Origin of the sequence: Thalassospira sp. GB04J01 (assembly GCF_000751115.1) — a bacterium.
GTDB classification, from domain to species: domain Bacteria; phylum Pseudomonadota; class Alphaproteobacteria; order Rhodospirillales; family Thalassospiraceae; genus Thalassospira; species Thalassospira lucentensis.
Window position 1 is genome coordinate 1 of record NZ_CCDX020000007.1, and the last position, 93,490, is coordinate 93,490.

Annotated in this window: 107 protein-coding genes; 35 read left to right on the top strand and 72 right to left on the bottom strand. The window is 53.9% G+C overall.

Annotation, left to right across the window (positions count from 1 at the left end):
* Positions 1-58 precede the first annotated feature (58 nt).
* From AMM48_RS04660 to AMM48_RS04690, 7 genes are all read right to left on the bottom strand, one after another.
* Positions 59-1,000: a tyrosine-type recombinase/integrase gene (locus tag AMM48_RS04660; RefSeq protein ID WP_102783125.1), complete on the bottom strand. Its 942-nt coding sequence runs from the start codon at positions 998-1,000 to the stop codon at positions 59-61.
* A gap of 197 nt (positions 1,001-1,197) precedes the next feature.
* Entirely contained in the window at positions 1,198-2,277 is a 1,080-nt protein-coding gene (locus tag AMM48_RS04665; protein ID WP_102783126.1) for a succinylglutamate desuccinylase/aspartoacylase family protein, read from the bottom strand.
* 4 nt (positions 2,278-2,281) lie between these two features.
* On the bottom strand, positions 2,282-3,187 hold the full coding sequence (rimK, locus tag AMM48_RS04670; protein WP_101303514.1) for a 30S ribosomal protein S6--L-glutamate ligase: 906 nt from the start codon (positions 3,185-3,187) through the stop codon (positions 2,282-2,284).
* Positions 3,188-3,322: 135 nt separating this feature from the next.
* On the bottom strand, positions 3,323-3,823 hold the full coding sequence (locus tag AMM48_RS04675) for a RimK/LysX family protein (protein ID WP_102783127.1): 501 nt from the start codon (positions 3,821-3,823) through the stop codon (positions 3,323-3,325).
* A gap of 147 nt (positions 3,824-3,970) precedes the next feature.
* Complete coding sequence (locus AMM48_RS04680) at positions 3,971-4,735, bottom strand: DnaA/Hda family protein (RefSeq protein ID WP_244271118.1); 765 nt, start codon at positions 4,733-4,735, stop codon at positions 3,971-3,973.
* 7 nt (positions 4,736-4,742) lie between these two features.
* Positions 4,743-5,840, bottom strand: a complete 1,098-nt coding sequence (locus tag AMM48_RS04685) for an AI-2E family transporter (RefSeq protein WP_102783129.1) — start codon at positions 5,838-5,840, stop codon at positions 4,743-4,745.
* Positions 5,841-5,942: 102 nt separating this feature from the next.
* Complete coding sequence (locus AMM48_RS04690) at positions 5,943-7,067, bottom strand: DUF2066 domain-containing protein (protein WP_244271119.1); 1,125 nt, start codon at positions 7,065-7,067, stop codon at positions 5,943-5,945.
* A 354-nt stretch (positions 7,068-7,421) separates the two neighbouring features.
* On the opposite strand from AMM48_RS04690, the gene purM reads away from it, so the two are divergent.
* From purM to AMM48_RS04710, 4 genes are all read left to right on the top strand, one after another.
* Positions 7,422-8,495: a phosphoribosylformylglycinamidine cyclo-ligase gene (gene purM, locus AMM48_RS04695; RefSeq protein ID WP_102783130.1), complete on the top strand. Its 1,074-nt coding sequence runs from the start codon at positions 7,422-7,424 to the stop codon at positions 8,493-8,495.
* The gene (purN, locus tag AMM48_RS04700) at positions 8,483-9,157 is read left to right on the top strand and encodes a phosphoribosylglycinamide formyltransferase (RefSeq protein WP_102783131.1); all 675 of its coding nucleotides are present in this window, start codon (positions 8,483-8,485) and stop codon (positions 9,155-9,157) included. Before purM ends, purN begins: the two co-directional genes overlap by 13 nt.
* 167 nt (positions 9,158-9,324) lie before the next feature.
* On the top strand, positions 9,325-9,696 hold the full coding sequence (locus AMM48_RS04705) for a hypothetical protein (RefSeq protein WP_146030373.1): 372 nt from the start codon (positions 9,325-9,327) through the stop codon (positions 9,694-9,696).
* Positions 9,697-9,747: 51 nt separating this feature from the next.
* The gene (locus tag AMM48_RS04710; protein WP_022734239.1) at positions 9,748-9,906 is read left to right on the top strand and encodes an aa3-type cytochrome c oxidase subunit IV; all 159 of its coding nucleotides are present in this window, start codon (positions 9,748-9,750) and stop codon (positions 9,904-9,906) included.
* 252 nt (positions 9,907-10,158) lie between these two features.
* Here AMM48_RS04710 and AMM48_RS04715 read toward each other — a convergent pair whose 3' ends face one another.
* The 5 genes from AMM48_RS04715 to AMM48_RS04730 form a co-directional block, all read right to left on the bottom strand.
* On the bottom strand, positions 10,159-11,490 hold the full coding sequence (locus AMM48_RS04715) for a dihydrolipoamide acetyltransferase family protein (protein WP_102783133.1): 1,332 nt from the start codon (positions 11,488-11,490) through the stop codon (positions 10,159-10,161).
* Positions 11,491-11,508: 18 nt separating this feature from the next.
* Positions 11,509-12,489 carry an alpha-ketoacid dehydrogenase subunit beta gene (locus tag AMM48_RS04720; RefSeq protein WP_102783134.1) on the bottom strand — a complete coding sequence of 327 codons (981 nt, stop codon included), beginning with the start codon at positions 12,487-12,489 and terminating at the stop codon, positions 11,509-11,511.
* Complete coding sequence (gene pdhA / locus AMM48_RS04725; protein ID WP_102783135.1) at positions 12,482-13,579, bottom strand: pyruvate dehydrogenase (acetyl-transferring) E1 component subunit alpha; 1,098 nt, start codon at positions 13,577-13,579, stop codon at positions 12,482-12,484. Before pdhA ends, AMM48_RS04720 begins: the two co-directional genes overlap by 8 nt.
* Before the next feature lie 183 nt (positions 13,580-13,762).
* Complete coding sequence (locus AMM48_RS22060) at positions 13,763-13,990, bottom strand: hypothetical protein (protein ID WP_146030374.1); 228 nt, start codon at positions 13,988-13,990, stop codon at positions 13,763-13,765.
* Positions 13,987-14,550, bottom strand: coding sequence for an ATP-binding protein (locus tag AMM48_RS04730; protein ID WP_102783136.1), 564 nt, complete (start codon positions 14,548-14,550; stop codon positions 13,987-13,989). The genes AMM48_RS22060 and AMM48_RS04730 overlap by 4 nt, the downstream gene beginning before the upstream one ends.
* A gap of 396 nt (positions 14,551-14,946) precedes the next feature.
* On the opposite strand from AMM48_RS04730, the gene AMM48_RS04735 reads away from it, so the two are divergent.
* Entirely contained in the window at positions 14,947-15,084 is a 138-nt protein-coding gene (locus AMM48_RS04735) for an aa3-type cytochrome c oxidase subunit IV (protein ID WP_102783137.1), read from the top strand.
* Between the two features lie 86 nt (positions 15,085-15,170).
* On the opposite strand, the gene ndk is transcribed toward AMM48_RS04735, so the two are convergent.
* Positions 15,171-15,593, bottom strand: a complete 423-nt coding sequence (gene ndk, locus AMM48_RS04740) for a nucleoside-diphosphate kinase (RefSeq protein ID WP_022734236.1) — start codon at positions 15,591-15,593, stop codon at positions 15,171-15,173.
* Between the two features lie 410 nt (positions 15,594-16,003).
* Between ndk and AMM48_RS04745 the strand changes: the two genes are divergently transcribed.
* The gene (locus AMM48_RS04745) at positions 16,004-17,914 is read left to right on the top strand and encodes an ABC-F family ATP-binding cassette domain-containing protein (RefSeq protein ID WP_102783138.1); all 1,911 of its coding nucleotides are present in this window, start codon (positions 16,004-16,006) and stop codon (positions 17,912-17,914) included.
* 98 nt (positions 17,915-18,012) lie between these two features.
* On the opposite strand, the gene AMM48_RS04750 is transcribed toward AMM48_RS04745, so the two are convergent.
* Entirely contained in the window at positions 18,013-19,974 is a 1,962-nt protein-coding gene (locus AMM48_RS04750; protein WP_102783139.1) for a diguanylate cyclase, read from the bottom strand.
* 395 nt (positions 19,975-20,369) lie between these two features.
* Here AMM48_RS04750 and AMM48_RS04755 point away from each other — a divergent pair, with 395 nt between their 5' ends.
* On the top strand, positions 20,370-20,783 hold the full coding sequence (locus AMM48_RS04755; RefSeq protein ID WP_102783140.1) for a DUF1801 domain-containing protein: 414 nt from the start codon (positions 20,370-20,372) through the stop codon (positions 20,781-20,783).
* Between the two features lie 116 nt (positions 20,784-20,899).
* On the opposite strand, the gene AMM48_RS04760 is transcribed toward AMM48_RS04755, so the two are convergent.
* Entirely contained in the window at positions 20,900-21,187 is a 288-nt protein-coding gene (locus AMM48_RS04760; protein ID WP_198413503.1) for a helix-turn-helix domain-containing protein, read from the bottom strand.
* A gap of 73 nt (positions 21,188-21,260) precedes the next feature.
* On the opposite strand from AMM48_RS04760, the gene AMM48_RS04765 reads away from it, so the two are divergent.
* The 8 genes from AMM48_RS04765 to AMM48_RS04800 all read left to right on the top strand — a co-directional run bounded on the left by AMM48_RS04765 (position 21,261) and on the right by AMM48_RS04800 (position 27,490).
* On the top strand, positions 21,261-22,079 hold the full coding sequence (locus tag AMM48_RS04765; RefSeq protein WP_102783142.1) for an alpha/beta hydrolase: 819 nt from the start codon (positions 21,261-21,263) through the stop codon (positions 22,077-22,079).
* A 134-nt stretch (positions 22,080-22,213) separates the two neighbouring features.
* Positions 22,214-22,510: a type II toxin-antitoxin system RelE/ParE family toxin gene (locus tag AMM48_RS04770; protein ID WP_102783143.1), complete on the top strand. Its 297-nt coding sequence runs from the start codon at positions 22,214-22,216 to the stop codon at positions 22,508-22,510.
* 14 nt (positions 22,511-22,524) lie between these two features.
* The gene (locus tag AMM48_RS04775; protein WP_240626460.1) at positions 22,525-22,821 is read left to right on the top strand and encodes a HigA family addiction module antitoxin; all 297 of its coding nucleotides are present in this window, start codon (positions 22,525-22,527) and stop codon (positions 22,819-22,821) included.
* Between the two features lie 373 nt (positions 22,822-23,194).
* Positions 23,195-23,848: a LysE family translocator gene (locus tag AMM48_RS04780; RefSeq protein ID WP_102783144.1), complete on the top strand. Its 654-nt coding sequence runs from the start codon at positions 23,195-23,197 to the stop codon at positions 23,846-23,848.
* 33 nt (positions 23,849-23,881) lie between these two features.
* The gene (locus tag AMM48_RS04785) at positions 23,882-24,292 is read left to right on the top strand and encodes a metalloregulator ArsR/SmtB family transcription factor (RefSeq protein ID WP_102783145.1); all 411 of its coding nucleotides are present in this window, start codon (positions 23,882-23,884) and stop codon (positions 24,290-24,292) included.
* Positions 24,292-24,744, top strand: a complete 453-nt coding sequence (locus tag AMM48_RS04790; RefSeq protein ID WP_102783146.1) for an SRPBCC domain-containing protein — start codon at positions 24,292-24,294, stop codon at positions 24,742-24,744. The genes AMM48_RS04785 and AMM48_RS04790 overlap by 1 nt, the downstream gene beginning before the upstream one ends.
* Before the next feature lie 155 nt (positions 24,745-24,899).
* Positions 24,900-26,561, top strand: coding sequence for an MFS transporter (locus AMM48_RS04795; protein WP_102783147.1), 1,662 nt, complete (start codon positions 24,900-24,902; stop codon positions 26,559-26,561).
* 200 nt (positions 26,562-26,761) lie between these two features.
* Positions 26,762-27,490 carry a thioredoxin family protein gene (locus AMM48_RS04800; protein ID WP_102783148.1) on the top strand — a complete coding sequence of 243 codons (729 nt, stop codon included), beginning with the start codon at positions 26,762-26,764 and terminating at the stop codon, positions 27,488-27,490.
* 127 nt (positions 27,491-27,617) lie between these two features.
* On the opposite strand, the gene AMM48_RS04805 is transcribed toward AMM48_RS04800, so the two are convergent.
* The 4 genes from AMM48_RS04805 to AMM48_RS04820 all read right to left on the bottom strand — a co-directional run bounded on the left by AMM48_RS04805 (position 27,618) and on the right by AMM48_RS04820 (position 30,911).
* Positions 27,618-28,418: a MetQ/NlpA family ABC transporter substrate-binding protein gene (locus tag AMM48_RS04805; protein WP_102783149.1), complete on the bottom strand. Its 801-nt coding sequence runs from the start codon at positions 28,416-28,418 to the stop codon at positions 27,618-27,620.
* Between the two features lie 89 nt (positions 28,419-28,507).
* On the bottom strand, positions 28,508-29,167 hold the full coding sequence (locus tag AMM48_RS04810; protein ID WP_102783150.1) for a methionine ABC transporter permease: 660 nt from the start codon (positions 29,165-29,167) through the stop codon (positions 28,508-28,510).
* A 3-nt stretch (positions 29,168-29,170) separates the two neighbouring features.
* Positions 29,171-29,989, bottom strand: a complete 819-nt coding sequence (locus tag AMM48_RS04815) for an ATP-binding cassette domain-containing protein (protein WP_102783151.1) — start codon at positions 29,987-29,989, stop codon at positions 29,171-29,173.
* A 256-nt stretch (positions 29,990-30,245) separates the two neighbouring features.
* Positions 30,246-30,911 (bottom strand): TetR/AcrR family transcriptional regulator, encoded by a 666-nt coding sequence (locus AMM48_RS04820; RefSeq protein WP_102783152.1) that lies wholly within the window; start codon positions 30,909-30,911, stop codon positions 30,246-30,248.
* Between the two features lie 240 nt (positions 30,912-31,151).
* Between AMM48_RS04820 and AMM48_RS04825 the strand changes: the two genes are divergently transcribed.
* Positions 31,152-32,111, top strand: a complete 960-nt coding sequence (locus AMM48_RS04825) for a homocysteine S-methyltransferase family protein (protein ID WP_102783153.1) — start codon at positions 31,152-31,154, stop codon at positions 32,109-32,111.
* Positions 32,112-32,156: 45 nt separating this feature from the next.
* Entirely contained in the window at positions 32,157-32,789 is a 633-nt protein-coding gene (locus AMM48_RS04830) for a GNAT family N-acetyltransferase (protein WP_102783154.1), read from the top strand.
* A gap of 44 nt (positions 32,790-32,833) precedes the next feature.
* Here the strand turns inward: AMM48_RS04830 and AMM48_RS04835 are convergent, their stop codons facing one another.
* The 3 genes from AMM48_RS04835 to AMM48_RS04845 form a co-directional block, all read right to left on the bottom strand.
* A complete protein-coding gene (locus AMM48_RS04835) occupies positions 32,834-33,235 on the bottom strand; it encodes a DUF1398 family protein (RefSeq protein ID WP_102783155.1) in 402 nt (133 codons plus the stop codon).
* A 99-nt stretch (positions 33,236-33,334) separates the two neighbouring features.
* Positions 33,335-33,790, bottom strand: coding sequence for a DNA polymerase III subunit chi (locus AMM48_RS04840; protein WP_102783156.1), 456 nt, complete (start codon positions 33,788-33,790; stop codon positions 33,335-33,337).
* Between the two features lie 186 nt (positions 33,791-33,976).
* Positions 33,977-35,446: a leucyl aminopeptidase gene (locus tag AMM48_RS04845; protein ID WP_102783157.1), complete on the bottom strand. Its 1,470-nt coding sequence runs from the start codon at positions 35,444-35,446 to the stop codon at positions 33,977-33,979.
* 251 nt (positions 35,447-35,697) lie between these two features.
* On the opposite strand from AMM48_RS04845, the gene AMM48_RS04850 reads away from it, so the two are divergent.
* A complete protein-coding gene (locus AMM48_RS04850; RefSeq protein WP_102783158.1) occupies positions 35,698-36,930 on the top strand; it encodes an NnrS family protein in 1,233 nt (410 codons plus the stop codon).
* A gap of 5 nt (positions 36,931-36,935) precedes the next feature.
* On the opposite strand, the gene AMM48_RS04855 is transcribed toward AMM48_RS04850, so the two are convergent.
* The 3 genes from AMM48_RS04855 to AMM48_RS04865 form a co-directional block, all read right to left on the bottom strand.
* On the bottom strand, positions 36,936-37,409 hold the full coding sequence (locus AMM48_RS04855) for a GNAT family N-acetyltransferase (RefSeq protein ID WP_102783159.1): 474 nt from the start codon (positions 37,407-37,409) through the stop codon (positions 36,936-36,938).
* Positions 37,410-37,479: 70 nt separating this feature from the next.
* Complete coding sequence (amrS, locus tag AMM48_RS04860) at positions 37,480-38,580, bottom strand: AmmeMemoRadiSam system radical SAM enzyme (protein WP_102783160.1); 1,101 nt, start codon at positions 38,578-38,580, stop codon at positions 37,480-37,482.
* A gap of 41 nt (positions 38,581-38,621) precedes the next feature.
* Entirely contained in the window at positions 38,622-39,410 is a 789-nt protein-coding gene (locus tag AMM48_RS04865) for a hypothetical protein (protein ID WP_102783161.1), read from the bottom strand.
* Between the two features lie 120 nt (positions 39,411-39,530).
* Here AMM48_RS04865 and amrB point away from each other — a divergent pair, with 120 nt between their 5' ends.
* The 6 genes from amrB to AMM48_RS04900 all read left to right on the top strand — a co-directional run bounded on the left by amrB (position 39,531) and on the right by AMM48_RS04900 (position 48,673).
* On the top strand, positions 39,531-41,009 hold the full coding sequence (amrB, locus tag AMM48_RS04870; protein WP_102783162.1) for an AmmeMemoRadiSam system protein B: 1,479 nt from the start codon (positions 39,531-39,533) through the stop codon (positions 41,007-41,009).
* A 30-nt stretch (positions 41,010-41,039) separates the two neighbouring features.
* Entirely contained in the window at positions 41,040-41,408 is a 369-nt protein-coding gene (locus tag AMM48_RS04875; RefSeq protein WP_244271122.1) for a DUF2750 domain-containing protein, read from the top strand.
* A 99-nt stretch (positions 41,409-41,507) separates the two neighbouring features.
* A complete protein-coding gene (cysQ, locus tag AMM48_RS04880) occupies positions 41,508-42,323 on the top strand; it encodes a 3'(2'),5'-bisphosphate nucleotidase CysQ (protein ID WP_102783164.1) in 816 nt (271 codons plus the stop codon).
* Between the two features lie 422 nt (positions 42,324-42,745).
* Entirely contained in the window at positions 42,746-46,174 is a 3,429-nt protein-coding gene (locus AMM48_RS04890) for an AAA domain-containing protein (RefSeq protein ID WP_102783166.1), read from the top strand.
* 74 nt (positions 46,175-46,248) lie between these two features.
* Positions 46,249-47,244 (top strand): L-threonylcarbamoyladenylate synthase, encoded by a 996-nt coding sequence (locus AMM48_RS04895; protein WP_102783167.1) that lies wholly within the window; start codon positions 46,249-46,251, stop codon positions 47,242-47,244.
* A gap of 16 nt (positions 47,245-47,260) precedes the next feature.
* Positions 47,261-48,673, top strand: coding sequence for an FAD-binding oxidoreductase (locus AMM48_RS04900; protein WP_102783168.1), 1,413 nt, complete (start codon positions 47,261-47,263; stop codon positions 48,671-48,673).
* 29 nt (positions 48,674-48,702) lie between these two features.
* Here AMM48_RS04900 and AMM48_RS04905 read toward each other — a convergent pair whose 3' ends face one another.
* The 8 genes from AMM48_RS04905 to AMM48_RS04940 all read right to left on the bottom strand — a co-directional run bounded on the left by AMM48_RS04905 (position 48,703) and on the right by AMM48_RS04940 (position 57,690).
* Complete coding sequence (locus tag AMM48_RS04905; RefSeq protein ID WP_102783196.1) at positions 48,703-49,614, bottom strand: DMT family transporter; 912 nt, start codon at positions 49,612-49,614, stop codon at positions 48,703-48,705.
* A gap of 143 nt (positions 49,615-49,757) precedes the next feature.
* Positions 49,758-50,612, bottom strand: coding sequence for an HAD family acid phosphatase (locus tag AMM48_RS04910; RefSeq protein WP_102783169.1), 855 nt, complete (start codon positions 50,610-50,612; stop codon positions 49,758-49,760).
* A gap of 169 nt (positions 50,613-50,781) precedes the next feature.
* Positions 50,782-51,096, bottom strand: coding sequence for an acylphosphatase (locus tag AMM48_RS04915; protein ID WP_102783170.1), 315 nt, complete (start codon positions 51,094-51,096; stop codon positions 50,782-50,784).
* 49 nt (positions 51,097-51,145) lie between these two features.
* The gene (locus AMM48_RS04920) at positions 51,146-51,529 is read right to left on the bottom strand and encodes a DUF1244 domain-containing protein (RefSeq protein ID WP_102783171.1); all 384 of its coding nucleotides are present in this window, start codon (positions 51,527-51,529) and stop codon (positions 51,146-51,148) included.
* Positions 51,522-52,256, bottom strand: coding sequence for an HAD family hydrolase (locus tag AMM48_RS04925; RefSeq protein WP_102783172.1), 735 nt, complete (start codon positions 52,254-52,256; stop codon positions 51,522-51,524). Before AMM48_RS04925 ends, AMM48_RS04920 begins: the two co-directional genes overlap by 8 nt.
* Positions 52,257-52,454: 198 nt before the next feature.
* Positions 52,455-53,891, bottom strand: coding sequence for a ferric reductase-like transmembrane domain-containing protein (locus tag AMM48_RS04930; RefSeq protein WP_158246426.1), 1,437 nt, complete (start codon positions 53,889-53,891; stop codon positions 52,455-52,457).
* Between the two features lie 233 nt (positions 53,892-54,124).
* A complete protein-coding gene (accC, locus tag AMM48_RS04935) occupies positions 54,125-56,128 on the bottom strand; it encodes an acetyl-CoA carboxylase biotin carboxylase subunit (RefSeq protein WP_102783174.1) in 2,004 nt (667 codons plus the stop codon).
* A 29-nt stretch (positions 56,129-56,157) separates the two neighbouring features.
* On the bottom strand, positions 56,158-57,690 hold the full coding sequence (locus AMM48_RS04940; RefSeq protein ID WP_102783175.1) for an acyl-CoA carboxylase subunit beta: 1,533 nt from the start codon (positions 57,688-57,690) through the stop codon (positions 56,158-56,160).
* A 360-nt stretch (positions 57,691-58,050) separates the two neighbouring features.
* Between AMM48_RS04940 and AMM48_RS04945 the strand changes: the two genes are divergently transcribed.
* The 3 genes from AMM48_RS04945 to AMM48_RS04955 all read left to right on the top strand — a co-directional run bounded on the left by AMM48_RS04945 (position 58,051) and on the right by AMM48_RS04955 (position 62,202).
* On the top strand, positions 58,051-59,034 hold the full coding sequence (locus AMM48_RS04945; protein WP_102783176.1) for an ABC transporter ATP-binding protein: 984 nt from the start codon (positions 58,051-58,053) through the stop codon (positions 59,032-59,034).
* A gap of 181 nt (positions 59,035-59,215) precedes the next feature.
* Positions 59,216-59,830, top strand: coding sequence for a hypothetical protein (locus AMM48_RS04950; protein WP_102783177.1), 615 nt, complete (start codon positions 59,216-59,218; stop codon positions 59,828-59,830).
* A 77-nt stretch (positions 59,831-59,907) separates the two neighbouring features.
* Positions 59,908-62,202, top strand: a complete 2,295-nt coding sequence (locus AMM48_RS04955) for a hypothetical protein (RefSeq protein ID WP_102783178.1) — start codon at positions 59,908-59,910, stop codon at positions 62,200-62,202.
* Positions 62,203-62,245: 43 nt separating this feature from the next.
* Here AMM48_RS04955 and AMM48_RS04960 read toward each other — a convergent pair whose 3' ends face one another.
* Positions 62,246-62,965: an ATP12 family protein gene (locus AMM48_RS04960; RefSeq protein ID WP_244271120.1), complete on the bottom strand. Its 720-nt coding sequence runs from the start codon at positions 62,963-62,965 to the stop codon at positions 62,246-62,248.
* A gap of 283 nt (positions 62,966-63,248) precedes the next feature.
* Between AMM48_RS04960 and AMM48_RS04965 the strand changes: the two genes are divergently transcribed.
* The 3 genes from AMM48_RS04965 to AMM48_RS04975 all read left to right on the top strand — a co-directional run bounded on the left by AMM48_RS04965 (position 63,249) and on the right by AMM48_RS04975 (position 65,960).
* A complete protein-coding gene (locus AMM48_RS04965; RefSeq protein WP_102783180.1) occupies positions 63,249-64,283 on the top strand; it encodes an ABC transporter substrate-binding protein in 1,035 nt (344 codons plus the stop codon).
* Between the two features lie 94 nt (positions 64,284-64,377).
* Complete coding sequence (locus tag AMM48_RS04970) at positions 64,378-65,172, top strand: ABC transporter ATP-binding protein (protein ID WP_022734186.1); 795 nt, start codon at positions 64,378-64,380, stop codon at positions 65,170-65,172.
* 17 nt (positions 65,173-65,189) lie between these two features.
* Positions 65,190-65,960, top strand: coding sequence for an ABC transporter permease (locus tag AMM48_RS04975; RefSeq protein WP_102783181.1), 771 nt, complete (start codon positions 65,190-65,192; stop codon positions 65,958-65,960).
* 98 nt (positions 65,961-66,058) lie between these two features.
* Here the strand turns inward: AMM48_RS04975 and AMM48_RS22485 are convergent, their stop codons facing one another.
* Together AMM48_RS22485 and AMM48_RS04980 are read right to left on the bottom strand one after the other, a co-directional pair.
* Complete coding sequence (locus tag AMM48_RS22485) at positions 66,059-66,172, bottom strand: dienelactone hydrolase family protein (protein WP_279627471.1); 114 nt, start codon at positions 66,170-66,172, stop codon at positions 66,059-66,061.
* Positions 66,166-66,882, bottom strand: a complete 717-nt coding sequence (locus tag AMM48_RS04980; RefSeq protein WP_279627472.1) for a dienelactone hydrolase family protein — start codon at positions 66,880-66,882, stop codon at positions 66,166-66,168. Before AMM48_RS04980 ends, AMM48_RS22485 begins: the two co-directional genes overlap by 7 nt.
* A gap of 229 nt (positions 66,883-67,111) precedes the next feature.
* On the opposite strand from AMM48_RS04980, the gene AMM48_RS04985 reads away from it, so the two are divergent.
* On the top strand, positions 67,112-67,726 hold the full coding sequence (locus tag AMM48_RS04985; protein ID WP_102783182.1) for an HAD family phosphatase: 615 nt from the start codon (positions 67,112-67,114) through the stop codon (positions 67,724-67,726).
* A gap of 76 nt (positions 67,727-67,802) precedes the next feature.
* Here the strand turns inward: AMM48_RS04985 and AMM48_RS04990 are convergent, their stop codons facing one another.
* On the bottom strand, positions 67,803-68,279 hold the full coding sequence (locus tag AMM48_RS04990) for an SRPBCC domain-containing protein (protein ID WP_022734182.1): 477 nt from the start codon (positions 68,277-68,279) through the stop codon (positions 67,803-67,805).
* Positions 68,266-68,964 (bottom strand): HAD-IA family hydrolase, encoded by a 699-nt coding sequence (locus AMM48_RS04995; protein ID WP_102783183.1) that lies wholly within the window; start codon positions 68,962-68,964, stop codon positions 68,266-68,268. The genes AMM48_RS04990 and AMM48_RS04995 overlap by 14 nt, the downstream gene beginning before the upstream one ends.
* 213 nt (positions 68,965-69,177) lie before the next feature.
* Here AMM48_RS04995 and AMM48_RS05000 point away from each other — a divergent pair, with 213 nt between their 5' ends.
* Complete coding sequence (locus tag AMM48_RS05000; protein ID WP_022734180.1) at positions 69,178-69,450, top strand: hypothetical protein; 273 nt, start codon at positions 69,178-69,180, stop codon at positions 69,448-69,450.
* 109 nt (positions 69,451-69,559) lie between these two features.
* Here AMM48_RS05000 and AMM48_RS05005 read toward each other — a convergent pair whose 3' ends face one another.
* Positions 69,560-70,660 carry an RluA family pseudouridine synthase gene (locus AMM48_RS05005; RefSeq protein WP_102783184.1) on the bottom strand — a complete coding sequence of 367 codons (1,101 nt, stop codon included), beginning with the start codon at positions 70,658-70,660 and terminating at the stop codon, positions 69,560-69,562.
* Complete coding sequence (crcB, locus tag AMM48_RS05010) at positions 70,657-71,049, bottom strand: fluoride efflux transporter CrcB (protein WP_102783185.1); 393 nt, start codon at positions 71,047-71,049, stop codon at positions 70,657-70,659. The genes AMM48_RS05005 and crcB overlap by 4 nt, the downstream gene beginning before the upstream one ends.
* A 100-nt stretch (positions 71,050-71,149) precedes the next feature.
* Between crcB and AMM48_RS05015 the strand changes: the two genes are divergently transcribed.
* Positions 71,150-71,764, top strand: coding sequence for a DUF4823 domain-containing protein (locus tag AMM48_RS05015; RefSeq protein WP_146030375.1), 615 nt, complete (start codon positions 71,150-71,152; stop codon positions 71,762-71,764).
* Positions 71,765-71,830: 66 nt separating this feature from the next.
* On the opposite strand, the gene AMM48_RS05020 is transcribed toward AMM48_RS05015, so the two are convergent.
* The 3 genes from AMM48_RS05020 to AMM48_RS05030 all read right to left on the bottom strand — a co-directional run bounded on the left by AMM48_RS05020 (position 71,831) and on the right by AMM48_RS05030 (position 74,603).
* On the bottom strand, positions 71,831-72,343 hold the full coding sequence (locus tag AMM48_RS05020; protein ID WP_146030376.1) for a DUF1499 domain-containing protein: 513 nt from the start codon (positions 72,341-72,343) through the stop codon (positions 71,831-71,833).
* 219 nt (positions 72,344-72,562) lie between these two features.
* Positions 72,563-73,171 carry an NAD(P)H-dependent oxidoreductase gene (locus AMM48_RS05025; protein WP_102783188.1) on the bottom strand — a complete coding sequence of 203 codons (609 nt, stop codon included), beginning with the start codon at positions 73,169-73,171 and terminating at the stop codon, positions 72,563-72,565.
* Positions 73,172-73,286: 115 nt separating this feature from the next.
* On the bottom strand, positions 73,287-74,603 hold the full coding sequence (locus tag AMM48_RS05030; RefSeq protein WP_102783189.1) for a replication-associated recombination protein A: 1,317 nt from the start codon (positions 74,601-74,603) through the stop codon (positions 73,287-73,289).
* A gap of 204 nt (positions 74,604-74,807) precedes the next feature.
* Here AMM48_RS05030 and AMM48_RS05035 point away from each other — a divergent pair, with 204 nt between their 5' ends.
* Together AMM48_RS05035 and AMM48_RS05040 are read left to right on the top strand one after the other, a co-directional pair.
* On the top strand, positions 74,808-75,158 hold the full coding sequence (locus tag AMM48_RS05035) for a PadR family transcriptional regulator (RefSeq protein WP_181951548.1): 351 nt from the start codon (positions 74,808-74,810) through the stop codon (positions 75,156-75,158).
* Positions 75,159-75,203: 45 nt separating this feature from the next.
* The gene (locus AMM48_RS05040) at positions 75,204-76,406 is read left to right on the top strand and encodes an MFS transporter (protein ID WP_102783191.1); all 1,203 of its coding nucleotides are present in this window, start codon (positions 75,204-75,206) and stop codon (positions 76,404-76,406) included.
* Positions 76,407-76,430: 24 nt separating this feature from the next.
* Here AMM48_RS05040 and AMM48_RS05045 read toward each other — a convergent pair whose 3' ends face one another.
* The 29 genes from AMM48_RS05045 to tuf form a co-directional block, all read right to left on the bottom strand.
* On the bottom strand, positions 76,431-77,876 hold the full coding sequence (locus AMM48_RS05045; RefSeq protein ID WP_244271121.1) for a DegQ family serine endoprotease: 1,446 nt from the start codon (positions 77,874-77,876) through the stop codon (positions 76,431-76,433).
* Between the two features lie 280 nt (positions 77,877-78,156).
* The gene (gene rplQ, locus AMM48_RS05050; protein WP_022734170.1) at positions 78,157-78,588 is read right to left on the bottom strand and encodes a 50S ribosomal protein L17; all 432 of its coding nucleotides are present in this window, start codon (positions 78,586-78,588) and stop codon (positions 78,157-78,159) included.
* 188 nt (positions 78,589-78,776) lie between these two features.
* A complete protein-coding gene (locus AMM48_RS05055; RefSeq protein ID WP_022734169.1) occupies positions 78,777-79,793 on the bottom strand; it encodes a DNA-directed RNA polymerase subunit alpha in 1,017 nt (338 codons plus the stop codon).
* A gap of 119 nt (positions 79,794-79,912) precedes the next feature.
* Positions 79,913-80,308, bottom strand: coding sequence for a 30S ribosomal protein S11 (gene rpsK / locus AMM48_RS05060; RefSeq protein WP_022734168.1), 396 nt, complete (start codon positions 80,306-80,308; stop codon positions 79,913-79,915).
* A gap of 17 nt (positions 80,309-80,325) precedes the next feature.
* A complete protein-coding gene (gene rpsM / locus AMM48_RS05065) occupies positions 80,326-80,694 on the bottom strand; it encodes a 30S ribosomal protein S13 (RefSeq protein ID WP_022734167.1) in 369 nt (122 codons plus the stop codon).
* A 120-nt stretch (positions 80,695-80,814) separates the two neighbouring features.
* Complete coding sequence (locus AMM48_RS05070; protein WP_022734166.1) at positions 80,815-81,459, bottom strand: adenylate kinase; 645 nt, start codon at positions 81,457-81,459, stop codon at positions 80,815-80,817.
* 35 nt (positions 81,460-81,494) lie between these two features.
* On the bottom strand, positions 81,495-82,841 hold the full coding sequence (secY, locus tag AMM48_RS05075) for a preprotein translocase subunit SecY (protein WP_102783192.1): 1,347 nt from the start codon (positions 82,839-82,841) through the stop codon (positions 81,495-81,497).
* A gap of 83 nt (positions 82,842-82,924) precedes the next feature.
* Positions 82,925-83,410, bottom strand: coding sequence for a 50S ribosomal protein L15 (gene rplO / locus AMM48_RS05080; protein WP_022734164.1), 486 nt, complete (start codon positions 83,408-83,410; stop codon positions 82,925-82,927).
* 29 nt (positions 83,411-83,439) lie between these two features.
* Positions 83,440-83,634: a 50S ribosomal protein L30 gene (gene rpmD / locus AMM48_RS05085; protein WP_022734163.1), complete on the bottom strand. Its 195-nt coding sequence runs from the start codon at positions 83,632-83,634 to the stop codon at positions 83,440-83,442.
* 6 nt (positions 83,635-83,640) lie between these two features.
* Complete coding sequence (rpsE, locus tag AMM48_RS05090) at positions 83,641-84,219, bottom strand: 30S ribosomal protein S5 (protein WP_022734162.1); 579 nt, start codon at positions 84,217-84,219, stop codon at positions 83,641-83,643.
* 11 nt (positions 84,220-84,230) lie between these two features.
* Positions 84,231-84,584 (bottom strand): 50S ribosomal protein L18, encoded by a 354-nt coding sequence (gene rplR / locus AMM48_RS05095; RefSeq protein ID WP_022734161.1) that lies wholly within the window; start codon positions 84,582-84,584, stop codon positions 84,231-84,233.
* An 11-nt stretch (positions 84,585-84,595) separates the two neighbouring features.
* Positions 84,596-85,129 (bottom strand): 50S ribosomal protein L6, encoded by a 534-nt coding sequence (rplF, locus tag AMM48_RS05100; protein ID WP_022734160.1) that lies wholly within the window; start codon positions 85,127-85,129, stop codon positions 84,596-84,598.
* 12 nt (positions 85,130-85,141) lie between these two features.
* Complete coding sequence (gene rpsH / locus AMM48_RS05105; RefSeq protein ID WP_022734159.1) at positions 85,142-85,540, bottom strand: 30S ribosomal protein S8; 399 nt, start codon at positions 85,538-85,540, stop codon at positions 85,142-85,144.
* 12 nt (positions 85,541-85,552) lie between these two features.
* On the bottom strand, positions 85,553-85,858 hold the full coding sequence (gene rpsN, locus AMM48_RS05110; protein ID WP_022734158.1) for a 30S ribosomal protein S14: 306 nt from the start codon (positions 85,856-85,858) through the stop codon (positions 85,553-85,555).
* A 14-nt stretch (positions 85,859-85,872) separates the two neighbouring features.
* The gene (gene rplE, locus AMM48_RS05115) at positions 85,873-86,412 is read right to left on the bottom strand and encodes a 50S ribosomal protein L5 (RefSeq protein WP_022734157.1); all 540 of its coding nucleotides are present in this window, start codon (positions 86,410-86,412) and stop codon (positions 85,873-85,875) included.
* 11 nt (positions 86,413-86,423) lie between these two features.
* Positions 86,424-86,741, bottom strand: coding sequence for a 50S ribosomal protein L24 (rplX, locus tag AMM48_RS05120; RefSeq protein WP_022734156.1), 318 nt, complete (start codon positions 86,739-86,741; stop codon positions 86,424-86,426).
* The gene (gene rplN, locus AMM48_RS05125) at positions 86,741-87,109 is read right to left on the bottom strand and encodes a 50S ribosomal protein L14 (RefSeq protein WP_022734155.1); all 369 of its coding nucleotides are present in this window, start codon (positions 87,107-87,109) and stop codon (positions 86,741-86,743) included. The genes rplX and rplN overlap by 1 nt, the downstream gene beginning before the upstream one ends.
* 34 nt (positions 87,110-87,143) lie before the next feature.
* On the bottom strand, positions 87,144-87,377 hold the full coding sequence (gene rpsQ / locus AMM48_RS05130) for a 30S ribosomal protein S17 (protein WP_008892183.1): 234 nt from the start codon (positions 87,375-87,377) through the stop codon (positions 87,144-87,146).
* A gap of 26 nt (positions 87,378-87,403) precedes the next feature.
* Complete coding sequence (gene rpmC / locus AMM48_RS05135; protein WP_022734154.1) at positions 87,404-87,604, bottom strand: 50S ribosomal protein L29; 201 nt, start codon at positions 87,602-87,604, stop codon at positions 87,404-87,406.
* A 6-nt stretch (positions 87,605-87,610) separates the two neighbouring features.
* Positions 87,611-88,030 (bottom strand): 50S ribosomal protein L16, encoded by a 420-nt coding sequence (gene rplP / locus AMM48_RS05140; RefSeq protein WP_022734153.1) that lies wholly within the window; start codon positions 88,028-88,030, stop codon positions 87,611-87,613.
* Between the two features lie 12 nt (positions 88,031-88,042).
* Complete coding sequence (gene rpsC, locus AMM48_RS05145) at positions 88,043-88,729, bottom strand: 30S ribosomal protein S3 (protein ID WP_022734152.1); 687 nt, start codon at positions 88,727-88,729, stop codon at positions 88,043-88,045.
* Positions 88,729-89,109 carry a 50S ribosomal protein L22 gene (gene rplV, locus AMM48_RS05150; protein WP_022734151.1) on the bottom strand — a complete coding sequence of 127 codons (381 nt, stop codon included), beginning with the start codon at positions 89,107-89,109 and terminating at the stop codon, positions 88,729-88,731. The genes rpsC and rplV overlap by 1 nt, the downstream gene beginning before the upstream one ends.
* Positions 89,110-89,111: 2 nt before the next feature.
* A complete protein-coding gene (gene rpsS, locus AMM48_RS05155; protein ID WP_022734150.1) occupies positions 89,112-89,390 on the bottom strand; it encodes a 30S ribosomal protein S19 in 279 nt (92 codons plus the stop codon).
* 16 nt (positions 89,391-89,406) lie between these two features.
* Positions 89,407-90,234, bottom strand: a complete 828-nt coding sequence (gene rplB / locus AMM48_RS05160) for a 50S ribosomal protein L2 (RefSeq protein ID WP_102783193.1) — start codon at positions 90,232-90,234, stop codon at positions 89,407-89,409.
* A 4-nt stretch (positions 90,235-90,238) separates the two neighbouring features.
* The gene (locus tag AMM48_RS05165) at positions 90,239-90,541 is read right to left on the bottom strand and encodes a 50S ribosomal protein L23 (RefSeq protein ID WP_022734148.1); all 303 of its coding nucleotides are present in this window, start codon (positions 90,539-90,541) and stop codon (positions 90,239-90,241) included.
* The gene (gene rplD, locus AMM48_RS05170; RefSeq protein ID WP_022734147.1) at positions 90,538-91,158 is read right to left on the bottom strand and encodes a 50S ribosomal protein L4; all 621 of its coding nucleotides are present in this window, start codon (positions 91,156-91,158) and stop codon (positions 90,538-90,540) included. Before rplD ends, AMM48_RS05165 begins: the two co-directional genes overlap by 4 nt.
* A 5-nt stretch (positions 91,159-91,163) precedes the next feature.
* Positions 91,164-91,880, bottom strand: a complete 717-nt coding sequence (rplC, locus tag AMM48_RS05175; protein WP_022734146.1) for a 50S ribosomal protein L3 — start codon at positions 91,878-91,880, stop codon at positions 91,164-91,166.
* A gap of 16 nt (positions 91,881-91,896) precedes the next feature.
* Positions 91,897-92,205 carry a 30S ribosomal protein S10 gene (gene rpsJ, locus AMM48_RS05180; protein ID WP_007091508.1) on the bottom strand — a complete coding sequence of 103 codons (309 nt, stop codon included), beginning with the start codon at positions 92,203-92,205 and terminating at the stop codon, positions 91,897-91,899.
* A gap of 119 nt (positions 92,206-92,324) precedes the next feature.
* Positions 92,325-93,490: elongation factor Tu (gene tuf, locus AMM48_RS05185; protein ID WP_102783194.1), on the bottom strand; the 1,166-nt coding region annotated here is incomplete at its 5' end.

The following is a 93,490-nucleotide window of genomic DNA, read 5'->3' on the forward strand; positions in this document are numbered from 1 at the left end:
CCATAATTCCTAGTTATCTATAGTTTTGAACCTCCTTTGGTGCGCAGGAAAAGGCCAATTACCCGAAAAGAGCTATTGGATCCGCATTTTGCAACACGTTCCGCAAGCTTTGATCGCTCACATGCGTATAGATTTCGGTTGTCGAGATCGTGCTATGGCCCAACAGCTTTTGGACAAACCGAATATCCACTCCTTTCTCAAGCAGCATCGTCGCCGCAGTGTGACGGAAAGAGTGCGGGGTGATTCTGGTTTCGGATCGAGAGAGTTCCGCAAGCCTTCTAATGCGCAATCGAAGTGTTTGTGGCGTTAACACCGAACCGTTTCTATTCACGAAAAAATTCGATGACGGCGTGCCTCCCTCAGAGTAACGAGCGCGCATATAGCTCATTAGCTTCTCTTTAAGGGAAGGATTCATCACATACACGATACGTTCACGACTTCCCTTTCCCCGAATACGGTATCTCTCCGCATCTGCGGAGATATCCTCCAGTCGCAAGGCGCAGAGCTCCCCTACTCTGATGCCGGTTGCAATCATCAGCCGAAGTGCAATGTCTGTTGAAAGCTTGATGTTTGAGGATTTCCCATAGCGCGCCTCCGACGCTCCCGGTAAAACCGAAGTTCTTGTCGCCAAAAGCAATTTTGCAACTTGTGGCTCGCTTAATGCTCTGGGTAATCGTCTCGGTATTTGGATGCGCACAGGTAAATTGTTGCAGGGCGACTGAGTTATGAACCCTTGGCTCTGCATCCAGGAATAGTATTTGCGGATACAAATCCACCGTCGCCGAATGGTCGCGGGGCTATTTTGCCGCTGGATTCTCAGATACTCGACAAAATCCATAATCTTTTCGGACGTCACAGGCCCTGATGAGATTTCCTGTTCAAGGAAACTCACGAAGATATCCAGATCTTGTTGGTACGCTTTGATGGTGTTGGCTGAAAGTGATTTGATCAAGCGACAATAATCGACAAAATCTTTGGTGTGGTTGGGGTGAACTGTCATGCGTCAAAACTCCTTGAATGAAGATATGACGGCATAACCTATATTTTCTGTTTGAAAACAGCTATTTATCCGGACAGATAAATACCCCCCTATATCTTCAAACCTGTCTCTCAAAAACAGACAGCGTCTGTATCGACACCAGCCCCGATTTTGTCGTACCTCTCGCATAATCAGGCACCCCAAATTCCGGGAAGGGACTAAATAATCTCGTCCTCATCCAACAACGGATCAGACTGCAGGTGGGTTTCAATGGCGTCCATGCGTTCCTGCAGTTCGGACGGGCGCTTGATCGATGCAATATGGAAAAGCGCATCACCCTGATTAACAATCGGCAAGTTGGTTCGCCCGATAATAAGCCCGTCTTCGCGCGATGTGACTTCCTCATCCGTCTGGCCAAACGGATCGGCGACAGCGGCCACCACATCACCGGCATGGACAAACTCACCGGCCAGTTTAAATGTGCGCAAAAGCCCCCCGACGGGTGCGCGCAACCAATGACTGTTCGATGATTTAAACGCCGGTGCACGTGGTTCACGCACCGCGCGCTGCGACGTCATGCCAAGTTTGCGCATCACGCGCAAAACACCTGAAACACCGGCCCGGATCGACATTTCATCAAACCGAAGCCCCTCGCCCGCTTCAAACAATAGGATCGGCACCTTGGCTTCCCGCCCGGCCTGACGCAGCGACCCTTCACGCAACGGACTGGTCAAAATGATCGGTGCGCCAAACGCTTCGGCATATTCCATGATGGCGGGGTCATCTTCATTGACCCGGATCTGGGGCAAGTTAACGCGGTTAACTGCCGCCGAATGAAGATCAATGCCAAAATCGGATCGTTCAACAATTTCGCTGAGGAAAAGATGTGCGAGCTGGGCGGCAAGCGATCCCCGCGCATGCCCCGGAAAACAGCGGTTAAGGTCGCGCCGATCAGGCAAATAACGCGTATGATTTAAAAACCCGAACGCATTGACCACGGGCACAGCCAAAAGCGTGCCACGCATGCCGCGCAACGCAGGCGATTTTAAAACCCGCCGGATGACTTCCACCCCGACAATCTCGTCGCCATGCACCGCCCCGCTGACAAACAGCACAGGCCCCGGTCGATTGCCATGCACAACATTGACCGTCAGATTGACCGGCGTGTGATTGGATAAAAGCGAGATCGGAATATCAACGATCTTGCGTGTCCCCGGAGCAACCTTTTTCCCGCCAATTTCAAAATCAGGGGTTTTGGAAGACTTGCGTTTTCCGTCGGCTGTTTCGGCTTCGCGCATGCTTTTATCCTTTGCCTTTGGTCCGTACCTTGCCCGGACGGAAATCTTTTTCCATGAAGTCGATGATCATACCGGCAATGTCTTTGCCCGTTGCCCCTTCGATGCCCTCAAGCCCCGGTGACGAGTTGACTTCCATCACCACCGGCCCGTGGTTGGACCGAAGAATATCGACACCACAAACATTTAGCCCCATTGCCTTGGCCGCTTCAACTGCTGTTGAGCGTTCCTGCGGGGTAATGCGGATCGCGCGCGAGGACCCGCCGCGATGCATGTTCGACCGGAAATCACCTGCCGCCCCGGTCCGTTCCATGCTGGCAACGACCTTGCCGCCGACCACGAAACAGCGAATATCGCTGTTGCCGGCTTCCTTGATGAATTCCTGCACCATGATATCGACACTGGCCCCCCGGAATGCCTCGATCACGGATTTCGCCGATTTCTCGGTTTCGCCCAGAACCACACCAATACCCTGCGTGCCTTCAAGAAGCTTGATCACCACCGGCGCGCCGCCAACAATCGAAAGAACCTCGTCGGTTTTCTTTGGATCATGGGCAAAGGCCGTCACCGGCAGGCCGATACCGCGCCGCGCCAAAATCTGCAAACACCGCAGCTTGTCGCGTGAACGGCCAATCGCCACCGATTCATTGAGCGGATAAACCCCCATCATTTCGAACTGACGCAACACCGCAAGACCAAATGACGTGACCGAAACACCAATCCGCGGAATAACCGCGTCATATCCGACCAGCTTGAGACCACCGTAATAGATTTCCGGTTTCATCGACGTGATGTTCATCGTGACACGCAGCGTACTGATGATATCAATCTCATGTCCCCGCGATTCGGCGGCCTCAACCAACCGTTTGTGGGAGTAAAGATTTGGATTACGCGCAAGCATCGCGATTTTCATGCAATGAGCTCCCAGGGTCGGAATGAAAAGGCTCGCAAACGATCAAATCTCGTTTACGGGAACGATAAAACTGTCTGAAAGAAAAAACGATCCTGCCCGTCTATTGTTCCGGCACATGATCGTTCTTCTGCGCATCTAACTCTGATCGGGCTTCCCTGCAAGATAAGATTTTGATGGTAGAACCAAAAATCTTCCCGCCTTCATTGCCGTACGCCCCAAAAGCATGGGAAAGCCCATGATTGACCGGTTTGCCAAGGATACTTCAACCCTGAGCTTGTGATGTCCAACCGCGATATGGGTTGAGACAATAAACCGTTCTTCGGCATTTCCGTTCGAGCTGCGAATCTCACGAAGCTCAACCAGTGGTGCGATACATTCAATCCGTCCATGCCCGTCACCACGATAATGTGGCAGGACAAACCGGACAAAATCCTTACCGTCTTGCGTGACAAGCTTTGGATAAAGCGCATGGAGCGACGATGTCCGCGCCCCGGTATCGACCTTGGCCTTAATCCACGGCACCCCCAGATCAGGAAGTCCGATCCATTCCCGCCACCCCAAAACGTGACCATCTTCAATCAGCGCATTGGTTTGAATTTTTAACGACGGTTTGGCTTTGGTCTGCTGTGGGCTCACACGTGCTATCCGGTAATTGATATTGCTGCGAATATAACCTGCAACCGTAGAAGATACCTATGAATTTCGCGTAAATTTACAAGCCCGTCTGGCATCATCAGTCCGGCATGGTATGGGGTCTCCCCCACCATTAACAGCCGTTGTAATCTAAAGCTCTTCCATAACACTACGCACAAGCGGCAAGGTCACCGCACGCTTTTCTGCCAGTGCCCGCCGATCCACCGCGGCCACCAATTCGCTTAACGCCACAAAGGATCGCTCGATCCGGGGCAGGATATAACTGATGGTCTGTGGGCCTGCCTGAATTTGCCGATCAGCAAACAGCTTTAACAACAACCCCACCATCAAATCATCATCGGGCGGGGAAATCTCACACACAAGTGCCGCCCCCAACCGCGACTTCAAATCCGGCAACGCCACTTTCCAGCGGGCCGGTGGCTGGGTCGCGGTCAACAGCAAATGCCCACCGCGCTCTTTAAGCATATTGTAAATGTGAAAGCAGACGGTCTCGTCAAGGCCGCCACCATCATCCAAATCGGCATCCTCAATCACAAGCCCCTTGGCATCACCCAAAAGATCATCGGGATGAACCCCGTCCAGATCACGCGCCATGACACGCAAAGCAGCCGACCTCGCCCGCCACACTTCGGCAAGATGGCTTTTGCCACATCCCCTTGGCCCATAAAGGCACAACGCCGGTACAGGCCAGTTTGGCCACTGGTCAATCCAGGCCACCGCTTCGCTGTTGCTTTGGGCCACCATGAAGTCATCGCGCCCCAACGCCGGGCGCATTTCAAGGGCCAAGGGCAATTGCTGCGGGGCAACCTCGGCCGAAATGGCATCGGTTTGGCCCGGCAGATTGGCCTTCTGGTTCTTGATATCCTTTTCCGGTGGCGTTTTGGCCCGCGTCACTGTGATCTCAATTCTCGGTGCTCTCGACCCCATCACCCTCTTGGGGATGGGAACCATGATCATACAAACGACTGTCGAGATACTGCCTTAACCCGTAGCGCACAAGCACCCCGATCACGGCGGCGACCGGCACGGCCAGCATCACGCCAAGCAATCCAAACACGGCACCACCTGCAAGCAGGGCAAACATCACCCAGACCGCATGCAGCCCGACCTTGTCGCCCACCAGTTTCGGTGTCAGGAAATTACCCTCAAGCAACTGCCCGATCAAAAAGACAATGACCACGATGCCAAGATCAAGCCCAAGCCCGAATTGTGCTAACGCCACCCCGAAACCAACCGCAAATCCAGCAATCATCCCGAAATACGGCACGAACGACACAAGCCCGGTCATAAGCCCGATGACAAAGCCAAATTCCAAACCCGCCAGTGTCAGGCCAAGCCCGTAAAACAGCCCCAGCAACATGCACACCGTCGACTGCCCACGGACAAACCCGGCAAGGGTATCGTCAATTTCGCGTGCGCACTGACGAATATCACGGGCCGAACGGCGCGGCAGATAACTGTCGATCTTGGCAACGATCTTGTCCCAGTCGCGCAAAAGATAGAACGAAACAACCGGGGTAATGAACAACAGGCTGAGGAAGTTCAAAAACGCCAGTCCGCCCGACAGAACATTGGTCAGAACATTGCCAACCCATTTAAGCGCGTTGGCCGTTTGCCCCTTGATCGCATCGGAAACACTTTGCAGCGTTTCGGGTGCTACCCGGTCGAGAATATGCTGAAGATAAGGTCCGACATTGGTCTGCAACGTGTCGACATAGCCCGGCAACCGTTCAAGGAACCCGGCCAACTGGCTGCCGATCATCGGTACAATCAACAGTAAGACAAACAGGAAAACCAGGAAGAAAAGGGCTGTAATGATGCTGGTTGCCACGGTGCGGCTAATGCCGCGCGCCTCAAGCTTATCGGCCAGCGGATCAAGGAAATATGCAATCGCCATCCCGGCAACAAACGGCAACAGGATGCTTGAAAACAACCACACCAGGAAAAAGAACCCGATGGTAAAAACCAGCCAGAAACGTGCTTGCTGCCGAAATGTCATGTCTGGTTACCCCTGTTTGTCCAGACGCCCAAAACCGATAATCGTCGAGATACCGCGATGTATTGGGTTGCTGGCAAACTACGGCCTACCATTCCCCCGATATTAGCCGCCAAGTGACAGGCCTTCCAACCGGTCTGTCCCAACCGGCTGAATGAACCACAATTCGCCCATACGGGTCAGGCTAAGATTTTGCTGATTAAGGGCGGTTTGCAACTGATCGGTCGATCCGACGAACTCAAGTGACAGCTGAACTTCGCGGCGCGACATCGCCACAACACGCGCACTGCGCACGACCGGCAGGCCAACCATCTTATCTTCGATCTTCGCCCAGTCCTGAAGACCGGTAATCGGGATAAACACCATCAGGCTGCCACCGGTGCTGAAATTAATCAGATTGGCGCGTTTCCAGCTATCTGAAAGCTGATCGGCAACCGACTTGGCCGCACGTACCAAAGTTTGATCCAGCGTCTCACCGCTCTGGGTGGCTTCCCGCACCCCAAAAACCTGCGGCGCACCGTTCGGGTCATAACGTGTGACAGTCACATCAACCGTTTCGCCGCCGCTCGGACCACTGACATCGGCACTGGCAACAACGGCAACATTGGCCCCATACCGTTTGGCAAGTGTGCTCAGACGTTCCATAGCACCACTTTCCGCCTGCTCGGCCGAAACCGTTCCGATGTCGCTCAAATCACCAATCGGTGCCTTGATCGGTACCAAACCGGACGCGGCAACATTGCGTGACCAGACGTCACGCCACGGGTTCGGATCATCCCACAGGGTAACAGTCCCTTGCGTGCGATAGACCGGCACCATGATCACGGGTTTGGATTGCAGTTCGGCAAAGGAAATATCGCGAAAACGCAAATAGTTACGCAGTTCATTGTCCTTGAACCGTACCGTCATGTCCGCGATATAGCGCACCGACGATGTTTTCTCGTTCGACACGCCAAAATCACGCACCATATTGGTGATCTCGGACGTATTGGGTATCGAAAGGGCCTGACGATCTTCGGGCAGTGTCAGGCGCGCCACAACTTCTTCGAACGCACGACGTTGACCGATTTCAAGCGCCTGTTCGCGGGCGGCGGCAGCCGTATCTGCACTTTCATCGACATGAACGCCGCTGACGGTGAATATGTCCTGCGCCATTGCGGGGAACGCCAGGATCACGGAAACCGTCGCAGCGCCAGCCAACATCTTGATGTTTTTCAATGAAGTAAGCACTTATGCCTCTTTGCCCTAATCTCGTCGTATGTGATTCTTTATTGCTGCTCTTTGTGGCATGTTGAACGCATTCTGCAAAGAAAACTCTGTCATGCGCAGGTGATCATTGCATATTGTCCGCGTTTGAGTATTTTCGGGCCAGCGGAAATTATCAAGCCCGCGTTTTTTATCAGTAGGACACAGCTTGTTTCTTGCATCTGATTAAAGGCGTCAGTATGGCGGATTGGTCAAACAGCAGCCTTGCAAACTGCGACCCGGACCGCAAGTGACACTTGGACATCAGGACGTACTGATGAAAAACGCGGGGTTTTCCCGCCCATTTATCATGCATGTTTGCTGCCAAGGATCCCTGAAATGACCTCCTCCAATGGCCTTACCTATAAGGACTCCGGTGTCGATATTGATGCCGGGAATGCCCTTGTCGATCGTATCAAACCGCTGGCAAAGGCAACCTCGCGTGCGGGTGTTTCCGGTGGCCTTGGTGGATTTGGCGCACTGTTTGACCTTAAGGCTGCGGGCTATAACGATCCGGTACTGGTATCTTGCACCGATGGTGTTGGCACCAAACTCAAAGTCGCCTTTCTGGCCGACAAGCATGACACCGTGGGCATCGACCTTGTCGCCATGAGTGTGAATGACCTTGTCGTTCAGGGTGCTGAACCGCTTTTGTTCCTTGATTACTTCGCCACCGGCAAACTATCCGTCGATAATGCTGCTGATGTGGTGGCCGGCATTGCCGAGGGCTGCAAACAGGCGGGCTGCGCACTGATCGGCGGCGAAACGGCTGAAATGCCGGGCATGTATGCCGACGGCGAATATGATCTTGCCGGTTTTGCCGTCGGGGCAGCCGAACGTGGTGAACTTCTCGATGGCAGCAATGTCTCTGAGGGCGACGTCATCCTTGGTCTGGCCTCAAGTGGTGTTCATTCCAACGGCTATTCACTGGTCCGCAAAGTTGTTGAAAAGGCTGGTCTTGGTTACGCCGACGATGCCCCGTTCGCACCGGGCAAAACCGTTGGCGAAGCCCTTCTTGAACCGACCAAGATTTATGTCAAAAGCTGCTTGGCCGCGCACAAGGCCGGTCTCATCAAGGCCCTTGCCCACATCACCGGCGGCGGCCTGACCGAAAACGTTCCGCGTGTTCTGCCCGAAAACCTGACGGCGGTCTTTGACGCCAGCACTTGGGAATACCTGCCGATCTTTAAATGGCTTGGCGAACAGGGCGGCATTCCGGCCATGGAAATGGCGCGTACCTTTAACTGCGGCATTGGCATGTGTGTTGTGGTCCCTGCCGACAAGGCCGACGAGGCCGAAGCATTGCTGCGCGAGCACGGCGAAACCGTCAGCCAGATCGGTTTCATTGGCCCGCGCGCCGGAGATGGCCCGCAAGTCGTGATCAAAAACATGGCCCGTACATGGGACAAGTAACAAAGCTTAAACTGGCGGTCCTGATTTCAGGCGGCGGGTCGAACCTGCAAGCCATCCTTGATGCCTGTGCCAAACCCGATTACCCCGCCGAAGTCGTGCTGGTCTTTTCAAACCAGCTTGATGCCGGTGGGCTTGACCGGGGCCGCCGTGCGGGTATCCGGGCCGAAGCCATCTCGCATAAGGGATATGAAGGCGGCCGCGAAGCATATGATGCGGCGGTCAGTGCCCTGATCGAAGAATCCGGTGCGGACCTTGTTGTCTTGGCGGGCTATCTGCGCTTGGTCAGTGACAGCTTCGTTACCCGCTGGAAAGACCGGCTGATCAACATTCACCCGTCGCTTCTGCCAAGTTTCAAGGGCCTTGGCGTTCATCAGGCCGCCCTTGATGCCGGGGTGAAATTTGCCGGATGCACCGTGCATTACGTCGTGCCCGAGGTCGATAGCGGCCCGATCATCGCACAGGCCGTTGTGCCGGTTCTTCCCGGCGATGATGCGGGCAAACTGGCCCAGCGCATCCTCAAACAGGAACACAAGATTTACCCACAAGTCATCCGCTGGATCGCTGACGGGCGCGTTTCTGTCGATGCCAAGGGCATTGTCACGGTTGCCGACGCCAAAACACTTGAAATGGCCGATATCAATCCGGTGCTAGAACCCGGATGAAAGAACCCGTGGCGGGCGATCCGCAAATGGTTTTAGGGGTGGACGAAAGTCCGCCCCTTTTTTATGACACTCATTTGCGCCAGAACAATGTCTGGCCAGATTATGCAGGCCATCGCCACGCCCCTCGCACCTTCCAAGGTGCCGCAACATCAAAGGCCCCAGCCACGATGAAATCCGCTCAACCCACCTCCCTTGGCATTATGCTCGCGTCGCTCATCTTGACCGCGACCACCCTCTTGATTACCACGGATGCCCACAGTGCAACTTGGCGCGAAACCAAATGCACGCTCTATCAGGAAAACCGCGATGAAACCCGTGCGGCCATGCCCGCAAACGCAACCAGTAATGCGTTCAACCAACAGGAAGACGCCTTCATCGCATCGGGCTGCACGGAACGCATTTACGTCTGCCCGCACAGCAAGGCTGAACTTGCGTACGCCAACCTGATGTCGATCAAAATGATGAATGCTGGCGCGACCGGTTCGTTCCTGCCCTTTGTCTGCGAAGGCGGCCTTCAAACCGATCAACCAACACAATGATATCTTGAGTTAATTGACATCTTGCACTGCATCAACTTGATGGATATACATTTGAAAAATCCCAAAACGCAGGAGGCAAGTTTGCAGGGTAAAGATTACGAACTGACCGAAACCCACGTTGATATCTATAACGGTTTCACCGTCTTTATGAAGTGGGGCACCCTTTCAGTGATCGGCGTTCTGATCCTGATGGCCATCTTCCTGCTGTAATCTGCTACAACCGGCAGAAATCCGCTGACAGTGATCCAAGATTAAAAAGCTGCCGTTTACCGGCTACTCAGATCGTTGACAAACCCCACCATATTTTGGCGGGGTTTTGTTTTACCTGTGCCTGAAAGCTGGCTTGAGTGTGTCACTCGATCTCGCTCAATTGCCAGCCAAGATCATCCCGACAGGAACAGCACGGAACAGACGTTCTTCTGTTGCACCTAAGTTGCCATATCCTGTCTTTTTCAGGCTCAATCAGCTTCTCAGGGCAAACTGCTCTGGATCAGATAGAAGCAATTTGACGCTGTTCATGAAGCGAGCGGCGTCCGCACCATCGTTGACGCGGTGATCAAAGGTGAGACAAACCGGCAGTATGAGACGGTTTTGTGAGGTTGCCTCATCAATATCTCCAGACAACACAGCCTGTAACTTGGCGCGCGCCACACCAAAGATGGCCACTTGTGGTGGATTGATGATCGGAGAGAGGCCCGTCCCACCAATCGCGCCGATATTGGTGACTGTGACCGTACCGCCCTCAAGCATCGCCCGGTCGGCCCGTTTTTCCTGCAACTTCTCTGAAATCTCCGACAATTCCTTTGCCAATTCCAGCACGGTTTTGGCTTGAACATCGCGCACGACAGGAACGAGCAATCCTCGCTCCGTATCAAGCGCTACACCGACGTTAACTTCATGAAAAATCTCGATTTCCTCTTCGTCGGCGTCAAAACGGGCATTGAAGCTCGGATGCTGGCTCAGCGAACCGGCCAATGCCTTCATGACAAACGGGGTCAGCGTCAACTTGACCCCCTCCTGCTTGGCCGTATTGACATGATCGCGGCGCATTCTTTCAAGGTCTGTAATATCAATTGCGTCTTCATGAGTGACGTGGGGGATATCACGCCAGGATTGCGCCATCCGGCGGGCTGTGCTGCGACGAACAGACCGCAATTTGACGCGCTCGCTCCCTTCAGTAGGGCGCCGAACAGCCTGAATGTCGGTGTCATCATCTGTGGACGCAGAGTCGGATTCAGCCACTTTTTGAACATCATCTTCCAAAATGCGCCCGTCTTCTCCACTGCCTGGAACGTCTTCTAGATCAATGCCAAGGTCACGCGCCAGACCGCGTACGGCTGGTGTTGCCAGGACGTCCGCCTGATCTGCGTCTGTTGTCTGCGCCTCGGCGCGTGAGCTTTCTCCCGCCGCACGGCTTGAAGAGCTTGCTTCGGTTTTGCTTTCATTGCCTCCCTCACGCGCTGGCTGGTCATTCCGCGACTTGCCGGTTTTCTTATCAGCTCCCTCATCCGCATCAGCTCCCTCATCCGGGTCTGGTTCCTCATCCTTTTCCGAACCCTCTTCATTCAGCACGGCCAGAACGTTACCAACTTCGACGATATCGCCTTCAGATACCTTCAGCTCAACGATTTCACCCGTGACTGGAGACGGTATATCGACAGCGGCCTTGTCGGTTTCCGCAACGAGGATATTCTCCCCTTCCCGGACCTGCTGACCCTCTGACACATTGATTTCAATGATCTCAGCTTCATGAATACCCTCTCCGGGGTCTTGCAGGCGGAATTCGTATGCCATGGTTTCCCTGCCTTTCAGTCAGAATTTGAGTGAGCTTCGTGAGGCTTCCACAATCCGGTCGGCCGCCGGAAGATAGAATTGTTCCCGTGCGAAATAGGGCATATGCACATCTGGTCCGGCAACGCGACCAACTGGCGCCTTGAGGCTCAGAAACGCCTCTTCCTGAAGCCGGGCGGCGATTTCCCCGCCCGGCCCATAAGTAAGCGGTGCCTCATGCACCACAATGCACCGCCCTGTCTTTGTCACTGATTTCGCAATTGTTTTATAATCAAGCGGCGTCAGTGTTGTCAGTTCGACAACCTCGACGGCGATACCGTCTTCGTCGGAAAGACGTTCTGCCGCCTCCAGAGCACGGGGGAGCATCCCCCCCCAAGACACAATTGTAAGCTGGTCGCCTTCACGTACGATCCCGGCAGGGCCAATTTCAGCGACTTCTTCTTCATCGGGTACGTCTTCGCGGAATGCGCGGTAACTTGCCTTCGGCTCGAAATAGATAACAGGATCGGGATCGCGAATGGCGGCGATCAAAAGCGCGCGAGCATTGCGCGGCCCGGACGGGACAACGACCTTGAGACCCGGCATATGTGCATAAAAAACCTCGCGGCTTTCCGAATGATGCTCAAGGGCCCGCACGCCCCCGCCATAGGGCATGCGCACCGTCATGGGGACAGTAAAGCGTCCCTGAGAACGCCAACGCAGACGTGTGGCATGCGATTCTATCTGATGCAACCCAAGATAGGAAAAGCCAGAGAACTGCATTTCAGGAACCGGTTTCTTGCCCCGAATTGCCATGCCGATGGAAAAACCAAGAATCCCGCTTTCAGCCAGCGGTGTGTCAATCACCCTGCCTTCGCCGAACTTCTCGACAAGTCCCTTGGTAACCCGGAAAATACCGCCATCCCAGCCGACGTCTTCACCCAGGACCACGACCTTGTTATCCTTTTCCATTTCCTGAAAGAGCGCGAGATTGATCGCTTCGACCATTGTCAGTTCAGCCATAACCGGAAATTCCTCCATGTCCGTTCGTGATCTGTTTTTTCTGACGCATCTGTTCTGCAGTTTCCTCTTTCAGGATATGCGCGAACATGGCCTTCGCACCGTCGGCTTTCTCAATCCTTTCTTCCGCTTCCTTCCATGCATCGTCGATCGTGTCGGATATTTCGGTTTCCAATGCATTCAACTTGTCATCATCCAAGAGATCGCGGTAGCGCAAAAAACGATCAAACCGAGTAATCGGATCGCGCTTCTTCCATTTTTCGACTTCTTCCTTGTCGCGGTAGCGGGTCGGATCATCGGCAGTCGTATGCATTTCTAACCGGTATGTGATGCACTCTATCAAGGTCGGTCGTGACTGCTCCCGTGCCCTGCTCACGGCTTCGTTGGCGGCAACAAAACATGCGAAAATGTCATTGCCGTCCACTTGAATGCACTCCATGCCATAGGCAATGGCCTTCTGGGCGATGGTCTGCGAATATGTCTGGCGAGAACGCGGAACCGAGATGGCGTACTGGTTGTTCTGGCAGATGAAAACAACTGGACAGTTAAAAACCGATGCAAAATTAAGGCTCTCGTGAAAATCGCCCTGAGAAGTTGCACCGTCACCAAAATAGGTCATGGCGATCTCGTCGGACCCTTCTTGGCGTGCCGCATATCCGATGCCCACCGCCTGAAGCATCTGCGTGCCGACCGGAACGGCATTTGGAAAGTTGCGCGCCCCTTCGGGGATGACCACCCCTTCATTGTAGCCAGCATCAAAAACCAGCATGTCGGCAAGATCACTACCGCGCCATAAATTGGCGGCGGTCTCTCTATAGGATGGAACGAACCAGTCATCTTCGCGGATCGTTGAAATGGTCCCGACCTGAGCAGCTTCCTGACCGTTGACCGGCGCGAAGGTGCCAATTCTCCCGGACCGCTGCAACTTGAGCCGCCGTTCGTCGAAACGACGAGCCAACAACATCATCCGAAATCCCTTAAGCAGAAGATCGTCGGTAAACTCTGGCGCTAGTTCATCGTCAAGGCCGCCATCCTCATCGAGAATAGACAGATATGGGATATCTGTGCCCGGCCCTATCACTGTTCTGGGCATTGCATCCTCCTTATGGTTTTAACTTGCGGGTACAGTTTTTGTTCCAAAATATTGCATCATGATTGCCTGTCGCTTCGATCACCGTGAGATTTGCGTGTCATGACGGCGATGGAAACCGGACCGGAAATGATGAAAAACGTGCCAAAGCATGGTGTTTCAACGGAAACAACAGAACAGGTGCGATCAAACCCGTGCAGCCATGCCCGCAAACGCAACCAGTAATGCGTTCAACCAACAGGAAGACGCCTTCATCGCATCGGGTTGCACAGAACCATTTACGTCTGCCCGCACAGCAAGGCTGAACTTGCGTACGCCAACCTGATGTCGATCAAAATGATGAATGCTGGCGCGACCGGCAAAAACCCAGATGTTCAAAAGCTGCCGTTTACCGGCAGCTTTTTTGTGTCTCACATGATGTCGGTCTGATAGGGAACGATAGTAAACCCTTCCGCATCGCTTGGCGGTTCAAACCATGCTGAAATCTGGTGGAATTGCGCATCACTGGCGGCAAACTGATGCGCGCCTGCCTGATTGCGCGCCCGCAGGCGCTGCATGCAAATGTCTTCTGGCAGATTAAGATAATGCAGCCTGTGATCGGCCCCGACATCGTCAAAAACATCGCGCATCCAGCAGCGCAGCTTGACGGTATTGGCCGGAAAATCCAGCACCACCGAAAGCCCGGACATCAACAACATACTGATGTGCGGCCCCATCACCCGGCGCAGTTTTTCCGATACCGCGACATAATCGGCAACCGAGTGCATCTGATCGCTAAAAAGTGTCGAAAGCCATTCGTCTTCCGCGATCAGGATGGTGCCCGGCTTTCGCGCCAGCTCAGCGGCCAGTGTTGATTTCCCCGCCGCAATTTTCCCGCACAGCATATGCAAAACAGCGGGCGCTTGATCAGCCCCGTTTAAGGGGCGTCGCCCGTTTACGGGTCGTCGGTGTGGTTCTGAAACGGAATGTCGCATTGGTCATCTCCCATGTTGGACAGGCCGGGAGACAGCCATAAAAAAACCCGCCTCTCCGGCGGGTGGATCTCATTTGGTCAAAACGTCCCTACCCCGCCATCCTATGGTTGGCGGTAAAAATTCGTGCATCTTTGCGGGTCACAACGTTTTCCATCGCAAAATCATGGCACACCCCTTCTGTCATGTCCAGCGGGGGCTAAGGTCAAGAGTAAATGGTGACGGGTGAAAGATAATAGTGCAGCGCACAAAAAGAACACTAACACAAAAGATATTCACCCCAGAGTTAAATCACGCTAGAGTTTCACAGGTGCCGTGCGCGATCACCGTGGCGTACGGGCATAAAGTCCGCCGCAAAAGCATCAAACAATCGGACGTAACAACGACTGGGAGGAACCAATGCAAGGAAGCGACTACGACACCAAACTGGTTGAAGACCACCAGCACGGCTGGGAAAACTGGACCAAATTCATGCTCTGGAGCGTCGTCTCCATCGCAGTTCTGCTGCTTTTGATGGCGGCAATTCTGATCGATTGATCGAACTGGCTTGCGCACAAAAAAACGCCCCGCAAATCTGCGGGGCGTTTTTCGTTCCGGGTAACCGGAATTTCGTCTTTCGACGCTTAGCCGACGATTTCGGTCTGCGCGAAGAAATAGGCAATTTCGATTGCAGCATTTTCAAGCGAATCTGAACCGTGGACCGAGTTCGCTTCGATGGATTCTGCAAACTGTTTGCGAATGGTGCCTTCCTCGGCATTTGCCGGGTTGGTTGCGCCCATTACTTCACGATACGTGGCAACAGCGTTTTCGCCTTCAAGCGCCTGGACCACAACCGGGCCAGAGATCATGAAGTCTACCAACTCACCAAAGAACGAACGTTCTTTGTGAACTGCGTAGAAACCTTCAGCCTGAGCGCGGGTCAAAGCGACACGCTTCTGCGCAACGATGCGCAGGCCAGCTTCTTCGATGACGGCATTGATTTTGCCAGTCAGATTGCGGCGCGTTGCGTCCGGCTTGATGATCGACAGAGTGCGTTCGACAGCCATTGGTTTCACCTAGCTACTTAATAAAAAATGGGACCCAAATCAGGCCTGCAGAAGATAAAGGAACCATACATAAGAATTCCCTTATCATCTACAGACCCAAAGGTTGGCGCTATATAAACGGGCTTGGATCGCAACGCAACACATAGTTCTACCCACGCAATCCAGACCTGCGGTTGGTGCATTCACCCATGTGGCGGCGCAAAAACGCCCAAAAACCCGTAAAACTGCGATTTTCCATCGTGTTATGCTGCGCACATCCGCCCTGGAACGCATAGGGTTACATTTTCAAGAATCCTTGCGTCCAAGCGCTTCCTGCCCTATTGAGGGCACAGAATTCCTTGCGATTCTCCGAAATCGCATGAAAACCGCACCAAACCCAACTCAAAATACTCAAGAGAACGACCGATAAAATGCTCCAAATTACCGACCTGACCTATCGCATCGGCGGCCGTGTCATTCTCGACCAGGTTTCCATGACCATTGCTGACGGACATAAGGTCGGCCTGATTGGACGCAACGGTGCGGGCAAATCCACCCTGCTGAAACTGATTTCCGGCGAACTGGCGACCGATGGCGGCGATGTCCGCCTGTCCAAGCGGGCCCGCATGGGTGTTGTCTCGCAAGAAGCCCCCGCCGGAAGCCGTTCCCTGCTTGAAACCGTTCTGGCTGCGGACACCGAACGGGCATCCCTTCTCGAAGAAGCCGAAACCACCACAGACCCCAACCGCATTGCCGAGGTTCATACCCGCCTTGCCGATATTGATGCGCACACCGCCGAAGCACGTGCCGCATCGATCCTTTCGGGTCTTGGTTTTGATGGCGATGCCCAGAAACGCGCCTGCGATGATTTCTCGGGCGGCTGGCGGATGCGTGTCGCCCTGGCCGCGACCCTGTTCCTTGGCCCTGACCTTTTGCTGCTTGATGAGCCGACCAACCACCTTGATCTTGAAGCCACCATCTGGCTTGAGAACTATCTGATCAATTATCCCGGCACCATCATCCTGATCAGTCACGATCGCGACCTTCTGAACCGGGTGGTCAAAACCATCGCCCATCTGCATGACGGCACCGTGACCCTTTATGGCGGTAACTACGACAAGTTTGCCAAGACGCGGCGTGAACAGCTTGAACTCGCATCCAAGCATTACGACAAACAAATCGCCCAGCAAAAACACCTGCAATCGTTCATCGACCGCTTCCGTGCCAAGGCCAGTAAGGCCAAACAGGCACAAAGCCGCGTGAAAATGCTTGAAAAAATGGGCCCGGCGATCCCGGTGGTCGAAGACCGCGGCATTTCGTTTGACTTCCCAAGCCCCAAGGAACTGCCACCGCCCCTGATCAACATTCACGAGGGCGATGTTGGCTATGCCGAAGGCAAACCAGTCTTGCGCAACATCAGCCTGCGCATTGATATGGATGACCGCATTGCGCTTCTGGGTGCGAATGGTAACGGTAAATCGACACTGGCAAAGCTTCTGGCCGACCGTCTTGAACTGATGTCGGGTGAAAAGGCTTCATCGAACAAATTGCGCATCGGGTATTTTGCGCAGCACCAGACCGATGAGCTGCGCGGCGATGAAACCCCGTATCAGCACATGGCGTCCCTGATGCCTGATGTGATCGAACACAAGGTCCGCGCCCAGTTGGGCCGCTTTGCGTTTGAAGGCCAGAAAGGCGACACCAAGGTCAAGGACCTGTCCGGTGGTGAAAAGGCGCGTTTGCTCTTTGCGCTCATGACCCTTGATGCCCCGCACATGCTGATCCTTGATGAGCCGACCAACCACCTTGATATCGACAGCCGCGATGCGCTGAACCACGCACTGAACGCCTACGAAGGTGCGGTCATCATCATCAGCCACGATCCCTATTTGATCGAAGCCTGTGCCGATCGTCTTGTTCTGGTCGCCGATGGCACAGTCACAAGCTTTGACGGCGACGTTGCCGAATATCGCCAGTATTTGCTCGACCGTGCCCGCATGGAACGCCGTGCCAATAAAAATGGCGGCGATGACAGCAACGGCAATGGCGGCAAGGACGCCAAACGTGACCGTAAGGCCGAACGCCAAAAGGCTGCGGAAAAACGCAAAATCGCCGCCCCGGTCAAACGCGAAGTGCAAAAGCTCGAATCCGATATGGAAAAGCTGACCGCGCGCAAAGCCAAGATCGAACTCGATATGGCCGACCAGTCGCTGTACGAAGACGCCAATGCTGACAAGCTTGCCAAAATCCGTCAGGAACTCGCCAAACTCGAAAGCGATCTGGCCCAGATTGAAACCAAATGGATGGCCAAGCAGGAAGAATACGACGCGATGGTCGCCTGACCCGGTATCTTCATCCCTGCATTTGACCCCACACAAAAACACAGGCTGGACCTCTCCAGCCTGTGTTTTTTATTGTGTTCCCCGGCCTGGCAAAGCCCCTACTCGGAAAGCCGGATTTGTTCTTTTTCGCCCGATTTACGGATGCGCTTTTGCTTGTACATTTTGTCGTCCGCCAGTCCAAGCAACGCAATGGTTTCGGTTGAATCTTCCGGGAACATCGCAACGCCGATGCTCGCCCCGACCGAAATGCTCAACGCCCCCATCTCCATCTGACGCTGAACCGATGCCGCGATTTTCTGGGCGACCCATTCGGCCTCTTCCTTGTTTTTGACGTCATCGGCAATGACGGCAAATTCATCGCCGCCAAGCCGGGCGACGGTATCGCCGGTGCGCACGGTATTTTTAATCCGCTCGCCAACCTTGCGCAGCACCTGATCGCCGACCTCATGACCATATCGGTCGTTGATCGGTTTAAACCCGTCGAGATCAATATACAAAAGCGCAATCGAATGGCCTTCGGCTTCGGAATGGCCACAGGCAACTTCAAGCCGGTCTTCAAACAGCAACCGGTTCGGCAAGCCGGTCAGCGCATCATGGTTGGCCTGACGCCAAAGCTCCTGCGCGTTTTCCATATGGCGTGAAATATCAAGCCCCATCTCAACGAAATTAACGTCGCTGTCGCCCGGATCGGTAATCGCGCTGATCACGACATTGGAATAGAAGAAATCACCGCTTTTACGGCGATTGCGCACTTCCCCTTCCCAAATGCCGTTGGCCCGTGCCGCCATCAGGATTTCGTCAAGCTGCTCGGTGTCTTCGCGCTCGGCACGCAGGAACGACAATGGTTTGCCAATCGCCTCGTTGGGCAGATAGCCGGTCATCGCGGTAAAGCCCGGATTGACCTTGGCGATGATCCCGTCCTGATCGGCAACCACCACGCTGTTTTTGGATGCGCGCAACACCTGTTCGGACAAACGCGCATCAAAGCTTGCGACCAGTTGGCGTTGCCGGGTCCAGGCATATGCCGCACTGCCAAGCGCAATCAATAGCATAAAGGCCACGGTCACAATGATCAGCGTCCCGCGTTCGGGCCACAACAACGCACTGAGCGTATCACTTGGCAAATAAGTGCCGACATACAGGTTCAACCGACTGTCGGTTTCGCCCTCCCCCCCAAAGATGACCGACAACGCACGGGATGCATTGCGCGCCAGAAACAGATCAGACGCATCAAGAAGCTGCACCGAATAAAATCCGGTATCGGTTTCAAAACTTTGCAGGCCAAGGCGCATGTTTTCCCATGCATTGGGGAAACGGTCGGCAAAAACCCGCGCCGTCCCCGTCAGGTCCAGCGCCCAGTTCTCACCACTCTGCCCGCCAAGGATCCAGTTGCCATCGTGATCAAGAACAAACGGTTTTGCCCCCTCAAGCGCCAATGGCGCGATCACTTCATCAAGGATCGGCGCGGCACGCAAATTCAGGACAACCACCCCCTGACGGTCGCCAAACTGGTCAAACACCGGGGCCGACAGTCGGATCACCGGCTTGATCGGCTTTTCGATTTCGCCAAATTCCTCGTTCAGGTCAATGCCGGAAATATAAACAGTCCCGCGCGGTGCGTTCTGCGCAAGATTGAAATACGGACGGCTTGCCTTGTTCTGAAGATCCCGGCCGGAAACGGCATAGGGAATGCCGCTGCCGTAATTGACCCGCACCGTTTCATCGCCATCATTGTCCAGATAACGGATCTGGTCATAGATACTCCGGCGCAGCGTAAACAGCTTATACTCGTCGGCAAGCTGCTCGAAACTCGCCCGGCCTTCAAGAACCGCCGCAAGATGCGTGCTTTCCGACAGGATCAACAGATCGGAAACAACGATATCAATCCGTTCCTGCAAACTCGATATCGACTTATCAAGTGCAAACCGCTGATCATCGGCAATCGACTTTTCGCGCACAGAGGTGCCATCCCACGCCAACAAACCGACAAGAAGAAGAAACACCGCACTTAACGGTGCAAAACACACCAGAAACGACTTGATATGTCCAAGATTGATCATCGCTCATCCTGTCGATGGTTATGGAACAGTCTGCCAAACAGACATCCTGCACAGTCGGCTAAGTCCCCTAATGCGCAAGAATAGTTTGGCTATATCATACCCAACATCCCAAAGACACAAGACACAAAACTCTCTCCGTCAGATGCAAGCACTCAAAAAATACTTCAATTTCAGCGGACAAGCGTATCCTGATGTTTCTGGAATGATTTGAAGGTAAGGACCTAGATATAGGTAATTGCCATGCAGATTACGACATCTGCTGACGACATAACGCCGTTCAGATACCGCCCGCCTCCTGCAAACCGCTTTCTCCTTAAAAAGAAGTGCCGGGGTACACCACTCCGCCAATGCAACTTGTGGTTTTTATTCGATATGAAGTTTGATAGTCTCCGCTCATGAGCACACCAGATAAACCCAAGCTGCTTTCAAGTGGTAATCCGCAAATCCCCAAGGGCGACGGCAACGAACCTGTCCAAGCCTATATTAGCGCCATGCCGGAATGGAAAACAGACATCGGACGCCGCATCGACGATATCGTCGAACAGGTATTTCCCGATGTACGCAAGGCCGTCAAATGGAATACGCCCCTTTATGGCAAGGATGACGGCTGGTTTCTGGCAATGTATTGCTACAAGAAATACGTCCAGATCACCTTCATGCAGGGCACATCCCTGACCCCTGTTCCCCCGGTAAGTTCAAAAACCCAAGGCACCCGCTATCTCAACATCCACGAGGATGATGCCCTTGACGCCCCCCAACTCACCGACTGGATCAAACAGGCCATCGGGCTGCCCGGTGTAAAGCTGTAGGCTCAGGACCTAAGTCGGATAAAACCGCGCGGATACGACGTCATCATCAACAATCAAGACATAAGCCTGTCATCCTGCGTCCTGCCCTGACCATCGGCATGTTGTTTAAAGCCCGCTTACGGTCGGGCTGAAAGCTGCGTTTGCAGCCATGCGAGATACTCTTGGATCGCGCTGTCATCGCGTCGGCAATATGACCATTTATGATGCTTCTTGACGGTGATGAACCCCGCCTGCCTAAGGATATCAAGATGCCGGCTCGCGGTGGGCTGTGCCACGCCAAGCGCCTTAGCAATCAGGGTCATACACACCCCGAATGCCACCGGGTCTGCCGACCATTGTTCATCAAAATGCTTTTGCGGTGCTGCCAGCAACCGAAGGATCGACATCCGAACGTCGCTGGCCATCGCTTTAATCTGTATTGACCTGTCCATCGATCAATCATATCGTAACTTAGCTAAATGACAATATGAGATCGTTATGCTGGAACTGCCAAACACATTGAACGTCGCGGGAAATGCCGTCAAATGGGGTTGCATTGGCAGCGGGCCGCCACTTGTTGCCCTTCATGGCACGCCCTTTTCGTCGCAGGTCTGGCGTCGGATCGCACCGCAAATTGCCGATCACCGCACCGTCTATTATTTTGATCTGGTCGGCTATGGCCAGTCCGAGATGCGCGATGGTCAGGATGTCTCACTGGCGGTTCAGAACAATGTTCTTAGCGCGTTTATTCAGGAACTCGACCTTGGCCGCCCGGATGTGCTGGCCCATGATTTTGGCGGCGCAACCGCCTTGCGGGCCTATTACCTCAACGGTTTGCGCTATGCGTCCCTGACAATCTTTGATGCGGTTGCGCTCGCCCCGTGGGGCTCCCCGTTTGTTCAGCATGTCCGCGCCCACGAAGCCGCCTTTGCCGGGATGCCTGATTACATGCACCGCGCACTTCTGCGGGCCTATCTGCAAACCGCGGCCTTCAATCCCTTGTCCGAGAATGCCTTGAACATCTATTGCACGCCGTGGCTCGGCCCCGTCGGCCAACCCGCCTTTTACCGCCAGATCGCCCAGATGGATCAGCGTTTCACCGATGAGGTACAGGGCCTTTACGCCGCGATGGAATGCCCCGTGACAGTCCTTTGGGGCGAACAGGACGACTGGATCCCCTATGAAACAGGCGCAAAACTGGCAAATTTGATCTCCAACTCCGCCTGCGTCCCCATTCCCGGTGCCGGACATCTGGTACAGGAAGACCGACCAGAAGCCATCGTTGCCGCCGTGCTGAACCAAATCGCCCGCCCCTGACGGGCAAAATGCGACAACCGCCCGGTTGCCGGGAAAAAGCTGTAAGGCACGCACATCGCATCGATTCCAGTTATCATCATTGATGATTGTACCATAGGGTGGTACAATGACTCACATATGAAGGAGAAAGCTGGATGATCGGAAGTTTTCGGGACAAATGGCTTGAAGACTTTTATGTCCTTGATCAATCGGGAAAGAAAATCCCGGCTGATATTGACGCCCGGCTGTTTCGCAAATTGCAGTTGATCGACGATGCCACATGCAGCAACGATTTGCGCATACCACCCAGCAACCATTTCGAAGCCTTGCAGGGCAAACTGGCGGACTATCATTCTATCCGAATAAATCGCCAATGGCGGCTGATCTTTCGTTGGGACGATACCAAAGGCGAAGCCACCAACCTTTACCTCGACAACCACAGCTATCGATGAGGCACCCCATGATCATGACAACCAGAAAACCCGTCAGCGTCGGTGAAATGCTTACCGCCGAGTTTATGGAACCGATGGCACTAACCCAGACCGCCCTGGCCGACGCCATGGGCGTCCCGCGCAAACATGTGAACGAACTGTGCAACAACCGTCGCCGGATTACCGCCGATACCGCCCTGATTCTTGCCCGCGTGTTTGGCAATAGCGCTGAATTCTGGATCAATACCCAAACCCGCAATGACCTGTGGGACGCCCTGAACATCCCTGATCGCCGCGAACGCATCGACCGTGCGCGCTCCATTGCCGCCTGATCAACATTTCGTCATTCCCCACCTCCATTCCTGACATGAGCCTGTCAGGAGCGTCTTGCTAGGGTCTGATCTCTATTGAATAATTGAAATGGCGTCAGAACAGTCAAGAAATGCGAGGAAATCGCCGCAGTCCGGGGCATTCCCCGGCCAAGGGGATTGACGACGCAGGTCGCCGATTGTTCTGACGTCCTTCGGATCAGAGGAATTTGCACGGACTATTGCGTCGTTTCATCTTGCAAGGCAGCGAGCCTTGCTGTGATGAAACTCCTGATATCCGCACAAATTCCTCATGACCATTTCAGTTATTCAATAGAGATCAGACCCTTTTATCTCCGCCGATCAAATGGTTCGGTTGATAAACTGTGAGCGCCCCATGACATATGCTGAAAACCTCTGGCTGTTCTTTATCCTGCTTTCGGGCATCATCATTGTGCCCGGCATGGACATGTTTTTTGTCATCGCCAATTCCCTGACCGGCGGCAAACGCGCCGGGTTATCGGCCACCGCCGGGATCATGCTGGGCGGTGTTTATCACACGCTGCTTGGTGCGATTGGCATCAGTGCGCTTTTGGCCATTGCCCCGTGGCTTTTGAACGTCATGCTGTTTGTCGGGGCCGCCTATATGGTCTGGATCGGCATCACGCTTTTGCGCAGTGCGATCACCGTGGATCGCATCCGGGCGGCCAAAACCGCATCGCTTTGGATCGCCTTTCGGCAGGGCATGATCACCTGCATCCTCAATCCAAAAGCCTACTTGTTCATTTTCGCCGTCTACCCGCAATTCATCCGCCCCCATTACGGCCCGCTTTGGTCACAGGCCCTTGTCATGGGCATCATGACCGCCATCGTGCAGCTTGCCGTATATGGCGGACTTGCCCTTGCCGCCGGAACCAGCCGCACCTTAATGACCGGCAATCCGGGGACCACGATTTTCATCGGACGCGCGGCGGGGGCACTATTTATCGGTGTCGCCCTTCTGACCGCGTGGCAAGGCATGATCACATTCGGCATAACAACTTATGATTGACAGGCCGGTTTAAATGGTTAAACACTTAACCCCATGGTTAAGTATCAAGACGCCGAATTAAACGACATATTCTCAGCCCTCGCTGATCCGACGCGCCGGGCACTTCTGGCCCGGCTCGAAGGCGAAGACGCCCTGTCCATCAGCGCGCTGGCCCAGCCGTTTGAGGTGTCGCTGCCTGCGGTGATGAAACATTTGAATGTGCTGTCCGATGCTGGGTTGATCACGCGTGAAAAAACCGGGCGCACGGTCAGCATTCGCCTTCAGGCCGAACCGATGGCCCACGCCATGCAATGGCTGTCGCGCTATGAACATTTCTGGACCGAAAGCCTCAACCGGCTTGCGGCCTTTGTCGAAGCCGCCCCTGAGGACGAGACCACGGCTGAACCGGCCCAGTCCTCCAAGTCGGCCAAGTCGCCCCATCCAAACGCTCCAAAGGCCCCGTAATGGAACGACAAAAACCAAGTCTGACGATCCGGCGCCGCCTTGCCGCCCCACCCGCAACGGTTTTTGCCGCATGGACCGATGGGCAAAAACTTGCGCAATGGTGGTCGCCCCATGACTGCGAAATGATGGATGCTCATCTTGATGTCCGGGTCGGTGGCACCTTTCGCATCCGGTTCAAGGAACCCGGACAGGACGGCGAAATTCACGATGTCAGCGGCACCTATGACGCGGTTGAAACCGATCAAAAACTGTCGTTTAGCTGGCAATGGATCACCACGCCCGAACGCACATCGCATGTCACACTGACCCTGACACCCGATGCAAACGGCACGGCAACCATCCTGGTCCTGCATCACGAACAGTTCGCCGATCAGGCTGCCCGCGACGGCCACCAAAACGGCTGGAACAGCACATTGGACAAACTCGAAACCTTTTGCGCCAAGGAGCAATAACCCCCTTGACCTCAACCATGGTTAAGGCCTGAGCATCGCCCCGAATTAAGACCGCATAGCGTACTGAACACCGATGCCACCCCATGAACTTGCGCGATTGACCCCAATCCATCGCGCCACAACGCCACCACAAGAAACTTTAGGAAACACAAGACATGAGCGCCCCCCAAGCCAACACCAACCAAGCCACCCCCGGCCAACCCGGTGCCAAGGCCACCAGCAAGGAATGGATCGGCCTTTTGGTGCTGACCCTGCCCTGCCTTCTGATCGCCATGGACATGACGGTTCTGCATCTTGCCGTGCCCCATCTGACCGCAAGCCTCAACCCGACCAGCGACCAGTTGCTGTGGATTGTCGATATCTATGGCTTTTTCATCGCCGGATCGCTGATCACCATGGGCACCCTTGGTGATCGGATCGGGCGGCGCAAACTTCTGATGATCGGCGGCGGCTGCTTTGGTGCGGCCTCGGTCCTTGCCGCCTTTTCCGATACGCCGGAAATGCTGATTTTCGCCCGGGGTGTGCTGGGCATTGCCGGGGCGACGCTGATGCCTTCGACCCTGTCGCTGATCCGCAACATGTTTCACAATGATAAGGAACGCTCCTTTGCCATTGCCGCATGGATGACCACATTCATGGTCGGCACAGCGGCCGGGCCGCTTCTGGGCGGTGTCGTGCTCAGTTACTTCTGGTGGGGCGCGGTGTTTTTGCTCAACGTGCCGGTGATGGCGCTGTTGTTGCTGGTCGCCCCGATCCTGCTACCTGAACATAAGGCCGAACGCTTTGGCCGGCTTGACCTGTTCAGTGCCGCCTTGTCGCTGTGCTCGGTTCTTGCGATCATTTACGGGGTTAAGGTTTTTGCCGCTTACGGCTTTGGCATTGATGCGCTTGCCGCCCTTGTACTCGGTTTGCTTGGCGCGTGGGTATTTTTTCGCCGTCAGCGCAAACTTGCCGATCCGTTGCTTGATCTTGATCTGCTCAAACAGAAAACCATCGCGTTGCCGATTGTCATTCAGACCGCAGTGATCTTTGCTGGCATGGCCTATTTCATGTTCCTGTCACAGGCCCTGCAACTTGTCATCGGCCTGACACCCATTCAGGCCGGGCTATCGATGTTGCCCGCCACCCTCGCCGGGATTGTCGGCTCGATGGGCGCGCCGGTTCTGATGGGCCGCTATAAACCCGGACAGGTGATGACCGCCGCCCTGATCCTGACCGGGATTGGCTTTGGCATGCTGTCGTGGCCCGGCAGTGTCGTCAGTCTTTACGTGCTGATTGCCGGTGCGACGATCTTTTCACTCGGCATTACCCCGGTTGCGATGATCTGTACCGATATGGTGGTGGCCTCTGCCCCGGCGGATCGGGCCGGATCGGCTGCTGCCATGTCTGAAACCAGTGCCGAGCTTGGCGGTGCCCTTGGCATTGCCGTTCTGGGCAGTGTCGGCACCGCGATCTATCGCGATGTCATGGTCAACGCCGTGCCATCGGGCATTGATGCTACGGCGGCGGAGGCCATTCGCAGCACGCTCGGCGGGGCGGTCAATGCGCTGAGCAATCTACCACTGGCCCTGTCATCCGATATCTTGCCCATCGCACGTGCCGCCTTTACCGACGGGCTTCAGGTGATTTCAATCATCTGCACCATTCTGATGGTTCTATCAGCCATCGGCACCCTGATTGCCCTGCGCGATGCCCGCTGTGAGACCAGTGATGCCAATGACACCAGTGACAGCAATGACGATGACGGCGCAAACGGCGATGCCGTGATCGATCCGACCTTAAAACAGGCTGTCTCCGCCACGGGAACCGTGAAGTAACCCCGATAAGCGCCCCCCACATCCAAGCGGATGAAAGACGCACCTTCTCTACCGTTCGCCCCTCAACCGGGACGCGGCACACGCGGCCCTGACGGCCAAAACAAACACTTGGAACAGCCCAAACGACATAGCCTTACCGCCCCTTGGATCAACACCGCCGACCGACCTGACCAATTTGCCAGACCAATTTGGAGGATACAATGAAACGTCCAGAAATCGTCTCACGCACGCAATGGCTCGACGCCCGTAAAACGTTACTCGCCCGCGAAAAGGAACATATGCGGGCCTATGACCGCCTGTGTGAAGAACGCCGGGCTTTGCCGTGGGTCAAGGTCGACAAGGACTATGTTTTTGACACGCCCGATGGCCAAAAATCGCTGGCCGATCTGTTTGACGGGCGCAGCCAGCTGATTGTCTATCACTTCATGTTCGGGCCGGGCTGGAAAGAAGGCTGCGTTGGCTGTTCCTTCCTTGCCGATCATTTTGACGGCGCCAACCTGCATCTCAAACATCATGATGTGTCGCTGGTTGTCGTCTCGCGCGCCCCGCTTACCGAATTTCAGCCGTTCCAGAAACGCATGAACTGGAATTTCCCGTGGGTTTCATCGGCCGGATCGGACTTCAATTACGATTTTGATGCATCCTTCCGCCCCGATGACGTCAAGGCAGGTACGGCGACCTATAACTTCCGCCCCTATACCGGCAAGATGGAAGACCTGCACGGCGAAAGCGTCTTTGTCCGCGATCCCGACACCGGCGAGATTTTCCACACCTATTCCAGCTATGCCCGTGCCGGGGATGCGCTGATCGGTGCGCACACATTTCTCGACATGACCCCGTTTGGTCGCAACGAGGACGGGGTGATGAACTGGGTGAAACTGCATGATTTGTATGAGGATTACAAATCAGCTGATTCGGGCTGTCACTAACCGGGCGAAAATGATCGGGAAATTCACCGGAAAATCCCCGAAAAAACCCGTATTATGTATGTACATAACGCAACGCCCGCGCATCAATTAATGCGCGGGCGCTACTTATTTTGAATAATAGCTGGGATTATTCAGAAATTTTGAATACCGGAAGCACCGAACCTTCGTATTTGGTTTCGATGAATTCGCGGATGCTGTCATCGTGATACGACTCAACCAGGGTCTTGACCCAAGGTTTGTCTTTATCCTGTGTACGGGTGACAATCACGTTGGCATACGGGCTGTCATTGCCTTCAATCACAATCGAATCCTTAACCGGGTTCAGACCGGCTTCCAGCGCGTAGTTGGTGTTAATCGCCGAGGCATCCAGATCGGTCAACGAGCGCGGAAGCTGTGCGGCGTCCAGTTCTACGAACTTGATATTCTTGGGGTTTTCAATGACATCAAGCGGGCTGACAACAAGACCGGCATCCGGATCAACCTTGATCAGGCCTTGCGACTGCAGCACCAGAAGCGCACGGCCACCATTGGTCGGATCGTTCGGAATACCGATTTCCGCACCATCTTTAAGCTCATCAAGGCTTTTGATTTTGTCTGAATAAATGCCCATCGGGGTCAGGATGTTATAGCCGACCACCGCAAGGTCATAGCCACGGTCCTTGATCTGGTTATCCAGATACGGTTTGTGCTGGAAACTATTGGCATCCAGATCGCCATCATCAAGTGCCTGATTCGGAATAACATAATCCGAGAAGCTGATGATTTCGATGTCCAAACCCTTGGTGGCTGCGACTTTGGCAACCTGTTCCATGACTTCTTCATGGGCACCCGGGGTCACTGCGACCTTGATTTTTTCATTGGCGATTGCCTGCCCGGTCAGGGCGGCAGTCAGAACGGCGGCAGCCGTCAGTTTAAGTAGAAACCGCATGATAAAGCTCCTTGGTTGCTTTGTTTTCTGTGGTGTTTTTGCGGGAATTCGAAAAATCGAATGTGGGGCGTCAATTCTGTATTTTGCGATCAGATGTTGCGTTTATCCGCCTTGCGCGCCAGCCGGTCGCCAAACATCTGCACGGCCTGAACCACAACAATCAGGGTCACAACCACCACGGCCATCACATCAGGACGGAACCGTTGATAACCATAGCGAATGCCAAGATCACCAAGCCCGCCAGCACCGACAGCACCCACCATGGCTGAATAGCCAATCAGGGTCACCGCCGTCAGGGTCAGGCCATGAATAATCCCCGGCAGGGCTTCAGGCAGCAGCACCTTGGTCACCACCTGTAACGGGCGTGCGCCCATGGCTTGGGCGGCTTCGGTCAGGCCACTATCCACTTCGCGGATGGCCCCTTCGATGATGCGGGCAATAAACGGAATTGCCGCGACGGTCAGCGGCACGATGGCCGCAGACGTGCCGATGGATGTGCCGACAATCAACCGCGTAAACGGAATGATCGCAACCGCCAGAATGATGAAGGGGACCGAGCGGGTCGCATTGACAATCGGGCCAATGATTTTCTGAAACAATGGCGCTTCAAGCAATTCACCGCGACCAGAAGTTGCCAGTAATACGCCAAGCGGCAAGCCAAGGGCAGTCGCCAGAAACAGCGACACGCCGACCATATAAAGGGTTTCCCAAGTCGCCTGAAGCAGAATTGGTGCGAGTGTTGTTAGCATGGCTTAGCCCTCCTGCCCGTCAGATATCGTGGCGAATGCATCAGCATCCGTAGCAGCATCGGTACCGGCCCGAAATTCCATAAACTCATCCGCCAGAAGCGACTGGGTTGTCGCATGCACCGGATTGGCAAAGATGCTACTCACATTGCCTTCTTCGACAATCACGCCGCGATCCATCACCGCCACCCGGTCACACAGCGCCTTAACCACCGCCATTTCGTGGGTGATCACCACCATGGTCAGGCCAAGACGTTTGTTGATGTCTTTGAGCAGCGTCAGGATTTGACGGGTGGTTTCCGGATCAAGCGCGGATGTGACCTCGTCACACAGCAAAACCTTGGGATTGGACGACAGGGCGCGCGCAATACCGACACGCTGTTTCTGACCACCCGACAATTCGGCGGGATAGCGATCACGTTTGTCATCAAGCCCAACGAGCGGCAACAGTGGATCAACGGCGGCGGCAATTTCAGCCTTGCTCGCCCCGGCCAGTTCAAGTGGCAACGCGATGTTGCCATAGACCGTGCGCGACGACAGAAGGTTAAAGTGCTGAAACACCATGCCAAGCTGGCGGCGGAACAACGGCAAGTCGCGCTTGGAAAGTGTGGTGACTTCTGCCCCATCGACAATCACGGAGCCAGAAGTCGGCCGTTCAAGCAGATTGATGCAGCGGATCAGAGTTGATTTCCCGGCACCTGATCTGCCAATCACGCCGACAATCTCGCCCGCCGCAATATCAAGATCAATACCGCGCAATGCCGCATGGGCATCGTTGCCGCGTCGGGCAGGATATGTTTTCTGAACGTTCGAGAGCCTGATCATCGGTCTCAACCTTTTCCGTACATACAAAAAAACCGCCGCGGCGAAACCGAGGCGGTCGTACATACGGAGCATATACGCCCTCTCGCTTTAGCCGCATTTTTATCGCGCCCGCAAGCTGAGGAGCAAATCGGCGCGTTCGATATGACTGGTATAATTGACTAAAGCCGGTTCTTCAATGGCAATGATCATGCAATTTACGCATAGCTTTTATGATAGCCGCCTGATTAACAAATATTTTTTGTATAACCAGCCAGCGTCAGCCAGCCTGCTTGGCAAACAGCAACTTAACGAAACTGCGCAGCAGCATGATCTGATTTGCCAGCATTTGAGGACGCCCAAGCGCCTTGGACATCACGATGCCACCTTCGACCACGGTGGACACCATATCGGCCAGTTCATCAAGATCAACCGGTTCGTTTGGCGGGTATTGTTCAACAACCCTGTCAAGAATTGTGCGAAACCGGTCACGCCATCCCAACACTGCCTGTTGGTTCAACTGACGGACTTCCTGATCAAAAAGCCGTTCCTGATAGCAATAGACGGCAATCAGGCATCCGGGATGGCCGTTCGGCAAGTCTTCCACCAGCTCGGCCAGCATTTTAAGCCCGATGAGAAACTGCTGGAGCGGATCATCCGTCAGTTCCTGCCCACGGTTAAACACCTGATCAAGGATGATTTCATCCTGATCGATGTGCCGGAGCAAAAGTGCACGCGCCAGTTCGTTCTTATCCTTGAAATGATAGAAGAACCCGCTTTTGGTGATCTCGGCTTCGCAGATAATTTCCTCGATCGAGGTCGCCCCGAACCCTTTTTGCAATACAGCCTGCTCGGCAATTTCAAGAATGCGGTCGCGCGTGCGTTCCCCTTTGCCCTTGGCTGTATCGGCGCTCACAGCACCCGACTGATCTACTATCTGGTTCATCACATTACCCTACCGCCGGTACAGTTTTATCGTCACACAGCATACCCCGATTGCGCCAGACTACCGAACCAATCGCATAATCCATTGTTTTTGAATGGTTTTAAGTAAATCCAAAAACAGCACCACGTGCGCACTAGAAGAAAAACCCACCCAAAGCGACACTTCGCCCTCACAAGTTTCTCCGGCTCTAAATAGCGCCAGAGTAGAATTTTTAAAACCAAAAACATGAAATACGACGTTATGACGCACCACCATCACAACTTACCGCCCTTCGCGCCCACCAAATTCATCACCGACGGCGGGCTTGAAACGACCCTGATTTTTCATGACGGGATCGACATCCCCTATTTCGCGTCGTTCGATCTATTGAAGACAACGGACGGCTATGACCGGGTTTATGCCTATTACGCGCGTTACCTTGAAATCGCCCGCACGGCCAAAGTTGGCTTTATCCTTGAAAGCCCAACCTGGCGTGCAAGCAGCGACTGGGGTCCGCGCATGGGCTACTCCGCCCTTGAACTGGCCGACATCAATGTCAAATCAATCGCCATGATGTCTGATCTGCGTGATCAGTATCAAACAGACGACACGCCCTGCCTGATCAGTGGCTGTGTCGGACCACGCGGTGATGGCTATACCCCGTCAGATCGCATGACCGCCGAGCAGGCCCGCGATTATCATGCTGTGCAAATCGAAAGCTTTGCGGGAACAGCGATTGATATGGTGTCCGCCATCACGATGAATTATCTCGAAGAAGCCCTTGGCATTGCCTTGTCCTGCAAGGACGCACAAGTGCCCTGCGTCATTTCCTTTACCGTTGAAACCGATGGCCATTTGCCAAGCGGGGAAACCATTGAGGAAGCGATTGCACGGGTTGACCATCACACCGGGGCCTATCCGGTTTATTACATGATCAATTGCGCCCATCCCGATCATTTCCGCGACAAGCTTGGCGGCAACGGGGCGTGGAAAAACCGCATTTGCGGGGTGCGCGCCAATGCATCGCGCCAAAGCCATGCGGAGCTTGACGCCTGCGAACATCTTGACGATGGCAATCCTGATGAGTTGGGCCGCCTGTATCGTGATCTTGCCAGCGTGTTGCCAAACCTTTCGGTGATTGGCGGCTGCTGCGGGACCGATCATCGTCACGTTACCGCCATGGCCGAACATGCGTTACCGCATCTTCACGCTGCACGCTAAGCCACAAAACCCACATAAAACCCAAAAAACGACGGGACACGAGCAATGAATATGAACTTCAAACCAGCCCCCATGTCAGACGCGCCACAGATGACACCGCCCCTTGATATACGGCGCGCCACGCCAAATGATGCCGATGCCATGGCCAAACTGATCAATATCGCGGGCGAAGGCCTGCCGGTGTATCTGTGGCAGAACATGATCGAAGGCAGTGAAACCGCTTGGGATGTCGGCCGCAGGCGCGCACAACGTGAAGAAGGCGGGTTTTCATACCGCAACACGCAATTTGCCTTTGGCGAACATCAAATCATGGGGGCGGTAATTGGCTATGCCCAGCCTGATACGGCTGAGCCGGTCAATCGCGATGAAATTCCGGCGATGTTCGTGCCGATCCTTGAACTCGAAAACCTTGCACCGGGCAGCTGGTACATCAATGTGCTCGCAGTGTTCCCGCCATTTCGCAATCGCGGGGTTGGATCGGTTCTGGTGCGAGCAGCCGAAAACGATGCGCGCGACGCTGGTAAGCATTCGGTCAGCATCATTGCATCGGATGGCAATCCCGGTGCCGTGCGTCTTTATGAACGCATGGGATACACGGCCTGCGCGACACGTAAAATGGTCAAGGAGGAGTGGGACAATCCCGGTGAAAATTGGACCTTGCTGATCAAGCAGCTTTGATCGGGCAAAAGGCTGGAAGCGATCCGCTTTCAGCCTTTAATATTTCAATCGGGGAAATATTCCACATGGGTTTCCCCGGTTCGCCCAAGGTAAAGTGCACGGCGTCCAGAGAACGAGACGATATAACCCGCACAGCCCGCCGCCGCGACTTTAGAACAGAACCCCTTATAGGTGTAACCGGGGATGAGTTGCTGGGCCTCCCGGATGGCGGACTGGATAGCATCGCGGTCAAAATCCGGGGCGACGGGATTGTCAGCTTTGTGGGTCGAAAGCTCCAGACTTTGACCATCGGCGAGATAATAGACGGCAAGGGAACGGCGAAAATCGACTGCATAACTTTCAAATCCCGCCTGCATCAAGGTGCCGACGATTTCCGGGAAGGTCATCGTGCCGTCTTCTGCCCCAGTCAGGCAGCTTTGCGCCACCGACTTTTGAGAGTTGTCCATCTGCGTTTCCAATCAAATAAGCGTGCTTTAGATCAGGCAACAGGTAACAGGTAACAGGAAGGGTCGTCAGGTGACATTGTTCGGCAGGATATCGGAAAACTAGCTTTCGGCCTTTTTTTCCCACGCACCTTGCGGGGTTTGCTGCCAATAAGACAGCTTGTGGCCTGCGTCTTTCCAGTCTTTCCAGCGCGTGCGGGCTTCTGCCACCGCGTCATGATCGCGGTCATCAAACAGCATGATCACCCGTTCATAATCAGCAATCTTTTCGCTGATCGCCCGGTCGGTCAGAAACAGGAACTGGGCACCATTGGGGTTTTCATCCTCAGACGTTAGCCAGACCGGTTGCATTTCCGGATCGCCATCCGATTTTGCCCCATGGGGCAGCCAGCTTGCCGCGTCATAGGTCCAAAGCAGGGTATTGATGGCATCAACCCGTTGCTCAATCCCGGTCATCACCACAGCACGTTTTTCCCGCTCCAATGTCTTGGACAGCAGGGTCGGGAGTGCGCGTTCCAGCGGCATGCTGGTGAGATGATAGAACCAGATATCGGCCATAAGGCGTTTCTATCCCGAAGACGAAAACGGGGCAAGGTGATCATCACCCTGCCCCGGATTAATTTGCAATGCGTTCAGCCCGTCAATGCATCTGGGCAAGTGCCCGAACACGCATGCCCCCGAACACGCACGCCATAGATTCTCGCCTGCGCGGGAATGACGGCGCGGCTTAGGGACAGTGTGGCTTTAAGCTTCGTAGTTATCAGCAACAAAGCGATCAAGCAGACGCACACCAAACCCTGTCGCCCCTTTTGGTGTGACTTCCTTGTCGGATGTCGACCACGCGGTTGCGGCAATATCAAGATGCGCCCACGGGCGATCCTTGGTGATAAAGCGTTTGAGGAACTGGGCCGCGGTGATCGAACCCGCCGCACGGCCGCCAACGTTTTTCATATCGGCAATGTCAGATTTGATCTGCTTGTCATAGCCCGCACCCAGTGGCAAACGCCAAACGGTTTCATCGACCGACAGACCCGCCGTGGTGATTTGCTGTGACAGGTCATCATTGTTGGAAAACAGACCGGCATTTTCATGACCAAGGGCAATGATCACCGCCCCCGTAAGGGTCGCCAGATCGACAATCAAACGCGGATCGTGTTTTTCCTGAACGTATGTCAGGGCATCACACAGAACCAAGCGGCCTTCGGCGTCGGTATTGATGACTTCAATCGTCTGCCCCGACATTGAGGTCACAACATCGCCCGGACGCTGTGCGGTGGAAGACGGCATGTTTTCAACAAGACCGATAACCCCGACCACGTTGCATTTCGCCTTACGACCCGCCAAGGCCTTCATCAGGCCAGACACAACACCGGCCCCGCCCATGTCAAACTTCATGTCTTCCATGCCAGCCGCCGGTTTGATCGAAATCCCGCCGGTATCAAAGGTCACACCCTTGCCAACAAAGGCGACGGGGGCGTCTTTTTTCTTGCCACCGTTCCAGCGCATGACAACCATATAAGGCTTTTGGGCCGAGCCCATGGCAACGCCCAAAAGTGCGCCCATGCCAAGCTTTTTCATTTCCTTTTCGTCAAGCACGTCAATCTCGACACCGAGCTTTTCAAGCGCGCTGACTTCTTTCATGAAGCTTTCAGGATAGAGAACGTTGGCCGGCTCAGACACCAGATCGCGGGTAAAGAACACGCCTTCGACGACCTTTTTGGCGCTATCGAACTGTTTCTTGGCATCCTTGTGATCGCGCGCCGCAATCGACAGGCTCTTAAGAACCGGCTTGTCGTCCTTGGTTTCGGTGGTGCGATATTTATCAAACCGATAGTCGCGCAGCATGGCACCGGTTGCGAAATCACAGGCCAGACCATCCATATCAAACAGAACGGTCAGGTCTTTCTCCCCGGTCGAAATCGCACGGGTGGTCACCGTGCCGCCAAGTTTCTGGGCGGCGATCACGTCAAACTCGGCTTCCTTGCCAATCCCGAAAACAATCACGCGCGACAGATCAACATTGGCCGGGGCCAGAATCTGCAGGCTTTGGCCGGACTTGCCCTTAAAGGTCGAAGATTTGATCGCCTTGGTGATTGTGCCGCCCATGGCTTCATCAAGGGCAACTGCACTTGGCATCAAGTCGCCACCTTCGGTGGCAAAAGCGATGACCGCACCGCTGGTCGGAAGGGCAAGATCGGAAAACGTGATCTTCATGGTGAACAGGACTCCTGTCATGTTTCGGGGCACACAGCCCTTTTCAAAAGCAGCTGTGTTGTTGAAATACTGCCCTTAATCTAGCGCGTTAAACGGCGATGAAAAGGTTTATCGTTGAAAAAGCTGCGTGATTTCACGCAATAGCAATGGTTTGATCGATAAAAACATTCCCGATGCCGATTGCGCAACATCAAGGACGCCCCTCACAAAGGCGCTATTATGACGCATTCCAGCCTTTTGGAGCCTGCATCATGAATGCCCAAACTGCCCCCGTTTCAATCCATGAACCCGCCCCCGCATCCCATCCATTCTGGAGCGGTGCGTTTCGCCCGCTTTTCCTGTGTGCGGGTCTTCTTGCCATTGTTGCCGTTGTCTGGTGGGTTGCCGGGTTTGTCCATGGCGTCCCGACACCAAGCCTTGGTACCGCATCCTTCTGGCACGCCCATGAGATGATTTTTGGCTTTGGCGGGGCGGCAATTGGTGGTTTTCTGTTAACCGCGATTGCCAACTGGACCGGTCGCCCGGCGATTTCCGGACCGATGTTAATGGGCCTTACATTTACGTGGATTTTGGGGCGGGTCGTGATTGGCTTTGGCGAAAGCCTGCCTGTTGCATTGGTGATCCTTGGGGCAATTGGTTATTTCGTCTTTCTGATTGCGCTGGGCCTGCGGGAACTTGTCGCAGCGCGCAACTTTAAAAACCTGCGGGTTTTGGCCGTCATTGGCGTGATTGCGCTGTTTGATGGATTGTTCACCGCGGCCTGTCTTGATGCCCTCGCCCTTGATGCGGTGATGCTCTATCAAACTGCCATTCTGACGATCATTTTATTGATATCGCTGATTGGCGGACGGGTGATCCCGGCCTTTACCCGCAACTGGATGACCCGCGATCACATCAATGCAACGATGCCCACAATGTTTAACCGGTTTGATATGCTCTGCCTTGCCAGTGTCGCCATCAGCATCGTGGCCGGGATCATTGATCCGGCGGGTATGGCATTTGGTTCTGCCCTGCTGCTGGCTGCGATCCTTCATACCGTACGATTGATCCGCTGGCGCGGCATTCATAGCTGGCGTGAGCCAATTGTTGCCATGCTGCATCTGGGGTATTTCTGGGTGCCCGCTGGGCTGGTCCTGCTGGGTGCATCCGTCATCTGGCCCGATGCCATCACAAGCCGCGATGCCCTGCATGGGCTGACCGGCGGGGCGATTGCCTGCATGATCATTGCCATTGCTGGCCGTGCGGCCCTTGGCCATACCGGGCGGGAGGTGCGCGCAGGTGTTTTGCTGAATGCTGCCTTTGCCCTGATCTGGATTTCTACCGTTTTTCGGGTTGTCGCGGGTCAAAGCGATGGCCATTACATCACCCTGCTGGCGATTGCGACCTTGATGTGGATTGGCGGCTGGCTGGCGTTTTTGATTGGCTATGGGCCGGTTCTGATCGGACCATCGCAGAAGAAAACGCGCGGCATTCCGGTGCGCTAAGCGCGCTAGGTGAAATCAAACAGCGACATCGACGGGTTGGATTTGATGTATTCAACCTCGCCACCATCCTCATCCCCGGTGCTGATCCAGCCGTGCATTTCGTAAAACCCGTGCGCGCGGTTTTTGGGATCGGCCCCGGTGGTCAGCGATATGTCATCGCATCCCTGTTCAAACAGCCAGTCCTCGGCCATGCGCAACAATGCCGCACCCACCCCGCGTCCTTCAAAATCGGGATCGACGAACAGCGCCCATAACGTCGACTCAGCCGGGATGGCGATGGCAAAGCCCGCCGCCGAGCCATCCAAATCGGCAATCCAGATGCCGTAGCCATCAGACAGCCATTTGCCAAAGGCCGCTTTGGTGATGCCGCGTTCGGCAAGCTGGCTGGGCGACAGGTGGTTTTCGCGCACGCGGCTTCGGATGGCGAAAATTGCCCCGACATCGCCGGTCCGTGCTTTGCGAATTTTCAGTCCGGCCATGTGTTCTATCCCAATACGCCCTTACCCGGCGGCACTTTAGCCAAGCAGGCGCAATGCACCAGAAAAAACGTCATTGCGCGGGCGATTTAAGCCGTACCGGCAATCGTTTTGGCCCCCATGTGCCCGGTTTGGGCGCAAACACACCCCCGCAGTGGGTGCCACAGCTTTTACATGCGCCGTTCGTATCAAGGTTCAAATCCGATAATTGATACCAGTCCCGGCCAATCAGAAGATCGCCACAGCCATGGCAATAGGTGCTACTCGCCGACTTGTCATGCACATTGCCGACATAAGGGTAGCGGATGCCGTTTTTAAGCGCGATGTCGCGCGCCCGGATCAGGGTTTCGGGCGGGGTGCGCGGATGATCCATCATTTTCCAGTCGGGGTGAAAGGCGGTGAAATGCATCGGCACATCGGGGCCAAGATTTTCACGCACCCAGTTGGTCATGGCATCAAACTCGCCGTCCCCGTCATTCTCGCCGGGGATGACAAGGTTGGTCAGCTCAAACCACACCCCGGTTTCCTGTTTAAGGTATTTCAGCGTTTCAAGAACATCAGCCAAATGGGCCGAGCAAAGCTTGTGATAGAAATCCTCTGTAAAGCCCTTAAGATCGACATTGGCCGCATCCATATGGCGAAAAAATTCTTCGCGCGCCTTTTCCCCGATATAGCCCGCCGTGACGGCCACGGTCCGTATGCCCGCTTCGCGGCAGGCTTGGGCAACATCCACCGCATATTCAAGGAAAATCACCGGGTCGTTATAGGTAAACGCCACTGCCGAACAGCCATATTCCTTGGCCGTTTGGGCAATCATTTCGGGGGTTGCCAGCGATCCCAGTTTATCCATCTGACGCGCCTTGGAAATCTCGTGATTTTGGCAGAACTTGCAGGTCAGGTTACAGCCCGCCGTGCCAAACGACAGGATCGGGGTGCCGGGCAAAAAGTGGTTGAGCGGTTTCTTTTCAATTGGATCAATGCAAAAGCCCGAAGACCGGCCCCATGTGGTCAGAACCATCTGATCGTCTTGGCGCGCCCGGACAAAGCACAGCCCGCGCTGCCCGTCTTTGAGCTTACAAAACCGCGGGCAGACATCGCACTGAATCCGGCCATCATCAAGATGATGCCAGTAGCGTCCGGGGACGGTATCAGTGTGTGTTAAGGCGGCGCTCATGGTTGGGGACTTTCGCTTTGCAAGTTTTCCTCTTTGAGCATCTAATTTTGATCAGGAAAATCTACGCATAATTCCGACACAACCCGACAAGCGAATGACCTATTATTTTCCTTTTTCGGAATTACAGCATGAATACTCAATACTTGAGACCAAGGTAAAAAATTCAAATTTTTCTCAGACTCTTTTTTAATTAAAATTCCTCTCTCCAAAGAACGAATGATATTTACGCCTGCCAGTAAATTCCCTCCGGGCATTTCAACATCGTAATAATTAGACATATCATTCAGGTCAGATTGAGCTTTTCCTGCACCGAAGCCAAGACACATGATGGCTACAATAGGAATTGTCACAATCATCAAACATCCAGTCGCCCCATACTTTTCCCGTATACGCGGCACGTCCGTAATTTTATTTGATATTACACCCCATATCACAGTCAAAGATAACCCAATCGCTGAAAAGTTTGGATCACTTGAAAACAATATCTCCGCGGCTGCAATAAGAAGGAAAACCGAAATCAATGCCTTTGGCGCAGATTTCCTAAACGCGCTATAAAACTTCGGATGCGGAGAGGTGGCGATTAATTCCTCCTCTGACAGCCCTTTTTCAATTCCTTGCGTGATCAATTCGTTCATCACTAACGCCAAGAAAGTTAAGACCGTAAGAGGCAACCAAGTAAGAGCAAGTCTAAACAAGTCTGAAACTGTCATTAACCCCATGAGCTCAAATCCGGCGACTTTAAAATAGGCCCATTCATAAAGTACTGACAAAACCAATGTTCCGCCCGACACTGCGGCCGAGAGTTCTGTGAAAGATAGTCTATTTGCCATTATAAATTCTGCTCATTGAGTAAATTAAGCTAATCACCGCACTTATTTTCTTTGTTGTATCGACCAATGACCTAGCAATACCTATTTATCACAAGCACCCTAGAGTCGACAGGAATAAGCATGACCATCATCCGTCCGCCTGCCGTTGCCGGAACGTTTTATCCCGCTGATGCCGATCTTTTGCGAAGCGAGATAGACGGGCTTATGGATGCGGCCTTTAAGTCGGAACAAGCGCAAGGTGATGCGATTCCCAAGGCGATCATTGTGCCGCATGCCGGATTGATGTTTTCAGGTGCAATCGCTGCGCTTGGCTTTGCCACCGTGCGCGCGCTCAAGGGTACGGTCAAACGCATTGTGATTGTCGGACCAGCGCATCGCATGGCGTTTCAGGGGGTGGCCCTTGCCAAGGCGGATGGGTTTGCCACACCGCTTGGCACGGTTAAGTGTGATCTGGCGGGGCTTCAGACCGCCCTGTCGTGGCCGCAGGTTCAGATTTTGGATGATGCGCACCGCCAAGAACACGGGCTTGAGATTGAATTGCCGTTTATCCAGCGGCTGTTTGGCGAGGACAGCGATATCGGGATAGTGCCATTGCTGGTCAGTCGCTGTGGCGCGCGACAGGTGCATGAGTTGATTGAAGCACTATGGGGCGGGCCGGAAACCTTGATGGTGATTTCGTCGGACCTGTCGCATTTCCATGAGTATGACACCGCCCAACAGATGGACAACCGCACGCGTGACATGATCGAGCGGTTTGATGCCGAGGGCATTGATACCAACGATGCCTGCGGGGCGTTGCCGGTTGCCGGGATGTTGATGTCTGCGCGCAAGCGCGGCATGCGGATCAAGACCCTTGGCATGGGCAATTCCGGCGATGTGACCGGCGATAAATCGCGCGTTGTCGGCTATGGCGCGTGGGCGATTTATACCGGGTCGGAAAAGATGCGTGAGCGCGATACGCGCGCCGAACCATCGGACGGATTTACCGGTACGACCGAACAGCTTTTGGCCCAACACGGGCCAGAGATGATTGATCTAGCACGGCAATCGGTCTGGCACGGCATCCGTCATGGCGGGCCGCTTAACGCCGATACATCATCTGTGTCCCCGGCCCTTTTGGAGCCCGGTGCGTGTTTTGTGACCTTGAAGAAATCCGGGCAGCTTCGTGGCTGTATCGGATCGGTGATGGCACATCGTGATTTGGCGACGGACGTCTGCGAAAATGCGTTTAAGGCCGGATTTGCCGACCCCAGATTTCCGCCGCTCCAAAAGGCGGATTTAAACGATGATTTGGAAATCTCGATTTCGGTTTTATCCCCGGCGCGTGATTTTCCGTTTGACAACGAGGCCGATCTGATTGCCAGGCTGACCCCGTTTGAGGATGGCATTATCCTGTCGGACGGCAATAATCGGGGACTTTTCCTGCCGCAAGTGTGGGAACAATTGCCCGAACCGGCCGATTTTCTGGCGCATTTAAAACGCAAGGCAGGCCTGTCGATGGATCATTGGTCCACCACCATGCGCGCCCAGCGGTTTATCACGCGCGGCATTTCAGGTAAGGATATTACGACGCACGATTTCTGGAAAACTTCCGATTAAAGGGTCAAGACCATCGCGACCGTTACAAACATCACCGCAACAACAGCCCCAAACAACCGCTATGCCGATTTTCTAAGTGCCGTTGCCACCTTCGAAGGAGTTTGGGGGCTTTATCGCAATGGCTGGCTGCTGTGTCCCGGCGATGACGGGCAGAAATTCTGCCCATTTTTCCCATCGCGTGATGATGCGGCGCACTGGGAGGATGCGGCTAATACCGGCTATGTCCCAACCGCGATTACGCTGGTGGAATTGATGGAAAGCCTGCTGCCTGATTTGGCGAAAAACGACATTGTGGCGGGCATTTCCCCAACCCCGGATGCTGGTCCCATTGTGCCGGGCCATGATCAGCTTCACCATGATTTGATCACCGCATTCAAGGCCGCAATCGCCGGGAAGTAGAGCAAAACCCTGTTGTTTGTCGTTTAGGGTCTAGACCGTGGCGGCAAAATTCCCTATGCCCTTTGCCATATAAACTTCACGCCAACACACGAGATTGCAATGACCATTGCCCTGCCCGCCGATGCCGATGCCCTTGAAAACGGTTTGATCGAGATTGCCCGTCTGGCCGGTGCGGCAATGATGGAAATCTATAAAACCGATTTCGATGTGCGGTCCAAAGACGATGCATCGCCGGTGACCGAGGCCGATGACGCCGCCGAGGCCGTTATTTTGCCGGGTCTGCGCGCGCTGACCCCGGATGTTAAAATCGTGTCTGAGGAAAGTGCTGCCAAGGGCGATGTGCCCGATGTTGACGGCGAGACGGATTTCTTCTGGCTGGTTGATCCGCTGGATGGAACCAAGGAATTTATCAAACGCAATGGCGAGTTCACGGTCAATATCGCGCTGATTTCCAAGGGTCAGCCGGTTCTGGGTGTTGTCTATGCCCCGGCGATTGAAAAGCTTTATTACGGCGATCCGCGTGGGGCCAAGCTGATCGACGGCGACGTCACCCCGACCATCACCGACATCACGGTGCGCGACATGCCCGAAGACGGGGTTGTTGTCGTCGGGTCACGCTCGCACGGCGATCCAGAGGCGATGAAGGCGTTTCTCGGTGACCTCCCGGTCAAGGAACTGCGCCCGGCGGGAAGTTCGCTGAAACTCTGTTTGGTGGCGGCCGGTGAAGCGGACCTGTATCCGCGCCTTGGCCCGACCATGGAATGGGACATTGGGGCCGGTCATGCGGTTTTAAAGGCTGCGGGTGGTGTGATTGAAAATATGGATGGGTCGCGATTCTGTTACGGCAAGGCCGATTTTCGCAACCCGTTCTTCATCGCGCGCAGCCCATCTGTGCCGGTAAAATATCAAGACTGATCCTTCGCAACAGCGGGCCAAAAACGAATTTCAAAGCATGATCAGCGGCTTGTGCTGTGTGCGCCGCACAAGGCACAGGCCGCAGGTGATTTAGCCAAAAATAAATCGCCTGAAATCCGCAGTTTCCTTGACTTTTTCACGCGTCTGAATTACACATGTCTTGTCGCCACACAACGTGTAGGTGACGTAAATAGCCGCCGGAATCACGGCGACGCGGTCCAGCTTCACCACCGCGGGGCGAAGTCGGGCTAGAGCGTAAATTGGCGCCGCCATTCTGTATGGCGGCGCTGCGCTGTTTGGGATGTACATTCATGCCCTTAATATTGTTTTCAAGCCTAAAATTTGAATGAAATCTGGCGCGAAACCCATTACGGTTGCATTTGTGAATTCATACAAATCCTATAATAGAAGAATTATTCCTCATGCCCCGTGACCCAATTTCCCCAAGCAACGATTTAATTTTCAATGTTCTCGACTACTGGCACAAAATCGAATTTTTCATTCCATTTGATCTTAAATCGCGATCTGATGCTGCACTTGCGCAAGATAAGCCTGCGCGCTGGCTTGATTATGTCCAGGGAGCACTTTCACTCGAAAGTTTAAAAAACACAGAGCTTACTCCTGATAAGGAAATTGGCGGATATACTCTATTCATCGGAGTTTTCGACAAGAATGAAGTTACATCTTTGTGTGAGCATATATCTCCTGCGAAAAAGGATGAAATCATTAGAACCGATGATCAGGAACGTGCGGATATCGAAGGGGAAACTTGCTTTGCGCAAATATACTTGTCAGCAGACGGTGAACCAGCCTTTGAAAATATGGCTGTGTCAACGTTACCTTGGGCAATCGGGAAAAGTCGAAAACACGGATTAAGTTTTCTTTCTATCGACAATTTTGAAGCCGACTGGCAACGTCTTGAAACGCAAATTTACAACTTCCAATCCAAACGGGAAGAAGAGTACCGAAAACGTCAGGAAGAAGATGAAACTCTAGAGAGAAACAGCATCTCATTTTCTGAGATCGTTGAACTTTCTGAACTCATAGCTGATTGGGCAGAGTTCTCTCCACGGGCAGATAATCGCGTTGCCTTTATGGAAATGTGGGTCAAAGAAAAACGACCACAGAAACAAGACGCCAACCCTTCCCCCCCTCAACTCGCAATCAATGAGGATGATGAGTTGGAAGATGAGGATGAAGATGAGGCCCAAGATCAAGTAACCGAAATCGGCATCCTAAATAGCTTTTTCATAAAAGATATCGAACGAGCATTACACAGCATTCTTAACAACCCAGAAAAAACGACCAACCTGCATCGATACATTTCTCAAGAAAATCCTGAAAAAAGAACAAACCTTTTTGACACAGAAGGTCAGAAAGAAATCATCAGACGCCTTTCTCCCACACAAAAGGTTAGAGGCCGCTGGTTTGATGAACCGCATCATATGATGAGTCTTATGCAGCAGTTTTCAATCAATACTGCATTTGATGAGCTGCAAGAAAACGGAATATTTTCAGTAAATGGCCCTCCTGGCACTGGCAAGACGACCTTGCTACGCGAAATATTTGCAGAAAACATTGTCCGCCGCGCTGAAGCCCTTGCCAGTTTCAATCATGCCCGAGACACCTTTGAGAAAAACGCGACTTCAATTTCAGTACCCGATTGCTACAGTAATAAATATCGACCACTGAAGAGGGAGTTGACCGGGTTTGAGATGGTCGTTGTCTCCGCCAACAATGCCGCCGTCGAGAACATATCTCGTGAGCTGCCTCAATCTGGCTCGATCGGAGACTTCTGGAAAAGTGACGAAGCTCCGGAGTACCTCAAATCAATTGCTTATAACATTGCAGCCACGGACGGTGCCGGCAAATTTCGACATCTTCCGGAAGATGAGATGCCATGGGGATTGGTTTCATGCGTTCTGGGAAAAGCGAAGAACAGAACTACTTTCAGGAACAAATTTCTATTTTCCGCCAAAGGATCTCATACAAAACAAAAACCTCATATAGCTCCGCTGGGTCTTTGGGATTGGTTAAAAAATTACGCGGGCCTCTCATTCAGAGATGCTCGTGAAGACTTTCAGAAAAAGAAAGAGACTTTAGATTTACTGAAAGCAGATCTTTCCACCTATGAGAGCCTAATTGAGAGGTTCGGAAAAACCTCTCTGCAACAGTTTCTATCTGTTTCGCAGGAAAAATACGATAGTGCCCAAAGAGCTCACCGGTTACTCATTGAAGAACAGAAAGCGATTAGAGACAAACTCAATCAAGTTGAGTTAACGCTCCGGTCATTGAAAGAGCAAGAACGGCTACTTGACCGAGAGGCGCCTGCATGGTGGGAAAAACTTTTTGCAACGGCAGCGGCACGTCGTCACAAAATTGATGTGCGGCACAATGCCAACGAGCAGCGCAATATAACTGCCAAAATCGCAAGTCTCAATCATGAGCTGTTAGGCGTCATCGAACCGGCTGTCGCAAATGCAGAAGATTATTTACAAAAAGCACTTGTCGACCTTGAAGCACACCGACAGGAATGGCAACAAGCCCAAGCGGAGCTTGATCGTTTCAAAGCTAAATATCCCGACATTAAAATTCCTACTTTCAGCCATGATATTGAGAATGATACATTTCAGATCGCGGGTCTTTGGCATACAGAAGAAATTGCCAAAGCACGTTCAGAGCTGTTTCAAGCAGCTTTGGTTCTTCACGAAGCATGGCTGGCTGAGGCAGCAGGCACAAAGGATAACAAAGGTCCGTTCAGAGACCATATCAATCTGATGAGCGCAATGCTGAGCTCGCCGAATGCGATAACAAGGCAACAAGATGCTCTAGCGATATGGCAAAGCCTCTTTATGATGGTACCCGTTGTATCGACCACCTTTGCGTCGTTTGGAAACCAGTTTTCAGCTCTCGGTCGTAACGCGCTGGGTTGGGTATTTATAGACGAAGCTGGCCAAGCTCCACCGCAGGCATCTGTTGGCGCACTGTGGCGCGGGAAACGTGTCGTTGCGGTCGGCGACCCACGCCAGATCGAGCCGGTTTTTACCGTCCCAACAACGTTGATTGACGCATTATCCGAACAATCACCAGATACGCAAAACGGGATTTATGCACCGAACAAAACCTCTGTGCAGGAGTTGGCGGACAAGTGGAGCAAATTTGGTTCTTATGTCGATAATGGAATGGGAGGCACGATATGGATCGGCAGTCCATTGAGGGTACACCGTCGCTGCATTGACCCGATGTTTTCCATAGCCAACAAGATCGCGTACGAAGACAATATGGTTTTTGGTCTGCCGAGCCATAAGAAAAAGCAAGATATATCGATTACTCAAGATAGTTGCTGGATTGACATAAAGGGGAGCGTTCGCGGGAAACAAACCGTTGATGCTCAAGTATCTTTCGTTGCAGAAGTAATTAAGAATCTCGCTGCGGACGGTAAGCTCCCACAGGATATCTTCGTTATCACTCCCTTTAAGGAAATTCGGCAAAACTTGATTAAAGACCTGAATGAACAAGTCAGAATCCCCAACCGCTTTAAAAAATCCCAATTTGATAAATGGTGCAGAACGTCGGTAGGGACTGTCCATACCTTCCAAGGAAAAGAGGCTGATATTGTCATGTTCATCCTCGGAGCAGATCATGAACATGATGGTTCTGCAAAATGGGCCTCGTCAAAACCAAATTTACTGAATGTCGCCTTAACAAGAGCGAAACAGCGAGTATTTATTGCAGGCGACCCTAGTCTATGGGGACAACAGAAATATTTTAGCACGGCTTTGAAGGGCCTTTCGAAAATCTCTGAAAACGAATTTATAGAGAGGCTACAATCACAAGGGCGACAACTTTAGGCATTCGTCCTTGTCATGGGCATGCTTCATCGCTAGGTATTTCAAGACACTGGATTTTTCTCTGGCGGTAAAGCATGTCTCCTGCCCTGACCATTCGTCCCTATTCCGAAGGTGCGCTGAGCCAAGCGGCGGGAAAACTGCGTGCGGGTGAATTGGTCGCCTTTCCGACCGAAACGGTTTACGGGCTGGGTGCGGATGCCACCAATGCCGATGCGGTTGCCGGGATTTATGCCGCCAAGCAACGCCCAAGCTTTAATCCGCTGATCAGCCATTTTCCCGACCGCGATGCCGCCGCCGCCCATGCAACATTTGATGCACGGGCCGACAAGCTGGCCGCCGCATTCTGGCCCGGTGCGCTCACACTGGTTTTACCAAAACGTTCCGACAGCACGGTGTGCGAGCTGACCACGGCGGGCCTGCCCAGCATTGCGGTGCGCGTTCCGGCCCATCCGATGGCGCGTGAATTGCTCCGTGCGGTTGGCCGCCCGGTTGCTGCCCCCTCGGCCAATCGGTCCGGGCGCATCAGCCCGACCACGGCGGGGCATGTTGCCCATTCGCTGGGCAATGCGATTGGCATGATTTTGGATGGCGGGCCGTGTGGTGTGGGGCTTGAAAGCACGGTGATTGATCTGACCACGGATCGGGTGGTGATGCTCCGTCCCGGTGGGATCACCAAGGAACAGGTTGCCGAGGTTCTTGGCACCGAGGTCATCATGGCCGAGACCGATGATAGCGCGCCCAAAAGCCCCGGTATGCTGACCAGCCATTATGCGCCGGGTTTGCCGGTGCGCCTTGATGCCACCGCCCCCGACAAGGCCAAATACGGCCATGAAATCCTTTTGGGGTTTGGCGATTGCGTGACCAAGGGGTTTGATGCGGTGTTGTGGCTTTCCAAATCCGGGAATGACGTTGAGGCGGCTGCAAACCTGTTTGCCCGCCTGCATGAAGCCGATCAGAAACGCTTTGACGGAATTGCCATTGCGCCGATCCCTGATACCGGGCTTGGGCTAGCGATCAATGACCGCATGAAACGTGCCAGTGCGCCGCGCGCCCCGCACCCATCGCCATAAGCGGAGCGATGCCATAATGACCCGCCCGCACGATGCCGCGATCCTTGAACTGAAAAACCTGCTTGGCCCGAAAGGCTGGAGCATGGAACGTGATGTTCTTGAAACGCATAACCGCGAGGCGCGTGGCAAATTCGATGGCCGTGCCGATATTATCCTGTTTCCCGCCAGTACCGATGAAGTCGCCAAGGCAGTTGCCATCTGTGCCGCACACGCCATCGCAATTGTTCCGCAAGGCGGTAATACCGGGCGCTGTGGCGGGGCGGTTGCCGATCAGGGTCAGGTTCTTTTGAACCTGAAACGCATGAACAGGATTACCGAGATTGACGCCCGCGACTTCACCGCAACCGTGGAGGCCGGTGCAATCTTGAAATCCATTCAGGATGCCGCCGAAGAACATGATCTTTTATTCCCGCTGAGCTTAGGCGCCGAGGGCAGTTGCCAGATTGGCGGCAACCTTGCGACCAATGCCGGTGGGCTTAATGTCATACGCTATGGCAATGCCCGTGATCTGGTGCTGGGGCTTGAGGTTGTTTTGCCCGATGGCAGCATCTGGAACGGGTTATCAAAGCTGCGCAAGGACAATAGCGGCTATGACCTGCGCGATTTGTTTATCGGGGCCGAAGGCACGCTGGGTATCATCACCAAGGCGACCTTGAAACTGTTTCCCCACCCCAAACATATTGCCACCGCATGGGTGGCAGTACCATCGCCCGAAGCCGCACTTGATTTGCTGGCACTCGCACGGCGCACGACCGGCGATGCGATTGCTGCGTTTGAGCTGATGTGCGGTTTTGCCCATGACATGTCGGTCACGCATCTGCCCAATCTGACGCGCCCGCTTGCCAGCCCGACCGACTGGCATGTTTTGATCGAACTGACGTCGTCGCGGCCCAAGGATGACCTGCAATCCTTGCTGACCGACCTTTTGACTGAGGCTATGGAAGGTGGGCTTGCGCGTGATGCGACCCTTGCGCAGTCGGACGCACAACGTAAAAACCTGTGGGCGATCCGCGAAGGCATTCCCGAGGCGCAAGGATTTGAAGGCGGCAGCATCAAGCATGATGTGTCCGTACCGGTATCAAAGGTCCCCGATCTTCTGACACATGGCATGGCTGAGGCGCGCGACCTGATACCGGGCATTCGTCCCTGCCCGTTTGGGCACGTCGGGGATGGCAACATTCATTTCAATTTTACCCAGCCGTTGGATATGGACAAAGCCGACTATCTCGCACACTGGGAAAACCTGAACCGCGTCATTCATGACATTGTTTCTGATCTTGGCGGATCGATCAGTGCCGAACACGGCATCGGGCAGCTCAAGCGCGATGAACTGGCCCATTATGCCAGTGCGGAAAAGCTGAAATTGCTGCGCGCGGTTAAGGCCGCAATTGATCCCGACAACCGGCTGAACCCCGGAAAGGTCGTGTAAACAGCCCGCGACCGCACGCCTAATTTCCGTCATTGCCTGAGTGATATAATACCCGCAACGATAATCATCATGATGCCGGTGAGTGACAGCGCATCGGGCGTTTCGGCAAAGAACAGCACACCCCAGATGAATGAAAACCCGACATAGGCAAAATCGAAGGTGCCGATCATTGGCGATGGCCCGTTTTGATAGGCAATCGCCGCCCCGATGCTGCCAATCAGGATCGAGGCCGCCAGCATCGCCATTATACCGAAATCGGGGAGCGTCATGGCACTCCACGGGGCAAGCAGAAAGCCATCTCGCACCTCATCAGAAAGCATGCTGATCACGGCGGCGGCCACTCCGCCGACCGCCACAAAGGCACAGTTTAGCGCAAGGGAAAGCTTGATCGGATGTTCGGCCCGGCATTTGGTCCGGGTCAGGATCATCGCAACCGCATAGAGCATGGCCGACAGTAAGGGCAGCAAAGCATAGCCGTTAAAATTCCAGGCATCCGGCCGCAGGATCAAGACCACCCCGGCAAACCCCAGAATGACAGCAAGCCAGCCCTTTTTGCTGATCGTGCTTTGGGTGATGGCGGCGGTAAACAGGGTGATAAAGATCGGCAGCGTGTAATAGGTCGCAGCAGCGACAGACAGGGTCAGATGCGGCAGCGAAAGGTAATAGCTGATCCACATCACGACCAGCAAAAGACTGCGCAAGATGGTCCAGCCCACCGCATCCCCAGGACGCAAGGATGCAGGCGACCGGATCACCAGATAACCGACCAGAAACGGGATTGCGATGGCCGAGCGGATGACAAAAATCTGCCAGATCACAAACGTGCTGCTTGATTGCTTGATCAGCGCATCGCCCAGTGACAGGGCGAAAACCGTAAAAATGATCGTTCCCACGGCAAGCGGGATACGGTCACGATAATCAGAGACAGATGAGCTTTTCATGGCATCCAGCATAAAGCGAGGTTCGCGTTGGGCGATAAAACCCTATCACCCTTGCTACCCAAAAATGAACCCCGGATATCGCCAAACAAAAAGGGCGCCCGAACCATCGGACGCCCTTAATATCATCGTTTTAAGCTACTGGCTTATTCAGCCGGGCCTGCCCAAGGGGACATGCTGTCGAGCTTATCCTGACGGCGGGCTTCTGGTGACTTTTTCCAGTCATTGCCAAAGGCGGCTGATTCCCATGAACCGTAGCTTGGGTTTGGCAGCATGAACCAGCGTTCGCCCCAGTAATCGCCATATTTGGCCATGACATCAAGGCGCTCATCAAGCGTGCCATCAATGTCATCGGTGAAGTCACCAAAGTTGTCACCAAACATCATGATCACACGGTAATCGTCGGCAACTGCCTTACGACGAGGTTCTTTGGCCGAACCCCATGTTTCGATTTCACCGCGTAGCATGACGTGCTTTTCATCGGCGAACGGGAAGCCGTATTCCTGAAGGTTTTTGATGGTTGCGGCTTGTTCCGGGGCCTTACGGTTGGACACGTAAAACACTTCGACACCCTTGGCAGCTGCTGCCTTGGTGAATTCAAGCGCGCCCGGTGTCGGGGTCGAAATCGCATCATTCACAAATGCCGCCCAGGTTTTGGAGCTATAGCTGGTATCTTCAGTCACAACCCAGCTCTGATACGCTGAATTATCAAGAACCGTCTCATCAACATCCAAAATCACAGCCGGTTTTTTGGCCATGAAATTGCCGTCCTGCTCAAGGGCGGCGGTCCAGCTGTGATCGCCGATGGCAGCAGGCAGAAGACGGGTCGCACCAGCATAAACAGACATTGCCGTGGCTTTATATTCAACCGATGTCTGAAGCCAAAGCGTGCCGTTCAGGCCATCATTCTGGGCTGGTTCCTGCGCACTTGCGCCAAATGCGCAAAGCGCACTGGTCGCCATGATGGCGGCAACACCGAAGGATTTTGCAATAAATGTCATTTTAGTCTCCCTGTTGATTTCCCGCCCATTGGAAGCTGACCATACAGACAGGATTTAAGCAGCATGCCATTGCAGTGCGGCAAAGAAAAAGCCTTTTTCCAAAATCACTCGGAAAAAGGCATTTATGACACTTTGATAAAACCGCCACGCGGCAATTGTCATGCGGGTTTCATGCGGTTGAACGCTTTTCAAACGACGTGAACCCGTCTTCAAGTGCCGGTTCCTCGTGAATGCGATCAACCAGCGCATGGGTAGGGCCTTCGTGGCAGGCGGCAACCATTGACCGCACAGCATCAACCGAGCCGCAAAATACGGCTTCCACCGTGCCATCGGTGCGATTGCGCACCCAACCGGTCAAGTCGCGCTTTACGGCCTGTTCCACCGTCCAGGCACGATACCAAACGCCCTGCACCCGGCCTTCAATCCGGGCATGGACGGCAATATTGCCAGAACCGGTTGCAGGATCGGGGCGTGTATCGGTCATGGGAACGTCGTCTCCCTACTTGCATATTTGGCGGCGTTATTTGGCTACCTTATTTGGCACCGGGAATTTTGGCATGCAGATGGGCGGTATCCTGAAACGCCTGTTTCTGCGCGTCCGATGCCGGGGCCTGATGGTTGTCTTTCCATGCGTCATAGGTCATGCCATAGACGACTTCACGCGCACCATCATAATCCATGGTGACACCTTTTTCACCCGCCGCCGCCAGATACCATTTTGCCAAACAGTTACGGCAAAACCCGGCCAAATTCATCAGATCGATGTTTTGAACATCCTTGCGGTCCTGAAGATGCGTCACAAGACCGCGAAAGGCCGCCGCTTCAAGTTCGAGCTTGGTTTGCGGATCAAGGTCAGCCGCCGGACCATTGGCAAGGGAGGCCTCTGTTGACATTTCCGAGCCTGCGCAATCAGACATTCTCCATACTCCCGGCTTTGCTGTGCTGTTCAAGTTTGGCGATCACATCAGGGACATCGGCAATGGTTTCGACCGTGACAAACTGGTCGTTGTCGATTTCGGTCTGATCAACCATTTCATGCACCCATGTGATTTCATAAGGAATGTGGATCGCAGCCCCGCCCGACGCAAGGACCGGCAGGATATCGGATTTCATCGAGTTGCCGATCATGACGGCTTCTTGCGGGTCCACACCATAACGGCCAAAGATATTGCGATAGGTCAGCGGATCTTTTTCCGAGACGATCTCAATCCCGTCAAACAGGTCTTCAAACCCGGACCGGTCGATTTTAAGCTGCTGGGCAATCAGATCACCCTTGGTGATCAGCACAACCTTGTAATCAGGATCATCGGCATAGCGTTTCAGCACGGTCTCGGCCCCGTCAATAATCCGGGTCGGCGCACGCAGCATCGATTTTCCGATTTCGGCCAGCCTGTGAATGTCTTCGGCACTGATCTTGCGATCGGAAAGCTCAATCGCGGTTTCGATCATCGACAGGGTAAAGCCCGTCACGCCATAGCCATAGATCGAAAGATTGGCCAGTTCGGCCTGATACAGGCGATCATCAACCTGATCGGCGGGCACATAATGACCAAGCATCTCACGCAGTTCGATATGGGCTTGACGAAAAAGCGGCTCGTTGTGCCACAGGGTATCATCGCCGTCAAAAGCAATCAGTTTATACATAGGGACGCCTCGTTTCTTGTTATTGGATGGCAAGCATACATAGGGGTTCAGCCTCAATTTGCGACCATATGGCAGAGCAAATCGTCCGTAAAGCCCCGTTATCTGTATTTAAGACGCGTGAATGCGTTGGGAAAGGGGTTGAAACCGAAAGCATTCGAACAGGTGAAAGCAAAAATATCCGCAACCGGAAAATCTTGCTTACATCCACACCGACAAAATGGTTGCCAGAACCGTGATCACAACACCTGCCGTCAGGATCAGGGTAAAGTGTTGGCGTTGGCGGCGGCTGATGATGTCGTTCGCGGCGTCATAGTCAAAGCGTTCCATGCGGATGTTGGCATCCAGAACACCCATGACGGCAAGATCATCGATGGCGGCATCCATCATCACCGGCGGGCCGCAGACAAAGGCGACCATTTCAGCGGCATCCCGCCCATCCAGAAGCCTGACAAGGTGGGTTTGGTCATAGCGGGCTTTTTGTACCGTGATGTTTTCAATATTGGTGGGGTCCTCCCCCTCCCCATGTTCAAACAGGCAAAGCGCGCGCAGATCAAGGTTTTCCTGCAACCCGGGCAACTGATCCCTTAGCAGGCGCAGTTCTGCCCCATCGCGCACGGCAAGCAGCAGATAGACGGGGCTTGTTATCCGGTATTCGGCAAGCTGGGCCAGCACCCCCAGCACCGGGACGATGCCAATGCCGCCTGCGATCAGAAGGACCGGCTTGCTGATGTCCACCTTTTGCAGAGTGAAGCTGCCATGCGGGCCATCAATCGCCACCGGCGTGCCCGGCACAAGGGCGGGTACCGTATGGGTCATGTCCCCGGCATCGCGGATCATGAAACGCAGGCGTGGCAGTTCGGATGGTAGGGATAGGATCGAAAACGGATTGTCCGTGACACTGTGGCGCCTGCCAAGCGTCAGCCAGGCAAATTGCCCGGCAGTAAACCGGAATGCCCCATCCTTTGGCCCGCGCAGGATCAGTTCGGCAATACCGGGCGCACGGGTATGAACAGCGTCAACCACAAAGCCCTGTGCGCGTCCCTGATACAGCCGCCAGACATAGATAATGCCAATCGACCCAAGGGCGATGACGGCAAGCACAATAATCGTGCCGGTCCCCAGCGGATCGGCAAACAGCCGCGCATGGACAAAGGAATGGTGGAGCGCCAGCACCATCGCCGCAACCGCCAGCCCCCCGTGCAACAGGCGCCAGATTTCATAGCGCGCCATTTGATGACGCAGATATTTCGCCCACAGAACCAGCAGCAGCAATATGCCCGCCGCAAGCGTGCCGCCAAGCAAACCGGTCGAGGTGATCATTGCCGCAAGGCGCGCAAGCAAGACATCCGGTGCCCAGCTTTGCGCACGGAACATAAACCCGGCAATGTGGCCGACAATCACCAGCAACAGGGCACCCGCCGCCACCCGGTGAAAGCCCATGGTCCGGTCCAGCCCTATCCGCCCGGAAATCTGTTCAAACCGTCCGGATGTCAGAAATTGCAGCAACAGCATCGCCATGGCGAGGATGCCAAGCGCGCGGCCAATCAGCGGGGCCAGATTTTGCCCATGGCGCGCACCACCACCCAGCGAGATCGCGGCAATCACCGGCCCCACGGTCAGAACAAGGTAAATCACCCCCAGCGCCCATCCCGGCAACCCCCGTGGGCGGGAGATTTTCGGTTTTGGCCGAGGATGCGTCTTATGGTCTGTGTTCTGGCTGACTGTCATTGGCCCCTACCCCGAAATATCACAGTCCCGGGATGGTAAATGATTGCAGCGCACCGCACCATGACATTGCGCAATCCACAAAAAAGGGGATTGCCGAAATGCTGGCAATCCCCCGTAAACGTCTGGTGATGAAAGACCGATCAGTCTTCGTCTTTTTCGAACTCGATAATAATGGCATCGACCGACAGGTTTGCGCCCTGCTCGGCGTGGATTTTTTTGACCACCCCTTTGCTTTCGGCCTTCAGCACATTTTCCATCTTCATTGCTTCGAGGATGCAAAGCTCTGTGCCCGGCTGAACCGTCTGGCCTTCTTCGACCGACACCTTGACCAAAAGACCGGGCATGGGCGATTGCAGGAAGTTTGACATGTCTGGCGGGGCCTTGAACGGCATCAGTTTCTGGAGTTCCGCCACGCGGGGCAGCATGACCTTGAAACTGCGCTGAATGCCATTGGCCGACAGGCGATAGCCAACGCCTTCAAGATCGATCTGCACACAGACCGGGGTGCCGTCGATTTCACCGACAAACATCGCATCGCCGATTTTCCAGTCGGACACAACGCCATAACTACGATCGCCAATGGCGACGATGTAATCGCCGTTAACACCATCAAATTCGATATCGAATGCGGTGTGGTCATCGCCCGATACGGCGACCCAGCTTTCGGCAATTTCAAGCGGATGGTCGCTGACCTGTCCGGTGATCCCGGCGTTGCGTTCGGCAATCCGTTGATTGATATAGCCCGCAACCACAATCAGGGTGGCAGGATCATCATTGGGCAAATCATCGGCCGAGAACCCGTTGGGGTATTCTTCGGCGATGAAGTTGGTGGTGATGTTGCCGTCCTGAAACCGCTTATTGGCCATAACTGCCGCCAGGAACGGTATGTTATGCGAAATGCCGCGGATGTAATAGGCATCAAGGGCGGCGCGCATTTCACCAATGGCGTCATCGCGGGTTTCGCCATATGTCACCAGCTTTGCGACCATCGGGTCGTAAAACATTGAAATTTCCCCGCCTTCAAACACGCCGGTATCGACACGTACCGACGCACTTTCGGCGGGCGGTTGATAGCGCACCAGACGCCCCGTGGACGGCAGGAATTCGCGGAAGGGATCCTCGGCATAAATGCGGGTTTCCATCGCCCAGCCGGTAAGCGTCACGTCATCCTGTTTTAAGGTCAGTTCCTGCCCGTCGGCGATCTTGATCATCCATTCAACAAGATCCTGCCCAGTGACCAGTTCGGTCACCGGATGTTCGACCTGAAGCCGGGTGTTCATTTCCAGAAAGTAGAAATTCTTGTCCTTATCAACAATGAATTCCACCGTCCCCGCCGAGCAGTAATCCACCGCGCGTGCCAGTGCGACGGCCTGTTCACCCATGGCCTTACGGGTGGCGGGATCAATAAAGGGTGACGGGGCTTCTTCGACGACCTTTTGATGGCGGCGCTGAATGGAGCATTCGCGTTCGCCCAGATAAATCGCGTTGCCGTGTTTGTCGGCCAGCACCTGAATTTCAATGTGGCGGGGCTCTTCGACGAATTTTTCAACAAACACCCGGTCATCGCCAAAGGAACTGGCGGCCTCAGACGTTGCGCGTTCGAACCCTTCGCGGCATTCGGCGTCATTGCGCGCGATGCGCATGCCCTTGCCGCCACCGCCTGCTGATGCCTTAAGCATCACCGGATAGCCGACATCATTGGCGATTTTAACCGCCTCAATGGTGTCCTTGATGACCCCCATGTATCCCGGAACTGTCGATACCCCGGCATCTGCGGCAATTTTTTTCGAGGTAATTTTATCGCCCATCGCAGCAATCGCGCCATTCGGCGGACCGATAAAGGCGATTTTTGCTGCGTCCAGCGCCTTGGCAAAGGTCTGATTTTCCGACAGGAAGCCGTAGCCCGGATGGACGGCCTCGGCTCCGGTCGATTTGCAGGCCTCGATGATCTTTTCAATGATCAGATAGGACTGATTGCTGGGTGCAGGTCCGATGTTAACGGCCTCATCGGCCATCTGAACATGCAGAGCATTTTTATCCGCATCGGAATAAACCGCGACGGTTTTAATGCCCATTTTGCGGGCTGATTTGATCACACGGCAGGCAATTTCACCGCGGTTGGCAATCAGGATTTTCTTAAACATTATTCTGTCTCCCAATATGACTTGGCGGCTTACAACGGAATGTTGCCGTGTTTCTTTTCCGGGTTCTTGATGTCCTTGTTGCGCAGCATCGCAAGCGACCTGCACACGCGGCGGCGCGTACCATGCGGCATGATGACATCGTCAATGAACCCTTTGCGGCCCGCAACAAACGGGTTGGCGAATTTTTCGCGGTATTCCTCGGTGCGGGCTTCGATCTTGGCCGGATCGTTCATATCAGCGCGGAAGATGATCTCCACCGCGCCCTTTGGCCCCATGACGGCAATTTCAGCGGTCGGCCAGGCATAGTTGACGTCACCGCGCAGATGCTTGGACGCCATCACGTCATAGGCCCCGCCGTATGCCTTGCGGGTGATCACGGTGACTTTGGGCACGGTGGCCTCCGCATAGGCATAAAGCAGCTTGGCACCATGTTTGATGATGCCGCCATATTCCTGTGCGGTGCCCGGCATGAAGCCCGGAACGTCAACGAATGTGACAATCGGGATGTTATAGGCATCGCAGAACCGCACGAACCGGGCGGCCTTTTTCGAACTGTCGATATCAAGGCAACCCGCCAGCACCATTGGCTGATTGGCGACCACACCGACCGTACGGCCATCCATGCGCGCCATGCCGACAATGATGTTTTTGGCGTAATCGGGTTGAATTTCGTAAAAGTCGCCTTCGTCAACGACCTTTGCGATCAACTCCTTCATGTCATAGGGCATGTTGGTGTTTTCAGGCACCAGCGTATCGAGCGAGAAATCATCGCGTTTGACCGGGTCTTCGCACAGGCGCGCGGGCGGGTCTTCCTTATTCGACAGCGGCAGGAAGTCCATGAAACGCCGGGTCTGAAGCAACAAATCCACATCATTGTCAAACGCCAGATCAGCCACACCCGACACGCTTGTGTGGGTGGATGCGCCGCCAAGCTGTTCGTGGGTGACTTCTTCGTGGGTCACGGTTTTCACCACATCTGGGCCCGTCACGAACATGTATGAGCTGTCCTTGACCATGAAAATAAAGTCGGTCATGGCCGGGCTATAAACCGCCCCGCCCGCACACGGCCCCATGATCAGGGAAATTTGCGGGATCACGCCGGATGCCTCGACATTGCGCTGGAACACGTCGGCATAGCCCGCTAAGCTTTCGACACCTTCCTGAATGCGGGCCCCGCCGGAATCATTGATGCCAATCACGGGTGCGCCGACCTTCATCGCCTGATCCATGATCTTGCCGATTTTACGCGCATGTGCACCGGAAAGCGCACCGCCAAACACGGTGAAATCCTGCGAGAACACAAACACCAACCGGCCATTGATCGTGCCATGACCGGTGACGACACCATCGCCGGGAATGCGGTTTTCGGTCATACCGAAATCCACGCAATCATGTTCGACAAACATGTCCCATTCCTCGAACGAACCCGGATCAAGCAACACATCAATCCGCTCACGCGCGGTGAGCTTTCCTTTTGCGTGCTGATTATCGATCCGGCGCTGCCCACCGCCCATGGCGGCCTCGGCGCGCTTCGTTTCGAGTTTGGCGACGATATCTTGCATGGTGCATTTTCCCTGCTGTGAACGGCGTTACGCGCATTTCGCCCAAAGAACGTATTCTAGATCATGAAATAGCATTATTCGGTACTGGAATGCCAATTATTTTTATCACTTGGGATTCATCATAGAACTCTCTGTAAAACCCTGATTTCCCTAACGTCATTGCGATATGCCTGTTTTCTGTGGACTAAAGTCTAGGCCACGTAAAAACGGATGGAACCCACCCCCGACAGCCACAAACGCAATGTGCTGCGTGCTCACTGTCTTATTCTGACGTGCAATCAATGCTATCACTCTTGCAAAGAATGACGTGTGATACGTCGCGACATGAGCCCCCCTTAACGTTAAGTGACCAGAAATTTGATGTTTAAAATCAAGCCCCGCACCACAGAACCAACTGGCGACGATACCCCTGCCTCATCGCTTTGGCGTTATATCTGGCGCATGAGTGGCTGGCATCAGGTTGCGGTCTGCAGCCTTGCGGTTCTTGTTGCCATTTTGGGGATCGCCCCGCTTGAGCTTCAGCGCCGACTTGTCGATGACGCAATCAGCAAACAAAACCTCGATCTCCTTGTGACGCTGGCATCGATTTATGGCGCGATCATTATCTTGCAAGGCGTGATCAAGCTTGGGCTTCGCATGTATGAAGGGTGGCTGAGTGAAAGTGCGATCGCACATAACCGCCGCCATTTGACCCGCCTTTATGCCGAAGATCAAACCGGTCACCACGACCCCGACGATAAAAACGCCAATAACAACGGGCGCGCGGTATCGATCATTGGCGGCGAGATTGAAAAGCTGGGCGGGTTTGTGGGCGACGGGCTGTCCCAGCCGATTGTCAACAGCGGCATGCTGATCTTCGGGCTTGGCTATATGCTCAGCGTCGAGCCGATTGTCGGCCTGATCGGGGTGATCGCCCTGATCCCGCAGGTCGCCCTTGTCCCGGTTATTCAAAAACGGATCAATGCGCTGATTGAAGAACGCGTGACCAAAATGCGCGATGTCAGCGATGAGTTATCGCAACTGGCGCCGGGTAAGAAAAACACCCAGACGGTCGACGAAATCAATGACGGCGTTTTGCGCCTGTTTGATAACCGTATGAAGCTGTTTTTGCTAAAATTCGGGATGAAGGCCCTGATCAATTTCCTCAATGCGCTGGCCCCGATCTGTGTGCTGGTGGGCGGCGGCTATCTGGTTATTCAGGGGGAAACATCGGTGGGTATCATTGTCGCCTTTATATCGGGCTTTGACCGCATGTCATCGCCGATGCGTGAATTGCTGTCCTATTACCGGGTGGCGTCACAGGCCGCTGTCCAGCACAGGTTGATTGCCAAATGGATGAGCTAGACTCCTCATTCAAACAGTCGCGCATCGACCTGTTTACACCAAAACACGTCACAAACCCGCCTTTCTGACGTCCTTTCTTTCAGAACAGATTGAAACGCTTTCGCACGTCTTGTGAGCACGCAGCAAAGCTGTGAATCCTTGCCGGGGAAAAGTGTTTTGGCACCTGGTGAAAGGCAGACAGATGGCGCTTGATCCCTCCCTTCTTTCGGGCCTGCAAACCGCGCAGAAGGGCATTGTCCTTGTGATCCGCGATTTGCAAAAACGCCCCGATTATAGCAAACAGCCCGATTTCAAAACCTATGTGACGCGGTTTAACGCCTATAATCAGGCGCTGCTTAATGCGCTGGCGCAAAGCACGCTTTCAAGCGACATGCGCGAAGCCTTGGTCACCCAGTCCAAGAACGATGTCCTGCCCGATATCGAAAAGCTGATCCATGACAATATCGCCCAATCGCAAATGGGACAGCTCAACACGAACCAAACCATTTCGGCCCCTCTGGCACTTGAACAGAACAAAACCCTTTCTGCTGAACAAGCCGACATTCAGTCCCTGAACGCGCTTCTGAGTGTCGACGACACCACGGATACAAATCCTAAACAGTCCAACACGCAGTCAAACAGCAACGAGGATTCACCAGAACCCCAAACGCGTCCAGACGACACAACAGATTCCGAACCGGTACAAACGCCCCCACCCCGGCCGTATGCGCCGGAAATCATCCCCAAGACCGAGGTTATTTCACGCTTTTCCGAATGGGCACGCAGCCTGGGCGGGGAAGATACCGACGCCGCGTGACGGCGTCGAGCCCCCCCATACGAAAGCACCAACCACAGCCACAGCACAGCCCCCCTTTTTGCCAAAGGAAAGCACCGATGCCAAATTTAGATCCCACCAGCCAAGACTTTTACGATCTCGTCATCGTCGGGCGCGGCTATAGTGCATCGACCTATCTGTTCACCGCTGATCTGAGTTGGTGCCGGAAAATTCTGATTATTGCCGGGCCGGATGCGTGGGAGCATGTGGTGCGTGGGGATGGTATCGTCAATCATGCCAATTACATCTATGCGCGCGATAATCCCAGCGCACGTATCAATCCCACCCCCGAAGCACCCGAGGGCAACAAGACAACCCTTAAGGATGAAAACGCCGCGATCATTGCCAAGGCCGTAGCTTGGTTACAGGCAAAAAACATCACCGTCACCCAACATGACGGGATAACAACAGCAATCGGTAAAAAGGACTATCTTTCGACGGCTAACATCAACAGAGGCCAACTTGTTAAGCGTGGCAATCTCGACATCTATCCCTTTGCGATCAAAGCCAACAGCTCCCAACCCATTTACGAAATCACATACAACAAATGGAATGCACTGCCCGGCGCAAACTGGAACGACGTCGCCGTAGAAGCCCAACCAACCGTCACAGCCCTGAAAGTCGTTTATTGCGGCGGTGCAGGCCCGCATATCGACTATTACAATAATGGGAAATTCGACAAAGCCACCTTCATGGATCTCGATAGCTTCATGCGCAGCAACATTGTCCCGACCCAAGACGGGAACAATAAGATCGTGCTCCTCGGTCCCAACGCTGGTGTGGATGCCGCCGTCAAAGCGATCAGCAAGGGCTTTGAACTCTATTGGTTGATTTCCGGCCCGCAGGACAGTAATCCCGCATGGCTTTCCACCAAACACTACACGACCACACGTGATGATCAAAATCCGAAAACGGGTCAGGATGCCATCGATGATGCAAACGGTTGCATTGTAAATTACCCTAAAAGCGGTCGTCCATCCTTTGTCGGCACGGCAGTTCCAAACAATGCGAACGCCCCCCAAAATGCCCCATACACCATATCGTTTGGCCAAAATGAGGTCTTCAAACGTAGCGACGAAGATACAAAATTCACAAGTATTGAAGTGGGATGTGTCGTCTATGCCACCGGTCAGGCACCGGACAAGGACGAAAAGTCCGGCCCGAACGACATTGTCTCGCGCATTGGCCCAGCCAAGGTACTTGAACCTATTTTGACAAGTGAAAAACTCACACCGATCTATGACACCAATCAGCGCTTTGGAAACTGGTATGAAACAGCCCTTGGCCTGAAAGACAAGGATCACAGCCCATATACCGGGCTGGAAGTCTTTGGCGCGGCGGCATTCGCCCTTTCAGGCGGTAGCAATGTCAAACAAGCATTCTTTGAAAATGCCGGATTTTACAACAACGCGCTCGATACCAGCATCCAGCCCGAGCAAAACATAGGCAACTGCCTTAAAGCCATTCAGAACAGCAGCTGGAACGACAGTGCCCATGCGACGCGCCTGTATGATTACTTCAACACGCAAGACAGCATTCCGGCCGTTAACACGTCCATGACAGCAATTTTGCCACGCCTCTATCTGCAAACGCTTCTTGCCGCCGATCAGCTTGGTGTTGTCAAAAACCAGATCGAAGCGGCAACCGGGTTCGGGCTGATTGCAGCGTCAACTGATACCCACGCGTGGATCGTCAAGGCATCAGCCTTGCAGCAGGCCAGCCAGCAGATCAAAAACGCAATCGACGGCTTACCAAAGCCTGCCACAGCCAATGACCTTGGGCCTTTGAAAGAGGCCGTCGGGCAATATACCACCGCACAAGATGACTTTGATGAAGTCGACAATTCCGTTAACGATGCAGCCGCAGAATATATCGCACGGCTGCCAAAGGACGAGCGTGAAACGCTACAAAAAGAGGGTTTCCGGACAGATCGCTTTGCATTTGAAATAAACTGGGCCGTACAGAGATTGTCTTTTGAAGTCCGCTGGCTCAGTGGCTCAGATGAGCGCTACCTTAATCAACGATACCAACAGGATGTTCTTAAAAAGATACCTTCAGTCCAAAGGCAACTGACCAATCTGCAAGCGATCTTCCAGGCTTCGGTAACGGGCAACATACAATCTGCGATCAATTTCAACAGCATGGACAGAACACAGCTTGCGGTTCTTTTGGCGGCAAAATACCCGGCGATCCTTGCGCCTGATTGGCGACCAATCACAGCACAGATTCTTGAAGGCCGCAGGTTCTCGCCGTGGGGTTACGCACCAGATCAGATCGCCGAAATCGAAACATGGCTTGACGCTATGAACAAAGGCACAAAATCGGTGAATGAGTTTCCCGACCTTGTGACCTAATCCGCGGCACGTTCGAGATAAAGTCACCGCACCAAGAGAATCCTTAACGCACCATCAGCAATTCAAGATACCGCCCGGTGGCGAGAATTTCGGCGCGGTGACGGTCTCGGCGCTCAATCGCTTCGAAGTCTTCGCCCCAGTTCTCAATCGAATATTCTTCATCCAGCAACGCGCATTCGGATGCTTCTTGCGCGCTGATGCGGCCATGCATGACGGCAAGACCGACAATCACGGAACCCGATACGGTTGTCAGGTTGTGCAATGCGGTCAGATAATAATCGTCAAAGCCATCAATCAAACCCTGAATCCGCGCAAGGGCATCCTCGTTTTGGCTGACCGGCATGACGCCTTCGGTCACGATCAGCTCAATGCCAAGTTCCTGTGCGACCCAATCAAGAAGCGGCTGCCAAGCTTTTGCCTGACGTTCGATCAGGTCTGTGGGGAAGCTTGCCCGATAGCATAACAGGTCAGACCGGCCATATCCGGTCAGTTCCGCCACCACGGTTGGGCGATTTGGCCGTACGCGGTCAATGGCGGTGGCCGCACGTTGCATGATCGGCATGGTATGGGGCAGGATTTTTTCGCCCTGCGCATCCCATTCCGCAGCAATTTCACGTGCCAGCACCTCGGACGGCAGCAGGAAGTCTGCCTTGGCCGGTGTTTTCACCGAGCGTCCGTCAAGCTGGACACGCCATCCCGCACCGCTGTCATCAACAGCAGCATCGGCCTTTTTATAGAAGCGATTGATCGTTTGTGTAACCATGATCGCCATATGCCTAAAAGCAGAGTTCGGCGCAAGGGGTTTCAGACGGTTTTACGTCATCAGAACGCCATTTAGGCGATTATCAGAAATTTCTGTATAATTTTTGATCAATTTAACCCATTGACCAAATAGTAAACATCCCTACTCTGCGACGTGAATATGACAAAAGCGCGAAAATGCGCGACAATAATGGACATGGCATGTGCCTTGCTGTGTCGTCAGGGGATTATTTCGATTGCAGGGCTGATAATAACAGTCCGAAATCAGGAGAGGCTTCATTCGTATGACAAAATTCACAACCCGATTTTTTAGCGCCGCACTTGGCGCATCACTAAGTGCTGCGATTGCGTTTGGCGCAACGTCGGCCAAGGCCGAGATGGACCTTAAATTTTCACTCGACTGGAAATATGAAGGTCCGGCTGCCCCTTATATTCTGGCCAAAAAGAACGGCTATTACGCCGACGAAGGGCTTGATGTCACGATTGACTCTGGCAACGGTTCGGTCGGGGCGATCACGCGGGTTGCCAGTGGGGCCTATGACGTATCACTGGCCGATATCAATTCGCTGGTTGAATTTAACGCCACCAACCCGGACCGCGCCATGAAGTCGATCTTCATGGTCTATGACCGCCCGCCGTTTGCGTTGTTCATGCTTAAGAAATCAGGCATCATCAAACCCGAAGATCTGATTGGCAAGACGCTTGGCGCGCCGGTGTTTGACGCATCGCGCAAACTTTACCCGGCCTTTGCGTCGGCAACCGGCCTTGATGTCGATGCCGTCAAATGGGAAAGCATGGACCCGCCGCTTCGTGAACCGATGCTGGTGCGCGGCGATGTGGATGCGATTACCGGTCACTATTTCACATCCATCCTGAACCTGCAGGCACAAGGCATTGGCAAAGAAGACCTGACCGTTTTCCAATACAAGGATTTCGGCATGGACTTTTATGGCAACGGCCTTCTGGCATCGCCGGAAATGATGGAAAAGCATCCTGAAGAACTGCGCGGCTTCCTGCGTGCTGTTGTCAAAGGCTGGCGTGCGGCGATTGAAGACCCGGCATCGGCCATCGCAGCCCTTAAGGAAGTCGATCCACTGATTGACCCGGCCCTTGAGCTACAGCGCCTTCAGATGGCGATTGACGAAAATGTCGTCACCCCGGACAGCTTGGAAAACGGCATGGGCATGGTCAAGACCGACCGTATGGCCAAGGCGATTGATCAGGTTGCACTGGCCTTTGGCTTTGAAAACAAGCCAACTGTGGGCGATGTCTTTACCGATGTCTTTATGCCAGGCGAGGCCGACCGCCAGATCAAGTAATAAAAACTGACATCCGGGGCAGGTTATCCTGCCCCGGCATGCAATGATCGCGCCCATAACACATAACAAAAAACAATCCGGACAAGCAGGGGGAATGACTGCCGTGTCTAAAAGCTTTGTCGAACTCAATAACGTCACGATGCGCTATAGCGAAGGCGACGAACTCGCCCTCGACACCACCAACATGAAGATCAACAAGGGCGAGTTTGTCGCGGTTGTTGGCCCGTCGGGGTGTGGCAAATCATCCTTGCTGAAACTTGTATCCGGCCTGATGCCGCCGACCGATGGCATTGTGCTTGTTGATAATAAGGAAGTTTCCGGCCCGCTTAAAATTGTCGGCATGGCGTTTCAGAATCCGACCCTTTTGCCGTGGCGCACGACACTTGATAACGTTTTGCTGCCGATGGAAATCGTCAAGCCGCACCGTAACCGCCTGCGCAAACATCGCGCCGAATACGAAGACCGCGCGCGCAAGCTTCTGGCCAGTGTCGGGCTTGAAGGACATGAAGACAAATTTCCGTGGGAATTGTCAGGTGGCATGCAGCAACGTGCATCACTGTGCCGGTCGTTGATCCATGAACCCGATCTTTTGATGCTTGATGAACCGTTTGGCGCGCTGGATGCCTTTACCCGCGAAGAACTGTGGGACATTTTGCAGAACCTTTGGATGGTACGCCCATTCACGGTTATTCTGGTGACCCATGATCTGCGCGAAGCATCCTATCTGGCCGATACCATTTATGTGATGTCCAAACGTCCGGGTAAAATCATCGTTGCACGGGAAAACCCCCTGCCCCGGCCGCGTGATCAGGAAGTCACCTTTACCCAGCCTTTCACCGATCTTGTCCACGAATTACGCAGTCACATCCGTGACGTGCGCGCAGCATAGAAAGGCGGGCAGATATCATGAACAAGAAACTCAACCTGCGCAAAGCCTCCCCTTGGCTCAGTGCCATCAGCCTGTTTGTTTTGTGGGAACTGATCGTTCGCATTTTCAACATCCCGCCCTATGTGCTGCCCACCCCGTCCGAAAGCATCATTGTCGGCTGGCAATTCCATGAAGCGATCTGGATGCATGCGACCCACACGCTTTATACAACACTGGTGGGCTTTGCCATTGCTGTCGTGTTTGGCGTGGTGCTTGGTGCACTGGTAGGATCCAGCCGAACGATTTATGACGCGGCGAACCCGCTTCTGGTCGGGTTTAACTCGGTGCCGAAGGTGGCACTGGTGCCGGTTCTGGTCATGTGGTTTGGTATTGGCACGGTGCCGGCCATCATCACCGCATTCATGATTTCGTTCTTCCCGATTGTGGTCAATGTCGCGACCGGGCTTGCCACCCTTGAACCGGAATTGCGCGATGTGTTGCGATCACTCGGTGCAACCCGAAAAGACATTCTGATCAAGGTCGGCTTCCCGCGTGCCATGCCGTATTTCTTTGCCTCGTTGAAGGTTGCGATCACGCTGGCCTTTGTCGGATCGGTGATTTCCGAAACCGTGGCATCGAACGTTGGTGTTGGCTATTTGATGCTGTCGGCATCGTCGAAATTCAACATGCCGTTGGTATTTGCCGGGCTTCTGGTGATCGCGGTGATGGGGATTGCGATGTATGAAATCTTTAACGTCATCGAACGCCGGTCAACCAAATGGGCCAACCGCGCCAATCCGACGAATTGATAAAATTTAGGGCCTGAACCCAATCATTATACAAATATAAAGGCCGGGTTTGACCCGGCCTTTATACGTTATACCATTTGTCGCAAAGCACCCGCAGCCTAGCCCAGATGATAATCAAAGAACGCCTGTGTGCGCGTCCATGCCAGTTGGGCATCCTCGGCGTCATAGCGCCCGCCCGTCGGATTGGCAAAGGCATGATCGGCATCTACCAATAGAATTTATACAGCGATTTACCCGCCGTTTTGAGCGACTGTTCAAACCCCTCGACCATTTCCTTGTTGATCGATTTATCAAGCTTTCCGAAATGGCCCATCAGCGGTGCGTTCAAGGTCGCAACCTGTTCGGGGGTTTTGTTGACATTGCCGTAATAGATCACAGCCGCATCAACATCGGTGGCAAGCGCGGTATTAAGCGACCAGCCGCCGCCAAAGCACCAACCGACCGAACCAACTTTGCCCGTTGAGTCCTTGTGGTTTTTCAAAAACTCGACCGAGGACTGCAATTTGCGGGTAGCAGCAACCGGGTCCATCCCAGACATCAAGGCACGTGCGCCATCGGGTGTGGTCGCAGGTGGTTCACCATATAAATCAACCGCAAGCGCGATATAGCCCTGCTTGGCATATTCGGCTGCCACGGCACGAATATGATCATTAAGCCCCCACCATTCATGGATCAGAATAATGGTTGGTGCCGGCAAGGTCGCTGGCATGGCGATTTCGGCCACCATTTTTGCGCCTTCGGGTGTGGTGATGGTGACTTTATCAAGCATGGCCCCTTGCGCGTGGGCCAGAACAGGGTCGGCCAAAACAATCGCAAGCGGCAGGGCAACCGCCCCTTTTAAAAACAATCGACGCTGTTCATCTGTTGCCTTGGGTGGTGGTCCAAGATGCTCGTGTGAGCCACATCCATCAAGCGTACACATATTCAAGCCTCCTTTGATGACAGTTTCTTACGGTGCAATCATTCGCGATGACCGGGGGCATAGGCAAATCACACTCCCGTCATCGGCGCCATAATGTGTTGACCTGCTTTGATACGGACAGTCGGGCACCTTCGATCAATGCAACATTTTCAACAAACTGCCGCTTGCGGTTCGCCCCATCACCTGATTTAACCTCAGACCATCGAGCCCCCCGCAAGCAGGAGTATCCATGCGCGAAATTGAAACCGTACTGTTTGATCTTGGCGGCGTTCTTGTTGATTGGGACCCGCGCCATTTATATCGCAAGATCTTTGACGATCCGGCAGACATGGAACATTTCCTAAGCGAGATCTGCCATCCGCACTGGAACTTCCTGCATGACAAGGGTGCGCTTAGCTTTGCCAAGTCGATCCCTGATTTGCAGCACCGCCATCCCGATCATGCCGATCAGATTGCCGCATGGTGGGATCGTTGGCCGGAAATGCTTAAGGGCCAGATTGACCGCACGGTTCACATCCTTGAAGATTTGAAATCACGCGGCAATGTCCGCCTGTTTGCCCTGACCAACTGGTCGGCGGAAACATGGCCTTTCGCGGTCGAACGGTTTGAGTTTCTCAATCACTTCGAAGGTATTCTGGTGTCTGGCGAGGAAAAGCTCGCCAAACCTGATCCGCGCATTTTTGAGCTGACATGCGCGCGGTTCAAACTCAACCCGCGCGAAACCCTGTTTATTGATGACAGCGAAAAGAACATCCAGCAAGCGCGTGAAATGGGCTTTATGACCCATTGGTTCAATGATCCGGTCAAACTGCGCCGTGAAATGATCGAAGATCGGCTTGTTTAAAATTTGCACCCGACATGACAAAGGGCACCTTTAAAAAAAGAGGTGCCCTTTTACGTATCTGGCGCATAGGTCTGTTTTAGCCGCGTTTTTCCCGCAGATACTTGGCAAAGCATTCGCCAAAGGCATATTCCCAGCCCGCAACATATCCTTTGCGCAGGGCCGGTGCGATATCGCCAACGTTATGCCAGTCCTTGTGCTCCAACCGGATCACACAGCGACCAAAATCATTCATGTCAAAGGACACCGCGACACGGGTATAATCCCCGGCATTCCAGCCCGGATGCCAAGTAAAGGCAAGATGTTCGCCCGGCTGCCAGATTTCGACATGACCCCATGAAATGTTTTCACGTCCGCGCGCACGTTCGACAATCGCACCGCCAAGACCGGGATGCATATCAACCGCAATGCAGTCTTTCTTGGACAGCGAATGGCTATCGGTTGGCCACCACTGCCCAAATTCAGCGGTGAAGGCCTCAAACGCGTGATCGGGATCAACTGCCACGGTCAGTTCAAAGTTAATCGGTCCGAGTTCCGGGTTTTTAAGCGGCGTCACAATCAATTTCCCAAATACGATCCAGCACGGACGGCAGCTCATCAAAATGGCGGATGACCGCATGTGCGCCCGACGCCATCAGGGTTTCAATATCATGATAGCCCCATGCAACGCCAATGGCGATCATGCCCGCCGCACGACCCATTTCAATATCATAGCTGGTATCACCGACAATCACCGCATTGGGCGCATCAGCCCCGGCTTCATCAAGGGCAGCCATCAACATTGATGGATGGGGCTTGGACGGATGATTGTCGCACGTCTGTAAGGTAACAAACCGGCCATCAAGTTCATTGCGCGCCAAGACCGCATCAAGACCGCGCCGGGCCTTGCCGGTGGCAACACCCAACAACCATTGGCGGCGATCCAGTTCGCTCAGGACCTCGCGCACGCCGGGGAATAGCGGTTCGTGGAAATCAGGTGTCTGACGCAGGGTAAAGAACGCATCCTTGTAGGCCGCCGTCACCGCATTAATCACCTCGTCGGTAACGCGGCGCGGTGCGGCAAGTTTGGCAATGGCTTCTGGCAGGCTCAGACCAATGATGGTGCGGGTATTTTCCAGTCCCGGGCAATCAAGCCCATGCTGGGCAAAGGCATGGTCCATGCAGTGTGCAATCGCATGCTGGCTATCGACCAGAGTCCCATCACAATCAAATACAACAAGTCTAAGCGGGTCATTCGCCATGAGGCATCATCCATCATCATTTTGTATGGCCGCAGACTAGTCGATACCGCCCCAAAGATCGAGTCCCGTAGAGATGCAAATCAGATGCATTTTTTGCTCTGCGGGAAGCATTGGAAACCACTGGTGAATTTCGGATCGCTTTTGAACGCCCTTAACGCGCGCTATACTGCTTTTCTGGCTATCGACAGTATCTGATAACAGCGGAGACAGAAGATGCTCACGCTTAGGGACTGCATAGATTTCAGCGACCTTCGAGAGGAGGAAATACTCGCCATAGCCGAATGTGAGCATATCCCAATTCTAACCGCCCTTGAGGAAGGCGAAAGCATGGTGCACACACCACGTGGCCGCAAACGCATCGCGGTCATGATCAAAAGCCAGGCCGTTATTTGTGAACGCACTGGAAACACCGTGCATGCACGGCACCTTCGTCGCGTTCATGACGCCTTTGTCGGGCGTTTCGGCAAATCTGCGAGGCACCATTAACCAAGACGACCAATGTCATTACAACGCCTTTTGGTATTGACCTCTGACAGGGACGAAAAAGCCGACGCAGTGCGTCGGCTTTTCGCATTTTACCCAAAAATCTTCTGACTTATCTTTTACGCAGCCGCGACGGTTTTGCCTTGGGTTTTGGCTTTTCTTCCTTTTCCCGGTGGATTTCCGGGGTGAGGAATTTGGTTGGTGTTTTCGGATCGAAGTTAAGCGCCTTAAGGCTTGTGGCAAAATGTTCTGACACCGGTGCTTCGATCACAACCCGGTGGCCTGTCACCGGATGAGGGAAATCAATCGCACGCGCATGCAGATGCATCTGGTTGGACATGCCATCAATGAAGGCCTTCGCCCCACCGTATTTACCATCGCCCAAGATCGGGCATTCCATGGCCTCACAATGGGCGCGCAACTGGTGCGTACGTCCGGTCAAAGGCGACAGCGCCAACCAAGCCGCACGGCGTCCGGCACGGTGAAGCTGACGATAGACCGTCTGTGCGGATTTACCCTGCTTCTCGTCGATGACCATCTTTTCGCCGCCCTTACCGGCAAGCTTTGCCAGTGGTGCGTCAATCAGGCCTTCGCGCTCAACCGGGGCGCCGGTGACAATCGCCCAATACAGTTTCCTGGTTGATTTGTCCTTGAACGCCTTGGTCAGGGCATGGGCCGCCGACGATGACCGCGCGAGCAGAAGGACACCACTGGTATCCTTATCGAGCCGGTGAACCAGTTTCGGGCGTTCCTTGCTGTCGAGTTTTAGCGCATCCAGCATGCCATCAACGTGAATGGACGTATTGGTCCCGCCCTGCACGGCCAGACCGGCGGGTTTATTGATGGCCAGCACAACTTCGTCATAGAAAATGACGGAATCGCGCAAAGCTTGAAGTTCTGCTTCGCTGGCATTGGATTTTGCCGGGCCGTCGTGCTTGCGCTGTGGACCTTCGGACGCACTATAGTCGCCGTCTTTGGTCCATGGCTCCGAACCGCCACCCGACATCACGGGAACCGGCGGCACACGAATTTCCTGACCCGGTTCAACACGCTGGTTGGCCTTGGCACGTTTGCCATCAACACGGATTTGACCGCCGCGCAGAAACTTTTGAACCTGTCCGAATGTAAATTCAGGACAGTTGCGCTTAAACCAGCGATCAAGCCGAATGTCGGCGTCGTCGGCCTTGACCTTGCGCAGAGTGACACCACTCATTGCAGAATACCCCTTACCAGCGCGATTGCGCCAAACAGCGCGGAAATGCCAACCACCACAGAGACAATAATATAAAGGGCCGTCAACCCCAGATTGCCCCGTTCATATAGGGTCGCAACATCCAGCGAAAAAGTCGAAAAGGTTGTAAATGCCCCTAAGAACCCGGTGACAAGCAGCGCACGCATTTCCGGCGAAAGCGATAGCTTAAGCGCAGAAATCTCAATCAGTGCCCCCATCAGGAACGAGCCGACGATATTAACCGTCAAGGTTCCCCAGGGAAAGCCGCCGCCCATGATCGAGCCCATCATAACCGACACACTGTGACGTGCGACAGCACCAATGGCCCCGCCCAAGGCAATCGAAGCGATAAACAACGGTGAAAATTGCATGGCGCGGAACCTATTCCCTCAAAGATCAAAAGTCACGTGTGAAAACATCATAGGCCCAAGGCGATAATAAACACTGTAAAAATGGTTGAATTTCAGAACCTTGCCCAACATTAAACTTTTGCATATTATGATTTTACTTATTCATCTCAAAATAGAGGATTTTATGGATTTTCGCAAAATCAGCGTTCTGTGTGTAATTGCTGCATCCTTCACACTTGGCGCATGTTCCAGCAAATATCGCACGGACAACCACCAACTTGTCCAAGCCGTCGCATCAGATAGTAGTTTTTATATCATGCAACCCAAAGACGGTGTTTTTGGGGACATCAATTATGCTGGCTCGGGTCAAATGTTACTGTTGGAAGTCCACAAACAACTTGTCCCTTATAGCAACGTAGTTGTTGATGCTACCGAAATACAAACCCGTGACGAGGCCTTTGAAGAGGCATTATCTCAAAACATTGATTACCTGATTGATCCGCAAATCTTACATTGGGAAGACCGCGCAACCGAATGGTCTGGTCGCCCTGATCGCATCACTATTCATTATCAGGCTTTTAACGTAAACACCAAAACGATGTTGGCAAGCTCAACGCTCAGCGCGAGCAGCAAATGGGCGTCCTTTGGCGGCGATCACCCTGTTGATCTGTTGCCGGTGCCGACAACTCAGTTTGTCTCAGCGCTCCTTGGGAAATCGCTTGATATGGAAAAATGATCTGACGTCTCGCGGTGACACAAAAGCAACCGCTTGATCATACCAAATGACAGGCGGCTGCTTACATCAGGGGGATGTAAGCAGCCGCACATCCCGCAGCCATGCACGCGTGCGTTTTTCATTTTGCTGAAAATCATCCCGGCCATAAACCGATTTGGCAAACAGGCAGAATGTCGCCCCGGCCTGATCCGGGACTGACATCAGTTTTAATTCCACCCAATCGGGAAACTGAAAGACTTTGCTGCGGGCCAGAAACTGCAAACTGTGCGCCCCAACACTGCCATTTGTCAGCTTCATACCATGATCTGGTGCGGTTGCGATAAAGGCCCTCGCCAACTTCTCGACCGACGCCTCAAACTGCGGGCTGGTCATCTGTCGACCGCCCCGCGGGGCCAGACCATCCGGGCAGGACAGAAAATAGTTTGGCGTATCTGGTAATTCCGAATTGGGATCAAAGACAAACTGCGGCGGCTCCCCCGCTGGCAGCATCATGCCAAGCAATCCGGAAAACCGCACGACGGCAAATATTCCGGCCAAAACCAGAAGTCCCCAGACCATGATTGCTGTCAAACGTCTCACCCGCTGCGCACCTGATTGAAATGACACTTGGCGTGGTACCCGCCAACCTCCGCAAACGTAGCGCGAAACCGCGCAAAAGCAAAATGCCCAACTGTGAAACAGTCGGGCATTTTTTCAAAACAGGTCATCGTTAACGTGCGTTGAGGGGGGGGAGATGTTAACGATACCCCATTTCGCATCAGATCAGCACTGCAACAGGTCGATCTTTGATTGGTTTGGTTAGGCAGCAGCCGGAAGCGAAGCAGCTTCGACATTGGCAATCGCACGCTGCATGGCTTCTTCTGCGTTCACCGCAAAGCCAGACGCATCGATGATTTCAACTTCGGTAATGCCGATAAAGCCAAGAACCTGCTTCATGTACGGCGTTGCAAAGTCAGCCGGGCTGTTGACCGGAACCCCACCCGTGGCAACAACCACGTAAGCTTTTTTGCCTTCAAGCAAGCCAACCGGACCATTTTCGGTGTACTGGAACGTCACACCCACGCGGGCGATCATATCGACCCATGCTTTGAGCGTTGAGGGAACGGCGAAGTTATACATCGGCGCGCCAATGACCAGAACGTCGGCAGCCTTAACTTCAGCAACCAGTTCGTCAGAGGTTGCGATAACCTGTTTTTGTTCGGCAGAACGGGAATCTTCCGGGGTGTAAAACGCCCCAACGATTTCGCCGGTCAGGGCAGGGATCGAACCGGTGCCGCTTAGATTGCGTTCAACGATTGTGGTTGATGCATTTGCGGAAACAATACGGTCGATCAGTTTCGATGCGATCTGGCGGGAGTTGGAATTCTCACCATTCACAGATGCATTCACGTGCAGAATATTTGTCATTTTCAATCTCCAAGTCCGTGCTTAATTTGATGAAAGCACCCTACTTGGTTTCGGATTGAATGATTATCCTGCGAATTTTCACTTAATTGTTTCCATTTTGATAACTAACCAACCGTCAGTTATTCTCACCCCGTCCCTTTTGTCGTTCCTGGCGTAAGCGATCAAAATACTCCACCCGTTTTTTCAGATCGCGTTCAAATCCGCGTTCAACCGGTTCATAGAAGTTCTGTCGGCGCATGCCATCGGGGAAGTAGTTCTGTCCGGAAAAACCATCTTTCTGATCATGGTCGTAGGCATATCCAGTGCCATAGCCAATATCAGACATCAGCTTGGTCGGCGCATTAAGGATATGGGCCGGTGGCATCAGTGATCCGGTTTCACGCGCAATCTTGAGCGACTTTTTATAAGCGGCATAGCCAGCATTTGATTTTGGCGCCAGAGCCAGATAAATGACCGCTTGTGCCAAAGCCAACTCGCCTTCGGGGCTTCCCAAGCGTTCGTATGATTCCCACGCGCTGATGCAAAACTGCTGGGCTTGTGGATCGGCAAGGCCAATGTCTTCAACCGCCATGCGGGTTAAACGACGCGCAAGGAACTTGGGATCTTCACCACCTGCCAACATACGATTGAACCAGTACAGGGCCGCATCCGGGTCAGAACCACGAATGGATTTATGCAGCGCACTGATTAGATTGTAATGACTGTCATCGCCCTTGTCGTAAATCGGCACGCGCTTTTGCACGGTGCGGGCAAGCTCGGCAACACCAAGCGGACCGTCCTCGTCACTGGGCGGCATGGAAAACAGTTCTTCGGCCAGGTTCAAACAATAACGGCCATCGCCATCGGCCATGGCACGCAATGTTTCGCGGGCTTCGGGCGTTACCAGCAGCTCAAACCCCATTTCCTTTTCCGCACGCACCAGAAGCTCTTCAAGCCCCTGATCATCAAGGCGCTTCAATACCAGCACCTGGCAACGTGACAGAAGTGCGGCGTTCAACTCGAACGACGGGTTTTCGGTCGTCGCCCCGATCAGGGTGATGGTGCCATCTTCGACATAAGGCAGGAAGCTATCCTGCTGGGCCTTGTTGAAACGATGGATTTCATCAATGAACAACAAGGTCGCCCCGCCGGTCGACCGACGCCCGCGCGCACGGTCAAACACTTTGCGCAGGTCCGCCACCCCGGAAAAGATCGCCGACAGCGGCTCAAACGCCATATCGGCAACATCGGCCATCAGGCGCGCCAATGTTGTTTTGCCACAACCGGGCGGCCCCCAAAGCACGACTGACGGCACCCGTCCGGTCTTGATCATGCGGGTGATCGGACCGTCATCGCCAAACAGATGCCCCTGCCCGACAACTTCGTCGAGTTTCGCCGGGCGTAATCTGTCGGCCAAGGGGCGCGACACCTGACTTTCAAACAATGACGGCATATCGGACCGATAATCTCCAACTTAATCTTGTGACTAGTTTGGCGCGGAACTTATCACGAACATCGATGTGATTACAGCGATAAGGCATGAATATTGACACCTTGATGGTCGAGGTATAGCGTGCAGATCACAAATCAGACGGAAATCTTTATGATGCAAGGCGCTGACTATACAGATCGATCTTATTGGCAAGGAACAATCAAAATGTCCTTGTCGAAGTTCTTTGTTCTTTCCGTTCTGCATCACAAACCGATGCATGGCTATCAGGTCGTTCAGGCGGTTGAAAAAACCACCAATGGATGCTGTTCGCCATCAGAAGGAACCGTCTATCCGGTTTTGAACGAGTTTGAAGCCGGCGGATATATGACATCACATACAGAAGTGGTGAACGGTCGCCAGCGCAAGGTTTACGCCCTGACCGATAAGGGACGCGATGCGTTTCGGGTGGCCACCGAAGCCTGGATGAATGTCACACAGCATATCCTTGCAACCCGCGACGCGGTTGCCCCCGACACCGACCAACAGAATCCCAGTGGGAACGATTGCTGTGCGTAGTCCGTTTTTTTTGCCCGTATGCCTCGATGATCGAGGTATAATATCATGACCGCCGCTCCAAAGAAGCTTCCGATTGTCCTTGCGCTGGGCACCGTGCAAACGCTGGCCTTTGGGTCAACGCTTTACCTTCCTGCTATTCTGGCCGAGCCAATGGCCAACGATATCGGGGTAACGCCAGGTTGGGCGTTCGGGGCGTTTTCACTTGCCCTTGTGGTGGCGGCTCTGCTTGGTCCGGCGGCCGGAGCCCGAATTGACCGGTATGGTGGTCGCAATGTCATGACGGTTTCAAGCCTTGTGCTTGCCGTAGGCCTTGCCCTGCTTGGGCTGGCGGATGGTATTGTTGGAATATGTCTTGCGTGGCTGATCATTGGGATCGGCATGGCCACGGGACTTTATGAATCCGCCTTTGCCAGCCTGACCGTCATTTTCAAAAGTGACGCCCGAGGCCCGATCACCGGCATCACGCTGATTGCCGGATTTGCCAGCACAATTTGCTGGCCGATCTCCGCATGGTTTGAAATCGAATATGGATGGCGGATCACCTGCTTTTTCTGGGCGGCGATGCATATTGTCCTCGCCCTGCCCTTGAACCGCTTTTTCATTCCTTCTGGCGGCAAATCGCCCCAGACAGATATCGCACAAAAATTACACGCAGAAGGCCGCCCCGTCGAAACCGTGACAACCAACTATTTTACGATGCCGATGGTGTTGCTGGCTTTTGTATTTGCCGCCAGTTGGTTTACCGCAACGGCGATGGCCGCCCACTTGCCACGGCTGTTACAGATTTCCGGGCTTGGTACCGCAGATGCGATCATTGCCGCGTCACTGGTCGGGCCTGCACAAGTCATCGGTCGTTTGTTTGAATTTGGGTTTTTACAACGTATGCATCCCCTGATTTCAGCACGACTGGCTGCGATCACCCATCCGATTGGAAGCGTGCTTTTTCTGATCTTTGCGGGACCGGCCGGCATGATTTTCACCAGCCTGCATGGCATGGGGAATGGTATCCTGACCATTGCCAAGGGCACTTTGCCGCTAGCGATATTTGGTCCAACGGGATATGGAAAGCGACAGGGTTTTCTGATGGCGCCGTCTCGCTTTGCTCAGGCCGCCGCCCCCTTCGTGTTTGGGGTCCTCATCGACGGGTATGGCATGCAGGCACTGTTGCTAACAACGTTGCTGGGGATATTGACCCTGCTGGCGTTGATGGTTCTTAAAGTTTCAGCTTCGGCGAAAGAAACGGATTGATCCGCATCTTTCGCCGAAGAAAACTCAAAGCGTAAATTCGCCGGTCAGGACTTTGCCATCGCGTTTGACCGCGATTTTCCAGTCCTTGCTGCGTTCTCCTGCTGTGACAACTTCCTTCAGGCGGGCAACCGAGTCAATTGCTTCGCCGTTGATTTCAACAATATAGTCGCCGGGTTGTAACCGCGTGCGCCGTGCCAGACTGTCACGTGCGACACCAAGCACCACAACACCCGTGCTTAGGGTATTGGTCCCAAGTTCGTCGGCCAGTGCGGGGTTCATATTGGCGATCTTCGCCCCGCTAAACGGATTGCGACCCTCAAGAATGCTTTCATCGCGCGCAGGCAGTTCCGGTGCAACTTCAAGCGGCAAGGTCAGCATCACCGGCGCCCCCTGACGCAGGACCGAAAGTTCCGCCCCGCCGGTCAGCTCCAGGGTCGCAATGCGAAATTTCAATTCGTTGGGGTTATCAACCGCAAGCCCGTTGACGGCAACAACAACATCTCCGGGATGCAAACCTCCGCGTTCCGCCGGGCTGCCGTCGCGAATTTCGCTGATCAGAACGCCATGCGGGCGGTCAAGTTCCAATGAAGACGCCAGATCCGCTGTTACCGCCTGCCCGGCGGCACCAAACCATGGGCGGCGCAAATCACCACTGATCAGACCGCGCATGACCACCTTGACCATATTGACCGGCACGGCAAATCCGATGCCGTTTGATCCGCCCGACTTGGTAAAGATCGCCGAATTCACGCCAATCAGCTTGCCATCGATATCGATCAAGGCACCGCCGGAATTCCCCGGGTTAATGGCCGCATCGGTCTGAATGAATGACTGGTAGTCCTGTCCGGTCACACCGGCACGCGCAAGTGCCGATACAATTCCGCTGGTGACGGTTTGCCCGACCCCGAACGGGTTACCGATGGCAAGAACAAGGTCACCGACCTCAACCGCATCAGAATCGCCAAATGTAATCGATGGCAGTTCGGCTTCGACGCCGCGTAATTTCAGAACGGCCAAGTCCGTGCGTTCGTCCGATCCAACTAGATCGGCATCAAATTCACGGTTGTCATGCAAGACCACACGAATTTCGCTGGCCCCGTCAATCACATGATGGTTCGTGACAATCGTGCCATCACCCGAGACAATCACACCAGAACCAAGCGAACGTTCAACGCGCTGACGCGGGGCTCCAAAGGCACCGCCGAACCGATCGCCAAAGAACTGCTTGAAGAACGGGTCATTGAAGAACGGCGAGCGCGCGCGTTCCGACACGACCTTTTTGGTATAGATGTTCACAACCGTCGGGGCCGTTTGCTTCACCAGTGGCGACAGCGACATCTTGATTTCCGTCTCGCTGGACGGAAGTCGTCTGTCTTCACTTTGCGCGTGCGCAATGCTGGTGGGGCCGGAAACCGCCATCAGGCAGGTTACCGCAATCGTGAAAATGGTCGGGATCCATCTTGCTTGCACGTCGATCTCTCTTATCGCTGTCAGATTATCTGATTGGAAATGCGTTTGGCGGGAAGTCCATAAACGCACCCTGCCCCCAAATTAAACCATCGGAACAGGCAGGCTAAAGAATTAGGGTTTTCAGAACTGCCGCGCAACCTTGGCAGAAACATGAACAAAAGTGCGAAATACTGATTTAAGCCAAATCCGCAGGCAACCTTAGCCGTTGCACAGGGCAAAAGAAAACGGGCGACACCGTATGGCGCCGCCCGTTTTTATTTCTTAAAGGCCGAAGCGGTGCTTATTCAGCAGCGGCTTCTTCGCCTTCGCTCTCTGCTTCAACACGGGCGCGGTCTTCTGCACCCTTTGCATCGGCATTGCGTTCAACAAGTTCAATCACCGCAACCGGAGCGGCATCGCCGTAACGGAAGCCAGCTTTAAGAACACGGGTGTAACCACCCGAACGCTCTTTGTAACGCTCAGCGATTTCACCGAACAGCTTGGCAACGATTTTGTCATCACGCAGGATCGAAATAGCCTGACGGCGTGCATGCAGGTCGCCCCGCTTGCCCAGCGTAATCAGTTTTTCGACGTAAGGGCGAAGATCTTTGGCCTTCGGAAGAGTGGTTTTGATCTGCTCGTGGGTGAGCAGCGAAACTGCCATGTTGGCAAACATCGCCTTACGATGGGACGACGTACGATTAAGTTTACGGCCGTGCATACCGTGACGCATGGTAACTCTCCTTAATAACCTGGCTTCGCTCACGAAACCGATTGTAAAACCGCGCCGCCACCCTGATCAAAGCCAGGTCATGCACGTGCGGTGTGGGCAACTAGCCCGCCGGAAACGCCAAACAATTTGGTTTTCCCGGTTTGGAGCATAAATGCTCCGATCACGACCCGAAGGCCGAAGACCCGTTATTAAAACGGATCTTCGAACTTACGAGCGAGTTCTTCGATATTTTCCGGCGGCCAACCGCCGACTTCCATACCGAGATGCAAGCCCATCTGAGCCAGTACATCTTTGATTTCGTTCAGCGACTTACGGCCGAAGTTCGGCGTACGAAGCATTTCTGCTTCGGTCTTCTGAACAAGATCACCGATATAGATGATGTTGTCGTTCTTCAGGCAATTTGCCGAGCGGACCGAAAGTTCAAGCTCGTCAACCTTACGAAGAAGGTTACGGTTGAACGGCAGTTCGTCTTCTTTCTTCTCTTCGACAACCGCTTCCGGCTCATCGAAGTTGACGAACAGCGACAGCTGGTCCTGAAGGATACGGGCAGCCAAAGCCACCGAATCTTCCGGGGTCAACGCACCGTTGGTTTCAACGGTAAGTGACAGCTTGTCAAAATCGGTATCCTGACCAACACGGGTGTTTTCCACCTTGTAGGCCACTTTACGGATCGGGCTGAAGATTGCATCGATCGGAATAAGACCAATCGGTGCATCCGAAGAGCTGTGACCGCTTGCTGCGACATAGCCTTTACCGTTATCAACGGTAAATTCGATGTTCAGCGTAGCACCATCATCAAGATGGCACAGCTCGAGATCCGGGTTAAGGATTTCGATGTCAGCACCGGTCTGAATCTGACCTGCGGTGACGGCACCAGGGCCGGTCGCCTTCAGGGTCATTTTCTTTGGACCTTCGGCATGCATGCGCACGCCCATGGTCTTAATGTTCAAGATGATGTCGGTGACATCTTCACGGACACCCGGGATCGACGAAAATTCGTGCAATACGCCGTCGATCTGGATCGCGGTAACCGCTGAACCCTGGAGCGACGACAGCAGAATGCGACGCAGCGCGTTACCCAGAGTCTGACCAAAACCGCGCTCCAGCGGTTCCGCCACGATCGTACCAACGCGGCTGGCGTCTGTACCCGGAGTAACATCAAGCTTGGTCGGCTTAATCAGTTCCTGCCAGTTCTTTTGAATCACGAGACCCACCTTCGCAACTGGAGCCTAATATAAGGAGAGCAAGTTTTGCCCTCATGAGAAACGCGAAGGGGCCCGGGTGCACCGGGCCCAAACGCGGGGTCGTCCGCAGATCGACGCGATTAGACGCGACGACGTTTACGCGGACGGCAACCGTTATGCGGAATCGGCGTTACGTCTTTGATCGACGTAATCGTGAAACCAACAGCCTGAAGCGCACGCAGTGCAGATTCACGTCCCGAACCCGGGCCTTTAACCTGTACTTCAAGAGTTTTCATGCCGTGTTCTGCAGCTTTTTTACCTGCATCTTCGGCAGCCATCTGTGCAGCATATGGTGTTGATTTACGCGAACCGCGGAAACCCATACCACCAGCGGTCGACCAGGAGATGGTATTCCCCTGAACGTCAGTGATGGTAATCATGGTGTTGTTGAAGGTCGCGTTTACGTGCGCGATACCGTTCGTAATGTTCTTGCGCTCGCGACGACGTACACGAGTCTGCTGAGGAGCTTTCGCCATTGTCTCTGTCCCCTACCTTACTTCTTCTTGCCTGCGATCGGCTTAGCCGGTCCCTTGCGGGTGCGAGCGTTGGTGTGGGTACGCTGACCGCGTACCGGGAGACCGCGACGATGACGCAGGCCGCGATAGCTGCCCAGATCCATCAGACGTTTAATGTTCATTGCGGTTTCACGACGAAGGTCGCCCTCGACGGTGTAATCAGCGTCGATGACTTCACGAACCTTGAGAACCTGGTCATCAGAGAGCTGATGAACACGGGTTGCTGCTTCGATTCCAACCTTAGCGCAAATTTCTTTAGCTTTCGCCGGACCAATGCCGGTGATGTAGGTAAGCGCAATCACGACGCGTTTAGCAGTCGGGATGTTCACGCCAGCAATACGAGCCACTGTGTGAGACTCCTGTTTCCTGTTAACAAACCCTGCGGCAGATCCGGTTGGGTAGAGCGCTGCAAAAGCGGGCCAGCATTACTGCCAACCCGCCAGCAAAAAGACGCCCTGCCCGGGAAATTACCCCAGGATGGCTTCAATCTCGCGCGTAACTTCGTCGATTTCAGCCATCCCGTCAACTGTTTTCAGCTTACCGACCTTTTCATAGTAAGGAATGATCGGTGCTGTTTGCTTGTGATAAGCTTCCAGCCTTGAGGTGACCGTCTCGGCGGTGTCATCCGCGCGACGTTTGAATTCGGTGCTTTGACATACGTCGCAGACACCTTCTTCAACCGGTTTCTGGAACTCGTCATGGTATCCCTGCCCGCATTTGGCACAGGTATAGCGACCGACAACACGGGCCACCAACGCTGCATCATCCACACGCAGTTCAATCACATAATCAAGTGCCAATCCTTTGGTTGCCAGCATATCGTCCAAGGCTTCCGCCTGGGCCGTTGTGCGTGGGAACCCGTCCAGGATGAAACCGTTTTTGGTATCATCCTGGTCAAGTCTTTCAGAAATCAGGCCGATCATAAGATCGTCGGATACGAGTTTCCCCGCGTCCATGACTTCCTTTGCCTTCTGCCCCAGTTCCGTGCCAGCTGCTACCGCTGCACGAAGCATGTCGCCCGTTGAGAGCTGAACCATGCCGCGTCCTGTTTCAAGACGCTTTGCCTGAGTACCCTTGCCCGCGCCGGGAGGGCCAAGAAGGATAATGTTCATTTTCGTCCGTCCCCCTGATATCCGTAGTCGCTTCTTTATCGGCGGCGACCACGCAGTTTGGATTTCTTGATCAGGCCTTCATACTGATGAGCCAGCATATGAGACTGAACCTGTGCAACGGTATCCATCGTAACCGTTACAACGATCAGCAAGCTAGTCCCACCAAAGTAGAAGGGTACAGACCATTCTGCGATCAGAAGCTCTGGCAAGATACAAACGAACGCCAGATAAGCTGCACCGATCACCGTCAAACGGGTCAGAATGAAATCCAGATGATTCGCGGTATTTTTACCCGGACGGATGCCCGGAATAAACCCACCGTGTTTCTTCAGGTTGTCTGCCGTATCTTCCGGGTTGAAAACAACCGCCGTGTAGAAGAAGGCAAAGAATACGATCAGGCCAATATACAGCGCGATATACAGCGGCTGTCCACGACCAAGCAATGCCGTCACCGTTGACAGCCACACAGGTGCATCAACACCGGTAGTGAACTGCGCCACCGAAAGCGGCATGAGGAGCAACGAGCTTGCAAAAATCGGCGGAATCACACCGGCAGTGTTGATCTTGAGCGGCAGATGCGAGCTCTGACCTTCCATAACCTTCATGCCAACCTGGCGTTTGGGATACTGGATCAGAACGCGGCGCTGCGCACGCTCAACAAAGACGATGAACGCAATAACCGCAATCGCCAGAACGATGATCGAAATGATCGCAAAGGCTGAAATCGCGCCAGTACGGCCAAGTTCCAAGGTACCGGCAATCGCGCTGGGCAGACCGGCAACAATACCGGCAAAGATGATCAGCGAAATACCATTACCGATGCCACGCTGGGTGATCTGTTCACCAAGCCACATCAGGAACATGGTGCCACCAACAAGGGTCACAACAGCGGTAAAGCGGAAGAACATGCCTGGGTCATGAACAGCAGCACCGGTTGAACCGGTCATGCTTTCAAGACCAACAGCAATGCCCCATGCCTGCACCGTTGCAATCACAACTGTCAGATAGCGGGTATATTGATTAATCTTTTTGCGGCCCTGCTCGCCTTCTTTCTTGAGAGTCTCAAGAGTTGGCGAAACGGTCGTCATCAACTGAATGATAATCGAGGCCGAGATATACGGCATAATATTGAGCGCAAAGATCGTCATACGACCCAACGCACCACCGGCGAACATGTCAAACATGCCCAGAACGCCGCCTGCATTCTGACGGAAAATGTCCGCAAGAATAGACGGGTCAACACCAGGAACCGGAATATAGGTCCCCAGACGATAAACAATAAGCGCGCCCAACGTGAACCAGATACGTTTTTTAAGCTCAGTCGACTTAGTAAAAGACGACCAGTTCAGGTTCGCGGCAAGCTGCTCGGCGGCCGATGCCATGCACTCATCTCCCAATACACTAAAACTGGAGGGTCCGGTCCCGCAAATTAATGGAACCGGACCCTCACGAAGTCATTATAGGCTTATTCTGCGGTTTTTGCTTCAGCGACCGGAGCAAGAACCTTAACCGAGCCGCCGGCTTTCTCAACAGCTTCAACAGCTGCTTTGGAAGCACCGGTAATCTCGATGTTCAGTTTCGCTTTCAGTTCACCTTTAGCAAGAAGGCGCAGACCGTCTTTCTGCGGACGGGCAAGGCCTTTTTCTGCAAGAAGAGCTACGGTGACATTCGCACCTTCTTCAAGATCACCGTTATCAACGGCGGTCTGAAGGGTACCAAGGTTTACAACACCGAACTGTTTCTTGAACAGGTTCGTAAAGCCGCGTTTCGGAAGACGGCGATAGATAGGCATCTGCCCACCTTCGAAGCCATTAATGGCTACACCTGAACGGGACTTCTGACCCTTCTGACCTGCGCCAGAAGTTTTGCCTTTGCCCGAACCGATACCGCGACCGACGCGGGTACGCGCTTTACGCGCACCCGGGTTATCGGCAAGTTCGTTGAGTTTCATCGTTCAACACCTTTTCGATCTGGGGTCAATCAAGCCTCGTCCACACGGACGAGGTGTTTGACCTTTGCGATCATACCGCGAACAGCTGGTGTATCTTCCAGCTCACGAGTCCGGTGCATTTTGTTCAGGCCAAGACCCACAAGGGTCTGACGCTGATCTGCCGGACGTCCGATCGGCGAACCCGTCTGGGTAACGCGTACAGTCGCTTTTTTCTTAGCAGCCATATCGAATTACTCCTTTTCGAGAACGGCGGCCGCAGCCGAACCGCTATCGCGACGGGCAACGACGTCACCGACTTTCAGGCCACGCTTAGCAGCGACCTGACGCGGAGACGCACCGTTGACCAGAGCATCAAGGGTTGCGCGGATCACATTGTGTGGGTTGTTCGAACCGGTACATTTGGACACAACGTCCTGAACGCCCATGGTTTCGAAAACCGCACGCATCGCACCGCCGGCAATGATACCGGTACCAGCCGGAGCCGAGCGAAGGACAACCTTGCCTGCACCGAAATGGCCTTTGGTATCATGGTGAAGGGTACGCCCTTCACGAAGCGGAACGCGGATCATGTTGCGTTTGGCTGCTTCGGTGGCTTTACGGATCGCTTCTGGAACTTCACGGGCTTTACCCGTGCCGTACCCGACGCGACCGCGCTGGTCACCGACAACGACCATTGCGGAAAATGCAAAACGACGACCGCCCTTAACGACTTTCGCGACGCGGTTGATACCAACCAGCTTGTCGACGAGTTCGTTTTCTTCACGGGCTTTCGGCGCCTGCTGCTGCTGTTGATTCTGGTTACGTGCCATGGTCGTGCTCCTTAGAAGTCTAGACCGCCCTCACGGGCGGCATCGGCCAGAGCTTTCACTCGGCCATGGAACAAATACCCGCCACGATCGAAAACGACCGTTTTCACACCAGCTTTAACTGCACGTTCAGCAATGGCTTTGCCAACCAGAACAGCGGCTTCGGCATTACTGCCTTTGCCTGCAAGGGCTTTCTCTGCCGTCGAAGCAGCCACCAGGGTGGTGCCAGCGACGTCGTCGATAACCTGTGCATAGATGTGAGCGTTCGAACGGTGAACACAAAGGCGCGGGCGACCGGCCGCTTTCTGGCGGATCGCAAAACGAACGCGACGTTTGCGGCGCTCGAAAAGGCTTCTCACGTTTTTCATCGTGCCAGTCCTTACTTCTTCTTGCCTTCTTTGCGCAAGATATACTCGCCTTCGTAACGGACACCTTTGCCTTTGTAAGGCTCCGGACCGCGCCAGCCGCGTGCATTTGCAGCGAACTGACCGACAAGCTGTTTATCTGCGCCAGAGATGGCGACAAGGGTCGGCTTTTCAGCAACGACGCTAAGACCCGTAGGGATCTCCATTTCCACGTCGTGTGAGAAGCCAAGCTGCAGAACAAGTTTGTTGCCTTGAACCTGCGCACGATAACCAACACCAGTGATTTCCAATTTCTTGGTGAAACCTTCTGAAACCCCGGAAACGAGGTTCGAGATGTTCGCACGGGTGGTACCCCAAAGGGCACGAGCGCGCTTACTATCATTTTTCGGTTTCACCCAGATCTGGTTATCTTCCTGGGTAACGGTTACGTCCGAGGTCAGAGACAAGTTAAGCTCACCGAGCTTACCTTTTGCACTGATCTGCTCTTCGTTCAGGGTGATGGTAACGCCGTTAGGCACGACCACCGGATTTTTACCTACTCGCGACATCGTTGGCCCTCCTTAGAATACCTTGCAGAGGATTTCGCCGCCGACATTCTGTTCGCGAGCCTCCTGATCCGAAAGAACTCCTCGCGGAGTGGACAGGACTGCGATGCCCAAGCCATTGTATACTTTCGGAAGATCTTTGATCTTCGAATATACACGACGACCCGGGGTCGAGACGCGGTCGATCTGCTTAATCACACCTTCGCCCTCAAAATACTTGAGTTCGATGCTGATTTCACTGATGCCCTTGCGAATTTCACTTACATTATAACCGCGGATGTAACCTTCGCGCTGGAGAACATCCAGCACACCGGTACGCAGTTTCGAAGCCGGCGAGACAACGCTGGATTTCCCAACGCGCTGACCGTTACGGATACGCGTGAGCATATCACTTACGGGATCGGTCATCGACATGTGATGTCCTCCTTACCAGCTGGATTTCACCATGCCCGGGATCTGACCACGTGAAGCAAGTTCACGAAGTGCGATACGGGACAGGCGGAATTTGCGATACACACCGCGCGGACGACCGGACAACTGGCAGCGAATACGCTGACGGATGCGGGCCGAATTACGCGGCAGCTGGGCGAGTTTAATCACAGCCACGATACGATCCTCAGGGGACGTTTCGCGGTTGCCGATTACCGCTTTAAGGGCGGCACGCTTGGCAGCAAATTGCTTCGCCAGGCGTTCACGTTTGAGTTCACGCTCTACAGCGCTCTTCTTGGCCATGGGCCAACCTCCAGTTAGTTTCCGAACGGAAGATCAAAGCCCTTAAGAAGGGCAAGAGCTTCATCGTCAGACTTAGCCGTGGTACAAATGATGATGTCCATCCCGCGGACCGAGTCAACTTTGTCGTACTCGACTTCAGGAAAGACGAACTGTTCCTTCAAGCCCATGGCAAAGTTGCCACGACCATCAAAGGATTTTTTGTTCAGGCCGCGGAAGTCACGAACGCGCGGAAGCGCGATGGTGACCAGACGGTCCAGGAACTCAAACATACGGTCGCGACGCAAGGTCACTTTACAACCGATGTTCATGCCTTCACGAAGTTTGAAAGCCGCTACCGACTTTTTCGCTACCGTGAAGATAGGCTTCTGACCGGTGATAGCCGCGAGATCCGCAACCGCACCATCCAGTTTTTTGCGATCTTGGGTGGCGTCGCCGACACCCATGTTGATCACGATCTTTTCGAGGCGCGGAATCTCCATGCTGTTCCCGTAAGAGAACTGCTCTAGGAGTGCGTCACGCACCACTTCTTTATAATGTTCGCGCAGGCGCGTCATTTTTCCGTCCCTCACTTGTCGATGACTTCGCCGCTAAGCTTCGCGAAGCGAACCTTGCGACCATCATCAAGGGTCTTAAAACCGACGCGGGTCGGCTTATTTTCTTTCGGGTCAACAATCGCGAGATTGGAAACGTTAATTTTCGCTTCCTTCTCGACAATGCCACCGGCATCAGCACCGGACGGGCGCTGGTGACGTTTCACCAGGTTGATGCCCGAAACCAGAACCTTGTTCTCGGTCGGGAATGCGGCGAGAACTTCGCCGGTCTTCCCTTTGTCTTTACCCGTCAGAACAATGACGCGATCGCCCTTTTTAATCTTGGCAGCCATTACAGCACCTCCGGAGCGAGCGAAATGATCTTCATGTAACCACGCGAACGAAGTTCACGGGTTACCGGGCCGAAAATACGCGTGCCGATCGGCTCGCCATTCGCATTAATGAGAACGGCAGCGTTACGGTCAAAGCGGATCGCCGAGCCATCGGCACGACGAATTTCCTTTGCGGTGCGAACGATGACAGCTTTGTGAACTGCACCCTTCTTTACACGACCGCGCGGGATGGCTTCCTTAACGGAAACCACGATAACATCACCAACGTGAGCGGTTTTGCGCTTCGAACCGCCCAGCACCTTGATGCACTGGACGCGGCGAGCGCCACTATTGTCGGCAACGTCCAGATTGGACTGCATCTGGATCATGGGTTTACCCCTTGACTATGATTGGGCTGAGGACTCACTCCTCGACCACTACTTCCCAAGACTTCAATTTGGAGATCGGTTTGCATTCGCGAATGCGAACAACGTCACCCGTCTTGAAGCGGTTCTCTTCATCGTGCGCGTGGAATTTCTTCGACTTGCGCACGTACTTTTTATACAGCGGGTGCATGACCTGGCGTTCCACACGGACCACCACAGTCTTGTCGTTCTTTGTAGAAACGACTGTCCCCTGCAATACACGCCTCGGCATGTGTGTTTACTCCTCTGCGTGTCCTGTTAGGCCGCGGTCGCACCCTTCTCGTTACCGAGAAGGGTTTTGATGCGGGCGATATCACGACGGACCTGACGGACCCGCGCAGTGTTCTCAAACTGACCAGAAGCCTGCTGGAATCGCATATTGAACGACTCCTTACGCAGGTCCAGCAGCATCTGTTTTAGTTCGTCAGCGCTTTTAGCGCGGAGATCAGCAACTTTCATCACTAATTACTCCCCTTCACCAAGACGTGTGACAAACTTGGTCTTGATCGGCAATTTTGCCGCTGCCAGCTCGAAAGCTCGGCGTGCAAGATCCAACGGAACACCGTCGAGTTCAAACATAATCCGCCCCGGTTTAACGCGTGCCGACCAATACTCGATCGAGCCTTTACCTTTACCCTGACGGACTTCGGCAGGCTTCTGCGAAACCGGTAGATCCGGGAAAACGCGTATCCACACACGACCTTGACGGCGCATGTGGCGAGTGATCGCGCGGCGAGCCGCTTCGATCTGACGCGCCGTTATACGCTCCGGCTCCAAGGCTTTCAAGCCATAAGCGCCGAAATTCAGTTCGGTACCACCTTTGGCCTGCCCTTTCAGGCGACCTTTGAAGGCTTTACGGAACTTTGTACGTTTCGGAGAAAGCATATCGGGATCTCCTTACTTACGACCGGAACCAGCCGACTCGAGCGCTTTACGCTCTGAAGCCAACGGATCATGTGCCATGATTTCGCCCTTGAAGATCCAGACCTTCAGACCGCAAACACCATAGGTGGTGTGTGCTTCTGAAGTACCATAATCAACGTCCGCACGCAGCGTGTGCAGCGGAACGCGACCTTCACGATACCATTCGGTACGAGCGATTTCAGCGCCACCAAGACGACCAGCAGCATTAATACGAATGCCACCAGCACCGAGACGCATTGCGTTCTGAACCGAGCGCTTCATAGCGCGACGGAACGAAACACGGCGCTCAAGCTGCTGGGCGATGTTATCAGCGACCAGCTTGGCATCGATTTCCGGTTTACGGATTTCGATGATGTTAACCTGCACTTCTGACTTGGTCATCTTCTGCAGATCGTTCTTGAGCTTCTCGATGTCCTGGCCTTTTTTCCCGATCACAACACCCGGACGGGCAGAGTGAATCGAGATGCGGGCTTTTTTCGCCGGACGTTCGATAATCACCTTCGAGACACCGGCCTGCTTAAGCCGGGTGAAGATGAAATTACGGATCGCAATATCTTCATGAAGAAGATCAGCGAAATCGGTCTTGTTGGCGTACCAGCGGGAATCCCAGGTACGGTTAATCCCAACGCGTAGACCGATCGGATTTACTTTTTGACCCATTACTCGGTCTCCTCACGTTCGCAAACGACGATGCGGATGTTGGAGAACGGCTTAATGATCTTGCCGACACGACCGCGTGCACGGGCGCGCCAACGTTTCATCACGAAGGCCTTACCAACAGACGCCTCTTTGATAAAGAGACGATCAACATCAAGCTGATGGTTGTTCTCGGCATTTGCGATTGCCGATTCCAGCAGCTTTTTGACGTCCTGCGAAATACGTTTGTTGGAGAAGGTCAGTTCTGCCAAAGCAGCTTCTGCCTTCATACCACGGATCGACTCGGCGACGAGGTTGAGCTTACGCGGGGAAATGCGTAAAGCCCGGAGCGAAGCAGCAGCCTCGTTATCCGCCAGCCGACGGATGTCAGCTTTCTTACCCATCGTTACTTCCTCTTCGCCTTTTTGTCGGCCGCGTGACCATAGTAGGTACGGGTCGGCGAGAATTCACCAAACTTGTGACCGATCATATCTTCGTTCACGAGCACTGGCAGAAACTTCTGGCCATTATAAACCCCAAAGGTGAGGCCTACAAATTGCGGCAAAATCGTCGAGCGCCGCGACCAGGTCTTAATTACCTCATTCCGGCCTGAGGCACGGACAGTATCGGCTTTCTTAAGAAGGTATCCGTCAACGAACGGACCCTTCCAAACGGAACGCGCCATAGTCTAGCCTCCTCCGTTAGCTCTTGTGACGACGGCGCATGATAAGCGCGTCGGTCTTTTTGTTCGAGCGGGTACGTTTGCCCTTGGTAGGCTTACCCCACGGCGTAACCGGATGACGACCACCCGATGTACGACCTTCACCACCACCATGCGGGTGATCGATCGGGTTCATGGCTACACCACGAACCGAAGGACGTTTGCCAAGCCAGCGATTACGGCCGGCTTTACCAAGGTTGATGTTTTGATGGTCCTGGTTAGACACGGCACCAATGGTAGCCATGCATTCACCACGAACCAAACGTACTTCACCGGAGGACAGCTTCAGCTGGGCGTAACCCTGATCCTTACCAACAAGTTGCACATAGGCACCTGCTGAACGTGCGACCTGACCACCTTTACCGGCTTTCAGTTCGACGTTATGGATAATGGTACCGACCGGAATATTCTTCAGCGGTGCGGCATTGCCCGGCTTAATATCTACGCGTTCAGCGGCAATAATCTTGTCGCCAACAGCGAGACGCTGTGGTGCTAGGATGTAGGCCAATTCGTCGTCAGAATAACGAACCAACGCGATAAACGCGGTGCGGTTCGGATCATATTCCAAACGCTCGACGGTACCGACAATATCAAACTTGGTACGTTTGAAATCGATCATACGGTAACGACGTTTGTGACCACCACCAATACGGCGGGCGGTGATACGACCAGTGTTGTTACGGCCACCTTTCTTGCGAAGACCTTCGGTCAACGCTTTAATCGGCTTGCCCTTGTGGAGATCAGAACGATCGACAAGAACCAGCTGACGGCGACCAGGAGAGGTTGGTTTAAACTTCTTCAAAGCCATTGTCTTAGATTCCCGTAGTCACATCGACGGAATGACCCTCTTCGAGGGTTACCATCGCTTTCTTGAAATCGCTCCGACGACCGGAAATACCGCGAAAACGCTTGGTCTTTCCTTTTACCACAGAGGTATTGACCGCCTTGACCTTCACCCCGAACAGACCTTCCACAGCAGCCTTAATCTCCGGCTTGGTGGCGTCGATCGCGACTTTGAACGCAACTGCGTTGTGTTCAGAAATCAACGTCGACTTTTCAGTAATATGCGGGGCGCGGATGACTTCGTACATCCGCTCTTTGCTGATGATCGTCATTTGAGACGTGCCTCCAACGCTTCGACCGCACCCTTGGTGAGCACCAAGGTGTCACGGCGAAGGATGTCATAGACGTTAGCACCGATCTCAGGCAACACATCAATTTGCGGGATATTGCGCGCAGCGCGAGCAAAACCTTCGTTGACCTGCGTACCGTCGATGATCAGTGCAGACTTCCAGCCGAGTTTGTTGAAAACTGCAACCAGACTCTTGGTTTTAGCATCCGAGAATTCCGCATTATCAAGAACGATAAGCTTACCGTCCTTTGCTTTAGCCGACAGAGCGGTTTTAAGCGCGAGCTTACGGAATTTCTTGGTCAGATCGTGTGCGTGATCGCGAACACGCGGACCATGCACAACCCCACCACCACGGAACTGTGCTGCCTTACGGGAACCGTGACGAGCACCGCCACTACCTTTCTGACGCACGAACTTTTTCGTGGTTGCGGAAATTTCCGACTTTTCTTTTACCTTATGGGTACCAGCACGGCGCTTTGCCAACTGCCAGTTCACCATACGGTGCAGAACGTCGCGACGTACTTCCAGACCAAAGATCTCTTCTGCGAGATCAATGTTACCGGCCTTGGAAGCGTCAAGTTTAAGAATGTCGAGCTTCATGATGCTTATTCCTTATCCTCGGCGACAGCTTCTTCAGCAGCCGGGGCAGCACCCTTAAGCGCGGCTGGGAACGGAAGACCTTCCGGCGCAGCACGTTTCACAGAATCCTTAACAAGGACATATGCGCCCTTGTGACCCGGGACTGCACCATGAACCAGGATCAGACCTTTTGCTTCGTCAGAAGTGACGATTTTCAAGGACTGAACGGTAACACGTGCGGCACCCATGTGACCTGCCATCTTCTTACCTTTGAAGACGCGGCCCGGATCCTGACACTGACCAGTGGAACCATGCGAACGGTGCGATACAGACACACCGTGCGACGCACGAAGACCACCGAAGTTGTGACGCTTCATCGCACCGGCAAAACCTTTACCGATGGAGGTGCCGATTACGTCAACGTACTGACCATCAACAAAGTGAGTAGCAGAAAGCTCTGCACCAACTTCGATCAGGCCATCTTCGCTAACGCGGAATTCAGCAAGTTTGGCTTTCGGCTCAACCTTGGCTTTGGCGAAGTGACCGCGCATCGGCTTCGATACGTTTTTCACTTTCGCTTTGCCATAACCAAGCTGAACAGCGACGTAGCCGTCGAGTTCATTGGTACGGTTGGCGACAACCTGAAGATCTTCGACCTTCAGAACTGTTACAGGAAGGTGGGAACCATCGTCGTTAAAGACGCGGGTCATGCCGACCTTCTGGGTAATAAGTCCACTACGCATTGCGGCTTACTCCCGATTAAAGTTTGATCTCGACGTCGACACCGGCAGCAAGGTCGAGCTTCATAAGAGCATCAACGGTTTGCGGGGTCGGGTCGACAATGTCGAGAAGACGCTTGTGCGTACGGATTTCAAACTGCTCACGCGATTTCTTATCGATGTGCGGAGACCGCAGAACAGTGTATTTTTCGATGCGGGTCGGCAGCGGAATTGGGCCGCGGACCTCTGCGCCAGTGCGCTTCGCCGTATTGACGATCTCGCGCGTGGACTGATCCAGCACGCGATGGTCAAACGCCTTAAGGCGAATGCGAATGTTCTGACTATCCATGTAATTATGTACCGGAGCCCTCAAAAGGACACCGGCCCCTCAACTGGAGTTGACGATTGCCGCAAAAGTATAGCGGGCGGCCTATGTAGCCGCCCGCCACACAAAGATCAAGAGAAAAATTACTCGAGGATCTTAGCAACAACGCCCGCGCCGACGGTACGACCGCCTTCACGGATTGCGAAACGCAGACCTTCGTCCATTGCGATCGGTGCAATGAGGGTTGCGGTCATCTGAACGTTGTCGCCCGGCATTACCATTTCGGTGCCAGCAGGCAGCTCAATCGAACCGGTGACGTCAGTTGTACGGAAGTAGAACTGAGGACGGTAGTTCGAGAAGAACGGCGTGTGACGGCCACCTTCATCCTTCGTCAGGATGTAGGCTTCTGCTTCGAATTTGGTGTGCGGGGTGATCGAGCCGACGTGTGCCAGAACCTGGCCACGTTCGACGTCTTCACGTTTGGTACCACGCAGCAGCGCGCCAATGTTGTCGCCAGCTTCACCCTGATCGAGCAGCTTGCGGAACATTTCAACGCCGGTAACGATGGTTTTAACGGTGTCTTTAACGCCGACGATTTCAATCTCTTCGCCAACTTTAACGATACCGGTTTCAACACGACCGGTTACAACCGTACCACGACCCGAAATCGAGAACACGTCCTCGATCGGCATCAGGAACGGACGATCCTTCGGACGTTCCGGAGCAGGAATGTACTCATCAACAGCTGCCATCAGTTCCAGGATAGCATTCTTGCCGATTTCGTCACTCTTGCCTTCCAATGCAGCAAGAGCCGAGCCCTTGATGATCGGAATGTCGTCGCCCGGGAAGTCGTAGGACGACAGAAGCTCACGGATTTCCATTTCGACGAGCTCAAGGAGCTCTTCGTCATCGACCTGGTCAACCTTGTTCATGAAGACAACAAGTGCCGGGACGCCAACCTGACGCGCAAGCAGGATGTGCTCACGGGTCTGGGGCATCGGGCCGTCTGCTGCCGACACAACAAGAATACCACCGTCCATCTGAGCCGCACCGGTGATCATGTTTTTCACATAATCGGCGTGGCCCGGGCAATCGACGTGGGCATAGTGACGGTTTGCAGTTTCATATTCGACGTGCGCGGTCGAGATCGTGATACCACGAGCTTTCTCTTCCGGTGCTTTGTCGATCATGCTGTAATCTTGGAACGATGCGCCGCCGCTCTCTGCGAGAACTTTGGTGATCGCTGCGGTCAGCGTGGTTTTGCCGTGGTCAACGTGGCCGATGGTGCCGATGTTGACGTGCGGTTTTG

Coding starts and splice junctions, on each gene's coding strand:
- AMM48_RS04995 (WP_102783183.1), bottom strand. CDS start 68,964: ATGGCGAATGACCCGCTTAGACTTGTTGTATTTGATTGTGATGGGACT.
- AMM48_RS05000 (WP_022734180.1), top strand. CDS start 69,178: ATGCTCACGCTTAGGGACTGCATAGATTTCAGCGACCTTCGAGAGGAG.
- cysQ (WP_102783164.1), top strand. CDS start 41,508: ATGACCATTGCCCTGCCCGCCGATGCCGATGCCCTTGAAAACGGTTTG.
- AMM48_RS04985 (WP_102783182.1), top strand. CDS start 67,112: ATGCGCGAAATTGAAACCGTACTGTTTGATCTTGGCGGCGTTCTTGTT.
- pdhA (WP_102783135.1), bottom strand. CDS start 13,579: ATGCCCAGAACAGTGATAGGGCCGGGCACAGATATCCCATATCTGTCT.
- AMM48_RS04950 (WP_102783177.1), top strand. CDS start 59,216: ATGGCGCTTGATCCCTCCCTTCTTTCGGGCCTGCAAACCGCGCAGAAG.
- AMM48_RS05165 (WP_022734148.1), bottom strand. CDS start 90,541: ATGACGATCATCAGCAAAGAGCGGATGTACGAAGTCATCCGCGCCCCG.
- AMM48_RS04820 (WP_102783152.1), bottom strand. CDS start 30,911: ATGAACCAGATAGTAGATCAGTCGGGTGCTGTGAGCGCCGATACAGCC.
- AMM48_RS04775 (WP_240626460.1), top strand. CDS start 22,525: ATGACAACCAGAAAACCCGTCAGCGTCGGTGAAATGCTTACCGCCGAG.
- AMM48_RS04800 (WP_102783148.1), top strand. CDS start 26,762: ATGAAACGTCCAGAAATCGTCTCACGCACGCAATGGCTCGACGCCCGT.
- rplC (WP_022734146.1), bottom strand. CDS start 91,880: ATGCGTAGTGGACTTATTACCCAGAAGGTCGGCATGACCCGCGTCTTT.
- AMM48_RS04825 (WP_102783153.1), top strand. CDS start 31,152: ATGACGCACCACCATCACAACTTACCGCCCTTCGCGCCCACCAAATTC.
- rpmC (WP_022734154.1), bottom strand. CDS start 87,604: ATGAAAGTTGCTGATCTCCGCGCTAAAAGCGCTGACGAACTAAAACAG.
- AMM48_RS04770 (WP_102783143.1), top strand. CDS start 22,214: ATGATCGGAAGTTTTCGGGACAAATGGCTTGAAGACTTTTATGTCCTT.
- rplP (WP_022734153.1), bottom strand. CDS start 88,030: ATGCTTTCTCCGAAACGTACAAAGTTCCGTAAAGCCTTCAAAGGTCGC.
- AMM48_RS04845 (WP_102783157.1), bottom strand. CDS start 35,446: ATGAAGATCACGTTTTCCGATCTTGCCCTTCCGACCAGCGGTGCGGTC.
- rplE (WP_022734157.1), bottom strand. CDS start 86,412: ATGACGCGCCTGCGCGAACATTATAAAGAAGTGGTGCGTGACGCACTC.
- amrS (WP_102783160.1), bottom strand. CDS start 38,580: ATGAGCGCCGCCTTAACACACACTGATACCGTCCCCGGACGCTACTGG.
- AMM48_RS04805 (WP_102783149.1), bottom strand. CDS start 28,418: ATGCGGTTTCTACTTAAACTGACGGCTGCCGCCGTTCTGACTGCCGCC.
- AMM48_RS04850 (WP_102783158.1), top strand. CDS start 35,698: ATGAATGCCCAAACTGCCCCCGTTTCAATCCATGAACCCGCCCCCGCA.
- rplF (WP_022734160.1), bottom strand. CDS start 85,129: ATGTCGCGAGTAGGTAAAAATCCGGTGGTCGTGCCTAACGGCGTTACC.
- AMM48_RS05025 (WP_102783188.1), bottom strand. CDS start 73,171: ATGACAAATATTCTGCACGTGAATGCATCTGTGAATGGTGAGAATTCC.
- AMM48_RS04730 (WP_102783136.1), bottom strand. CDS start 14,550: ATGCGACATTCCGTTTCAGAACCACACCGACGACCCGTAAACGGGCGA.
- AMM48_RS04815 (WP_102783151.1), bottom strand. CDS start 29,989: ATGATCAGGCTCTCGAACGTTCAGAAAACATATCCTGCCCGACGCGGC.
- AMM48_RS04750 (WP_102783139.1), bottom strand. CDS start 19,974: ATGATCAATCTTGGACATATCAAGTCGTTTCTGGTGTGTTTTGCACCG.
- AMM48_RS04665 (WP_102783126.1), bottom strand. CDS start 2,277: ATGCGCGAAGCCGAAACAGCCGACGGAAAACGCAAGTCTTCCAAAACC.
- rpmD (WP_022734163.1), bottom strand. CDS start 83,634: ATGGCTGCTAAGAAAAAAGCGACTGTACGCGTTACCCAGACGGGTTCG.
- AMM48_RS05035 (WP_181951548.1), top strand. CDS start 74,808: ATGTCCTTGTCGAAGTTCTTTGTTCTTTCCGTTCTGCATCACAAACCG.
- rpsK (WP_022734168.1), bottom strand. CDS start 80,308: ATGGCGAAAGCTCCTCAGCAGACTCGTGTACGTCGTCGCGAGCGCAAG.
- AMM48_RS04785 (WP_102783145.1), top strand. CDS start 23,882: ATGGTTAAGTATCAAGACGCCGAATTAAACGACATATTCTCAGCCCTC.
- AMM48_RS04900 (WP_102783168.1), top strand. CDS start 47,261: ATGACCCGCCCGCACGATGCCGCGATCCTTGAACTGAAAAACCTGCTT.
- AMM48_RS04720 (WP_102783134.1), bottom strand. CDS start 12,489: ATGGCTGAACTGACAATGGTCGAAGCGATCAATCTCGCGCTCTTTCAG.
- AMM48_RS04905 (WP_102783196.1), bottom strand. CDS start 49,614: ATGAAAAGCTCATCTGTCTCTGATTATCGTGACCGTATCCCGCTTGCC.
- rpsC (WP_022734152.1), bottom strand. CDS start 88,729: ATGGGTCAAAAAGTAAATCCGATCGGTCTACGCGTTGGGATTAACCGT.
- AMM48_RS04965 (WP_102783180.1), top strand. CDS start 63,249: ATGACAAAATTCACAACCCGATTTTTTAGCGCCGCACTTGGCGCATCA.
- AMM48_RS04980 (WP_279627472.1), bottom strand. CDS start 66,882: ATGTGTACGCTTGATGGATGTGGCTCACACGAGCATCTTGGACCACCA.
- AMM48_RS04835 (WP_102783155.1), bottom strand. CDS start 33,235: ATGGACAACTCTCAAAAGTCGGTGGCGCAAAGCTGCCTGACTGGGGCA.
- AMM48_RS04855 (WP_102783159.1), bottom strand. CDS start 37,409: ATGGCCGGACTGAAAATTCGCAAAGCACGGACCGGCGATGTCGGGGCA.
- rpsH (WP_022734159.1), bottom strand. CDS start 85,540: ATGTCGATGACCGATCCCGTAAGTGATATGCTCACGCGTATCCGTAAC.
- AMM48_RS04735 (WP_102783137.1), top strand. CDS start 14,947: ATGCAAGGAAGCGACTACGACACCAAACTGGTTGAAGACCACCAGCAC.
- ndk (WP_022734236.1), bottom strand. CDS start 15,593: ATGGCTGTCGAACGCACTCTGTCGATCATCAAGCCGGACGCAACGCGC.
- AMM48_RS04790 (WP_102783146.1), top strand. CDS start 24,292: ATGGAACGACAAAAACCAAGTCTGACGATCCGGCGCCGCCTTGCCGCC.
- AMM48_RS04915 (WP_102783170.1), bottom strand. CDS start 51,096: ATGACCGATACACGCCCCGATCCTGCAACCGGTTCTGGCAATATTGCC.
- AMM48_RS04945 (WP_102783176.1), top strand. CDS start 58,051: ATGTTTAAAATCAAGCCCCGCACCACAGAACCAACTGGCGACGATACC.
- crcB (WP_102783185.1), bottom strand. CDS start 71,049: ATGCAATTTTCACCGTTGTTTATCGCTTCGATTGCCTTGGGCGGGGCC.
- AMM48_RS04910 (WP_102783169.1), bottom strand. CDS start 50,612: ATGACATTTATTGCAAAATCCTTCGGTGTTGCCGCCATCATGGCGACC.
- AMM48_RS04660 (WP_102783125.1), bottom strand. CDS start 1,000: ATGACAGTTCACCCCAACCACACCAAAGATTTTGTCGATTATTGTCGC.
- AMM48_RS04830 (WP_102783154.1), top strand. CDS start 32,157: ATGAATATGAACTTCAAACCAGCCCCCATGTCAGACGCGCCACAGATG.
- rpsJ (WP_007091508.1), bottom strand. CDS start 92,205: ATGGATAGTCAGAACATTCGCATTCGCCTTAAGGCGTTTGACCATCGC.
- purM (WP_102783130.1), top strand. CDS start 7,422: ATGACCTCCTCCAATGGCCTTACCTATAAGGACTCCGGTGTCGATATT.
- AMM48_RS04940 (WP_102783175.1), bottom strand. CDS start 57,690: ATGCAAGATATCGTCGCCAAACTCGAAACGAAGCGCGCCGAGGCCGCC.
- AMM48_RS04765 (WP_102783142.1), top strand. CDS start 21,261: ATGCTGGAACTGCCAAACACATTGAACGTCGCGGGAAATGCCGTCAAA.
- AMM48_RS04970 (WP_022734186.1), top strand. CDS start 64,378: ATGACTGCCGTGTCTAAAAGCTTTGTCGAACTCAATAACGTCACGATG.
- rplO (WP_022734164.1), bottom strand. CDS start 83,410: ATGAAACTCAACGAACTTGCCGATAACCCGGGTGCGCGTAAAGCGCGT.
- AMM48_RS04795 (WP_102783147.1), top strand. CDS start 24,900: ATGAGCGCCCCCCAAGCCAACACCAACCAAGCCACCCCCGGCCAACCC.
- AMM48_RS04865 (WP_102783161.1), bottom strand. CDS start 39,410: ATGGCAAATAGACTATCTTTCACAGAACTCTCGGCCGCAGTGTCGGGC.
- AMM48_RS04925 (WP_102783172.1), bottom strand. CDS start 52,256: ATGTATAAACTGATTGCTTTTGACGGCGATGATACCCTGTGGCACAAC.
- accC (WP_102783174.1), bottom strand. CDS start 56,128: ATGTTTAAGAAAATCCTGATTGCCAACCGCGGTGAAATTGCCTGCCGT.
- AMM48_RS04715 (WP_102783133.1), bottom strand. CDS start 11,490: ATGGCATACGAATTCCGCCTGCAAGACCCCGGAGAGGGTATTCATGAA.
- rpsQ (WP_008892183.1), bottom strand. CDS start 87,377: ATGCCGAGGCGTGTATTGCAGGGGACAGTCGTTTCTACAAAGAACGAC.
- AMM48_RS05030 (WP_102783189.1), bottom strand. CDS start 74,603: ATGCCGTCATTGTTTGAAAGTCAGGTGTCGCGCCCCTTGGCCGACAGA.
- rpsN (WP_022734158.1), bottom strand. CDS start 85,858: ATGGCCAAGAAGAGCGCTGTAGAGCGTGAACTCAAACGTGAACGCCTG.
- AMM48_RS05070 (WP_022734166.1), bottom strand. CDS start 81,459: ATGAACATTATCCTTCTTGGCCCTCCCGGCGCGGGCAAGGGTACTCAG.
- rpsE (WP_022734162.1), bottom strand. CDS start 84,219: ATGGCACGTAACCAGAATCAACAGCAGCAGCAGGCGCCGAAAGCCCGT.
- purN (WP_102783131.1), top strand. CDS start 8,483: ATGGGACAAGTAACAAAGCTTAAACTGGCGGTCCTGATTTCAGGCGGC.
- AMM48_RS05040 (WP_102783191.1), top strand. CDS start 75,204: ATGACCGCCGCTCCAAAGAAGCTTCCGATTGTCCTTGCGCTGGGCACC.
- secY (WP_102783192.1), bottom strand. CDS start 82,841: ATGGCATCGGCCGCCGAGCAGCTTGCCGCGAACCTGAACTGGTCGTCT.
- AMM48_RS04960 (WP_244271120.1), bottom strand. CDS start 62,965: ATGGTTACACAAACGATCAATCGCTTCTATAAAAAGGCCGATGCTGCT.
- AMM48_RS04685 (WP_102783129.1), bottom strand. CDS start 5,840: ATGACATTTCGGCAGCAAGCACGTTTCTGGCTGGTTTTTACCATCGGG.
- rimK (WP_101303514.1), bottom strand. CDS start 3,187: ATGAAAATCGCGATGCTTGCGCGTAATCCAAATCTTTACTCCCACAAA.
- AMM48_RS04920 (WP_102783171.1), bottom strand. CDS start 51,529: ATGTCTGATTGCGCAGGCTCGGAAATGTCAACAGAGGCCTCCCTTGCC.
- AMM48_RS04780 (WP_102783144.1), top strand. CDS start 23,195: ATGACATATGCTGAAAACCTCTGGCTGTTCTTTATCCTGCTTTCGGGC.
- rplR (WP_022734161.1), bottom strand. CDS start 84,584: ATGAAAAACGTGAGAAGCCTTTTCGAGCGCCGCAAACGTCGCGTTCGT.
- rplQ (WP_022734170.1), bottom strand. CDS start 78,588: ATGCGTCACGGTATGCACGGCCGTAAACTTAATCGTACGTCGTCCCAT.
- rplX (WP_022734156.1), bottom strand. CDS start 86,741: ATGGCTGCCAAGATTAAAAAGGGCGATCGCGTCATTGTTCTGACGGGT.
- AMM48_RS04975 (WP_102783181.1), top strand. CDS start 65,190: ATGAACAAGAAACTCAACCTGCGCAAAGCCTCCCCTTGGCTCAGTGCC.
- AMM48_RS04890 (WP_102783166.1), top strand. CDS start 42,746: ATGCCCCGTGACCCAATTTCCCCAAGCAACGATTTAATTTTCAATGTT.
- rplN (WP_022734155.1), bottom strand. CDS start 87,109: ATGATCCAGATGCAGTCCAATCTGGACGTTGCCGACAATAGTGGCGCT.
- AMM48_RS04895 (WP_102783167.1), top strand. CDS start 46,249: ATGTCTCCTGCCCTGACCATTCGTCCCTATTCCGAAGGTGCGCTGAGC.
- amrB (WP_102783162.1), top strand. CDS start 39,531: ATGACCATCATCCGTCCGCCTGCCGTTGCCGGAACGTTTTATCCCGCT.
- AMM48_RS04705 (WP_146030373.1), top strand. CDS start 9,325: ATGAAATCCGCTCAACCCACCTCCCTTGGCATTATGCTCGCGTCGCTC.
- AMM48_RS04840 (WP_102783156.1), bottom strand. CDS start 33,790: ATGGCCGATATCTGGTTCTATCATCTCACCAGCATGCCGCTGGAACGC.
- AMM48_RS04955 (WP_102783178.1), top strand. CDS start 59,908: ATGCCAAATTTAGATCCCACCAGCCAAGACTTTTACGATCTCGTCATC.
- AMM48_RS04810 (WP_102783150.1), bottom strand. CDS start 29,167: ATGCTAACAACACTCGCACCAATTCTGCTTCAGGCGACTTGGGAAACC.
- AMM48_RS04745 (WP_102783138.1), top strand. CDS start 16,004: ATGCTCCAAATTACCGACCTGACCTATCGCATCGGCGGCCGTGTCATT.
- AMM48_RS04755 (WP_102783140.1), top strand. CDS start 20,370: ATGAGCACACCAGATAAACCCAAGCTGCTTTCAAGTGGTAATCCGCAA.
- rpsS (WP_022734150.1), bottom strand. CDS start 89,390: ATGGCGCGTTCCGTTTGGAAGGGTCCGTTCGTTGACGGATACCTTCTT.
- rplB (WP_102783193.1), bottom strand. CDS start 90,234: ATGGCTTTGAAGAAGTTTAAACCAACCTCTCCTGGTCGCCGTCAGCTG.
- AMM48_RS04760 (WP_198413503.1), bottom strand. CDS start 21,187: ATGGCCAGCGACGTTCGGATGTCGATCCTTCGGTTGCTGGCAGCACCG.
- AMM48_RS05005 (WP_102783184.1), bottom strand. CDS start 70,660: ATGAGTGGTGTCACTCTGCGCAAGGTCAAGGCCGACGACGCCGACATT.
- rplV (WP_022734151.1), bottom strand. CDS start 89,109: ATGGGTAAGAAAGCTGACATCCGTCGGCTGGCGGATAACGAGGCTGCT.
- rplD (WP_022734147.1), bottom strand. CDS start 91,158: ATGAAGCTCGACATTCTTAAACTTGACGCTTCCAAGGCCGGTAACATT.